This is a genomic window from Hymenobacter metallicola, assembly GCF_004745645.1.
Taxonomy (GTDB): Bacteria; Bacteroidota; Bacteroidia; order Cytophagales; family Hymenobacteraceae; genus Hymenobacter; species Hymenobacter metallicola.
Genome location: NZ_SRMB01000001.1, coordinates 1,837,862 through 1,952,460, shown reverse-complemented (window position 1 = coordinate 1,952,460; position 114,599 = coordinate 1,837,862). Strand labels below are relative to the sequence as shown.

The window sequence follows — 114,599 nt, the reverse complement described above, 5'->3', positions numbered from 1 at the left end:
CAAGCCGAAGAGCTGGTACATGCCATCCGACCAGCGCATGGTGCCCGTGGCTATATCGTAGTCCCAACTGCCCAGGCCGGCCACGGCTTCGGCCTGCTCCAGCAGGCGCAGGTTTTTCAGCAGCTCCTGCTCGGTCGTTTTGCGCTCGGTGATGTCGAGGTTGGTGGCCACCACTCCGTCGCCGAGCTTCACGAACTGGCAGGCAAACCACTTGTCGAACCCCTCGTGGGGGTAGAAGTACTCCATGCCCTGGGGCTCGCCGGTTTCCACGGCCCGCACAATCAGGTCGAAAATGCCCACCTCGCGGATGCCGGGAAATTCCTGAGAATAGAGCTTGCCCTCCAGGTCGGTGCGCCCGGTTTCACGCTCCAGCTCCTGGCTCACCAGCACTAGGCGGAAGTCCTGGATGGTGCCGGTGTCGTCGCGCACGGCCTGTAGCACCGACATGGCAATCAGGTTGGTATCGAATACCGATTGCAGCAGGTCGCGGCTGGCCTCCACCTCGTGGGTGCGCTCGGCTACTTCGTGCTCCAGCCAGGCCTTGTCGGCGGCCAGGGCTGCCTCGGCCAGCTTGCGGGTGTGAATGTCGGTGGCCGCGCCGAAGCATTCGGTGACCCGGCCCTGCTCGTCGCGGACGGGTAGGGCCTGCACCTGAAACCAGCGGTACTCGCCCGCGGCCGAGCGGATGCGGTGTTCCTGCTGCAGGGGCTGCCCGGTCAGCATGGCCGCGCGGTAGTGCTGCGCCGAGCCGGCCCGGTCGTCGGGGTGGATGGCGTCGGCCCAGCCGTCGGCTACGGCCACCGACTGGCCGGTGTACTCGTACCAGCGCTGGTTGTACCAGTGGGTTTCGCCCTCGGCGGTGCTGCGCCAGAGCAGGTCGGGCACCAGGTTGACCACCGTGCGAAACTGCTCCTCCGACTGCCGCAACGCTTCTTCGGCGCGGGCCCGCTCCAGGCGCGTCCAGATGCGGGCGGTCAGCTCGCGCAGCAGCGCCAGCTCGTCGGCTTGCCAGTGGCGCGGCTTTGTGTCGTAGAAGCCGAGCAGGAAACACCATTCCCCGTCGCGCTGCAGCGGCACGGTCACCATGGCCTGAATCTGGAAGGCGGCATACTGCTCGCCCTCGGTACGCGGGTCGGCGAAAACGTCGTCAATCACGACCGTTTCCCCGGCGCGCGAGGCGCGCTGGAATTCGGGGCTGATAAAGTCGACTATCGGGTGCCGGCCGGGAATGTCCACGGCGCCTTCCCGGCTCCAGCCGTAGGCAACCCAGCATACCTCGTGGGTTTCGTCAATCTCCACGAACAGGCAGCGCGACAGGCCGAAGTGGGCACCGATCTTCGCGCCCAGCTGGTTCATCGTCTCGTCCAGGCTAGTGAGCTGCGCCAGTTCCTGGCTGATGTCGGCCAACAGGGCCAGATTGGCCTCGGTCCGCTTGCGGGCGGTGATGTCGGTGGCCGCCCCGAACCATTCCACGAGGTTGCCTTGGGCGTCGAGCACCGGTATGGCCCGCGAGGCCACCCAGGCCACCCCGCCGTCGGCGCGCCATACGCGGTGCTCCAGGGCAAAAGGCTGTTTGGCGGCAATGGCCGCGTGGATGGCGGCCCACGTCGCGGCCTGGTCCTCGGCCGGAATGTAGCGTTCCACCCAGGGCGTGCGGGCCTCATCGTTCGGGGCGAAGAAGTTCTTGCCGCCCAGCGGCTGCATCTGCTGCCAGTCGGGGCTCATGCGGTAAAACGTGTCGGCGCTGGTGGTCACGAACAAGCGGAATTGTTCCTCCGAGTGGCGCAGCGCCTGCTCGGTGCGCTTCTGCGCGTCGATGTCGAGGATGACCGTGACGTGGCCGGCCACTTGGTCGTGGGGGTACCGCAGGGGCACGGCAAACACCTGCGTCCAGACCGGCGGGCCCTCGGCCGGGGTGTGCAGCATTTCGAGGCCCGGCACCACTCGCTCGCCCCGCTGGGCGCGGGCGCCGGGAAATTCTGTGGGCGGGAGCGGGTGCCCGTCTGGGCCCACGGCGTGCCAGCGCGGCAGCTGCGTCGCGTCGCGCGAGGGCATGATGCCGGTGGGCAGGTAGCGCCGCATCTGGTGATTGGCCAGGGTCAGGTGGCCGTCGGCGGCGGTCAGGCCAATGCCCACCGGCAGGGCGTCGAACACCGCGGCGAGCGTGGCCTCGCTGTTGCGCAGGGCGGCTTCGGCACCGGCGCGTTCCAGCCGCAGCCACACCCGGCCGGCTACGTCCTGCAGCAATCCGATTTCGTCGGGCGCCCAGGCCCCCGGCTGGGGGCGGCACACGCCCAGGTCGAACACCCAGCGGCCCTGGGCCACGTGGGGCGTATTCACCAGTGCGCGGATGCCGAGGGCCCGATACGCCTCGACCTGAGCGGCCGAACGGTGGCCGTCGTCCACGTCGCTGACAATCATGGGCTGGCCTGCCGCCAGCTGCCGGTTTTCCGCCGGGGTATGAAAGTCGTTTAGCGGGTAGGTGCCGGTCATGGCCGGTAGCCCGGCCGGCCGGGCGTGGTGCAACACGGTACAAGTCTCGGCTTCCGGGTCGACAGCTACGAAGAAGCAGTGCGACAACTGCAGGTATTCGGTGATGCGCCGGCCTGCCAGCTCCATCACCTCCTCGACGGTGTTCAGCGGTGCAAAGTCGCTCATCAGGCCGGCCATAAACGCCAGGTTGTTCTCGTGGCGCTTGCGGGCGGTAATGTCGTTGAAGAGCACGGCCACCTGCCGGGCCTCGGGCTGGCCCACCCGGAAGGCATGCACGTCGAACCAGCGGCTTACCGCCGCCACGTAGTGCTCCACGCGCACGGCCTGCCCAGTGCGGGCCACTCGCCCGTAGGTTTCAAACCAGAAGGGCTCCAGGTCGGGCAGCAACTCGCGGGCGGTACGGCCTTGAATGTCCGGGAGCATGCCCGACTGCTGGGCAAACACCCCATTCAGCTCCAGGTAGCGGAAGTCCAGGGCCTGCTGCCCGGCTTGGTCGAACAGCACCTCCAACACACAATACCCCTCCGTCGGGGCATAGGCCAGGGGCGGGAGCGGAGCTTGGGGCTGGTGGTGGGCGGTGATATCCTGCCCATACAACACCCAGCCCGCGGCCTGAGGGGCACTGCTAAAGGCCACCCACTGCTGCTGGGTCGGCAAGTACACTTCCCGGGCCGGGTGGGGGCCCGGCTCCAGCAGCCCCAGCAGGGTAGCATACAGGTCGGCGGGCAGGCCAGCTTCGGGCAGGGGCAGGCCTAGCAGAGCATCGGGCGCGGCCCCGCACCAGCGGGCGGCCTGCGGATTGACGCGCCGGATAAGGCCCTGCTCGTCCAGCACCAGTACCCCGACGGGCAGGCTGTCCAGCACTTGCTCGGCGGTCGGCTGGCTGGCCGCTGAGGAAGTGGGCTGGTCGGGGTCGGTACGGGTAGAAAGGAACATGGGGCCTGGAGGGGTCACCGGAGTTAGCAGCGCAAGAGTAACCTACGCATAATTTCTGAGCACTGCCACGGGCCTTTTCGGCAAGCTGAGCCGTATTGGGGGCGGCGGCAGCCTACGGTCCAGGTTGCCCGGGGCAGTCGGGCTCGGCCGGGCGCTAGGCCCAGTGGGTGAGGGCGGCGGCCTCGTCGAGGGTGGCCACGATGGGCAAATCGACCCCGGCCCCGGGCAGGGTAAGCTGCCGGAAGCGCCGTACAGCCGCGGGCACCCGGCACAGCACCAGGTCGCCAAGGCAGAAAGCGTTTGAAGCAGGCGGCAGCCCGCTCGTACGGCCGGCTTACCACTACAGCAGGCTACTGCCAGATAGTAAGCCAGATGCGCTTCTGCTGCCGGGCCGGCCGGGACTCGTGGCAAACGATTTGGGTAGCCGACGTGGTCGGGCCAAAAGTTCGGCCCCGGCAAGTCCTACCGGCTCTGCGTTTACCCCTGATTGTCGGGCAGGAGCTACGGATTCTGGTTTTCCCCGGGGCCCGGCTACTCTACTCGCCCAGAAAGGGGTGACCATCCCCCGGCCCGGCTACTGGGAAATAAACTGTGAAGGTGCTGCCCACGCCGGGCTGGCTGTGCACCTGGATATGGCCCCCCACGTGCTCGACCATGCGCTTGACCATGTAGAGCCCCACGCCCGCGCCTTCCACGTGGGTGTGGTAGCGGCGAAACATACCGAACATTTCCGTCTGCCGGCTCAGGTCGATGCCCAGGCCGTTGTCCTGAACTTCCACCACCGCTTGTCCCGGCCGGGGGTAGGAGCGGATATGGACTTTGGGAGCCCGCTCGGGTGAACGGTACTTGAGGGCATTGCTGAGCAGGTTGTAGATAACCGAGCGCAGCGTCTTGGTGGGCACGCGTAGGGTCGGGCACGCGTCGGTGTCGATGAGCACGTGGGCCCGCGACACGGTCAGCAGCGGGGCCAGGTCCAGCTGCACGCCCCGGATAACGGCACTCAGACTCACGGGGGCGGCCGGGGCGGCCTCGGGCTGCAGGCGCGTCACCTCCGTGAGGTAGCCCAGCGTGGCCAGAAACCGCTCGACGGCGCCTTCCATCAGCCCCACCACTTGCCCGGCCGTGGCCGTCCAGGTACCCGAGGCAGCTTCCTGCCGCAGCACCGTCAACAGGCCCTCGATGTTGGTGATGGGGGCCTTCAGGTCGTGGGAGGCCGTGTACACGAAGGTGTCCAGCTCGGCGTTGGTGCGCGTGAGCTGGGTGTTGGCTTCCAGAAACTCATCGTTGGTCACGCGCAGCTCCTCGTTGGCAATGGCCAGCTCCTCGTTCAGGTGCTGCACCTGCTGGCGGGCCACCGCGGCCTCGGTCACGTCCACGGCGCTGACCACGACGCCCGTAGGCTGGCCGGCCGCGTCGCGCACGGGCTCGTACTGGAAGTCGAGGTAGCGGGTAGCGCCCCCGTCGGCGTCGGGCATCGCCACTTCTCGCTCCTGCCAGGGGTGGCCTGATTCGTAGACCCGGGTAAGCAGGTCCGGGAAGGACGTATACGCGGCGGAAAACAATTCCTCCGCCGACTGGCCCAGGTCCAGGGGATGGTTTGCCAGACTGCGGAAAGCCTCGTTGAAGGCGCTGAGCCGGTGTTTCGGCCCGTCGAAGGTGGCCACGGCGGCCGGCACTGCATTGAGCAGCTGCCGCAGAAAATTGCGCTGGCTCCTGACCGTCGCGTGCAGGGCCGCGGCCCGCTGCCGGGCCCGCACCTGCTCGGTAGCCTCGTAGAGAAAGATGACCACCCCGGCTATGTGGCCCTGCTCGTAGTAGGCTTGGTAGCTGAAGTTGAAGTACCGCTCCTGAGCCGGCTGCCCGGGCGTGGCCGCCGTGGGCAGGGGCAACTCAGTGCCGTAGTAGGTTTCGCCGGTCTGGTACACGTGGTCGAGCCGCGCGACGGTAGCCGCGTCGAAGGCGGCCGGGAAGGCCTCGGCCACGGTGCGGCCCTGTACCGCCTCGCCGGCAAACAGCTGGCTAAAAGCCGGGTTGCGGTACTCCACGCGGTGGTCGGGCTCGCGCAGCAATACGATGGCCGCCGGGGCCTGCTCGAATATGCGCAGCAACTCCTGCCGCTGCTGGCTGCGGTACTCGTCTGTGGCCAGTAGCTCGGCCTGGAGGACCTCGGCCCGCTGCCGGGCCCGCACCTGCTCGGTTACCTCCAGGCCGATGGCCACCACCTTGGTTACCTGGCCCTGGGCGTCGCGCAGGGGGTGAAAGCCGAAGTTGACAAAGCCCTGCTCGGGCTGGCTTTCGGCGGGGTGGCCGGGTCGGGCCAGGCGCACGGGGGCCTCGGTCACGAACGTTTCCTGGCCGGTGCGCAGCACCTCGGCTAAGAGCTGCTCGAAGCCTTGGCCGGCGGTTTCGGGCATGGCCTCGAAGTAGGGGCGGCCCAGCACCTCGGCCGGGGAGCGGCCCCAGATGGCGGCCACTGCCGCGTTGGCCTGCTCCACTACCAGCTCGGGGCCGCGCAGCACGGCCACGGCCACCGGACTTTGTTCGAAGAGGCGACGCAGCTCGTCGCGCTGGGTTTCCACAGCCGCGTGCCCGGCCTGCTCGTAGGCCTGGTGGGCACGCCGGGCCGCGTCGAAGATAGGCTCTTCGGCGGCGGCCAGCACCGTAAAGCTCACCAGCAGGGTGTCGCCCACGCGCCGGGCCAGCTGGCTGAAGCGGCCCTCGTAGCCGTCGGCCTGGTAGTAGCCATCGCGCCGGGCCGGGCCGCCGTGCTCATAGGCAGCGCGGTAGAAGGCCAGGCCCCCGTCGGTAGCAGCCTGGGTGAAGTGCTGGGTGTAGGTTGTGGCGGGCTGCTCGGGCAGGCGCAGCAGCTGCCGGGCGGCCGGGTTCAGGTACTGAAACGCGAAGTCCACCACTTGCCCGTTGGGTGCCAGCAGAGGCGTGTAGCAGATCACCCCGCTGGGCAGCAGCTCCAGTAGAGCAGGCAATAACTCCTCGGCTGGCAGTAGACCGGCCGGCAACGGCGCAGGGGTAAGCAAAGACATAGGCGAATAACTCTGGCAAAACTAATTGGTTCCCTAGGATACGGTTCAGCTTACGCGTGCAATAGTATAGGTGTTGTTAAGAAACTGGGGGCTAACGACTTAGTCGGATGCCAACTACACAGTTTTGGGTAGCTATTTATTCGTAGGTACTGGCGGGCTTCACACGGCTGCTTGTTGGTCATAACAGACAGTGCGAAAACTGCCGTCACACGGTCTGTCATGACGAATACAAGCCGGTCTGAGACGGAGCTGTCGTATCTTGCCCGGCCTCTGGTTTTTCGCCCTGCTGTGGACTCTGCCGCTCAACTCCGGGATATACGAATGCATTTCAATGTCAGCTAACAGGACATGGCCGGGCGGCCGCCGTCTACCCCGACTGCAAAGCCCAGGTGCAGAAGCGCCACAACGAGTTGCCGGAGTAATTCTAGTTGCTATTCCTATTGCACGAGCTTAGCCGCGAAGTTGGCCGGGCTTTTTTATGCGTGGTGGGGAGAAGGCGGTAACAGAGCGTCCTGGCGAGCAGCGCGGGGCAGCGGGTAGGCTGGATGTTATCAAGCCAACCCGCACTTTTTTAGCTCCTATTCCGAATGCAGCGAAGCACCTTGTCACCTATGAGCGAGTCGTTGGTGCGTTTGTCGAAGGTCCTTCGCTACGGGCCAGGATGACCGTAGCGTAACCCAGGGGTTCTAAACATCCCGCCCGCTTTGCCGTTTGCACATGCACTGACCTGCCGCGTGCGTATGCTTCTCCGATTTTTACTGCTGTTTCCTCCGAGCCTGCTGTCTGTACCAGCCCTGGCCCAAACTCCTGATACCACCCGCACCGTGAAGCTGCCCGAGGCCACCGTCGTCGGCTACGGTACCAACCAACCCCTGCGGCGCACGGCAGCCGGCGTGAGCGTGCTCGATGCCAGTGGTATCGAGCGGTTTAGTCAGGCTTCCCTGGCGGCGGCAGTCAATACGCTGCCCGGCGTGCGGCTGGAGGAGCGGGCCACGGCCAGCTACCGCATCAGCGTACGGGGCAGCACGCTCCGCTCCCCGTTCGGGGTGCGCAACGTGAAAGTTTATTACCACGACATCCCCTTTACCGAAGCCAGCGGCAGCACCCCCTTCAATCTGCTCGACCCGGCCACCATCGGGCGCATCGAGGTCATCAAAGGGCCTACGGCCAGTGTGTACGGGGCCGGCACGGGCGGCGCTATTCTGCTCAGCAACCGCCAAGCAGCTCCCGGCGAAGCCCGGGCCCAGGTGGGTTTCACGGCCGGCAGCTTCGGACTGCGCCGCTACTCGGCCGCCGCCGAGGCGGGCACTGCTGCCAGCTCGGTGCGCGCCCAGTATGTGCACCAAACTCTGGATGGCTACCGCGAAAACAGCGCTTCCCTGCGCGACGTGCTCACCCTCGACGGCGAGTTCCGACCCTCGGATAAGCGCACCGTGGCGGCCCACTTACTCTATACCGACCTGAACTACCAGCTGCCCGGCGGGCTGACCCGGGCGCAGTTTGAGCAGAACCCCCGCCAGGCCCGGCCCCGCACGCTAAACAGCGCGGGCACCGTAACGAGTCCGGGCACGGTGGAGCAGCAGGCGGCTTATGCGTCGCGCACGGCGCTGCTGGGTGTGTCGCACGAGTACCGCTTCACGCCCGCCTTCACCAACAAAACCACGCTTTATACCTCGGGCACGGCCATTCGTACGCCGTATCTGGTCGATTATGAGCGCAACACGGCCGTGGGCTGGGGTGGGCGCACGGCCTTTACCTACCGGGCGGTAGTGGCGGGCCGCCTGCTGCGCCTGAGTGGGGGCGGGGAGTGGCAGAGCAGCTTTGAAAATTCCCGCAACTACCAAAACCGCGGGGGCAGCGCCGGGCTGTTGCGCTACGACGACGAAATCCGGACGGCTACCGGATTTGGCTTTGCCCAGGCCGAATTGGAGCTGCCCGCCGGCCTGCTGGCTACCGTGGGGGCCAGCTACAACCGCCTGACCTACCGAATTACGCGCCTGCCCTACGGCACAATCAATCCGGCGGGTTACGAAACGGTGCGCAGCTTCCGGCCCGAAGTGTCGCCGCGGGTAGCCTTGCTCAAGGAAATTACGCCCCTGATTTCGGCCTACGCCAGCGTGAGCAGCGGTTTTTCACCGCCCACTGAGGAAGAAATCCGGCCCTCCGACGGCAGCCTCAACCGTGACCTGCAAGCCGAGCGGGGCACCAGCTACGAGGTGGGCGTTCGGGGTAAGGCCTGGGGCGAGCGGCTGGTATTCGACGTAGCTGCCTTCGACTTTGGTCTGCGCCAGACCATCGTGACGCGCACCAACGAGCTAGGCTCCCAGCTGTTTGCCAACTCGGGCTCCACCCGGCAGCGCGGCATCGAGGCGGCCGTGAGCGGTGCATTGTTGAAGCAGCAGGTGCTGGTATGTGAATCGTCTCTAACCGATTCTTATAGTACTCAGTGGAACGAGAAAACATTCACTCGTTTAAGTGCTTTCGTTAGCTACGCCTACAATCATTTCCGTTTCCGCGATTATCAGCAGAATACCGACAATTTCAGCGGTAACCAACTCACCGGTACCGCTCCGCATACGCTCAGCGCCGGTTTAAATTATATTGATAAACTAGGTTTCTACCTCAGCCCCACGCTCAGCCACCAGGCCCGCCTGCCCCTAAATGATGCTAACACAGCTTATGCGCCCGGCTACTGGACGTTTGCGGCCCGTGGCGGCTGGCGCAAAACCCTGCTGACCCGCTTGGAGCTGGATGTGTACGCCGGCATCGAAAACGCCACGGACCGCCGCTACAGCCTCGGCAACGACCTGAATGCCTTCGGGGGGCGCTACTACCAGCCCGCCCCCGGCCGTAATTTCTACGGGGGCACCACCCTGGGATGGAAGTGGTGACCTAAGCTACGTGTCATTGCGAGGACGCAGGACGAAGCAATCCGTCCTCTGCGCAGCACAGAATGACCTTTTACCAGAAAGCCCTAACGTCTAGCTCAAACGTTAGGGCTTTTCAGTTTAGGAGGCTCCGCACATTTCAGAGGACGGATTGCTTCGTCCTGCGTCCTCGCAAGGACAGTTAAGAAAGATGCCACGGCTGCGCCTCGCAAGGGCAGCTATTTGACAGGTAAACCTACACTACACCTTTACCGCCTTGCCTTTCTTCGCCGCTTCGTAAATGGCCATGATGTAGCGCACATCCTTCAGGCCTTCCTCACCGGGGGTTTTGGGTGTTTTGTTGTCGCGCACGCACTCGGCCATGTGGTCTAGCTCGGCGGCAAACTGGTTGCCTTCCTTGAGCTTCGGCTCCTCTTTGCCCTTGTCGTCCCCGATTTTCATGTTGTGCTCGTAGTAATCCGACAGCGGGTCGAGGTCGAGCCAGGCTTTATCGCCGAATACGCGGCCCCGCTTCACCTCCGAGTAGCTGTAGGAACTGGTGCAGGAAGCCAGCACTCCGCTGGGAAAACGCAGGGTGAAGTGGATGTTGTCCTCGACTTCCTTGAAGCGTGGGTCCGATTTGTCGCTGAACTCCTGGGCCGTCACCTCCACGGGTTCTTCGCCGGTTAGGTAGCGGCAGGCATTCAGGGCGTAGATGCCGATATCCATCAGAGAGCCGCCCCCGGCCATCTTTTTCACGACCCGCCACGAGTCGGCCTTGTCTTCGGTGGGTTTCACGGGGCGTCCGTGGTCGGAGGTAATAGCTTTGATCTTCCCCAGCTCGCCCTTGCGGATTCGGTCCATAGCGTCCAGGTTGAAGGGCTCGTAGTGGGCCCGGTAGGCAATCATGAGCTTTTTGCCGGCTTTGTTGCAGGCCGCAATCATCTTCTCACAATCCTCCACCGAGGTGGCCATAGGCTTTTCGCAGAGCACGTGCTTACCGGCTTTGGCCGCCCGAATCGTGTATTCGGCGTGCATCGAGTTGGGCAGAATGATGTAGACAATATCAACCTCGGGGTTGTCTTTAATCGAGTCGAAGTTGTCGTAGCTGTAGATGCTTTTTTCGGCCACGCCGTATTCCTGGGCCAGTTGCTTGGCCTTATCGGGCGAGCCGCTTACCAAGGCCGTAATACGGGCGTGCTTACAGTCTTTAAAGCTGGGCATGATCTGCTGGGTCGCAAACTTGCCCAAGCCCACAATGGCAAAGCCGAGCTTGCCGGAATCCGCTGGTTTCATAGGGTCGGGTTGGGGGTGAGAAAAGGCCGGGACGGGTCCGGCAACGGCCGCCAGAGCTGCGCCCAGGCTTAGCTGACGCAAAAAATGACGACGTGAATCGGGAGGAGCAGGCATAGGCTGATAGCAGAATTAGGATAGACTAACTCAACGAGGCCCAGGGGGTTTGCGTTACGCCCGGCTTTGCGCGTATCTTGGCCTCCTGATTTTTTAAGGGCTGCGCCTATGCATTCTTCGCTGATTATCGGGCCGCTGCTGGCCGAGCACTACCCGGCCGTGGCCGCCATTTATGCCGCTGGTATTGCCACCGGCAACGCCACCTTCGCCACTGATATTCCCGACTGGGCCACCTGGGACCAAAGCCATCTGCCTGCCGCTCGGCTCGTGGCCCTAGCCCCCGACGGTGCCGTAGCCGGCTGGGCCGCCCTCACGCCGGTGTCGGGCCGCTGCGTGTACCGGGGCGTGGCCGAAGTAAGCGTGTATGTCGATGCCGCCTACCAGGGCCAGGGCGTGGGGCAAGCCCTGCTCCGGCAGCTGGTGCAGGAGGCGGAAGCCCAGGGGCTCTGGACCCTGCAAGCGGGTATCCTGCGCGAAAATGCCGCCAGCCTGGCGTTGCACCGGCGCCTGGGTTTCCGCGACGTTGGGATTCGGGAGCGGCTGGGCCAGCTTCAGGGCCAGTGGCGCGACGTGTGTTTGCTGGAACGCCGCAGCGCGGTGGTTGGCGTGTAGCCCTTAGGAGGCGGTGGGCAGGGCCAGCACGGGCAGCTGGGACTGTCGGATCAGCTGGGCCGTAATGCTCCGATGAAACAGCCGACCCAACACGCTGTGCCGCCGCGCAATGACGACGAGCAAATCCGCGTGGATGGTGTGGGCCACCTGCTCAATGCCCTTGGCAATATCCAGGTTACGTACGCCCCGGGTCCGCACCGGCGTCGCCACATCCTGCAGCAGGCCGGCCGCCTGCACACTATGCAGCGCGGCAGTGCAGGAGTCGTCGTCTTCGGGCTCGGCCACGTGCACCACGGTCAGGGTAGCCTGTAGGGCCTGCAGCAGCGGCTGCGCCGATTGGGCGGGTGTAGTCAGGCGAAAAGCATTGCCGTCGGCCGCCAAAGCAATGCACTGCGGAGTTTTGATTACGGTAGACGCCGGTACGACCAGCAGCGGATAGTGCGACTCGCGCAGCAGCGTCAGGGAGGTCGTCGTCACCAGTTCTTCCGGTAAGTCCCCGGGGGTGGGTTTGCCGAGCACCAGCAGGGCCGGGCGGTGCTGGTTCACCATTTCCAGAATGGCGGTTGTGGAGCGTCCCGTTGTCATGGCGGGCACTGCCGGTACGGTGAGTTTGCCGATTCGCTCTTCCAAGGCCACGGCAATTTCTCCTTCGCTGCGGTGAGCTACGGCCCCGGTAAAGGCTTCCGGATCAAAGATAGAATTACGGTTTACGTGCAGCAGCACAAGCGGAACCTGCAGGCGGGCGGCCAGCATATCGGCATAAGCCAGGGCCGCATCGGCCGCCGGGGTAAAATCGGTGAGAACGAGCAAGGGAGCGGGCATACGAACTCGGAATTGGGGGTGAGGATGCTCAGGTATACTGTCCTGGCCGGAAGCCGTTGGGGGTATTACGTAGAATGGCCAGGATCAGCGGGAAGGCTATAATCACAAAAAGCCGTTCAACCTTTTGGCTGAACGGCTTTTTGCTATACTCAACCGGTGGGCAGCAGCTCAGAAAGCTCCGCAATACCGCACCGGTAGCAGCCGACTAGCGGTTGTTGTCGTTGTCGTAGTTGTTGTTCGACTCGATGATGATACTGTCGCGCTGGTCGCCGGTACCGGCCAGGTCGCCGGTGCCTCCGGGGCTGGTCGTATCATCGGGAATTCCTATCGTTTCCTGCTCTAGCTGAGCGGAAGTGTCCAGGGTACCCTCCTCGTCGCGCTTGTAGGTGTACAGCTCGTCGTGGTGCTTCTGCTGCTCAGGGCTCATTTTGGCGCCGTCGCCCTGGGGCTCATTCGACGTATTTTTCTTTTGTTGGTCCATACAGGTAAGGCTTTACGCGCGGCTGCGGATTAGTTCAGGGCGCTGTCGTTAGGGTCTTCGGGGCCCGTGCTGCGGTTGGCCGGCTCGTTGGTGGCCCAGTTGCGGGTGCCGCTGCCGTAGCGCGGGTCGTCCTGCTTGTTGGCCTCGCGGCGCACCTCGTCGTCGTCGGTCTGGCTGGCTACGGCCGTGGCCGTGGCCCGGTTCTGCGGGGCTGCGCCGCGCTGGTCGGGTTCGGTTACGTTGGGGGCCGCTACGCCCTCGGGGTTGTTGCCGGCTTGGTGCGAATAGGCATCAGTAGAGCCGGTCGAGGTGTTGGCGACGCCGCCAAATTCTCCGTAGGCCGGGGTATTGGTGGCAAAAGTATTCGGCTTGGGATTGGCCGGGGTATCAGCGCCGTTTTCGGCGGTATTGCTGGCGCGGGCGGCACCTTCACGGTGGTTTTCCGGCGTTTCGTTTCGGTCTTTGCGAAACTCGCTGAATTCGTCTGGATTATCGTTGCTGCCGTCGTTAGGATGGGTCTGCATGGCGAAAGAGTAGTAAAGGTTGGAAGGCACGAAGCCGTGCACTGCCGATATGTACGCAGCCGATTTGGTTTTGGCTACGCTCCCGGCCAAAATCCAACGGTTGTGGTTGTCACCTTGCTGGGTTTTGCTCAGGAGCGGTTTGGCTTCCTGATGCCGCATAGCCAAAACCCTGACTGTACTATCTACTTGCTCGCAGGCGCTGCGTATGCAGGCTATCTTGCCTTTCCTTTCCACGAACTTTCCGTTTCTTCCCATGAAACCAACCATCCGGCACAACGAAGACGAGCAGACTTTTTACGCCACCCTCGACGGCTACGAAGGGGAGCTTGCCTACAGCCGCCCATCCGCTACGGTCATCGACTTTTCCCACACCTTCGTCGACGAAAACCTGCGCGGGCGGGGCGTCGCCGATGCTATGGCAGTCGAGGCCCTGGCGTATGCTCGTGCCCAGGGGCTACGCATCAAAACCAGTTGCGCCTTCATGCAGGCCTACGTAGATCGGCATACCGACTACCAAGATTTACAAGCCTAAAAGCCAACTAGGCGAAAGAGCTAAGCGGCGCTGCGTAGCCACTGGTCGGCGGCGGCTTCCGTAGAAAAATGCCGAAAGGCCAGAGCCGCCGGTGCCCCCAGGCCAACGGCCTGCGACGCCAGCCGTGCCATCGGGTTCTGGCTTTCCACAATAGCACAGTGGCTGTAACCGGCTTCCCGCACGCTACGTGGTATCCAATTCGTGCTGAGCCATTGCTGCACCAGTACCGGAATCAGGGGGCGCTGCTGATGAATACTCATGGTTTTGCCCGTGCGAAAATGCTTCATTGCCTGCTGCACCTGCTGGTAGGCAGTCCGCAACTCCTCTTCCGTACCGCCCGTCTGCGTCCAGCGCAGGCGCAGGTAGCCCGCCGCGTCGAAGCTCAGGTTCAGGGCCGGATTAGAGAAATACAGCGTTTCGCTTGTAGAGGGAGCAGGCATAGTAAAGCGCAGGGAACCAAGTTTCTACCCGCCAGAATACCGGCTTTGGTTATTTCAGACAGCGGGTCAGGAGGATTCTCTGCCGTAAAAATACGTCAGGATGATAAGATACCTAGTGGCATCGGCTAGTAATTCTGCCCGGCTTGCGTAGTGCCGGCGTGTACCTGGTTGAGCTTGGTAGCTTTTTGACGGTGGGCAGCCTTGTCAATCGGTAGCTGCCTGACCAGCAAAAGAAACCCCCTGGCTTCGTCCGAGGCCAGGGGGTTTCTTTTGCTGGTGACAAGCCGTTAGGGCTGTACTACGGCGCGGCTCGTGTACACCTTTTCACCAGCCGTTACCCGGACTGTATACAAGCCAGCCGGCAGGGTGCGCAGATCCAGCGTGGCCTCCGCAGAGCTGCCGCCCAGCTGTTGCTGCTGGCTTACAACCCGCTGCCCCAGGGCATTAAACAGGCTAATGGTTACTGAAGTGCGGGTCGTTAGCTCGGGCAAGCGCACGTGCAGCAGGTGCGAAGCGGGTACCGGATATACTTCCAGCTTGTTGGTCACCACAGCCGATTTGGTGCCCAAAATCAGGCAGTCGGAAGCATGGGTACCAATGTTGCCGTACTGGTCGGCCCCGATGGCCTGCCAGGTAGCCGCCCCGCGCGACCAGCGGGCCTCGCCCCGGGCCACGTTGCGGCGGCGAATCAGGGTGTTGTCGGTGGTTGTGCCACCACCCGTAACCGCCCAGCCCGTGGCGGGGCGCTGCCCAATCACGCCGATAACGTCCAGCGTATCGGTGCCGTCAAACAAGGCAATAGCGTCGTCGCCGTTGAAGAAGGTTACGTTCGAGGTCAGATCAGCCTGGGCCAGCACCGAGGCTGCCGAGCCGGCATTGGCAATGACGTAGACATCACCCGGGGCAATGCTACCGCTCAGAGCCTGCGAGGTAGGAGTGGTTGAGCCGTTGGCAAACAAATCGACCCGGATACCATCAAGGTCGACGGCAAACTGGGAGGGGTTGAATATTTCCAGCACTTTGGTATTGCCCGAGCTGGCTTCCACATATTCCGAGAAGAACAGTTGGGTGCAAGGACCGCTGGTTGGGGCCTGGTCGTCGTTGATGATGGTAAAGGCGTGGGCACCGGGGTTGCCCACAATGGCCTCGCCGGTGGGCGTACCCAGGCGCAAATACACGGTTTCACTTGCCTCAGGCGTCACGTCGCCATTTACCGTAATTGTAACGGGTAGCGTTTGGTTGGTCTGGCCGGCTGCGAAGGTCAGCGAAGTGGTGTTGAGCGTGTAGTCCGTGGCATCGGCGCTGGTAGAGGAGGCGACTACCAGAATCGGTACCGTAACGGCCGAAGCCACCGGAGTACCGGTAAACGTGACGTTTACGGTGTAGGTCTGGGTGCCGGCATTGCCTTCGGGCAGGGAGCCCGCCAATGAAGCAAATTTCAGCGTTGGGGCTTCCCCGTCGTCGTTGGTAATAACCAGGGCGTGCCGGGAAGCGCTGCCCGTGCTGCTGCCGCTGCTGGGGCTTACGAGTTCGAGCTGCACTACTTCATCGGCTTCGGGCTTGGTGTCCCCGTTTACCGTCACGCTGATGGTTTTCGACGATTCACCGGCGGCAAAGGTCAGGGTCTGGGTCGTGAAGCTGAAGTCCTCCGGAGTAGTGGCCGAGCTGTTGGCACTGTTTACCTGCACCTGTACGCTGATGGTGGAGGTCGGAACCGGATCCACGGTTACGGTTGTGGTGTAGGTTTTGGTTGCCGAGTTGCCTTCCAGAATAGAGCCCGTAGCCGTGCTGAACGCAAAGGTAGGCTGCACGATCAGGCCGTAGGCCCGGGCTACCAGTTCAGGGTAGGCAATGAAAGGGTTGAAGTTGCCCTGGCTTTTGGCCGTGCGGCGGTTCCGCTCCCGCTCCCGGGCGTCTACCGGGTCGGCCAGGTGCCAGCGGTAGAGGGTCTGCAGATCGGCCAGGCCGGTGATGACGTCTTTACCCGCGTCGAATTTCTGCCCCTGGTGCATGGTGTAGAAATAAAACGCACAGCGGGCCACGTTGCCTTTGTGGTCTTCGCGGGGTTCAAACAACGAGCCGCCGTCCTCGCTCCACTCGGGCAAGTTTGCCGTCGGGATTGTGCTTTGGCTTACCGTGCCACGCATCCAGATCTGGGTCTGGGCATCAGGTACATCGGCAAACATGTCGTTGCCGCGGTTTGAGTTCCACTGGGTATAGGTCGGAAACAGGTGGTGAATATCCGACTTCATGCGGCTCACCTCGTCGAACCACGACTGCGGAATGGTGTGCTCACAGTTAATCAGGCCCACATTGCCGGTGCTGGTGGCGGCCGAGTCGATGGTTTTAGGCACCGAGTAGCCCGAGTACACGCAGGTCAGCTTGCCGTCATACACGTCAATGTAGTTGTACATTTTGCCCCGGGCTTGGTCGTAGCCAAGGTCCACTCGCTTGCCGTCGTACCAGTTGGTACGCAGCCAGTCTTTTAATTCCTGGCCCTGCAAGTTTGCTGGTGGAGCCGGGGGCATCACCTGGGCTGTGGCAGCCATTGTCAAACTCATTGCAGCGGCCCAAGCCCATGCGAAGAGGTGTTTCATGCGTAGAATGAAGAACGGAATGAATAATGACCCCCAATATCCGAAAATCATTTGGTAGCAGGAGGCGGTTGGGGTGTTCTTTTACCGGCGGCAGCAGCAAAAAAGCCCGCGGGAACGTTCCCGCGGGCTTTTAAGAAAAATATTGTTCGCCCTTTAGCCGGGCCAGCAACAAGGAGCTGACCAGTAACTTACTAGCCCCCGAAGCCGGATGGTCGGATTATTTGCCCGGCTGCAGCACCGTGTCGATTACGTGCGTAACGCCATTGCTGGAAAGTACATCCGGGATAGTGACGATGGCCGCGCCGCCCTTCGTATCCCGTACCAGCAAGGTTTTACCTTTGCGCACCACCGTCAGGAGCGGACCGGCCAGGGTCGGCAGCGTTTGGCCATCCTGCAGATCGGCAGCGGTGAAATGGCCAGCTACCACGTGGTAGGAGAGCAGGGCACTGAGCCGCTGTTTGTTCTCGGGGATAAGAAACGTGTTGACAGTGCCGGCGGGTAATTTATCGAAGGCGGCATTGGTCGGGGCAAAGACGGTGAATGGCCCTGCGCCCTTCAGGGTTTCCACGAGGCCCGCTGCCGCCAAAGCCGAAACCAGGGTCGTATGCTCCGTGGAGTTAACGGCATTGCTGACAATGTCTTTATCAACCGTCATCAGCGTGCCGCCTACCTGAACGCCGCTGGCGGCCGGGCCGGGGGCTGATTTGGTAGTTGTCTTCAGCTTGCCGCCATTGGCCATCTTGCCTTTCAGCTTGGTTTTGCTCCCGGTAGCTGCCTTGGGGCTGATTTTCCCGTTTGCCGGCTTAGGGCTTGCGGTAGTAGCGCCCGCCGACGAAGCTTGCCGGGGCTGCTGCGCCAGGGCCGTTGAAAAACCAGTCAGGCAGCACAGGGCAACTAGCGCCGGAATAGAGAGGATATAGTGGGGCATGCAGGAGAGAAGTATCAGCTTGGAGTGTCTGGTATACGCGTCTGGCGGGGCCCCGGATTAGCCGGCAAGTACTGGGCCCGTATCCGCTGCAACTGTTGGAGCGGCGCAAGTTGGGATTAAAAATTTCGCTACCCCCAAATCAGGACCCGCGTGCCCAGGATACTGAGGGCCACCCCCAAGCCGGCCGACAGCGTCAGCTTTTCACCCAGCAGCACAACCGAGAATAAAATAGCCAAGACTACGCTGAGCTTATCCACCGTACTCACCGGCGACACGGTGCCTAGGTGTAGCGCGCGGATGTGAACCCCCAGGACAGCCCGATAACCGACCGGGTATGCCCACTTAGGGGGCTTAGGTCGCCCGCACTGCCCCGGGCCAACACCAGGCCTCAGGCCACGAGCAACAATTACAACCGGACGCAGAGCCGTAGCCAGGTCCGGATTGATGCTTCTAAATACCGATTTTGGCTAGCATCGTCGTAAGGGCCGCAAAGGTTGCTGGGCGCTGCGCACTCATCCACCACATAGATAATCAGCTATATACATACGTTCCCGGCCAAGCCCACTGGCTACGGCTACTATGCTGCACCTCAAGTCCAGTTTTAGGCAGTTTTTCGTCGGATTCTTAATCATGGGCCGACCAGGGAGCTGTCACAATACAGTAGGTAACGTTGGCGTAATCTGGAAGCAGAGACGCGTTTTGGTCTAGTCAAGGCTGCTTTTGAGTAGAAATCCTAATCTTTCAGCGCGTCACAATTGCCGGCTAATTTTCCTTTCCATCTGCTGAGAAGAGCGCAATCTTGGATGCGTTCTAACTGCCTGCCACCGCGGACAGTGCCTTAAAAGACCTCAGCCATGAAAGATACCTACCTGCACAACCTCGGTTTTGTACCACTCGTCCCCAGCTACTCTTTGTATCATTCTACTCGCAGCGGGGAAGGGTCTTACATTCCACCGACGGACGTGCGCTACCAGCATATCTACACCGCTCAGGATGGCACTACGCTTTTCATCTACTCGTGGCTGCACGAGCCGGGTTATATGCTCACCACCCGCGAGAATATTGCCTCCATGAACGACATCGTGGCTGAACTGGACTCGGATGACCCCGCCACGCTGCTGCAGTACATCGATGCCTTCTTTGCCTTGCACGGCGGAGTGGCGCTATCGATGCTGCAGGACGCCCACACTGATTTTCACGAGCAGTATCCTCGTCTGCCTGCTGATGCCCGCGAGCAGGCGGCATAAGCTCTTTCCGGCACCCTCTTTCTGAGCTATGCACAAACAAACTCTTGCCGGCTAGCTACTAGCAAGAAGAAAGGCCAGCCCTACCCGGTGCTGGCCTTTCTTCTTGAAAAGAATCTATTTTCAGGTGCTGGTGCGAAGCCACTCGTAGGCCGTTGCTACGTCGTCGAACGTAACGACCATGGGCCGCGTCACAAACTGCATGGCTTTGTCCATGGACTTGCGGGCCCGCCAGTGCGAGGGATACACCCAGGCAACAAAGCGCATACCCTGTTGGGCTAGTTGTTCGTAATAATGGCCCCCCACCCAGGCGGCCCCCTTTTCCCAATCGGAAGTGACCTGACTATTGTCGTTGAGCATCTTCTCGCAGGGATGTTCCTTAAGCAGCCGCAGGATTAAGTCACCACCTTTCACGGCCGAAAGTTCGTTGTGCTGCCCCTTCCATTCCACGTATAGCCACTCGTTGAGCGGGTCGAAGGTGATGGATAAGGTAGGTGTGTGGTACAGGACTTCCATCCAGGAGCAGGTGTAAGCGAGATTCCAATATACAGAAACCCCGCTCGAAAAAAAGCGGGGTTCCGGTAGCTTTTCTCAGGCTCTAGTCGCGCACCACGCGGCGGGTGAGCGTGCCGTTGGCCGAAGTAGCCCGGAGAATATAAACGCCGGGTGTCAAATGGCTTAAGTCGGCCTGACAGGTGCCATCTACCACGGTCAGAGTGCTGTTTTGGATGACTTCCCCCCGTGCGCCAGTCACCGTAAGCTGAACCGGCTGTTGGCTGCCGGTAACGGCAACCGTGAAGCGGCCCGGGCTAGGGTTGGGGTACACCACTAGCTCGAGGGCTTGGGTACTGGCGCGGGGTTTTGCCTTCGGCGAAGCAGCGGGCGTTACGCGGACTGCCACGGCCGGTGACGCGGCCACGCAGCTGCCCGGATTGATAATCAACACGGTATAGGAGCCGCTAACCGTAGCCGTGTACGTATCGGCCGTAGCGCCATCAATGGCTTGGCCATTGTTGAAGAACTGGTAGGTAGCCCCCGGGGTACCCCCGCTGGCTTTGAGAACTACCGAGCCGCCCCGGCCGAAGGTTGTGGAGCTAGCGGGCGTCAGGGTGGGAGTTGGCAGCGCACTCAGCACGAGTAAGGTGCTGGCCGAGGCCGAATTTACGCCACCTGCTGCGCTGTGGTTCGTAATGGTATAGGCGCCAGCCTGGCTATGGGCCAAGTCAATAATGCCCGTCGCCGGATTGAGACTCAGGCCCGCAGGGCTGGCTGAGAACTGACCCGCAACGGCGTCGCGGGCAAACGCGGGTGTGAGGGTGCCTACCGTGCCGGCGCAGCGGCTGCCGCCGTCGTAAGTGAAGCCCATAGCGGCCGGGGTTACTTCCGTGGCGCTGGCCGCCGAAGCCATAAGTAGCGTTTGTTCCGAATCGGGGCTTTGGGCCCGCGTGGCCCGGGACAGCAACAGCAGGCAAATCAGAATCACCGCGTGGCTCCACCAGGCGGCCACGCTGTCAGAGAGGTGAGGAGTAGAGGTAGAAATAGGTGATGGGATACGCATAGCTCAAGCGTTAGGTGATGGTCGCGCGGCACGGAGTGCCGCAGTTCGGTTCACAACGCTACTGCGCCAAGATGATGTGAATATGATAAGCCGTGTCTTTTTTAGTTCCCCAACCCTAGTGTTCGGCTGGAAAAGTGAGCAAAAAGGACGTGCCCAGTCCCTCAATCGAGTTGACTTCTATCCCAATTCCGTGCAGATCCGCAATGGTACGCACGATAGACAAGCCCAGGCCGTAGCTGTCGGGGTCAGTGCCTTTGCCCTTGTCGAAGCGGTGAAACAAGCGCGGCAGCTGCTCTTTGCTGATACCCACGCCGGTATCCCGAACCTCCAGGACGTAGCGGTTGGCCTCGGGGCCGGGCCGCCCCAGCAGGAAAATCTGCCCGCCCTCCCGGTTGTACTTGATGGCGTTGCTGACCAGATTGAAGACCAGCGTAAAGAGCAGCCCCCGGTTGCAGTTGACGACTCTAAAGTCGGGTTCCAGCTGCTGGGTTAGCGTCAGGTTTAGCACCGAAAGCCGATCCTGCACTTCCTCGCTTATCTCGGCCACCAGCTGGGCCAGCGACACGGTTTCGGTGCGGGCAAACTGGTCGTTTTCAATCTTGGAAATCATCAGCAGCGACTTGATGATGGTCCGCAGCCGATGCACGGTGCGCTGCGACTCAACCACGCGCAGCAGGTTTTCGTCCGAGAGGCTCTCGTCGGCCAGCATATTGTCGAAGCGGTACTGCAGGGCGGCCAGCGGGGTGAGCAGCTCGTGCGAGGCGTCGGCTATGAATTTGCGCTCCTTAGAAAACGAGGCCTGAATGGTCGTCATCATTTCCCGTAGGCTTTCGTCGAGGTAGCGGAAGTCGTCGGTGCTGGTCGGAATGGGCGCTAGGTTGAAGGCGGCCGGGTGGTGGGCGTTTTTCAGGCGCTGCCGGATGATGGTATAAAACGGCTCCAGCAGGTAGCGAAAGAACGCCAAGTCGGCCAGAGTGGTTAGGGCCACGGCCACCAGCAGCATGTAGAAAGCGTAGGTGCGAAAGTTGCGCTCCGTCTCGTCGATGCTGCCCGTGCTGCGCCCAATTTCGAGCAGGTAGTATTTCGAGCCCTGGGCAAAGGAGTAGCTCAGCACGCGGTACTCCACAATTTCGTCTTCCACGGCCCGCTGCGAATCTTCAATAACATCGATGCGCGGCCCGGGCGGAATTTCCTCCAGGGAAATAAACTCTTCCTTGAGCAGGTTGTAGCTACCGTACGACGATTGGTCGCCTTCAATAAAAGTCGAAATACCGTTGCGGCGAATCAGGCGCAGCACTTTCTCCTTTTTCTGGGCCAGGCGGCTGTCGGTCGACACCAGGGCCAGGCGGCTCATTACCGGCGGCAGTACGCCCACCAGCAGCAGCAGAATAGCCACCCGCGACAGGGCGTTGAACAGGGAGAATTTGGTGCTGAGCTTCAAGCGAAAGTTGAGTAGTGATTCTTGTTTTGTCTGTCATCCTGAGCGTGTAAAGGTCCTTCGCAGGCTCAGGATGACAGCTGGGAAAAACGAAAGGCGACAAAGACTACCAGTGCCTGCAGAATGCTTAGCTACGCCGACCTTTGGTCCGGATGTACCTTGGCACGACGTCCGGATAGCATCACAACCTGGCCCGGTAGCCCACGCCGCGCACGGTTTCGAGCCACTCCACGTCGGCCAGCAGGCTCAGCTTTTTGCGCAGGTTCTTGATATGGGCATCAATATAATTGGAGTCGAAGCCGGCCTCGGGCAGGTTGCCCCAGATGTGCTCCGTGAGCTGCAGGCGGGTCATGACCCGGTTTTTGTGCAGCACCAGATAGCTCAGCACGTCGAACTCCTTCACCGATAGGTTGACTTCCTGGCCCTGGTGCAGCACGCGCCGGGCCTGCAGGTCTAGTTCAAACGCGCCGCAGCTCACCAGGGGCTTGTGCAGCCCGAAGCGGCGCCGGGTAATGGCGTGCATGCGGGCCAGCAGCTCGGGCAGGGAAAACGGCTTGGCTAAGTAGTCATCGGCACCCAGCTCGAGGCCCCCGATGCGGTCTTCGACCGCGCCCCGGGCCGTGAGGATGATAACGGCGGCCGTCAGCTCATTCTGTTTGGCCTCGGCCAGCACGTCCAGACCGTCGCCGTCGGGCAGGCCCAGGTCCAGCAGCACGAAGTCGAAGGGCGTGTCGGCCAGGTGGGCCCGGGCTTCCCGGGCAGTGCGGGCCACGGTACAGGTAAAATTTTGCTGGTGCAGGAAGATGCCCAGCTCACGGGCCAGGGTACGCTCATCTTCCACAATAAGAACCGTCATGGCGGGGGCGGAAAGCTGCGTTATAGATTCAGGGAAATGCTGGTAGTGAAATAAGATCGGGCCTGCGAGACATCCTCGGGCAGCAGGTTGACGGGAATGGAATAGCGCCAGGCGGCCTGCACCGACACCATGCCCAGGGAGTAGGTGACGGGCACGCGTAGCTCGTAGTTGAGCACCCGGAAGCGGGTCACCGGGGTTTCGGTTACCGTGGTAGTCGTTGTGGTGCCGCCTTTACCCTTGCCTTTTCCGTTGCCGTTGTTGCCGCGCAGAATTTGCTGCTCGATGCTGGTTTCGACAAAGTGCTGGGTGCCGGCCATTACGCTCAGGCGGGGCTCGAAAGAAACGTAGCCTTCGGGGGTGAAAACCTTGTCGATTTCGAAATAGCGGGAGTTGTCGAGCACCAGAAAAAAGTCGTTGCTTTCCCCAAACAGGTAGGAGGCATTCAGGCGGGAATACACGTAGCCCCAGTCCCAGCCCAGGTAGCCATCCAGGGAATTGTTCACGCTGGATTTCACCAGCGGACTATTCTCGGCGAACAGAAAACGGGAGTAGCTGAGCGAGGCATCCACGGTTTTGGACAAGTCCCCGTCCCAACCCACCGACAAGTCGGTTTCGTCAACAAAGCTGGAGGTATCAAACAGGTTATAGCCTACTACGGAGCCCCAAACGCCGAAGCGGCTGGTGTACGTTAGTTCACCGGCCGCGTAGGGGTAGCGCGTAAGTTGGGTGCGCCCAAAAAAGGAAGAGTTGGTACCGTACGTAAGTTCGGCCCGGAAGCTGCCGTGTTTGGCAACGGCCACAGGGGCAGGGGGCGGCGGGGGCGGCGGTGTTTTCTTGACCGGAACCGGCGTTTTAACGGGTGTCGCCGGGCGGGTAGCGGGTTTGCTGGGACTTTTGGTCTGAGCCGTGGCCCAGGTGCTCGTGCCCAGTAGGCCAGTCAGCAGCAACACCAATACGCAACGACACTCCGGTAAAAAAGACATAGTTCCTGATTCAGTAGCCGTTAGTGACCCCGGCCGTGGCCCCGACCAGCGCCGGCGTTGCCGCGGCTACTGCCGCCGCCCCGGGCACTGCGGCCGCCTTCGGCCCCTCTACCACTACGGGCACTACGGGCCGTGCGTTCAGGTCGGCTGCTGCGGGCAGATTGGGCTTGCTCCCGGCCCGCCGGAGCCCGGGCCTCTATTCGCTGAGGCTTGCTTTTACGCTCGGTATGCGGCACTGCCTTCACGGGCGGCGACGCGCTGCCGGCCCGGGGCTTGGTACCCTGGTGAACCGCCGCCGGCCCGCTGTGCGCCTGGGCCGGCACTACGCCCGCAACCAGCCACAGCAAACAGCAGAAAAGACGAAGTACAATGTGCATAGAAAGACGGATGCAAAGCTACGAGACGCAGATCTAACCTGCGGTATCTTGAGCAGCAAAACGCGGGCTGAACGGTAAACAGTGCCCGCCGCCCGCCGATTTACTTAGAAATAGGTCGGTGCTACTTTCGCTTCGTGAAAGCACGGTGGCCATTGTTGCCCTGGCGGCCCCCCATTCGCTCGTTGCTGGCGGCCCGAAGGCCGTGTACCCGCCCTGGGCGGGGGCAGCGGGCCGTGCGTAGGGTCCGGCTTCGGCCGCGGCTGGCAACTGAGCTAACGAGGGCGCCCTTTTCAGCACCTTCCAGCGCTGTTTCGCGCGCCACAGTGCGCACCGCCTGCCCATGATTTCGGGGGGAGGCAGCCTCAGGATAATCTTTCTGTTCCCGTAGCTTCAGCTCGGTGTGGGGTTGCTGGGCCAATTCAGCCTTGGGCAGCAGTTGGTCACTGGTCGTTGATGTCTGGGCCAGGGCAGCGCATGAATACAGCAAGGAGAGGGCGGCGAAGAGCATCTTTTTCATGCGGACGGGGAGCTGAAAAGTGAAAGACTGTTTCAAACCTACCTCGTCCACATGATGTGAAAATGATAAAGCCAAATCCCCTCAGCCGCCGCTCAGCAAGCAAAATGCCTCCCTGCCAAGCTCGTCGGTGGCGCTGCCGCGAAAAGAAGCCGTTACCAGGCTTTGGCGGGCTCGGCAGCCAGCACGTTCAGAAAAGCCTGGATCTGTCGGCTGATCTGCTCGTGCATCAGGGACGCCACCTGTTGCGTAGCCGGCCGGGGCCGCCCTTTTCCATCGAAGTCATTTCGAGTCGGGTTGGGAAGAAGCATTTCCTCAATGGGGCGGGGCTCCAGGTACCGCTCCTTGCTGAGAATGGTGGTAGCCGCTACGCTCGAGGTATAGTCTTCATGCTGCCGAAAATCGGTGAACGTGTAGCGCGCCCGTCCGTCTTTCGTTTCTACCAAGCACGTAAACCATACTGTAGTAGTAGAAAGGCTGCCGCCGGAAGTAAGCAACCGGAAGGTCCCCGTTGCCAGCACCGAGCCGTCGGGCTCCCGGGTGGGGGGAGGCCGGTGGGGTGTAAGGCAATCAGCCACCGGCGGGCGCGGAGCTGCAACTCGGCGGCCGAAACACCCGGCACCATAACGACACCCGTGTAGGTGTATTTCTGCCGGATGGAGTCCATCGGCAGCGGGGCCTTCCATACCTGAGCCTGACTGGCAAGGGTAGTAAATAAAAATAGGACTATTAGCAATTTCCTCATTGCCCCGAAGAAACACAAAAGCCCCGAGATACTACCGGCGCTTTTGTATTCTGGGGCAACGATGGTGCGAGTTTAGGCTTGTTCGTGCTCCCGCAAATACGCCAGCATATGCGCTACCGTCATCTGACTCTGGGCTACGCGCTTCAATAAGCTGCGCTCATAAGGCAGCAGGCTCTGGGTGCGGTCGTGAGTTAGTAGCATAGCATTCAGGGCTACTTGAAGGGCTCCTTTTTCCGACGTGATTAAGGACGGCTGCTGGCTCAGCCACAGAAGAAGTAAGAAATGCATGTGCAAAGATTGTTGATCTATAGCCTGCCTGCAAGCTCAACCTGCTGACAACTAGGATGAAAGCAGCAAACCACAAGCCCAATGGCAGGAAAATGCCGGCCAACCGCTGAATTTTTTTCCTGTCGGCTACCAGCATCGTCGAATTGCCAGCTTTCTGCACGGGCAATTTTCGGTACCCGGGCGCAGGCCGGGCAGTGAAGAAAGCAGCAAACCAGCCCTGGGCTTCGTATGTCTGGCAAGTTTCGTTGCTAACTCTTGCCTATCATGAACACTACCTCTCTTGCAGACCTGGAAAAGGTCTTGACTACCAGCGAACCTCCCGCCCAGAGGCTACCGCCCGCCCTGGCCCAGGTCGGCGCTTCCCTGCGTGCTGATCGTTGTTTTCTGTACGTGCGCAACCCCGAACTGGGCCGTGGCCGCATTGCCTTTGTCTGGCGAGTAAACGAAACCGTACCCGACCCCCGCCACGAGTGGCAAAACGATACCGGTGACTTACCGAAGCAAGATCCTTTGTTCCGAGCCGCACTGGCCGCTAAGCCCTCAGTTTTCGTGGATGACGTTACCAAAGCCTCTGCCGACGTACTCAACCAAGAGTTTGAGCGCACTACTTTCGGCCACCGCGCACTGGTGCATGCGCATATCACCGAGAAAGATCAGCTGTGGGGCATCCTGCAGCCCTGCGTGTTTGGCGAACCACGCCACTGGACCGCCGCCGAGCGGGATTACCTTAACGCCGCCGTTTCCTTGTTTCTGCCCGTGGTTCAGGACTATATACGTGGGCTCAGTTTCCTTTAAAATGGCCGGAATGGCTACGCGCGCATCTTGCAAGGATGCCGAGCCTGCTGGCCGTCGCCAAATACCTCATCGTTGACTGGTTGCCGCCCCATACTGCTCAAAGGGTTTGTCGCATCGGCAGTACACGTCCTGCAACCCGGCAATTCAGGCCTAGGCCTGAGCTTCAGCATACCTTCCGACTCGCCTTTTTTTACAGCTCGTCCTGGTTGAAGCAGTGCATGATTCCCAAAGAGGCCCGTGCCTTACGCTAGGTAGGGCACTGAAAGACCGCCGAGTCGGATAAGTCTGCCACTGACCACAATAAAAAAGGCCCTCACGGTACCAAGCCCAGCGGCCGGAGTGAAACACAAGAGTGCATGCACAACGGCGGGGCTTTTAGCAGGTTACTTGGCCAAGAGCCTGTTGCGGCATACCTGTCGATGCCCTAGCTGGCTTCTATTTCTTTGCGCCGTTGATGGAAGCGGAGCCAGCCGGTGAGCATAACCAAGACGGCGGCTGTCACGGCTCCGTACCCCAGCAGCCCGGTGCGGATGGGGTGAAGTTGAATTAGTACCAGGCCAAAGCCCAGCATCGCCAGGCTAGTGCGTACGTAGGTGAGGAACGTGCGCTCATTGGCCAGTCGGGTGCGCTGCAGGGCTAGACGGTCGGATAGGGACAAAGGATCGGGCATGGACAGGTAAAAGATAAAGACAAGGGAGACGCCGATTTAGGGCCTGGCATGCGGGCACTGAATCGACTGGAACAAGAAGGGTTCTGCAACCCGGCCACTGCGGCCGGGGTATTACCAGTATACTTGCGCTCAGGTTCTGGGGCTATCCGAATGAAAATACTCTTGGTGGAAGACGAGCCCAAGCTGGCTTCGTTTGTTAAGAAAGGCTTCGAAAACGAGGGATACGACTTTAGTGTGGCTTTTGATGGGCGCATGGGCCTCTCGCTGGTGCAACAGGGGCACTACGACCTGGTTATTCTCGACGTGAACCTGCCCCACATCAACGGCTTTGAGCTGTGTCGCCTGATTCGCACCGACTACCCCCAAGTGCCCGTGCTCCTACTCACGGCCCTCGACAGCCTCGATGATAAGGTGACCGGGTTTGAGGCGGGCGCCGACGACTATCTGGTCAAGCCCTTTGAGTTTAAGGAGCTGCTGCTACGGGCCCGGGTGCTCACCCGCCGCAGCTCGGAAGCCACAGCGGTCAGACGCGTACTGCAGCTGGCCGATTTGGAACTCAACCTCGACACCAAGGCCGTAACCCGCGCCGGGCAGCGCATTGAGCTCACCACCAAGGAATACGCCCTGCTGGAATACCTGCTGCTGAACCGCAACCGGGTTATTTCGCGGGTTGACATAGCCGAGAAGGTATGGGATCTGAACTTCGACACCAATACCAATATCATCGATGTGTACGTGAGCCACCTGCGCAAAAAGCTCGATAAGGGTTACGACACCAAGCTGATTCATACGGTGGTAGGCATGGGCTACGTCATTCGCGAAAGTTAACCTGCGGGCCTAATGCTGATACGCAACAAGCTGATTCTGCGCTTTACGCTGCTGGTGCTGGCCATCCAGCTCAGCCTTTCGGCTTTTGTGTACTATTTCCACGCCGCGGCCCGCGAGCAGCGATTCACTCGCCGGCTGGCCGGCAAAGCCGTGATGACGGCCCGCCTGCACCTGAGTAGCCCTGCCGACTCCACGCGTACGGCCCGAGCTTTCCGGCGGGCCGACCTGCTGACCATCGAACAGGAGGAAATCAGCATCTATAGTTCCGACAACCGGTTGCTGTACGTCAGCGCCGATACCGTGCCTCAGGCAGAAAACCGCCGCCAGCTACCCCGCGTGGCGGCCAGCGCACAGCCGGTGACGTTTCGGGCCGGCTCCCTGGAAGGTGTGGGCTTCAATTACGGCCCCGTGGGGCAGCCATACCGGCTGTTCGCGGCCGGCTACGACGCCCTGGGCTGGTCCCAGCTGGCCAGCCTGCGTTTGATTTTGCTGGTTGGCAACGTGGGGGCTCTGGTACTCATTATTCTGGCCGGCTGGTATTTTGCCGACGAGTCTCTCAAGCCCATTGCCCGGGTAATCAAGCAGGTGCGCCGGATTACGGCCCGCGAGTTGAACCGCCGAGTAGACGAGGGTAACGGCACCGACGAAATCGCCCAGCTGGCCATCACCTTCAACCGCATGCTGGGCGGTGTGGAACAGGCTTTTGAAGCACAAAAGAGCTTTGTTAGCCACGCCTCGCACGAGTTGCGCACGCCGCTGACCGTGGCCCTGGGTACCTTGCAAACCGGTCACGCCTACGACCAGACCCTGGAGGATGCCAAAGCCAGCATGGCCTCGGCCGTGGACGACTTACGCCAGCTGGTAGCGCTGACTAACTCGCTGCTCACCCTGGCGCAGGCGGACGAAGCCCGGTTTCGGGGGGAGCCCGTACGACTGGACGAATGCCTGACTCAGGCGCTAAGCCAGTGCCAGGGCCGCTACCCGGAACGAACTATCCGGGTGGATTTTGGCCAGCTACCTTCGCGGCTGGAAACGCCCTTTGCCGTGACCGGTAACGCCCATTTGCTCACCACGGCGTTGCTTAACCTGCTCGACAACGCCTGCAAGTATTCACGGGCCGAGGTGCGGGCCACGCTCAGCTACCCCGACCTGGGTACCGTAGCGGTGGACGTAGTCGATTCCGGCATTGGCATCGAGCCCGGAGAGCTGGCCCGAGTAACGGAGCCCCTGTACCGGGCTGAAAACGGCCGCCAGGAGCCTGGCTACGGCATTGGATTAGCCGTGACCCAGAAGATTGCGCAGCGCCACGGGGGAGAGTTGCAACTCGTCTCCATCCCCGGCAAAGGCACTACGGCCACGTTGCGCCTGCCCGCGGCGCAGGCCTAGCCCGCCGCTTCTTAATCTTTTTTAATGTCTCGTTCAGTCCGCGTTAATGTCGCGGGGGGTGCTTTGTGGCGTTCACTGCTGCCTCACCCTGCTATGAAAGGAGAAAAACGCCCCCATATGCTGCTCTACCTGCTGGTTGGAGCGCTACTGCTTTCGACGGCGCTCAACTGCTATTTCCTGCTCCAGCTTGATGGTCGGACAGCCGATGAGGAGCTGGAAGCACAGCTGTTGCGTCAGACCCAAGCGCGGCAGGAGCTGTCGGTGCAATTGCCCGCGACTACCGAAGCCGCAGCCGATACACTGCAGGAACAGCAGCCGTGAACCACACCTCACTTTCTTCCACGAACAGGCTTTCCACCCGCCTTATCCGCTTTTTCTTCTCCCATGCTTCCCCGCCAACAGCACCTGTTTAACGCCCTGAATGACTGCACGGCTACCTGCAATGAATGTTACAGCGCCAATCTGACAAGTTCCCTGGCAGCGGGTCGGGTGCGCAGCATCCTGCTCACCCGGGACTGTGCCGACCTCTGCCAGCTGGTCGCTGCCTTTGTAGCTCGGGGCTCGGAACACGTGCAGTTCCTGCTACGCGAATGTGCCGAACTGTGCCGCGCCTGTGCCGATGAGGCTACGCAGTATGATGATGATTGCAGCCGGCGCTGCACCCAGGCTTGCCGCCAAGCCGAGGATGCCTGCCGCACGGCCTATTAGCACTGAGTCAGTGTCTCACTCCGAAGCTAAATCACTCATAGCTACTGCCGGTTCTTCTCCTTCCTGCTCACCCATTTCGGCCGCCGAGAGTCTGGCCGTCGACCTTCTTTTTCTACACCTATGCCTAGCTACTTTGTACGCCGTGCGCGCCCGTATTGCTTCCCTCTAGCCATGGTCGGAAGCGCTCTGTTGACTGGCTGCGGCCAGGGCAAGGCCGACCCTGGATCTACTGCCGCCGTAGAGCCGCCCCAAGCCTTACCAGTCATGCGCCTCGTAGCCCGCGACACTGTACTGACCCGGGAATACGTGGCCGATATTCAGGCCGTGCGCAACGTGGAAGTACGGGCCCGAGTGAAAGGCTACCTGGAGAAAATCTACGTGGACGAGGGTCAGCTGGTGAAAAAAGGCCAGCCCCTGTTTCGCATCAGCGACGCCGAATACCGCACCCGGCTGGCCCGGCTACGAGCGGCCCGCAGCAATGCTGCTGCCCAGGCGCGGGTCGCCAGCCTCGAACTAGACCGGGTGCGCATGCTCACGGAAAAGAACATCATCTCTAAAACCGAGCTGGACGTGGCTCTTGCCAAGCTGCGGGCGGCCGAAGCCAGCGTAGCCGAAGCTCGCTCGGCCGAGACCAACGCGGCCTTAATGCTGTCTTACACCCTGGTGCGCGCGCCCTTCGATGGCGTGGTGAACCGCGAGCCGATGAAGGAAGGGAGCCTCGTGGATGACGGCACACTGCTCACCACCATGTCGGACGCCCGCTCGGTGTTTGCCTATTTCAATGTGTCAGAGGCCGAGTATCTGGAGTTTATCAAGACCCGCGCCCGGGACTCAGCCCGCAGCACCAACCAGGCGCGGCTGCTGCTGGCCGATGGCTCGCGCTATGCTCCGCCGGGCAAGATTGAAACAGTGGAAAGCCAGTTTCAGGCCAGCACCGGCGCCATTGCCTTTCGGGCCCGGTTTCCTAACCTGAAGGGCGTGCTCAAGCACGGCGCTACCGGCAAGGTAAGTCTGGCCAATACGGTACATGATGCGCTGATGGTACCTCAGAAAGCCGTGTTCGAGCAGCAGGACAAAAACTACGTGTACGTGGTGGACGAGCGCGGCACGGTGCATCAGAAAAACTTCGTGCCCCAAAGCCGCCTGGCTGCCTTCTACGTGGTAAAAAGCGGCCTGCAGCCCGGTGAGCGAATCGTGTGCGAGGGCATTCAGGACCTGCGCGACGGCGCCAACATTACGGCCCGCCCGGTAACGCTGCGCAGCATGCTCGCCGGCAACTCTCTAATTCCTTAGCCTTATGGTCGAAGTATTCATCCGCCGGCCGGTGCTCTCGCTGGTCATCTCGCTCTTCATCACCCTGCTCGGGGTAGGAGCGCTGTATACACTGCCTGTCACGCAGTTTCCTGACATCGTGCCGCCCTCCGTGACCGTGCGGGCTAAGTACAATGGGGCCAACGCCGAAGTGTGCGCCAAAGCCGTGGCTACGCCGCTGGAGCGGGCCATCAACGGCGTGCCGGGCATGACCTACATGAACACAGTGACCACCAACAACGGCACCACGCTCATTGAGGTGTTTTTTGAAGTCGGCACCAACCCCGACCTGGCCGCCGTGGCCGTACAGAACCGCGTGACGACCGTTATCGACGAGTTGCCCGAAGAAGTTATTAAAGCCGGCGTAGCCACTGAGAAGGAGGTAAACAGCATGCTGCTCTATCTCAACGTGGTCAGCGACGACGCGGCAGTGGGGGAGAAGTTCATCTACAACTTCGCTGACATCAACATCCTGCAGGAACTCAAGCGCATCAAGGGCGTGGGCCTGGCCGAAATCATGGGCAACCGCGAGTACGCTATGCGCGTGTGGCTCAAGCCCGACCGGCTCCTGGCCTACCGCGCCGGGGCCGATGAGGTGGTGGCCGCTATTCAGGCCCAGAGCGTGGAAGCCGCCCCCGGCCGCACCGGCGAAAGCTCGGGCCGCGACGCGCAGGTGCTGCAGTATGTGCTGCGCTACACCGGCAAGCTGTTCGAACCCGAGCAATACCGCAACATCGTGGTGCGCGCCAACCCCGACGGCTCAGTGCTGCGTCTAAAAGACGTGGCCGACGTGGAGTTTGGGGTGCAGACCTACCGCATGCTGTCCAAGTCCAACGGCAGGCCCTCGGCGGCCATCATGCTCAAGCAGCTGCCCGGCTCCAACGCCTCCGATGTGATTGCTCAGGTAAAAGAGCGCATGGCCGAGCTGCAGAAGACGAGCTTCCCACCGGGCATGCGCTACACCATCAGCTACGACGTGTCGCGCTTCCTCGACGCCTCTATTCACGAGGTGGTACGCACGCTGTTTGAAGCCTTTTTACTGGTGTTCGTCATCGTGTACCTGTTTCTGCAGGATTGGCGCTCCACGCTGATTCCGGCCCTGGCCGTGCCGGTAGCGCTGGTGGGTACCTTATTTTTTATGCAAGTGCTGGGTTTCTCCATCAACCTGCTGACGCTGTTTGCGCTGGTGCTGGCCATCGGCATCGTCGTCGACAACGCCATTGTGGTGGTGGAAGCCGTGCACGCCAAAATGCACGAGGAACATCTCTCGGCTATGGATGCCACGCTGGCCGCTATGCGCGAAATCAGCGGCGCCATCGTGGCTATCACGCTGGTGATGTCGGCCGTGTTCATCCCTGTTTCCTTTATGAGTGGGCCGGTGGGCGTGTTTTACCGGCAATTTTCGCTTACGCTGGCTATTAGTATTGTCATTTCGGGCGTGAATGCCCTGACACTGACTCCTGCCCTGTGCGCCCTGCTGCTGAAGCCCACGCCGTCGATTGAGGGCGATTCACACGAGGTCGGCGAGCAGCCTCGGGGCCTGCTGGGTCGCTTCTTTGCCGGTTTCAACCGCCGCTACGAAGCTTTTGCCGGGCGCTATCAGAATCTGGTGCGCACCCTGGCCAGTCGCCGATTAGTCACGGTAGGCCTGCTGGTGTTCTTCTTTGCCGCCACCTGGGGAGTCAACTCCATTCTGCCCACCGGCTTCATTCCGAGCGAGGATCAGGGCATGGTCTACGTGAACGTGACCTCACCGCCCGGCGCTACGGTGGAGCGCACCCAGGCCGTACTCGACGAGGTGCAGCGCGTGGCCCAGACGCTTAAGCCAGTGGAGTCCATTTCCACCCTGGCCGGCTACAGCTTGATGAACGACGTGTCGGGCGCTTCCTACGGCATGGGCATGATTAACCTCAAAGCCTGGGATGAGCGCGCAGAGTCGGTGACGCAGCTCATGGACCAGTTGCGTGCTAAGACCCGGCACATCACTGGGGCCCAGGTACAGTTTTTTACCCCGCCCACCGTGCCGGGTTTCGGCAACGCCGGCGGCTTCGATTTGCGCGTACTTGACCGCACTGGCCGGGGCGACCTGCACCAGACCAAGGCCGTCACCCAGCGCTTCATTCAGGCTCTGAACAAGACGCCGGCCATTGAAAATACCTTCTCCGGCTTCGACCCCAGCTTCCCACAGTACCTGATTCACGTTGACCCTGACTTGGCCGCCAAGAAGGGGGTAACCGTGGCCAGCGCCATGCGCACGCTGCAAACCCTGATGGGCTCGAACTACGCGGCCAGCTTTATTCGATTCGGGCAGATGTACAAAGTGATGGTGCAGTCCCTGCCCGGCTACCGCACCAAGCCCGAGGATATCCTGAATCTGTACGTTAAAAACGACCGGGGTGAGATGGTACCCTATTCCACCTTCGTGCGCCTGGAGCGCGTCTACGGTCCCGAGCAGTTCACCCGCTACAACATGTACACCTCGGCTACGCTCAACGGCGACACGTCGCCGGGCTTCTCCTCGGGCGACGCCATCCAGACCATCCAGCAGGTGGCGGCCAAGGAACTACCCCGCGGCTACACCTTCGAGTGGAGCGGCATGACCCGTGAGCAGATCATCTCGGGCAACCAGGCTCTCTACGTGTTCGGCATCGTGCTCGTGTTCGTGTATCTGCTGCTGGCTGCGCAGTACGAAAGCTTCACGCTGCCTTTGCCCGTGCTGCTGAGCCTGCCCACCGGCATCTTCGGTGCTTTTCTGGCCCTCAAGCTGCTGGGGCTGGAAAACAACATCTACGCCCAGGTCTCCCTGGTCATGCTCATCGGCCTGCTGGGCAAGAACGCCATCCTAATCATTGAGTTTGCCGTGCTACGGCGCAAGCAAGGGCTTTCGGCCCTGGACGCGGCGGTGGAAGGTGCCCGTTCGCGTCTGCGACCCATCCTGATGACCTCGTTTGCCTTTGTGGCCGGCTTGATTCCGCTCTGCATTGCCTCTGGCGCGGGCGCCATGGGCAACCGCTCCATTGGCACGGCCGCGGCGGGTGGTATGCTCATTGGTACCCTGTTTGGCGTGGTACTCATTCCGGGCCTGTACGTGCTGTTCTCCCGCGAGAAAAAGACAGCCGCTCCTCATGAAAAGCCGCTACCCGAGCCCGAAGAAGAAACGATGAAACGCCCGAGCCCGGCGCACGCGACTGCTTAGCCCTGACGTATGACTGATAGCACTCTTGTTTATTTGAAAGGCCTGCTCCGCCACTTCGCCCAGCTTGCCGGGGCTAGCGCTACCCATAGACTAGCGCCGTTGCTGGCCGTAGGACTGCTCGGCGGCTGCACCGCCGTGGCGCCGGCCGTGGTAACGCCCCGGGCCAATGTACTACCAGCAACCTACCCCAGCTCTGCTGCTCCCACGGATACCGCCGGTGTAGCCACCGTTTCGTGGCGGCAGTTCTTTGCCGATTCTGCCCTGGTGGCCCTTGTCGACACGGCCCTGCGAGCCAACCCTGACCAGCTCATTGCCGTGCAGCGCGTGGAAATAGCCCGCGCCGGGCTGGTAGCGGCCCGTGGGGCGCTGTTGCCTAGCGTCAGCGGCGGGGCCGTAGCCAGCTTCGACAAGTTTGCCGACTACTCTGGCGTGGGCCAGACGGATACTAATGACGGCCGGCCGCTGCCTTCCTTTGTGCCCGACCTGTTCTTAGGCCTGCGTAGCACCTGGGAAATTGACTTGTGGGGCAAGCTGCGCCAGCGCCGCCAAGCGGCTTTCGCCCGAGTGCTGGCCAGCGAGCAGGGGCGCCGTCTGGTGCAAACTGCCTTGGTTGCACAAGTAGCTAGCCTCTATTACGAGTTGTTGGCGGCCGACAACCAGCTGGCAGTGCTCGGCAAAAACCGGGAGCTGCAGGAGCGAGCCGTCGAAATCGTGAAGCTGCAGAAGCTAGGCGGCCGTGCTACAGAGCTGGCCGTGCAGCAGTTCACCGCCCAGCTGCTGCGTACCCGCAGCCTGGAGGCCGAAGCTAAGCAGCGGATTGCGGCCACCGAGAATACGTTGAATCGGCTACTCGGCCGCTATCCCCAGCCCATTCGGCGGGGCCACTCTTTAACGACTCAGAGCGTGCCGGCTGTCGTGTCTGCAGGGCTGCCTGCCGCTACGCTGCTACGCCGGCCCGACGTGCGGCAGGCTGAACTGGAGCTGGTAGCCAGCCGCGCCGATGTGGCTGCCGCCCGTGCCGCTTTCCTGCCTTCGCTAACGTTGTCGCCCTACTTGGGGCTAAATGCTTATTCGCCCGCGCTGCTGCTGCAAACGCCCGGCTCGCTGGCCTATGGCCTGTTGGGTGGCCTTTCGGCCCCAGTGCTCAACCGCAGCGCCCTGAAGGCCGAGTACAGCCGCTCAGCCGCTCAGCAGCGGGCAGCTTACTGGAACTACCAGAAAGTTGTTCAAACGGGTTTCGAAGAAGTGACTACCAACCTGCGCGGATTGGAAAACTACCGGCAGGTGGCCGACCTGCGTCAGCAGGAAGTAGCCGCCCTTACCCAGGCTGTTTCGGTATCCAACGACCTGTACCGGGCCAGCTACGCCAACTACCTCGAAGTAGTAACGGCCCAGCGTAGCGTGCTCGATGCCGAGCTGAGCCTAACGGAGGCCCGCCGCCAGCAGTTTCTGCTACTCATTGACCTGTATCGCGCCCTGGGCGGGGGCTGGACAGGGGCGGAAGTCCGGCCCTAAGTGCTGTCGGCAAGCACCGCCTTTGGGCCGCTGCCGTTTTTTTCACCAATCCCATGATCTATGTCCCGCACGATAATCGTCTCCAACCGTCTCCCCAACAAAGTCCTCCGCATGGACGAGAGCCTTACCTTTCAGCCCAGCGAAGGTGGGCTAGCTACGGGGCTGGGCTCTATCTACCGGAAAAACAACAACGTGTGGATCGGTTGGCCGGGACTATTCGTGCACGATGCCGCTGAGGAAACCTACGTGACCGAGCAGCTGCGGGCCGACAGCATGGCCCCGGTGTTTCTGACCGAGCCGGAAATTCGCGACTACTACGAGGGCTTTAGCAACGCTACGCTCTGGCCCACCTTTCACTACTTTCACCAGTTTGCTACCTACGTCGATGCGCATTGGGACGCCTATGTGGCGGTGAACGAGAAATTCTGCCAGGCGGTGCTGGCCCAGGCTGGCCCAGAGGACACTATCTGGGTACACGATTACCAATTGCTGTTGCTACCCGAAATGCTGCGCCAGGCTCGCCCCGGTGCTAGTATCGGCTTCTTTCTGCACATTCCATTTCCATCCTACGAGATATTCCGGGTGTTACCCTGGCGACTTGAATTGCTGCACGGAATACTCGGCGCTGACCTTATCGGCTTCCATACCTTCGGCTACATGCGGCACTTTCTCAGCGCCGTCTCGCAGTTGCTGGGGCTTCCCACCCAGAGCGGAGAGATTGAAACGGCCTCCCATACCGTGCGCGTCGACGTGTTCCCGATGGGCATTGACTACGAGCGCTACGCGCAGGCTGCCGCCTCAGACGAGGCTGCGCAGCATGAGCAGGTGTACCGCACCGCGTTGCGCGAGACCCGTGTCATCCTCAGCATCGACCGGTTGGATTACACCAAGGGCATTGCCCAGCGCCTGCGGGCCTTCGAGTGCCTGCTGAAGCGCTACCCCGAGTGGCGGGAGCAAGTCAGCCTCATCATGGTGGTGGTGCCTTCCCGCGACCAGGTGGCGCAGTACGCGGCCCTGAAGGAGGAAATCGACGAGTTGGTGGGCCGCATCAATGCCCAGTACCGCACCATCACCTGGAATCCCATCCAGTATTTCTACCATGCCTTTCCCTTAGAAGAGCTGGCGGCCCTTTACCGCTTGGCCGAGGTAGCGCTGGTCACTCCTCTGCGCGACGGTATGAACCTGGTGGCGAAGGAATACGTGGCCTGTAAAGCTGATCGGGGCGGGGTGTTGATTCTGAGCGAACGGGCTGGTGCCGCCCGCGAGCTATCCGATGCACTTATCATCAACCCGACCAGCACCACTCAGCTGGCCGAGGCCCTGCATACCGCCTTAGTGATGCCGGATACCGAGCAGCAAACCCGCATGGCTGCTATGCAGGCCCTGGTACGCCGGTATGATGTGTTCGACTGGACCGATAACTTCCTCAGCCAACTCGCCGATATGAAAGCGCAGCAGCGTACCCTGGCTACCGTGCCGCTTGATGGCAGCGCCACTGCCGAGCTGCTGCATGACTTTCAGAACGCGGGCCAGCGTCTGCTGCTATTAGACTATGATGGCACTCTCGTGCCCTTCCAGGCCGACCCGCGGCGGGCTCAGCCCGACCAGGAGCTGCGCCTGCTGTTACGGGCCTTGGCAGACTTGCCAGAAACCCGCGTGGTCGTTATCAGTGGCCGCGACCGGGCTACGCTGACCGAATGGCTAGGCGACTTACCGCTCGACTTCATCGCTGAACATGGGGTCTGGCTACGCCCGGCCGGGGACGAGTGGCAATTGGTTCAGCCCCTTAGCAATGACTGGAAACCCCGTGTACGTCGTGTATTGGAACTATACGTGGCCCGTACTGCTGGCACCTTTATCGAAGAGAAGGACTACTCACTGGTATGGCACTACCGTGGAGCGCAGCCGGCATTGGGCGTAGCCCACGCCCGCGAATTGGTGAGTCACCTGAGCTTGCTTACTGCTAATACTGAGTTGCAGGTGCTGGAAGGCAATAAGGTGCTGGAAATCAAAAATGGCGGGGTAAGCAAGGGGTACGCGGCCACCCGCTGGATAAGTCAATACGCTCCAAATTTTGTCGTGGCGCTGGGCGACGACCGAACCGATGAGGATACGTTCCAGGTACTACCCGCTGGTGCCTATGCTGTACGGGTAGGAGCAGTTCGACACTCAGCGGCCCATTACCATGTAAGCACACCTACTGATGTCCGGGAGCTGTTGCGGCAATTTCTAAGGTTTGGTTAACGGCTTGGTCTCATGCCCGCGACCCTGAGCCTGTTGTTGCCACGTAGAGGGGGCATAGGTGGGGCAGAGCTATTGCCCTTTACTATTTCTTGGGGTACACCTACAGAAGACCTCACGCCTGCTTCATTCCACTCTTGTTTTTCGCTTGGCTAGCTCATTTCCTTGGCGTTTGCTTCGTGCAATAGATGAACCGGCTGCCCGCTTACTTCTCCCGAATGCCTGACTCTTCTTCTTCGCGTTACGCCCAAGCCCTAGCCTGGCTTGATCAGCAGCTACTCCAGCGGCTTTACACCGACCGGATGCGCCGGCTTATCCTGCAGAGCTTTCCGTTCTGGTTCGCTTCCGTCGTAGTGGGATTTGTGGCCGTGGGTTACGAACGGTTATTTGTTTGGGCCGAGCAAGTCAGCTTTACGTGGCTCCACCGCGAGCCGCTGCTGGCCTTTGGGCTCACGCCGCTGGCTTTTCTGGTATCCTGGGCGCTGGTACAGCGCTGGGCCCCGGCGGCCCGGGGCAGCGGCATTCCCCAGGTCATGGCTGGCATTGAGTTGTCTAACCCAGCCCACCACCACCGCACGGGCTACCTGCTCAGCTTGCGCGTGGCCTTCGTGAAGGTGCTCAGCAGCGTGGCTTTGCTGCTCGGTGGCGGCGTTATCGGACGGGAGGGTCCCACCATTCAGATTTCAGCGGCTATTTTTCGGGCTATCAACAGGCTGCAACCTGCCGGCTGGCCGCAACTCTCGCGGCAGATTGCGCTGGTCACGGGCGGAGCGGCTGGCCTGGCCGCTGCCTTTAACACCCCACTCGGCGGCATTGTCTTCGTGGTGGAAGAGTTGACCCAAATGCACATGGCTCGCTTCCGTATGGCCGTGTTCTCGGCTGTTATTGTAGCGGGCCTGACGGCCCAGTCGTTGCTGGGACCTTACCTGTATCTGGGTTTTCCGAAGGTGACGGCTCACGCTGGGTGGTTCCTGGCCACCGTGGCACTGGTAGCCGTAATCTGTGGGCTGGCGGGCGCTGGGTTTGCCAAAACGCTGCTCTGGTTGGGGAATTACCGTAAACGGTTCACGACATGGGGCCAGCAGGCAGGCTGGGTAATAGGCTGCGGTCTGCTGCTGGCTGGGCTGGCCTACGCGGTGGGGCAGGAGGGCGTGGGCACGGGCAAGCCCATCATCAACCGGCTGCTATTTGCCAATGATGGACAAACGCCCTGGTACCTGTTTCCAGTGCGCTTTGCCGGCATGGCCCTAAGCTACAGTGGAGGTGGGGCGGGTGGCATCTTTGCTACGTCGCTCAGCGCTGGGGCCGTATTGGGCGATGGGCTATGCCGGCTGGGTAGCGTACCGCTGGAAGACCGCAACCTGCTGATTTTGGTCAGCATGGTGAGCTTTCTGACCGGCGTGGTGCGCTCCCCGTTTACGGCCGCTATTCTGGTACTGGAAATGACAGACCGCCACTCAGCCATCTTTCAACTGTTGCTCAGCGGGATGATGGCCCAGGCCGTGGCTTCCCTGGTAGACCCACATTCCTTCTACGAGCACCTGAAAGCGGGCTTTATGCGCGAGGCACTAGCGCAGACATCACCGCCCGTTACACGACCAGCAGGTAGCACAGCGCAGCAGTAAGCCGGAGTTAGGTATAACCACCTGATAATACACTATGGGCGCCACCATCTGGCTTATGCTAAGCCTCGCTATTCTGTCAGGGGCCCGCGACCCTGGGTCGCTGCACCACCGCGACTGTTGCGGGTAGTTTGCCGCCCGGGGAGCTAAGCTGCTCTGTTCGGCAGGAAGCGCTCTTACCCGAGCGGTAAGAAAAAGCGTTTCGGAAGTGCTAGCAGAGCCAACGCCTACCACGTGCTATTTTCTCTGCTCCTTAGGGTGGGTGGGAACAAAGGAGCTAATGCCTCATGCACGCCCCGGGCTATACTCTCTGTGGTGGCGAGCTGTCCGCGCGTCATGTGCCTCTTGATTTGCTGCAACTGCTGCTGGCTGTGGTCAACTTCTTCTTCCAGCGCGGGCCGGTTGTGGGCTATGTCCTTGAGTTGGGCAGGCAGCTCCGATAACAGGTCGCGTAGCGCGTCCTCGTTTGGCGGTTGACTGAGCAAGGCCCGGTGCTTGATGCGCAGCCGCTCGTATGAGGTCATGGACATGATAGTAGATGTTTCCCAGTTGTAACCCATGGCCGGGGTGATGGATGGTGAGCCAGATAGCGCTAACTGGGGTAAGAGTCGCTTTGGGTAGCCAGCCGCCGTATTGTGCTGACGGACATGCTGGTGCGATGGCCCTTGAGTGGTTCCAAAGGAGCCAGTCGAAGATTAAAACAGTGTGAACGACGCATTAAAAAACATTAACGGTCCGGCCGAACTCGGTTCCGCCACGTTGGCGTACTACCCGGCCTTACAGCTGGCCGCCAGAATTTGGCAAGTGGGCTTTGTTCTACCCACACTCCTGTAATTAGCGTCTACTCTAACCTGCAACTGGCTTTTTTGATGGAATTATACAACACCCTGGCGTTGCTCATTGTGATTGCCGCCGTATTCGGCTACGTCAATCACCGCTTCCTGAAGCTGCCGGGCACCATCGGGCTGATGGTCTTAGCGCTAATTTCGTCCTTGCTGGCCATCGGGCTCGGTAAGCTCGGGGTGCATTGGGTGCTTACGGCCGGTCAACTAGTGCGGAGTATCGACTTTCACGCGGTGCTTATGCAGGTGATGCTGAGCTTTTTGCTTTTTGCCGGCGCCCTGCACGTCGACTTGCGGGCCTTGGGCAAAGAAGGCGTTGCGGTGGGAGCCATGGCTACCGCGGGCACGCTGCTCTCCACCGCGTTGGTTGGTACGGCGTTTTACTACCTGCTGCCGCTGTTTGGGTTGCCTATCGACTTTATCTACTGCCTGCTGTTCGGGGCCCTTATTTCCCCCACCGATCCGATTGCCGTGCTAGGCATCTTAAAGGAAGCGCGCATTGACAAGCGACTGGAAATTCGCATCGTAGGCGAGTCCCTCTTCAATGACGGCATTGCCGTGGTGGTGTTCGTGAGTTTGTTTCAAATAGCTCAGTACGGAGCCGCGCAAGCCACACCCGCCGTGATTGGTAAGCTGTTTCTACAGGAAGCTGTGGGTGGTATTGCCCTGGGGGCTGCGCTGGGGTATGCCACCTATTGGGCCCTGCGCAGCATCGACCACTACCAGGTGGAGGTGATGATTACCCTGGCCCTGGTGATGGGCGGCACGGCCCTGGCCACGCAGCTGCACACCTCGGGCCCGCTGGCCATCGTGGTGGCGGGCTTGATTGTGGGCGACAAGGGCCGGCAGCTAGGCATGTCGGACGTGACGCGCGAGTACCTGGACAAGTTCTGGGAGCTGCTCGATGAGATTCTTAACGCAATACTCTTCGTGCTCATCGGGCTGGAAATGCTCATTCTCGACATCAGCCGCACCACGCTGCTGGTAGGCGTGGTGACCATCGTAGTGGTGCTGCTGGCCCGCTGGGTGTCAGTAGGCCTGCCATTAGGACTGCTACGCCGATATTATCCCTTCGACCGCCAAACCCTGCGGGTGCTGACCTGGGGTGGGCTCCGGGGCGGTATTTCCGTAGCTCTGGCCCTTTCCTTGCCCGAGTCCATGTCCCGCGACCTGATTGTGGGTGTCACGTACGTGGTGGTAATTTTCAGCATCATTGTGCAGGGCCTGAGCATTGGGCCGCTGGTCAAAAAGCTGGGGTTAAGTACCGGTGAGGCCCCCGCCGACGCTGACCACTAACGGCCCCGTTATGAACCAACTCCGCGCCTTGTGGCAGAACGTTAACGCCAGCCTGTGGTTTGTGCCTACCTTACTGGTGGCCGCCGCCATAGGCTTAGCGTTGTGCATTCACTGCAAAAGCACACTGATGCTTACGCCCCATTCCTGCCTGAGTTGAACCTGGGGCCGTCGGTATTATTGAAGACTGCTTAACAAGCCCATCTCTTGGCCGATGGGCTCTGTTGCCGGCAGCTTAGCCGTTGCTACTGCTGACCAACATATGACAACCGCCGGAAAGCTCCTCATTAACTAGGACGCGGGTGTGACTCGTTAAGAGAAGTAGTATTCGTTGAGTACGCCTTAAAGTCATGGACGCAACGCTGAACCTTAGCACGTAGCTCAGCCAATACCAGAAATACTGAGAACAAACCGCCTTGTAGTCTGCCTACTTTTAAAAAAAGACGAGAGTGTTTGCCGGGCTCCCCCAGGGTAGCTGGTCTAGGTACTACTACATAGGCTCACTCAAAGGGTAGGCGCTATTTGTTTTAGCCATGTTTTACCTATACACAAAAACACCCTGTAAGTGCTTGTCTCACAGGGTGTTTAAGAAGTGCTATGTGGTCGCGCTAGGAATCGAACCTAGATCAAGAGCTTCGGAAACTCTTATACTATCCGTTGTACGACGCGACCAGATCTGTTCGGATGTGGGGCAAAAGTAGAGAGAAAAATATGCCCTGCCAAACGCAAACGGCATTTGCTGCCGCAATAAGCTCGAAAATTCCTTTCTCAGTCAGCATAACCAAAATCGGCGTAAGACAGTTAAGTCAGATACACAACTGCTTACTTGTTCAACCAACACCTCCCATGAAAAAGAATCTGTATACGGCCGATGCAACGGCTACTGGCGGCCGCAGTGGCCATGTGCGCTCTTCCGACAGCGTTATCGATATGGATATGTCGGTGCCCGAAGGGTTGGGCGGCCGTAAAGGCGCGACAAACCCCGAACAGCTATTTGCTGCCGGCTATGCATCCTGCTTTCAGCAGGCTCTGATTGTTATCACCGGTCGCGAAAACATCAAGCTGGATCCAAACAGCACCGTACAATGCTCGGTTACGCTGTTTCAGGAAGGCGAGGCCTACGGCTTAAGTGCCGTGCTGGACGTGGACTTGAAAGACATGGACCAGCAAAAAGCCATCGAAATTGTCAACAAAGCTCACCAGATCTGCCCCTATTCAGTGGGTACTCGTGGCAACATGGAAGTCGAGCTAAAGGTGGCTGGCCAGCCTGCCGCCGTGCCCGCTGACAACAGCTAGCCCGAAGTATACTGCATAGAAAAAGCCTGCCCTGTGATACAGGGCAGGCTTTTTCTATGCAGTTCCACGGCCAGTACTAATAGGCGCGGCCGGCTTCGTGTTGGGCCGGCTTGGTAGCTTCTCCAACCAGTAGCTCAACCGGGTTAGGATAGAAGGTGGTAACCGAGTTGGTGTAGCGCATCCGGCGAATGGGCGTGTCGTGCTGAAACACAGTAGGGCACTTCGCCCCGATAGGGACCAGCATCAGGCCACTAGGCGGGGCGTTGACGCCAAAGCGGCTGTCGAGCACAGTGTCGAAGTAGTATAAATAGGGCTCCAACCAGTTCAGGTAGCTTTTCTGCTTGGTTTGGGAGGCTGTTTCGATGCGCAGTCCGGGAGCATTGGTGGCCAGAGCCTTCTGCAGTTCCACTGCGTTGAGCGGGGTGTTATTGAGCATAGGCACCACATCCCACTGCCCGTCTATCATCACCCACTTTTGCTGGTCGCGCAGCCACGCTTCGGCTACGGCGTGGCCAGCACCGTCGCGGCGGGTTTCTACATCGGCAGTTTTCAAATAAACAGCCCGGGTTGGAATCCCAATGGCGGTTAGCACGCCGCTCAGGACAATGCTGTACTCAATGCACTGGAATTCCTGGCCCAGCGCTGCATCGTGCAAAATAGAAAGTGGATCGGCTTTGCGGGCCCGGTTGCGGCCGTTGTGCACCCAGCGGTTGTGTACCCAGGTGCAGAGGGTCTTCACCTTTTCCAGATCAGTCGATTTACCGGCTACGATGTCGTCTAGAGCATACGTGGCACGCAGATTCGTCAGGTAGTCCTCGTCGGGAGTGCTGTACTGGAACGTGTACGAAGTCGCATCAGCAGTAAGGGCAAATTCCAGGGGCTGGCTCTTGGCCGACGTGCGCTGAGCAAACGAAGGAGAGCTTCCACACAATGCCGCCAACAGGACAATTCCAGTTATGGCCTTTGGGATCATGAGTAAAGGTTTTGGGCAAGTAGGCAGTTAAGTAGAGAGCGGGGGAGGCGGGATTGTAACGTGAAATAAATTCTTAGGTTGTTGCTATACTATATTGCAAAAACAATAATAAATGGTTATCAACCTGACACAAAAGCGTGCTTAATCACATGATTATGTAGCATAAAAAAGCCCACTCGTTATAACGAGTGGGCTTTTAGGCTGCTTCCGGCTAGGGAAGCAGCGAAGCTTAAATGCCTTGGGAGGCCAGTACTTCTTTTACTTTCTGAGCGGCGTCTTTCAGCAATACGGCCGAGTACACTTTCAGGCCGCTTTCGTCGATGATGCGGGCGCCTTCTTCGGCGTTGGTGCCCTGCAGACGCACGATAATCGGCACCTTGATGTCACCGATGTTCTTGTAGGCTTCTACTACCCCGTTGGCTACCCGGTCGCAGCGCACGATACCGCCGAAGATGTTGATCAGGATGGCCTTTACATTCGGGTCCTTCAGGATGATGCGGAAACCAGCTTCTACGGTCTGGGCATTGGCTCCACCCCCTACGTCGAGGAAGTTGGCCGGCTCACCGCCCGAGAGCTTGATGATGTCCATCGTGGCCATAGCCAGGCCGGCGCCGTTCACCATGCAGCCCACGTTGCCGTCGAGCTTCACGTAGTTCAGGTTCGAGGCCGAAGCTTCTACTTCCAAGGGGTCTTCCTCGTTGGTGTCGCGCAGGGCTACGAAATCCTTGTGGCGGTACAGGGCGTTTTCGTCCAGGGTTACCTTGGCGTCAACGGCCAGGATCTTGTTGTCCGACGTTTTCAGTACGGGGTTGATTTCGAACATCGAGGAGTCGGTGTCGTCGTAGGCTTTATACAGAGCCGTTACGAACTTCACCATTTCCTTGAAGGCTTCGCCCTCGGTGCCAAGGTTGAAGGCAATCTTGCGGGCCTGGAAGCCCTGCAGCCCCACGCGGGGGTCGATGATTTCCTTGTGGATCTTCTCGGGGTGCGCCTCGGCCACTTCCTCGATGTCCATACCACCCTCGGTGGTGTAGATAATAACGTTTTTGCCCGAGGTACGGTCGAGCAATACGCTCATGTAGTATTCCTTGGGTTCGGAGGCGCCGGGGTAGTACACGTCCTGAGCAACGAGCACCTTGTGTACTTTGCGGCCTTCGGCACCGGTTTGTTTGGTGACGAGCTGCATGCCAATAATCTGGCTGGCAATGTCTTTTACCTGCTCCAGGTTTTTGGCGAGTTTCACCCCGCCCCCTTTACCGCGGCCACCCGCGTGGATCTGGGCCTTAATCACGTGCCAGCTAGTGCCGGTGTCGGCGGTCAGCTTTTTAGCCGCTTCAACAGCTTCTTCAGCGGTGTCGGCTACAATGCCTTCCTGCACGCGTACGCCGTAGCTTTTGAGGATTTCTTTACCCTGATACTCGTGAATGTTCATAGAGGGTCAGTTCAATGGGGGTTGACGGGGTGGTGTTCTACTAGGCCACGAAAGTAGGCATTATTCGCTGTCATTGCGAGTAAGGGCCCGGAATCCGGGTAGCCGAAGAGTAAAAATGTCTTTTTAACTGCCGTAAGCCCGATTTGTTGGTCAGACAATCGGTTGTCCTGGCCCTCGGGTCCTGCGCTACATTGTAGTACTAGCTTCCGACGGAAGCACGCTCTACTGCCCATACCACTGCGCCATTACCTGCTCAGCGGCCTTGTGCTGGGGCGTAAAGTCGGCGTGGCGGCGGGCCGGGCCATCGGGCTGCAGGCCGGGGTACCATTTCCAAATAAACAGGCCCTTAAACCAGGGCTGGGGCCAGAAGGTCTCAAACAGCGCCGCGTAGCAGGCCGCTTGGGTTTGCTCATCGGGGGTGTAGAATACGGCCGTGCGGTCGGGCCAGGTCCAGGGTTCGATGGCCGCGTCGGCGGTATTGCGGTAGCCAGCTTCGGTGAACACCACGGGCTTTTTAAATTTGCGTTGCACCCGTACAATAGCCGCGGCGTGCTGCTGCCAGGCCAGCAGCAGCTCGCTCTTGGGCGGACTGCTCGCCTTACTAAGTGGGAAGTAGGCCTGGATGCCGATAAAGTCCAGGGCATCCCAGAAGTTGACCCGCTCAAACTCGCCGCTCCAGTTGGCCGCGTAAGTCAACGGGCCGTGGTACACCCGGCGTACCGCTTTAATAAGAGTGCGCCATTCCTTTTCGTGGCCTACAGTCTTCTCTAATTCCGTCCCGATACAGAGGCCGCCAAACTGGTTTTCTTCCGCTAGCTGGGCGTAGTGCAGTATAAACGTGGAGTAGGCGGCAAACCAGGCGCGCCAGTCGGCGGCTGTCTGCATCTCAATGCTGCCGGGCCAGGCGCCGGGGCCCCGTACCCACAGATGGGGCTTGAGCAAGGTTTGAATGTTACGCGTTTGAGCCAGCTGGGCCGTGTAGACAATACCCGCGTCGGTTTCGCCCCAGTAGCCGCCCCGGCTCCGACGGCGCTGTCCGGCCCCGCTGTGCAGTTGCACCAAGGGCTGGGTGGCCGCCGGCTGCCAGCCAAATGGAATTTGTGCTATCCAGGTGACGTGTGCCCGGGTCAGGGGCTCGAATTGAGCATCAGTAACCGAGTCGCCGGCCACCCAGCTCACCCCCCGAAAGCGGCCGTCGGCCAGTAGCTCCGGCTGGGGGCGCGCCTGGGTAGGGCCGGGTGGTAATGAGGCTGGGGTGCGGGGCCATTGCCACCACGTTGCCACAAGGGCTAGAAGGACGGTCAGCGCCGCTGCTGGCCAGAGCCGCAGCCAGTGACGGGAGGCAAACGGGACAAGGATAGGAGGCAAAGCAGAAAGGTGGGAAAAAAGAAATCAGGCGTAGGCGCAGCACACCCGGCCTTTTATCCGTAGCACGTTGAAAAGCTGGTCGGCAACCGGAAGCTAATCTGCACTGGAAACCCGACAACTCCCTACATTCCGTAGATTTGTTTTCAATACGCGCTCATTCAATTCTGCTTTCCCTTGCTGCAGGCTATCAACGTTCGGAAGAAATACAACACGCTGGAAGTGCTCCGGGGCATAGATCTAACGATTGAAAAATCGGAAATCGTGTCGATTGTGGGCTCCTCGGGGGCCGGAAAAAGTACCCTGCTGCACATTCTGGGCACCCTTGATAACCCCGACTCAGGTGAGGTCTTGTTCGATGGTACTTCGGTCAGTTCCCTGGGGCGGTCCGATCTGGCCCGGTTTCGCAACCGCCACATCGGCTTTATCTTTCAGTTTCATAACCTGCTGCCCGAGTTTACGGCCCTGGAAAACGTGTGTTTGCCCGCCTACTTAGCGGGCCGCTCGGAAAAAGAAACCCGGGTACGGGCCCGCGAATTGCTCGGGATGCTGAACCTGGAGCGCCGCGCCGACCACAAGCCCTCGGAAATGAGCGGGGGCGAGCAGCAGCGCACGGCCGTAGCCCGGGCCCTGATCAACTCGCCCGAAATTATCTTTGCCGACGAGCCCAGCGGCAACCTCGACTCCCAGAATGCGCAGGAGCTGCACCAGATTTTCTTCCTGCTGCGCAAAGAACTCGGCCAAACCTTCGTCATCGTGACTCACAACGACCAGCTGGCCGAAATGGCCGACCGGAAGATTACCATGAAGGATGGTAACATTTGGGAAGGCTAGTCACTGTAGTCAGCCTTGCTACGATAACTAGGTAAGTGTAAATACGTTAAAAGCCCTGTCGGACCTGAGTCCGGCAGGGCTTTTTTGTGCCTAATGCCAGCCTGTATCCGCAGCTAGAAAAGGCGTAGGAATAAACCAAAGCCCGGGAACACATAGTATATGGCGTACGTTTGCTATTGTGCTAACCTAGTTAGAAATTATGCTTGTGAAATTGTTTTGTAAGTGTCTGATAATCAGTGATAAAATTTACTAAAAAAGTACTGGTTTTTTGCACCAAAAAGCCCGTACTTTAGTTTAGTAATAGAACAACAAAACGTACTACAGGGAAATTAAGAACAAGACCATGACTGAGGCCACCAAAACAACCAAAGATCAGGTTCGCAAGAACAAAGTGGAGAGCTACGATATTGCTCGTTCCGATGAGACGCTGGATTTGGCCAAAGACTTGGCTAAGTTTATCAAAGACAATAAACTCAGCACTACGGTGCAGGGCAAGGAGTTTGTGAACGTGGAAGGCTGGCAGTACGCCGGTTCGCGCCTGGGCATCGTACCCATCGTGGATCATGTCATCAACGTGAGCACCGAAGCCGAGTTGAAATATCAGGCCAAAGTGACGCTGTTCGACTTACGCAGCGGCCACACGGTAGGCGCGGGCTTCGCCATCTGCTCGAATAAGGAGCAGGGCAAGAAGTTCTACCAGGAGTTTGCCATCATGAGCATGGCCCAGACCCGGGCCATCGGCAAAGCCTACCGCAACATCCTGGCCTGGATTATCCGGGCGGCGGGCTACGAGCCCACCCCGGCTGAGGAAATGGACTATGGCGGCAACACGACCGATGCGAAGGTGGTTGCAGCTGCTCCGGCTCCTCAGGAAGCTCCCGCTGCCCAAGTAGCTGCGGCTATGAAGGCCGTGCCTGCTGAGCCCGTGCAGGAAGCTGCCGCTCCCGCAGTAGCCTACGCTACGGCGTCGCAGAAAGAGGAAATCATCCGTTTGCTCAACCATCCGGTGATTACCCGTCAGGAAAAGACCAAGATGCTCTTAAACATCAACCGTCTGGACGAAGAGCGCGCCACTCAGGCTATTGCTAAGCTCAAGAAGGCCATTGATGACCGTGAAAACGGCGAGTCGGCTGCCGCTTAAGCTGCTAGGAGTACCAATTAGAGTTTAGCAAAAGCCCGGTTCCATTTGGAGCCGGGCTTTTTTGTTGTGCTTAAAGCCATATCTGTCATCCTGAACGCAGCAAAGCGGAGTGCAGGACCTTATCACGCTAGCATTCGTTCTTCATATGAGTGACTTTCTAACCTGATAAGGTCTTTCGCTGGCTCAGAATGACAGGCGTACATGGGAATGATTAGGCCGGGCTTCCGTTTCCGCCCTGGTGGCGTTACCTTCGCCGGATTATTTCTACCCATATTTTTACGCTTTGTCACAGCTACCAACCGACGATATTCTGCTGGTCTTGCGCCAGACCTGGGGCCACGCGGCTTTCCGGCCGATGCAGGAAGATATTATCCGCTCGGTACTAGCCGGGCAGGATACCCTGGCGTTGCTGCCGACCGGCGGGGGCAAGAGCATCTGTTTTCAGGTGCCGGCCCTGGCCCGGCCGGGCTTGTGTGTGGTTGTCTCGCCGCTGATTGCCCTGATGAAGGACCAAGTGGAGAACCTGCGCAAGCGTGGCATCAAGGCCGAGGCAGTGTACGCGGGCATGAGCCACACCGAAATTGACCAGACGCTGGACAACTGCGTGTACGGCCCGGTGAAGTTTCTGTATGTGAGTCCGGAGCGGCTCCTGACGGAGATGTTTCAGGCCCGGGTCAAGAAGATGCGGGTGAGCCTGCTGGCCGTGGATGAGGCGCACTGCCTGTCGCAGTGGGGCTACGACTTTCGGCCGCCGTACTTGCGCATTGCTGAGCTTCGGGAGCTGCTGCCGGGCGTGCCCTGCATAGCCCTTACGGCCACGGCCACCGAGCAGGTACGCCAGGATATTGTCGAAAAACTGAATTTTGGGGTCAGCCACCGGATTTTTCAGCAGAGTTTTGCTAGGCCCAACCTGTCGTACTCGGTGCTAAGCACGGAAGACAAGCTGCGGCGCCTGGAAGAAGTGCTGCGTGGGGTAGGGGCCGACAAAACCAGTATCGTGTACGCGCGCACCCGCCGCCAAACCGAGGATACGGCCGCCTTTCTGCAACAAGCCGGCGTGAAGGCCGCTCCTTACCACGCGGGGCTGCCCTCAGAGCAGCGCAGCCGCACCCAGCTGGACTGGATGCAAAACCGGATCCGCTGCATCGTGGCGACGAATGCTTTTGGCATGGGCATCGACAAGCCCGACGTGCGCCTGGTCGTTCACCTCGACGCGCCCGACAACCTGGAAGCCTACTACCAGGAAGCCGGCCGGGCCGGGCGCGACGAGAAGTACGCCTTTGCCGTGCTGCTGCAAGCCCCCAACGATGCCGACGAATTGCGCCGCCGCACCCAGCAGGCTTTTCCCCCGCTCGATACCGTGCGGCGCGTGTACCAGGCGCTGGCCAACTTTTCGCGCACGGCCGTGGGTGGGGGCGAGCTGGTTGCCTTCGACTTCGATTTGCAGCAGTTTGCCGAAACCTACCGCATCAAGGCTCTGGATGCCCACAATAGCCTCCGGACCCTGGAACGGGAAGGCTTCGTGCAGGTGAACGAGGCCGTAAACAACCCGGCCCGGGTCCACATTCCCATCGACCACACCGATTTGTACCGGTTTCAGGTGGCCAATGCCCAGCATGACCAGCTTATCAAAAGCCTACTGCGCTTCAACGGCGGGGAGTTGTTCACCGGCTTCCAGCGGATTTCGGAAAACAGCTTGGCCCAACACTTAAAGAAAAGTGTGGTGGACGTGCGCAAAATGCTGGTGTTTCTGCACCGCTCGGGCATTATCCAGTACCAGCCCAAGCACGAGTCGCCCCAGGCCCTGTTCACGACGGGCCGCTACGATGCCGACAAGCTGCCGCTGGACCAGAAGCGCCTCAACCAGGCCCGGGACCTGGCTGTGCACAAAACCGAGTCGGTGCTACGCTACGCGGCCGGGGGGCGCTGCCGCCAGCAACTGTTGCTGGAATACTTCGGGGAGCTGGATGCGGCCCCCTGCAAGATCTGTGATTATTGCCTGGCCCAGAAAAAGGCCCGGCAGGCCGCCGCGCCCGTGGCCGGCTTGCGCGAGCAGCTGGTGCAGCTGCTTAAAGCCACGCCCCAGACCCCGCGGGAAGTGCTGGCCCACTTTGCCCCGGGCCAGGCCACGGCCGTAACCGAGCAGCTGCGGGAACTGGTGGAGCTGGGCGAGCTGCGCTACGCCCCGGATGGACGGCTAAGGTAGCCGAGGCAAATCCAGAGTTTTAATCAATCTAATTGACTGACACTCGGAAAGCGGCTGGCGTCAGGCCGGTTTTGCTTTTGAACAGGCGGGTAAAATACTGAGGGTATTCGAAGCCGAGTTGATAAGCGGTTTCGTTGATAGTCAGGGAGGTAGACAGCAGCAGGCGCTTGGCTTTTTCAATCAAGCCGTGGTGCAGGTGCTGTTGGGTGGTCTGGCCGGTCAGGGTGCGCAGCATGTCGCTCAGGTAGGCCGGCGACACGTGCAGGGCATCGGCAAAGTGCTGCACCGTGGGCAGGGGCTGCTCGCCATCCTGCGCAAAGTAGGCGGTCAGCAGCTCCTCGAAGCGGGCAAGCAGGTCGTGCTCGGCAGTGCGCCGGGTCAGAAACTGCCGGTGGTAGTAGCGGTTGGCATAGCTGAGCAGCACGTCGAGCTGGGACACCAACAGCTCCTGACTGAAGGCGTCGATGGGTTGGTCGTACTCGGCCCGAATGCCACGCAGCAGGCCTTCCAGCAGCGTTTCTTCCTTGGCCGAGAGGTGCAAAGCCTCATTTGCCTGGTAGGAAAAAAAGCTGTAGCCGGGCATCTTCTTAGCCAGCGGGTGTTTCAGCAGCAAATCGGGGTGGAAAATCAGCATCCAGCCGCTCAGCTCTGAGGCATCCAGGGTTTCATCGGCCGCAAATACCTGACCCGGCCCGAGAAAGAATAGCACGCCTTCCTTGAAATCGTAGGATTGCCGGCCGTAGATGATGTTGCCTTTCAGCCCGCGCTTCAGCGCAACGGTGTAGAGCTGCTGCACCACCGGCGTCGTGACGCGGGGTAGGCAGCGGGCCTGCTCCAGGTCGACTACCGTGAGCAGCGGGTGAGCCGGGGCGGGCAGGCCGTAGAAGCGGGTATAGTCCGTGACGGTATTGAGGACCAGAAACTCTTTGGCGGTATTTTTCATGGGGGCAAGAAAAAACGGTTGGGCCGGCTGCGGGCTGAAAGCAGTTATTCTCTCAACCCGCGGCCGGCCGTAAAGTCACCGCAGCGGCTTAGAAACCTTCGGGGTAGGCGGCCCCAGCCGAGCTGCCAACCGGCATAATAGCTTCCAATTCAGCTAGTTCGGCGGGGCTGAGCGTGAAGCTGGCCGCCGCTACGTTCTGTTCCAGGTACTTACGGCGCTTGGTGCCGGGAATGGCTACCACGCCCTGGGCCAGCACCCAGGCCAGGGCCAGCTGGGCGGCCGTTACGCCTTTGTCCTGGGCTAGGCTTTGCAGCTTTTCAACCAGGGCCAGATTCCGGTAGAAATTCTCGCCCTGATAGCGCGGGAAAATTCGGCGGGAGTCATTGGCCTCTAAATCGTCCGGGGTCTTGATTTCGCCCGATAAAAAGCCCCGGCCCAGCGGCGAGTAGCCCACGAAGCCAATACCCATGTCGCGCGTTACCTGCAGCATGCCGTCCTCTTCCACGCCCCGGTCGAACAGCGAATATTCGGTTTGCAGAGCGGTAATGGGATGCACCTGGTGGGCCCGGCGCAGCACGTCGGCCGTTACCTCACTCAGGCCCAGGTAGCGTACTTTGCCTTCTTCGACCAAGCGGCTCATGGCGCCTACCGTGTCTTCAATCGGCGTGTTGGGGTCGAGGCGGTGCAGGTAGTACAGGTCCACGTAGTCGGTGCCCAGGTTGCGCAACGAGCGTTCAATCGACTTGCGCACGTAGTCGGGCCGGCCGTTGTAGCCACCCGTCCAGGTTTCGTTGTCGTCGACTTCAAAGCCGAATTTGGTAGCCAAAATAACCTCTTGGCGGCGCCCGGCAATAGCGCGGCCCACGAGCCGCTCGTTGAGCAGGGGGCCATAGAGGTCGGCCGTGTCGAGCAGGTTGACGCCCAGTTCGAGGGCCCGGTGAATGGTGGCAACGCTTTCGGTTTCGTCGGCTTCCCCGTACACGCTCATGCCGTTTACGCCGGCCGTCATGCCCATGCAGCCCAGGCCCTCGACGGGTACTTCCAGGCCTTGGCTGCCCAGGGCCACTTTCTTGATGGTGCTCATACTGTGGTTGTGAAAAAGAATAGTGGAGGAATAGGATTACGCTACAAAGGTCTGACTATAAGGCCCCGGCCGGGTTACACAAACCGGTGCTTCTGCAACACAAAACGCGGCGGCTACCGCCACGCCTGTACCTGGTGGCCCCCGAAGATGCTGCGGTTGACGGCTGCGGAGAAGATGCCGTAGGGCGACGTCGGGGCCAGCGCACTGGCGTCACTCAGCTGCTGGAGCTGTTCGGTCGTTAGCTGCACATCGAGGGAAGCCAGGTTGTCGTGGAGTTGTTCCAGCCGGCTGGCCCCCAGGATCAGGGAGCTGATACCAGGCTGGGCCAACGTCCAGGCTAGGGCTACCTGGGCCAGGGGCCGTTGCAGCTGGGCAGCTACGTCGCGCAAGGTTTCCAGTACGCGCCAGTTGTGGTCGGTAAACTTGCTGTTGCCAAAGGGGTTGGGGCCCGTAAGGCGGCCCGGGCCGGTAGCCCCGCTACCTTCCCGCTCGTACTTACCGGCCAGAAAGCCGGCGGCCAAGGGGCTCCAGGGCGTGATGCCCAGGCCACAGGCCTGGGCCGCGGCTACGTGTTCCTGCTCGATGGTGCGGGACACGAGCGAGTATTCGAGCTGCAGGGCAATGGGGGCGGGCACATGGTGCACGGCGGCCAGCGTGGCGGCCTGGGCGGCGTACCAGGCGGGCACGTTGGAGAAGCCGAAGTAGCGGATTTTGCCCGCCCGTACCAGGTCGCCCAGAGTTTGCAGAACTTCCTCTACCGGCGTTACCATATCCCAGGTGTGCAGCCAATACAGGTCGAGGTAGTCGGTCTGCAGGCGGCGCAGGGAGCCTTCCAGGGCCCGGTGCACGTTTTTGCGGCCGTTGCCACCGGCGTGGGGATTACCAGCTTGAGCGTTGAAGCTGAACTTGCTGGCCAGCACCAGCTGGTCGCGAAGGCCATAGTCCGTAACGTAGCGGCCCAGTAGCTCTTCACTACGGCCGCCAGAATACACATCGGCCGTGTCGAGGAAGTTGCCGCCGGCCTCCACGTACGCCCGGAAAATGGCCTCAGATACGTCGTCGGTCGAGCCCCAGCGCGGGGTGCCGAAGGTCATGGTGCCCAGGGCCAGCGGACTGACAATCAGGCCGGAGCGGCCCAGGGTGCGAAAGGAAGTGAGGTTCATAGGCAGGGGATGGGGTAGCAGAAATGTATCGTGCAAAGGTGTCGACAGCCGTTCACGGTCGGGCTACACAAAACCGGGCTTCTGCTATACAAAAGCCGCCCCGGCTACCGCTGAAGATCAGGGCAGCCGGGGCGGCTTTCGTATGCGGACTATCCTGGCTTACTTCTTCAGCAGCTTCAGCAGCTCGTGGGCGGCTGGCTCGGAGGAGGCCGGGTTCTGGCCCGTAATCAGGTTGCCTTCCGTTACCACGTAGGGCTGCCAGTCGGCGCCTTTGGAGTAGTTGCCGCCGCTTTGCGTGAGCATGTCTTCCACCAGAAAAGGCACCACGTCGGTGAGTTGCACGGCTTCTTCTTCGGTGTTGGTGAAGCCCGCTACTTGCTTGCCTTTCACCAGCAGCTCGCCATTGGGCGCCTTCACGTGGCGCAGCACGCCGGGCGCGTGGCACACGGCGGCCACGGGCTTGCCGGCGGCATACAGCGTCTCGATCAGCGCAATCGACTTTTTGTCTTCGGCCAAATCCCACAGCGGGCCGTGGCCGCCGGGGTAAAATACGGCGTCGTAGTCGGCCGCCGAAACCGAGTCGAGCTTTACTGTCGTAGCCAGGACCTGCTGGGCTTCGGGGTCGGTTTTAAAACGCTTGGTGGCTTCGGTCTGGGCGCTGGGGTCGTCGCTCTTGGGGTCGAGGGGCGGCTGGCCGCCGGCGGGCGAGGCCAGGGTCAGGGTGGCGCCGGCATCCTTGAAGACGTAGTAGGGGGCGGCAAACTCTTCCAGCCAAAAGCCGGTTTTGTGGCCCGTGTTTCCCAGCTGGTCGTGGGAGGTCAATACCATCAGAATGTTCATCGTATTCAGGATAAGGGGGGAAAGAAGGAAGTTGCCTGCCTGGCTTAGGCCAACAGGCGGTAAAAAGTGGTTTTGCGCTCGGCCAACAGCGGTACAATCTGCCCCAGCACCAAGTCCTGGAAATGCGTGGCCGCGCGGTGGGCAATCTGGGCCTCCTGGTTCACGTACTGCTCGTAGATGAAGAAGCGGCCCGGCTCGTCGGCCGACTCGTGAGCGGTATACACCAGGTTGCCGGGCTCGTGCTGGCGTACGGCCGCGGCGGCTTCCAGCAGCAGGCGGCGCACCGTGGCTTCGTGGCCGGGCTGCACCAGCCACTCGGCCGCTACGCAATAAATGTCTGCCTGATTCGACATGCTTTTAGGTATTGAGGTGTAGGGAAGAAAGGAATAGGATGAGCCTGCTTACGCGACCTTGACAATGGCTTTGCCGGTGTTTTCACCCTTAAACAAGCCCAGAAAAGCGGCCGGAATCTGGTCGAAACCTTCCGTAATGGTTTCCTCAAACTGCAGCTTGCCCTGGCTATACCACTCGGTGAGCTTCTGCACGCCCTCGGGCCAGCGGCTGTAGTAGTCGCCCACGATGAAGCCCTGGAGCTTGGCGCTGGTCTTGAGTAGCTTGCTTTCGGGCCGGGGGCCGACGGGTACCTCCGTATCGTTATAGCTCGAAATCTGGCCGCACAGGGCAATGCGGGCGTGTTTGTTGAGCAAATCGTACACGGCATCGGTGATGGGGCCACCCACGTTGTCGAAATAGCAGTCGACGCCGGCGGGAGCGGCAGCGGCCAGGGCCTGGGCAATGTCGGGCGTGGTTTTGTAGTTGATGGCCTCGTCGAAGCCCAGCTGCTTGAGGTAGGCCACTTTCTCATCCGAGCCGGCCGTGCCAATCACCCGGGCCCCCTGAATCTTGGCCAGCTGGCCTACTACCATGCCTACGGCCCCGGCCGCACCCGACACGACTACCGTTTCGCCGGCTCGGGGTTGGCAGATGTCGAGTAGGCCGAAGTAAGCCGTCAGGCCCGGCATGCCCAGCAAGCCCAGAAAATAGCTGATCGGGGCCTTGTCGGCGGGCACGGGGTTCAGGCCTTTGCCGTCGGAGAGAATGTATTCCTGCCAGGGCAGATTGCCCACCACCAAGCTGCCCACCGGCAGGGCAGGGTTTTGACTTTCAACGACTTCAGCCACGGCCCCACCCGCCATGGGCTCCCCCACGGTGAAGGGTGCAATGTAGGATTTGCCTTCGTTCATGCGGCCCCGCATGTAGGGGTCGACCGATACGTAGCGGGTTTTGAGCAACACCTGGCCGGCCGCGGGGGCGGGTAGGTCTAGGGTGTCAAACTGGAATTGTTCGTTGGTGGGCAGGCCTTTGGGGCGGCTTGCCAGCAGAATGGTTTTGGTTTTCATAGCGGAGAGGAGTAGAAAAGAATAGAAACAAGAAACTGCCACCCCGGGCCGGTGCAAGTCTGTCTTCCCAAGGGCCCGCACCCGGATGGGGCTGAGCGTCAGGAGCAAAACTTTGGCGGGTCGGAGTGGCAGTCAGACTCGGGGCCTGGCGCTTACGCGTTGGCCGTGGTAGTGTGCAGGGTTACTTCGATATTGCCTTTGGTAGCGCGCGAGTAGGGGCAAATGCCGTGGGCGGCTTCCACTAGCTGCTCGGCCTGGCCTTGCTCTACCCCGGGAATGTTTATGTGCAGGTCGGCGGAGATGCCGTAGCCGCCGTCTTCCGCCTTGCCAAAGCCGATGAAAGCTTCTACCGTCACGCCTTCCAGCTTCACCTTGGCCTGGCGGGCTGCTACCCCCAGGGCCCCCTCGAAGCAGGCCGCGTAGCCGGCCGCAAACAGCTGCTCGGGGTTGGTAGCACCCGCTTTTCCGGGGCCGCCCATTTCCTTGGGCGTGCTCAGGTCGATGTCCAGCACGTCGTTGTTGGTCGTCACATGACCGTCGCGGCCGCCTTTGGCTTTGGCTTGCGCCGTGAAGATTTTTTCGATTTTCATCGGAATAAAAGAAAAGTGTGAGTTGGTAAAAAACAGCCTGCGGGTTAGCAGAGCTTGGTTAAAAGCGTGTTGAGTTGGGTGCGCAGCGCTTCAAATTCCTCCTTGGTCATGCCCATGTGCCCCAGCAGCTGCTCGGGAATATGACAGGCTTGTTCGCGCAACGCCCTGCCCGCTACTTCCAGCCGGATGATGACCGACCGTTCGTCGCGCGGGTCGCGGCGGCGGCTGAGCCACTGTTTTTGCTCCATCCGCTTGAGCAGGGGCGTCAGCGTGCCCGAATCCAGCAGGAGCTTTTCACCTAATTCCTTTACCGTCAGCTCCTCGTGCTCCCACAGCAGTAGAAACACCAGGTACTGCGGGTAGGTCAGGTCCAGCGCCTGCAAGTAGGGCTGGTAGGCTTTGGTCAGCATGCGGGAAGCCGCGTAGAGCGGAAAGCAAAGCTGGCTTTCGAGCTTTAGAAGCGCATCCGAAGAATTCTCGTGTGGGTCATTCATTTCGTTGTGCAAGTATAACGGATGTGGTTGTGCAATGTTTAATTGTGTGCAATTAAATTCAGGTTATTACTCTAACGTATTCGGTATCAGGTCTAAAAAGTTAACCAATAAAAAAAACGCCGGCTTTCTGCGGGGCAGAAAACCGGCGTTGCGGGAGCAGGGTTGGGCTGCTTTACTGCGCCTGGTAGGCCGTAATACCGCCCAGCAAATTGCGTACGTGGGAAAAGCCGTGCTGAGTGAGCAAGGCCTTGGCCGTAGCCGAGCGGCCTCCACCTTTGCAGTGCACGATGATTTCCTGGTCTTTGAGTTCTTCCAGGTCGGCAATCTTATCGGGCAGCGTACCCAGGGGAATATTCTGGCTACCCTCAATACGGGATTCTTCGTTTTCCCAGGTTTCGCGCACATCCAGGATGATTGGAGTTTCGCCGGCGGCCTGGCGTTGCTTTAGTTCGGCGGGGGTGATGTCGTTCATAAGGTAGGAGCGGATGGTAAATGACAAACGAAACTTAAGAACGCAACAATAGCCATTTCAGCTGAAGAATGAGTGAAGTTAGCTACCGGGCCAGCACCAAGCGCTTGGTAACCAGCAGCCCATCGGGCAGAGCAAGTCGCACTAAGTAAACGCCACTGGGCAACCCGCGCAGGTCAAGCTCCCCGTGGGGGCGCTGCGCGGCGGCCGGCATCCACACAGGCCGGCCCAGCGCATCGAGCACCTCGGCGTGCCGGTAGCTGCCTTCTATCCGCACGAGGCCGGCGCTGGGGTTGGGGTAGAGCGACACTGCCGCCGCGGCCTGCCCCGCAGATGCCGACGTTACGGTTTGGTTGTTGGTCATTACGGGCCGCATAATAAGGGAGCCAGCCGGTGCCCCGCCTACGTTGGAGAAATCAAACGAAGCGTTTTCCCAGGTGCCAAACGTGTTTTTGAGAAAGTAGCCGGCCGGGGGAGCATTGTTCAGATCCAGGGCGAAGGGCACCACCGAGTTGCCGAAAGGCCCGTGCCCGTAGCCAATATAAAACGTGCCCGAAACCCCGACCGGCGTCGGAAACAGAATATCAATGTAGTTCTGCCCGGCGGGCAAACTGGCCGGAATAACGATGCTCTGGGTGGCTTTGGGCTGAGCGGCCGGCTTTCCCCCATCGTCTTCCCACACGTTGGCCGTAATAAGCCGGCCTGCTGCCGCGGGCAAAATCGGGTAGATACGCAGGCTGCGGACCTGGTCGGGTTTGTTGAGGTCGAAGCGGTAGGCCCGGAAGCGGGGTGCCCCGGTCGAAAACCGCTCGATGCTCAGCGTTGCCTCCGGGGTGCCGTCGTCGTAGGCATAGTAGTTTTTCAGCTCCGTAAGCCGGGATATAGTGTCGTTGCGTACGGTCGGAGAGTTGGCCGCTTCCCCGGTGAGCAAGTAGATGGAGTGGCGAATAACTTTTTCTTCGGGCGTCAGCGGAATAGCCAGGCTGCTAGCGTCCACCGTTACCGGAGTTTGACGGCTGCCCGGGTCCAGCGACTTACCGTTTTTAGCAGTAATGCCCACTGTGCCGGCGGGCAGGATCTGAACTGTGCCCAGCCAGTCGACGGGCGTGCCGGCCGGCCCCGGCCCCAGATTATTGACGGTGGTGTTGATAACGTTGTTGAGCTCTGCGCTGGGGTTGGGGCTGGCGTTGTATTGCCACACGGGCATGGCCGCGTAGCGCTTCAGCAAGCTGGTGAGCGGCCGGCTGGTGGCAATGTCGCGGTTGGTGGAATCGGTGGCCGAGCGGTTGCGGTCCAGCCGCACATAGTCGATGCTCCAGGCGTCGTCGTTGTCCACATTCGACTGGTTGCCCGAGGTATGAAACCGGAACTGGAAGCCCGCGTGCAGGTATTGCGCATCGGTTACGGCAAATAAGAGCTGCCGAAAGCCGGTACGCTGCCCCTGGCTGCGCTGCACCCATATTTCGCGCCAGGCTCCGTTGCGGGCCAAAAATTCCAGCCGGATAAACACGGGCCGGGAACTGCTGGCAGTAGTTGGGGCCGAGAAAATATTACCGGCCTGCCAAAAAAAGCTCAGGTACACATTGCTGGCGGCCGTCAGGCCACTCAGGTCGATAGGCTGGGACGTCAGCGTATCCGTGTCGCTGAAAAAGCTGCCGTAGGGCCGCCCTTGGCCGTTGAGGCCGTCGAAGGTAACGGCGCCGCGGGAGGGCGGGGCCAGCACGAAGCGGTTGTTGACCAGCGTGCCGCCCCCGGGCGCCCAGCGCTGGGCGCTGGGCGCGCCCTCGGGCTGGGTCGAGAAGTCGTCGAAGAACGGCAGGGAAAGCGCCGCCGGGCGGGCCGCCGCCGCGGAAGCTTCCGGAGCCACCCGATTCGGGTCACGGGTCAGGTTGCTCAGGCTTTGAGCCCGGGCGGAAAGCGGCAGGAGGCCGGCCGCCAGCAAAAGCTGCGTTAAGCGTAGGAAACGGGTCATAGAAGCAAGTTACGTAAGCCAAACGTGGGCGGCTCCCGGAATATTTTAGCAGCCGGCGGCCCGGGGCGTCGGGCGTATAGCCTACAAGCAAAAGACCTTCCCGGTTGTTCCGAAAAGGTCTTTTCTGCGAAGTTTATCTGGTGCTTGGCAGCTAGTCTACCGATTTCAGCGGCGCGTCGCCGGCAATCCAGAGGTCGACGAGCTGGCCCATGCGAATAGTGGCGCCGGGCGAGGGCACGGGCCGCTGCTTCACGACGGTACCTTCGGTCTGGCCTTCCTCGGCGGGCTGGTAGAAGATTTCGCCTACCTGCAGGCCCTGCCCCACGAGCAGGGTAGCGGCTTCGTCCTGGGGCATGTTCACCACGTTGGGCACCGGGAACTCCTGGTTGCCCTGGCCGTCGCCAACGACCAAATCTACCCGGGTACCTTTGGCAATGGGGGCGCCGGGCGCAATTTCCTTGCCGCCCACCAGCTGCTTGAGCACGGCATTCTGGGCCAAATCGGGCACCAGCTTGATTTCGCCGACTACCAAATCGTAGCTTTTCAAAATCATCTGGGCATTTTTCACCGAGCCGTCCACCAGCTTGGGCATCTTAATCACTGGTGGGTTTTTCATGCTCACCGAGATATAGATTTTGCGGTCTTCCTTCACCCGCTCGCCCGGCGCCGGGTCCTGGGTCAGCACGGTGAAGGGCGCGATGCTGGGATTATAGCTGCTGTCGTCGACGAAGTAGCGCAGGTTGCGCTCATCGAGGTAGTCTTCCAGGGCCTCCTGCTTCATGCCCGTAATCTTGGGCACCACGATGGTTTCGCCGTGGTTGGTGGTAATGGGCAGGTAAACGAAAAAGAAGCCGAACAGCAGCAACGCCCCCGCGGCCCCAATCACCAGCAGGTGCTTGAGAACATCAACGGGCGTATCCGATTTTAGAAATGACATTGAGAGAAAGAAGATGCTAAAAGTTGATAGCCGGAATTTCCAGGGAAATCTACTGCTAAATGCTGGAAAACTAGTTCCCCTCCTCAGATGAGGAGGGGCTAGGGGTGGTTGACTCCGCCAGAACGACAACTAGAGCTAAAAGCTACTGAGTCGTTCTGGCGGAGTCAACCACCCCTAGCCCCTCCTTATCTAAGGAGGAGAGTAGTCGTTCTTAGCCAGCGGCGGTCAGTTTGGCGTTGCGCTGCTTGCCAAATTCCAAAATCCGGTCGATGAAGTCGTAGGGGGTGTAGCCGTTGAGGGCTGTCTGGTGGAAGATACAAGTAGCGGGCGTCATGCCGGGCAAGGAGTTTACCTCGATGATGATGACCTCAACGGCTCCGGTTTCCCGTACGCGCACGAAGGCGTCGATGCGGGCGTAGCCCTGGATGTTGAGCACCTCAGCCACGCGCTTGAGCTCGGCCTTCACTTCCTCGCTGATGCGCTGCCGCTCCTGCACCTCGGGGGCATAGCGGGCCGGAGTGATGTTCTGGCCTTCGCCGGCCAGGAATTTCTCCTCCAGGCTCAGCACCTCGCCCGTAGCCAGGGCTTCCGAGGCTTCGAAGACCTCAATTTCCAGCTGGCCGTCCTCTTTCCAGTGCGTGAGCAGGCCGCCGGTTACTTCCAAAAAGTGCTTGGCCCCATCGCGGCTGATGAGGGTTTCGACTAGAAAGGCATCCTTTTGCGGGAATTCTTCCTTGAAGCCCAGGTTCAGCACGGTGGCAGGCGCGGGCAGCAGGTCTTCCTGGTCGCGGAAGATGAGCTGGCAGAAGGCTTCAAGCTCCTGGCGGTTCTTGATTTTCTTCACGGCCGAGGAGCAGCCGTCGTCGGCGGGCTTGGCAATAAAGGGGTAGTGGAACTGGGTTTCCAGGCTGCGGTAGAAGCTTTCTGCGTCGGCTTCCCACTCCAGGCGGGCGGCCATGCGGTGCTCAGCCACGCGCAGGCCGGCCTCGCGCAGGCGGCGGTTCGTCTCAAACTTGTTGATGGTGATGCTGCTGCTTTCCACCCCCGAGCCGTTGTAGGGCAGGCCGTAGTGCTCCAGCTGCTTCTGCAGGGCCCCATCCTCGCCGGGGCGGCCGTGCAGGGCAATAAATACCTCGTCCACTTCGTGGGCCAGCTCCTCGAACGAGAGGCGGCGGGGCTGGGCCGTGGCCTGACCCGCGTATGTGCTGGTAATGGCGCTGGCCTCCCGGCGAATCCGCTCCAGCACGGGGTGCAGGCTGTGGCCGGCCTCGGCGTACTCAATTTTCTCCCGGATGTCGTCGGCGTTGTCCTTGAGCATCACGTTGATGGGCAGCACGTAGAGGCGGAATTCCTGGCTGCTGCCGGTCAGAAACACGGGCACGGGCTCGTACTTGACGCTGGAGCTGAGCTTCTCGTAGATGTTGCGGCCACTCTCCACCGAAATGTGCCGCTCCGAGGAGTAGCCGCCCATAATCACGGCTACTTTGGTGCGCTGCTGTTCCTCGTGCTGGCGCGAGGCCACGGCCTCGTCGAGCTGCCGGAGCAGGCCGCCGAGATGTACCGGCTTCATGCCAGCCCGGCGACGGGCGGCCAGGGAAGTACGAATCAGGTAGGTGAGGAACTGGGAGGGGTTCAGGCCGATTTCGGCGGCTTGGTGGAAGAAAAACGACGCCGGCAGCATGCCCGAGGTAGTGTTCGGGTCGTTGAGGAAGAGCTGGTTGTCCTTGCCCAGGAACCCGTCGATGCGGGCGTAGACCTGGAAGCCGAAGGTGCGGAACATTTCCTCGCAGGCCTCGCGGATGCGCTGAATTTCGGCTTCGGGCAGGTCAATCGGGGTGATTTTGCGCGAGAGGCCGGGCAGGTACTTCGAGCGGTAGTCGAACATTTCCTCGCCCTTCACAATCTCTGTCGGGGGCAAAGCCAGCGGGTTGCCCTGCGGGTCCTCCACCACGATGCAGCTGAACTCGCGGCCCGCCACAAACGACTCGACCAGCACTTGCGCTTCGCCATCCACGTTGGTCAACAGCACCGACTCGGCTGTTTGCAGCCGCTCGTTGAGCGTGTTGAGCAACGCTTCGGGGTGGTAGATAACCGCCGTTTCAGCGTCCAATACCACGGGCAACCCGATACCGTCGCGGATGTCGGTCAGGTGCTGCACCCAGGCAATTTTGTCCTGCTCGCCCAGGCGCGCCCACTCTTCGCGGGTCACGGTTTTGCGGAACAGGCTGCGCTCCACGGCGCGGGCAAACTGCTCGGCGTTGGCTTCGCGCAGGATGCTGATACCGATGCTGGAGCCCTGGCGGGGGGCTTTAAACACCAGCGGCAAGCCCAGCTCCCGCACCAGGTAGTCGAGAATAGCGCCTTGGCTGGCGGCCGTGTCCCACTCCTCGGCGGTCAGCACGCGGTAGTCGGGCGTGGGGCGGTTCAGGGCCTTGAGCAGCTTTTTCTGGGCAATCTTATCAATGCCGAAGGCCGAGGGCAGCACACCCGAGCCGGAGTAGGGGATACCGTACCACTCGAGCAGGCCCTGAATGGCGCCATCCTCGCCGCCGGGACCGTGCAGGGCCAGGAAGGCGAAGTCCAGCAGTTCGCGCAGCTCGTGGGGCAGCACCCTCCGGCCTACTTCGCTGATGATGCGGTCCTGCTCCTCGGAACTCAGCTCGCCCAGGCTTTCCAGGTACACCTGGAGCTTGTGCCGGGAGTCGGGCAGGGCCGACACGGGCGGGTAAAAGTCGCGGATGGTGCCCTTGTAGATGTAGTGCCAGTCGAGCAAAATGAAGTTGCCGCGGCTGTCTACGAAGATGGGAACGGCCTGGAACAAAGCCTTGTCCAGGTTATCATATACCGTGCGGCCGCCAGCAAAGGAAATTTCCCGCTCACGCGACGGGCCGCCGAAGAAGATGCCTATTTTCATACGTAGGGCAAAGGTACGAGTGATTGGGGGATTGGCACATGGGGGAAGCGGAAGCGACCCTCTCGTGTCCTTGCGAGGCGCAGCCGTGGCCATCCGTCCTCGGCGAAGGTAGTCACGGCCTTTCCCCACTAAGCCCCTGTGCTTAACAACGAGTAGGGCTTGTCAGGTTAGAAGACTAGTCACATTTCAGCGGACGGATGGCTTCGTCCTGCGTCCTCGCAAGGACACGGCTACCTAACGCACAGAATTCCAAAAACTACCTACTGGAGAATTCCTCAAACGTGTTTCGGTCTGCCAAAAGTCATTCGGTGAGCTTCCCAAACCTGTTTCTACCAGCAAAAGTGTCTCGGTGAACATTGCTGCATGCTACCAATTGCCAGCCCTGCTTACATTCGCTCCGTAGTAAGACCTCTTCCAACCCTATTCTTTTCCATGAAAACTCTGGATCAGTACAACTTCGCCGGCAAGCGGGCCGTGGTGCGCGTCGATTTCAACGTGCCCCTCGATGCCGACCTGCGCATTACCGACGACACCCGCATCCGGATGGCCACCCCGACCATCAAGAAAATCCTCAGTGACGGCGGCTCCGTGGTGCTGCTCTCCCACATGGGCCGGCCCAAAGGTGGCCCCGACCAGAAGAACTCCCTGCGCAACCTTGTGGCGCGTCTGGAGCAGGAGTACGGCACGACGGTACGCTTCGGCGGCGACGTAATCGGGCCGGAGGCGGCCCAGCTGGCGGCCAACTTGCAGCCCGGCGAAATCCTGTTGCTCGACAACGTGCGCTTCTACGCCGAAGAGGAAAAGGGCGACGCGGCCTTTGCTGAAAAGCTCAGCACGCTCGGCGAGGTGTACGTGAACGACGCCTTCGGCGCGGCCCACCGCAAGCACGCCTCCACGGCCGTTATGGCCCAGTACTTCACCCCCGAAAACCGGGTGGCTGGCTACCTGCTGCAAAGCGAGCTGGACAACGCCCACCGCGTGCTGACCAACCCCGAGCACCCCTTCACGGCCATCATGGGCGGGGCCAAGATTTCCGACAAAATCCTCATTATCGAGCAGCTGCTGGACAAGGTTGACTACCTCATCATTGGGGGCGGCATGGCCTACACCTTCGCCGTAGCCCAGGGCGGCCGCATCGGCAGCTCCCTGCTCGAAGCCGATAAGGTAGAGCTGGCCGCCAGCCTGATTGAGAAGGCCAAGCAGAAAGGGGTGCAGCTGGTGCTGCCCGTGGATAGCATGATTACCGACCGTTTTGCCAACGACTCCGACATTGAAGTAGCCGGCAACCTCGACATTCCCGCCGGCTGGATGGGCCTCGACATCGGCCCCGAGTCGCGCGAAACCTTCGCCGATATCATTCGCCAGTCGAAAACCATCCTCTGGAACGGCCCGATGGGCGTGTTTGAGATGTCGAACTTCGCCGTGGGTACCGAATTCGTGGCCCGCGCCATTGCCGAAGCTACGGCCAACGGCGCCTTCAGCCTCATCGGCGGCGGCGACTCGGCGGCGGCCGTCAACCAGCTCGGCTTTGCCGACCAAGTATCCTACATTTCCACTGGGGGCGGGGCCCTGCTCGAATATATGGAAGGCAAGGAGTTGCCCGGCGTAGCGGCTCTGGAAGGCCGCTAGGAAGCACTTAGCCGTTCTGGAGCAAACCAAAAGACCGTCATGTCGAGCATCGCTCAGCATGACGGTCTTTTGGTTGTGGTGGCTGGCTAAAACCAGCCCTTAATTTACGTAGGGCGCTTCCAGATTCTGGCCCATGCTCTTGAGGGGGACGTTGCTGATTTGCCCGGTCAGGCGGGTGGCCAAGGCCCGGGCCTCGGCTTCACTGACTACGTTGAGATGCTGCAACCAATGGAGGCGCTGTAGCTGGGGCTCAATGATTCCTAAGGGGTTAACGGCCGCGTAGTGTTCTTTCAGGTAGGCTTTCGTGCGCTTATCCAGCGCGTCGGCGAAGCGGTCCAAGTCCTGGCGCTGACGGCTGCGGTCAGCCAAGGTGATATTGGCCCGGGCCGTACCTAGGGTAAAGTGCCGCCACCAGTTGTTTTGCCCATAGAAATAGCCGGCTACCAATACTGCCAGAATGCCGAACGCCACGGCCCACTCGGTTGTGGTCAGGTCGGTGATGCGTTTGCCGGCTTGCTGTAGCACCAGCGAGGCAAGCCAAAAAAAGGCCAGTGGTGCCAGTTTCAGTTGCGGGGTGGAGGTAGTGCGCTCTACCCGCACGGGCAGAACTTCCTCGTAAGGCATTTCAAATTCCAGAATCTTTTTACCCTGCCGGGTACGCTCACAGACATATAAACCGTGCGGACGCAAGGCTAGCTGCGTGACGCGCGTAAGCTGACGTTGTTCGAGAAACATAAGTAGTATACCGACCTCAACCGGACTATATAAACGTAAAGGGCGACGGGGAAAAGCAGAGGACGAAAATAGCAAGCATTACCCAGCCCAGCACCTTTCGCCCCAAATGTAAGGGCCGCTCGTCGGGGGCGGGAGGATGAAATATTCCCATAAACCGGCCTAGCAGCAGCCCAAACACCAGCCAGCCCGGATTACCCAAAATATTGGGCACGGCCACGGTAAGCGCCAGCTGCCCGGCCAGCACGCTCAGCAGCAGCAGCACCGTGCGCCGCACCGTGGGCACGGCGCGGCGAAATACGACGAATAGGTAGAGCAGGTAGGGCACCCCGCCGTAGAGCCAGGTTTGCCAGGAGCTGTGCAAGGTAAATAAGCCCAGCCCCGCGTAGAAGATAAACCCGACGAAAAACACTACCGACAGCCGGTTGGCCAGGCGAAACCCCAGCAGGCCGTAGAGGATGTGGCCTCCGTCGAGCTGCCCGATGGGCAACAGGTTGAGGGCCGTAAAAAACAGGGCCAGCGAACCAGCCAGCAGCAGCGGGTAGTGCATCAGCTCATTGGGGTGGGGCAGGCGGGCCGGGTCGGCAAACCAGTGTTCCAGTGCTTGGTAGAGCAAGGGGCGGCTCAGCGTCATGCCGGTCCCGTCCTGGTACACCTGCCGGGCATAGTCGGCCCCGTAGCTGCGGTACTCGGGGTGAATCTGGAATACGTAGTCCAGCGGCGGCAAATGGGTAAACCCGTAGATAAGCACCGGAATGGCGACCAGAAAACCCGCCAGCGGCCCCGCCAAGCCGATATCAAAAAACTCTTTGCGCGAAAATATGCGGTCCTTGATGCGAATAACCGCGCCGAACGTGCCAATGGTATTAAAAAAGCCCGTGAAGAACGGAATGTAGTAGGGCAGGGTCGCCTTCACCTTGTAGTGCCGCGCCGTGAAGTAGTGCCCAAACTCGTGCACGGTCAGCACCCCCAGAAAAGGCAGGGAAAACCAGAGGCCCCGCAGAATCTGGGCTTGGGTAAACCAGCCCGTCAGGCGAAACACTTCTTGTTGAAACGGGGTGTCACGCACAAAAAAAGGCGCTCCGGTTATCCATTCTGCCCCCGCCAGCGTGGTCGTCACCAGAGTCAGCGCAAAGAGTAGCAGGTGCAGGGTATATACCCGCCAACGGGGTGGAGCGGGCCGTTCGTAACGGTCAAACTCGATAGGCGGATAGGTGTCGGGGGTGGGGGCGTCAGGCAGTGGGAGAGAAGGCACGGATAGCAGCGGGAAGAGCGTCGGTGAGCGTAAGGGGCGGGGTCAGGAACAGCGTTGGCAGCCCCAGGCGCCGGGCCGTTTCAATATGCTGAGAACTGTCCTCGATGAAAAGAGTTTCCTCCGCTTTCCAGTTCATTTCGCGCAAGGCATGGGCAAAAATCTCCGGGCCCGGCTTGCGCAGGCCCACCTGCTGGGAATAAAAGACCCGGTCGAGACAGTCGGCAATGCCCTGGCGAAACCCGTACTGCTGTTGTAGTCGGCGGTTGATTTCCTCGATGTGGATATAGTTGGTATTGCTCAGCAAAGCCGTTTCGTGGCCCTGGGCGCGCAGCTCGGCAAGGAAGGCCAGTCGCTCGGCCGGCACATCGAGCAGCATGGCGTTCCAGGCCTCGTCGAGTTGCTCGTCGCTGGCCTCCAGCTCGTAGTGCTGCCGCAGCCCGGCGCGAAACTCCTGGGGAGTCAGACGGCCGGTTTCGAGCAGATCAAACAATTCCGACTGGCTTTGCTGGCTGAACTCGATGGTGCTACCGGCCCGGCTCAGGGCCCGCATGGCCTCGGTCGTCAACTGGTAATTGATGTTGATAATTACGCCCCCAAAATCAAAGAGCAGGTTCGGCTTTTTCCCAGACATAGAGCAAAGTAAGACGGGCAAAGCCAGTAAGTGGCCCTCACCCGGAGAATAGAATTGGAAATCCGGTGGCAAACTTCGAAGTTTGCACTGCCGAAACCAACTCCGGAAGGTTTTAGCCGGGCCTATAGCTCAATCGGTTAGAGCAGCTGACTCATAATCAGCAGGTCACTGGTTCGATTCCAGTTGGGCCCACTTAAACCGGCCTTATCACGACAAAACGTGATAAGGCCGGTTTTTTTGTTGGCGGGTAGTATGTGAAAGTGGGGTGATTTTCTCGAAAATGGTATTGGCGCGACTAGTCCGGTAAGTCCCGTTTCGGGCGCGAAAGCTAGGTCGACGGGGGTACCGGTGCGGGCGGATAAACGTCCCGTGCCAGCTCATCAACGAGCCGTAGCCGGGCCGGCGTCTGGCTTAGCGGCGGTATTACCCACGCCGGGGCCGTCCGGTGCATGGCGTCCGAAGATGCGCGTCAGCCCGCGCGGGATGGAGCTGCCATCTGCCACGCTTGTCAGGTAATGCCCAAAGGGAAATATACGCAGTTATAATTAAGGGTTTATCCCGGGTAAACCCGTACTAACCTGATAGCCAACGATTGGGGAGGAGCGTTATACTGTATTTGTGCACAAAAATCTTGGATGGTTTCACTTGAAAAAAACCTACGCCTATGCTAGCCATGAACTTCCGGGGGCCCTTTCAGATCAGGGCAGACCGTAACCGGCCCGTGCCGGAAATTAAGCATCCCAGTGATGCCATTGTGCGAGTCACCAGATCGTTGATCTGTGGCTCCGACCTGCACCTGTACCATGGGATGGTGCCCGACACCCGGGTGGGTATGACCTTTGGCCACGAGTTTACTGGTGTCGTAGAAGCCGTTGGCTCGGATGTGCAAAAACTGAAGGTGGGCGACCATGTACTGGTGCCTTTCAACATTGCCTGCGGCAGCTGTCCGCATTGCCAGCAGGAGCTCTACGGCAACTGCCACGAGGCCAATTCGGAAGCCACCGCCGTGGGCGGCTTCTTTGGCTACGCCCACACGGGCGGGGGCTACGACGGGGGCCAGGCCGAATACGTGCGCGTGCCTTACGCCGATGTGAGCCCCACCATTCTGCCGGAAGGCATGGACCTGGAAAATGCCGTGCTGCTCACCGACGTGGTGCCCACCGGCTACCAGGCGGCCGAGCAGGCCGGCATCCAGAAAGGCGACACCGTGGTGGTGTTCGGCGCCGGCCCGATCGGGCTGATGGCGGCCCGCTTTGCCTGGTTTTTTGGCGCCGGCCGGGTCATCGTGATTGATGAATTGGATTACCGCCTGGAGTTTGCCCGCAAATTCTCGTTTGCCGAGGCGTACAACTTCCGGGAAATGAAAGACCCGGTGGTATTCCTGAAAAAGGCCACCGACTGGTTTGGCGCCGACGTGTGCATCGACGCGGTGGGCTGCGAAGCGTCGGGCCATGCCTGGCAAACGATTAGCGGGAAGAGCCTCCTGATGCAGGCCGGCACGGCTACGGCCTTTCACTGGGCCGTCAATTCCGTGAAAAAAGGCGGTATCGTATCTATCATCGGGGTATACGGCCCGCCCTGGAACCTCGCGCCCCTCGGCAGTATCATGAATAAAGGCTTGACTATCAGGGCCAACCAGGCCTCGGTCAAGCGGCTGCTGCCCAAACTGATTGACCACATCATGAGCGGCCGGATCAACCCCAAGGAAATCATTACCCACCGGTTTCCGCTGGAAGAAATACCGGATGCTTACCGCATGTTCTCCAAGAAGCTGGACAACATCATCAAACCCCTGCTGATTCCGTCACGCGCCAACGCTTCGTTCGCTTAACCCCTTTTGCTCATGAAAAACGCATTGGAAAATCAAATTGAGGCGGGGCAGGACCGCGTCATTGCCCAGCGCAACATGGCCCGCGCCGCCGAGATACCCGGCTGGGGCATGGACGCCGATCCGGAAAACGACCCCACGTACCCCATGAAACATGCCAACGGGGCGGACCACCAACGGCTCAATTACAAAAAGGCCCCCCAGCAGCCGCTGGACATGGAAATCCTGCATTCCATCGAGCGGCCCGGCGTCACCCGGGTGTTCGGCACGTCGACGCCGCCCATCGGCCTGAGCGGGGCCATCCGCCGCTTCGCCTACACGTACAGCGAGGCCACCGCCACGCACTGGATGACGCTCATCCTGGCCGACCGCGTCGACACCATTCAGGGCAAGTTGACCGATTTGATGCACGGCGTTCTTCCCAACCCCTGGGTTGAGCGGGGCTGGCGCGCGGAGTGGAAGTACAACCGCGCGGGCTTTATTGGGAGGGCAGCGACGACGGCGCTGCTGCTAACGGCCGGTATCCTGCTGTTGAAAAGGAAAAAGAAGAATAAGTACCGGATGAGCAACAGGTAGCCAACAAAGCGTCAACCCCAGCGCGGGCGGCACCCTGTTGGAGTTGACGCTTTTTTGGTTTTTTCTATCATCAAGGCCTTGCTGTTGAAAAGCGCGTATGCACAACCATCGACCAACCGACCGGCTTGAATATTTCAGCGACGCGGTTTTAGCCATAGCGGCCACCTTGCTGGCTACCGAACTGCCTAAGCCGGAAACGGAGACGGGCTTGCTGCAGGAAATTGTGCGACTCTGGCCCCATTATGCGGCCTTCGCGGCGTCTTTCCTGTTCATCTGCATTGCCTGGTCCAACCACCACAACATGTTCATCTACATCAAGCAGACGGACCAGTACCTGCTTATCCTGGATATTCTGTTTCTGATGTTCGTGACCCTGCAATCCTTTACCACCGGCCTGTTAGCCCGTCACATCGGCAAGCCCGACGAGCGGACGGCCGCCCTGATCTACCACGGGACGTTGGTGATGATGACCTTGCTGTATAATTGTACCTGGTGGTACGCCATTAGCAAGCAGGAACTGCTGGAAGACGATACCGATAAAAGGCTGATCCGTCTGCTGACGAAAGAATATGCCCTTGCGCCGGCGCTGCACCTGGCGGCCTTGCTGATTTGTTTATGGAGCGTGCCGTTTAGCATTGTACCCGTTGTGCTGTTATACGTCTATTTTGCCCTGCCGCGGTTCGGGGAAAAAAAGCTACAAGAGCAGAATCAATCCTGAGGCCTGCCATATGCGGTACCCCAGCTCTGGCACTGTCGGGGCGTAGGGCGTAGCCGCCGCGGTGGGAGAGGGGATGGTCGTCTTATTACGCCACGCCCTGCGGCTGCGAAACGCTAAAATCGTCGAGATTGACGAGGCTGCTAAAGGCCGCAATAGCTTCTATATCCTGCTGCCAATAGTTCGATGCTTCACTAGTTGGGCCCACCAAAAGCTCCTTTCTGCTAGCAGGGAGGAGCTTTTTTATTTTCTGCCAATACTTTTGCCAATGCTTTCCTCTAAAACTAGTTGCGAAAGACTGTAAACAGCACTTGGGGCAGCGCGTCTGTGGGAGGCAGCTTGGGCATGGGCTGAACCCCGATTATAACAAACTCTCGGAGCGGGACTAGCTGCAGAAAATGAAGAAGGCCACCTCGAAGTTGAACAAGAACATCAAGATGGGCGCTGAAAAAGCCGGCATCACTAAGAAGCTCAGCACGCACTCGTCACGTCGCACCCTGGCCACCGAAGCCGACCGCGCCAACGGCGGCGACCTGGGCAAGGTGGGCGCCTTGCTCGGCCACCAGCAGCGCAGCACCGCCAAAATTTATGTGGACCGGCACAATTCGGCCCCGGTAGACCAGGCTGCCGACAACGTGTACAAAAACCGGCCGATACCGCTATTGAAAGTTGGGTAGGTCGCCTAGGTTATTTCCAATAGCTTCGCAGCAAAAGATCCTATGAAATTAATCTACTCTCTCGTCTTCCTCGGTCTTATATTAGTGCTCAATGGTTGCAAGAAGGAAGAAGAGCAACCTGCCAAGCCCGTAAAACCGAATGTTGTTCTTAGATTCGAAAAGATACATGCCCAACATCCGGAACTCAGCACACTACCGAATGTAACGGTTAGCGCCAGATCGTTGAAAGATGCGGATTTTATGTATCGGTATTTCTTTGGATTTTCTGCCAGAAATGGCTATTTCGAGCCACTTGAGCAGGTAGTTGAGAGACAAATGATTCCTGAGAATCGATTGTATTTCACGATATCCTATAGGCATATAACAGCTCATAACTTTGTTGGCCCCGATGCATCATCTACGGCTGAATATACCCTGGAAATAGACGGTATTCGTAAAGTGTCCCTCAAAATGGACCATTCTGCCTACACCGATCCAAAGAATCGGTGGGTCGATCAGACCGGCGCAACACACATCGGTGTGGAAACTAGTATTTCCCTGCCCTAGGTCAACCTCCGAAACGCTTGACCTTTCCATGAGCTGATCCAGTTGGTGAAACATAGGTAAAACAACTGCTGAACAATGCCTGCTATCGGCTGTCAGCGGGATTTGCCAACCTTCGTTGAGGCCCTGAACAAGGCATGTTCAGTAGGGCTGTTCAAAACGAGTGGAACAGTTGGGCCTGCCAAAAACCGCCTTCCCGGTCCTGGGAAGGAGGCTTTTATTTTTGCCAACACTTTCAGCAGAAAAGGCACTGATACCTGCTGCGATGATTGTAGCATGTTTCCCTCACCAGCTGGGTGAGATGGTCGAGCAAATACAACTCCGGCACGCAGGCCGTCGTCTTCTGTGGCCCATTGATGTACTTATCCGGTGGTCGGAATTTACCCGCCACGGCTCGGCATTCAAGCTAGGAGAAATTACAATGGTGTGATACCGCTCAATTTTCTAGGCTACGAGCCCGGATATAACACCATGTGCGTTAGATTTTATAGATTTTTTCCTATATATTTTTTTGATAAAACGCCCCTGTGGAGCTTTAAACAGTGATTTTCCTGTGAACTTTTACTGTAACTTTCGCAGCGATTTAAATATATACTACAGTGACACTACCTCAGCAATCTCAGTACCTCGACAAGGCCTTGCCTTACATTGCTCCGTTAGAAGAGTATTACAAAACCTTCCCCGAACGGGAAGATGACAGCCAAGACATGATTAACTACCATCATGCCATGCGCCTGATGATAGGAAACTTCAACCGAGCCCGCATGCTGAATCACGAGGTGCAACACGCAGCCTAGGCGCAAAAAAGCCCCAACCTGCGCCGGGGCTTTTCTGTTAAGCCGTTACCCCCTCCTTTATCGGTTTGATCTTTTCCATGCTTTCCCGCGCACGTTGGGCCGCTAACTAAGTGAGGAATTAGAACATCCTTCTTGGAGAAAGGTAGATCATGGCAAAATGCTGATTACCAGTGATTTTGATGATTAGCGGGGATTTAGGGTCTACAAAGCGCGCTACTAGGGTTTGGCGTATCCTGTGAGCCTCCTGTTGCGTCTGCCTTAAGGTGAATTGTGTTTACCAAACGATAAAGTATACAAGCTACCTTTTCGCTGGCGGCAGAGCTGCCAAAAACTGCCTTATCCAGCCCGTTGGGTCTAAAATGCAAGTTGAGAAAAGCGGTACGGAAAAAAATTAATATCGACGATGCGTTACTGAGCGCAACAATGCCGTAATTTTGCATCGTGCTTCAACCAAAAAACTTGTTGATGAAGCGTGGGGCCTTGCTCGGCAAGGAACCGCGAGTGGACCGGAAGGTCTTCACCACCATCGGTTTTTCTGATTTTGCCTCTGCTGTTTCTATTGTTTTTTCTGAGTATTGCTTCGCCACCGTTTCGGATTCCGAAACGGTTTTTTTATGTCCGTTGCGTTCGTCGGCCGCTGCCCTGAAGCCGCTGCATAACGCACATGCTGCCCCCAAACCTGTATTTCCCCTGGCCACCAATATCCACCTTGAGCCGCGGCAGCTGCCATTGCCTCGGCCCACATCGACAACTCGTTTCTGCGTCATGGATATTGGCAGATAAGACCTCATCCTGTCCTTTTAAGCTAGACAACCTCACTTTTCCTCAACCCCGGTATGGCACGTAAAGACCTGCTCGACATTGCATCCCTTCACCGTGAGGAAATCGAGTTCCTGCTCGACCAATCCACGTCCTTTAAGAAACTCTTCACCCACTCGGTGAAAAAAATCCCCGCCCTCGAGGGCAAGTCCGTGCTCATGCTCTTCTATGAGGCCAGCACCCGGACGCATTCCTCCTTCGAAGTTGCGGCCAAACGCCTCTCGGCGGAGGTAACGAATTTCGACGTTGACCACTCCTCCATCACCAAGGGCGAGTCGGTGCGCGAGACGATCGAGACGCTCCAGGCCATGCGTACCGACTACATCGTCGTCCGCCACAGTCACCCCGGCCTGCCCGGCATGATTGCCCGTCAAACCACGGCCTCGGTCATCAATGCCGGCGACGGGGCGCATGAACACCCGACCCAGGCCCTGCTGGACGCCTTCACCATCAAGGAAAAATTCCCCGACCCCCGGGGCAAAAAAGTCCTCATCATTGGGGATATTCTCCATTCCCGCGTCGCGCGCTCCACCAGCACGTTGCTGCAAAAGCTGGGCGTCGAGGTTGCCTACCTCGGTCCGGGCTCCCTGGTGCCCAAGTACGTGCCGGAAAGCATCCGCCGCTTCACCGACTACGAGGCGGCCATGGCCTGGGCGCCCGATGTGGTCTACCTGCTTCGCGTACAGATGGAGCGTCAGGACGTGCAGTTTTTCCCCAGCGTTCGGGAGTACCACCGGGTCTACGGCATTACCACCGCCCGGCTGGCAGAAATCCGCGACCGGGGCCTCTACATCATGCACCCCGGCCCCGTGAACCGGGGAGTCGAGCTCTGCGACGCCGTCATGGACTATGAGCGCAGCCTGATTACCAACCAAGTCGAGAACGGCATTTCCATTCGCATGGCCGTGCTCGACTGGCTTACGCCGGGCGGAGAATTCCCGCGGCAGGAATCGACGTATGCCGCACGGCAGCGGGCTAGCTCGGCGGTGGTTATACCCTAAACGCCGGCCGCCGCTGGTTCCACCCGTGTATTTTCTTCAGTAGCCCGAATATCCCTCCACCCTTGCCAGTTAACAGCACTCCTACCTTCATGCTTCTCCTTCAAAACGCCCGCATTGCCTCCGAAAATTCACCTGTACTGCTCGAAGGCGATGTCCTGATTGTCGAAGGAAAAATTCAAGACATCGGCAGCAACCTAGCTCTTCCCCAGGGTGCCCGCGTCATCGACGCGCGGGGCCGGATTCTTATGCCCGGCATGTTTGATGCCCACGTCCATTTCCGCGCCCCCGGGTTTGAGAACAAAGAAACCATCACCACGGGGAGCGAAGCAGCCATCAACGGCGGCGTGACCGGCGTGGTGATGATGCCGAATACCCGCCCGGCCCTCGACTCGGCTACCACCGTGGCCACTGTGCTGGAAAATGCCAAAGACCGGTCCCGCATTCCGGTATACACCTCCGGCTGCGTCACGAAAAACCGTGAGGGCAAGGAGTTGGCCGAAATCGAGGGCATGCGCGGGCTCGGCGTGAAGATGCTCACCGACGATGGCGACACTACCAGCGACCCGGCGGTGCTGCTGCGGGCCATGCAGTACGCCACCGAGTTCGGGATGTTTTTCGCCAGCCACTGCGAGGTGCCGGAACTGGCCGGGCCGCGCGCGCTGAACGAAGGGGTAATGAGCTACCGGCTTGGCATCAAGGGCTCACCGGCCTGCGCCGAGGAAATCATCATTGACCGCGACATTCGCCTGGCCCGGGCGGCGGGCGCGCACGTGCACATCCAGCACGTGTCGAGCAAGCTCGGCATGGAAACCATTCGCTGGTGGAAATCCCGCGGCGATGTGAAGGTGACGGCGGAAGTGGCCCCGCACCACCTGCTGTTCACCGACGAGCACATCGGCGACTACGACACCAACTACAAGATGAACCCGCCGCTGCGCACGCAGGCCGACTGCGATGCGCTGCTCGAAGGGCTCAAGGAAGGCGTATTCGACCTCATTGCCACCGACCACGCCCCGCACACGCCGTTCGAAAAAGCCCAGGATTTTATCAGCGCGCCCAATGGCATCACCGGCCTCGATACGGCCCTGGTTTCGCTCTATCACCACTTCGTCGAGCCCGGAAAATTTGGGTGGGACTTGGTCGTGAAGCGTTACTCAGCGGAGCCCCGCCGCCTGATGGGCCTGCCGGTACCCACCATCGAAGTCGGCCAGGAAGCCAACTGCGTCTTGTTCGATACCGCAGCGGAAACCACCTTTACGCGGGAATTCATGAAATCCAAATCCCAGAACACGCCCTTCATCGACCAGACGCTGAAAGGCCGGGTAGACCTGGTGATTCTGGGCACGGAAATCCTGCTGGAGCGCTAACTGGGCGAACCTGTCTATAAAATCAAGCTTTTGTAAAAGAACGTCGTGCTTGATCTGGCGTCCGCTGCTCGAAACATTGCTCCTGGCTTCGTTGAGTTGTTTCACTTGACCCGCTAAAGCAAGGGATGCAACTCAGTACTAAGAGCTGAAAGAACGCGGAGACGTTCTGGATTTTGCCACTGTGAATGCTACACGCAGAATCTTGGCGCAACGTGACCAAGCGCATCTTGCTGACCGTATTACCCGCATGCTGTCAAACGGCAAGATTGACAAACCCAGCTTGCACAACGCCCCGCAGGAACGATGTTCAGATTTCTATCGGGTCAGCCTAGCCGCTGAGGATATTGTGGCTAGTGTCTCAATCCTGTTCGACTTCGAAGCCGAAGTAATTGATATTGATCCAGCAGCAACTGACTTAACTGACAAATGGAGTAACCTTGATGGGCTAACGAAGCGGTAGCGATACTTCGACCAGCGCAGCATGACAACAAATTTTTTGATGAACACCCTTTCCGCCTCCACCACCTCTGATACTCCCAGCGCCGCCCCAGGCAAACCCCTGATCGGGGTAGTCATGGGCTCCAGCAGCGACTGGAACACCATGCAGCATGCCGTGCAGATTCTTGCGCACTTCGGCGTGGCCCACGAAGCGCGCGTAGTGTCGGCCCACCGTATGCCCGATGACTTGTTTGCCTACGCCGAACAAGCCGGTCCGCGCGGCTTGCAGGCCATCATTGCCGGCGCGGGAGGGGCCGCCCACCTGCCGGGCATGCTGGCCGCCAAAACCACGGTGCCCGTGCTAGGAGTGCCGGTGGCCAGCCGGCATTTGCAGGGGGTGGATTCGCTGCACAGCATTGTGCAGATGCCCAAAGGCGTGCCCGTGGCCACGTTTGCTATTGGCGATGCCGGGGCAGCCAATGCCGCGCTGTTCGCCGTCAGCCTACTGGCCCTGCACGACCCGGGTCTGGCGGCCAAGCTGCTGGCATTTCGCGCCGAGCAAACCGAAGCCGCCCGCGCCATGACGCTGCCGGTATGAGCGCCGATATTGATATTACAGCCATGACTCCGATTTACCCGGGCAGTGTAAACGCCGCGGGCCAGCAGGCCACCCTAGGGGTGCTGGGGGGCGGCCAACTGGGCCGGATGTTTGTGCATGCCGCCCAGCGTCTGGGGTACTTCACCGCCGTGCTGGAGCCCGACGCGCAAAGCCCCGCCGGGCTGGTGAGCCACCACCACATCCAGACCGGCTACGACGACCCGGCCGGGCTGGCGCAGCTGGCCCAGTTGTGCCAGGCCATCACCACCGAGTTTGAAAACGTGCCGGCTCAGGCCCTGCAAACGCTGGCGCAGACCCGGCCCGTGGCCCCTGGTGGGGCCGTGGTGGGCATTGCCCAAAACCGCATCGAAGAAAAAGCCCACTTCGCCGCCTGCGCTGACGTGTCGGGGGTGACCTGCGCGCCCTATGCGGTGCTTGAGACGCCGGCCCAGGTGCGGGCCGTCCAGGACGAGCGGGCGGAGTTGCTGCCCGGCATCCTGAAAACCGCCCGCCTGGGCTACGACGGCAAGGGCCAGGTCCGCGTCAGGACCGCCGCGGACCTGGCCGCCGCCTGGGCGGAACTGGGCGGCGTGGCCTGCGTGCTGGAAAAGATGCTGCCGCTCACCGCCGAGTGTTCGGTGCTGGTGGCGCGCGGCTGGGATGGGCAAGTCGTCAGCTTCGCCCCGCAGCGCAACGTGCATGTTAATGGCATTCTGGCCGTGACCCACGCCTACGAAGGCAATATGCCACCTGCCTTAGCAACCCGGGCCCGCGAGGCAGCCGTGGCCATCGCGCAGCATCTGGGTTACGTCGGGGTGCTGTGCGTCGAGTTTTTTGTGGTGGACGACGGCACGGAGCACGGCGGCCTGGTGGTCAACGAAATGGCTCCGCGCCCGCACAACAGCGGCCACTACACGATAGATGCCTGCGACGCCTCGCAGTTCGACTTACAGGTTCACGCCATGGCGGGCTTGCCCTTACCGCAGCCGCGCCAGCATTCTGCGGCCATCATGCTCAACCTGCTGGGTGACGTATGGTTTGACGCCAGCGGGCAACTGCGGGAGCCGGACTGGCACTCCGTGCTGAGCCTGCCCGGCACGCACCTGCACCTGTACGGCAAGGTGCAGGCGCGAGCCGGCCGCAAGATGGGCCACCTGACCATCACCGGTCCGGACGTCGTTCGTGTCAAAGCCGTGGCGCATCGTGCCGCTGATCTGCTTGGCTTACCGGGGTTGGACGCCATCTAGAGGTTATCGTTTGAACGTGGTTAAGTCAACCTAACGACGAGGGCCTGCTTACAGCAGCCAGGCGGCGGATTGTACTACACCTGGCTTTACGTTCGGTAGATGCGCGCTTCGTACGGCCGTCAAGCCTGGTAGGCTAGGGCTAAATCCTTGCTGACGCAGCACGGGTGCCCGTAGGATATTTCAGGTGCCTGCTTGCGCCTGAGCTAACGTTATATAGCGGCTGTTGTCTGTTAGTTTCCAGTCAATTAGCAGGTTGCGCGGGTCAACGCTGACGGTGCCGGGGCGGCCCGGCACCGTCAGCACAATGGTCTGCTGCCCGGATTTGACCAAGTGTTTGTGCAGGTAGAGCCGCTTGCCTGTCTCCAGGCCCGCTTCGGCGGGGGCAAAGACTCCGATTTCCACCCACTCTTTCATCGGTCGTTTGGTTTCGGTACCGGCACTGTCCACGACTAGCTTGCTGGCCTGTAGCGTTAGTGTCACCTGCCAGGAGCCTGTTTTGGTAGGTTTGGCAGTGGCGTTTTTCGTCGCCATTTCCCAGAAAGTGTTGGCTTGAAATAGGTCGCGGAGCAGCGGCTGGAGCGAGTCGGGCGCTACCGTTTGCAGCTCCTGGTACAGGTCCAGGGAAGTGGGGCGGGGTAGTATGCCGGGGCGGTGGTTGGCCAGCAAATTCCGGAGCGCACCGTTTACCCGGTCCCGGCCCATGTATTGGCTCAGGGCGTACAATGCCAAGGGGCCTTTGCGGTAGTTCTGGTACCAGTCGTCGGCCTGCAGCAGCGGCAAGGCGGCGCGGGTACGCGGGGTCTTATTCTCTTCCCGCAGAAAGTTCAGGAGCCGCTGCAGGTGTTCCGGGCCGTACTTGTCCTCCAGCACGCCCATAGCCGAGTACCACGCCAAGCTTTCGGTGAGCAGGCCGGCGCCCTCGACATAGGCTTGCTTGAGCTGGTTGCCCCACCACTGGTGGGCTACTTCGTGCGCCACGACGGCCGTCACCAGGTCGAAGCCCCGTTTATCCGCTTTCGGGTTCATAAGAAAAAAGCCTTCCTCCGTCGTAATGGCCATGGGCGCGGCGTGGTTGCCGAAGGCATCGCTAGGATGAGCTACAAAGCGGAGCTGCCGGTGCGGATAGGGCCCAAACTGCCGGGTATAATAGTCGAGCGATGCCTGGGCGCTGCGGACCATCCGCGCCGGGTTTTCGGTCAGTCCCGGGGGGGAATATATCTGAATGGCAACGTGCTGGCCGCCGGCCACCGGGTTGCGCCATTGCCCTTCCTGCACCGCATAGTTGGCCGAGAAAAAGGCGTATTCGTTCCGGATGGGCGCATCCGTGGCGTAGTGAAAGTAGCGGCGGCTGCCTTTACTCCAGGTCTGGCGCAGGGTGCCCGGCGCTACCACTCTCTGGCCGGTGTCGGTGCTGACGATGGCCTCAAAGCGGATTTGCTCGGCAAAAGGAGCATAGCGGCGGGCTGCAACATCGTAGAGCGAGGCCGTGGCGGGACGGGGAGCCAAGCCATACGCTTTGCGGGCGCCCGCCGCGTCCAGCTCCCGGTAGGGTTGGTAGCCGATGGTGGGCAGCCACTCCAGGTTTCGGAAGCTACTGGCATTTTCGGTTATCTGCGCGTCGGCTCCGTCGTTGGAAAATCCCTGCGCCGTGTAGGTGACCCGAAAACTCAGGCGCAGCGAATCGCCGGGGGCCAAGGGCCGGACTAGGGTGTACATCCGCTGGCCATGTTCAGTATCTATAAGCACTGCCCGGGCAGGTCGGTCGAAGGTAAGTGCAGTGGTTTCCACGCCGCCCGTGCCCGCAGCCAAGAGGACCGAATCAATGGGCACTTGCGTAGTATTCATTAGCAGGTAGGTGCCCTGAATCTGCACTATTCGCTGCTGGGGGTGCATTGCTACCTGTAGTTTTACGCCAGTCAGCAGGGGCTGGGGTAGGTGCTGGTATGGTCGGAAGCGCTGCTCGTAGGCCGCCCGCAGCGCCTCAGTGGTGGAGGTACTGGAGTAGGTATGCAGCACGTTGGTATTGTAGAAAATAAAACCGCCAAGCCCCAGAATACCCGCTGTGGCCATTGCCGCCCCCCGGGCCACGGAACCAGTGAAGCGCCGACGGGCCAGCTGGAGGCGGGCGGCTAGACTTGTTTCCCGGCTTCGCACCCAAAACAGCACCGCCACCACGGCCAGCAACAGCGCCCACGCCAGCCAGTACACTTTAAACCACAGCCAGGGCGCCAGTGTGGGCCCAAAGCCGGCCATGTCGGTGTACGTCCAGTGGGGGCTGGCCGCGTAGATGAGCAGCTTGTGCTCGATACCGAGTTTGGGTGCAAAGACAATGCTCCCATAAGTTAGCAGCGCCACCAGATGCCCCACAAACTTCTGGTTTACCAGCACGTGCACTGCCAGGGCCAGCAGGGGAAAGAGCAGGCAATCCAGCAGGTGCAGCCCGAACAGGACCTGCACGTACAGCCCAATTTCGGGCTTGAACCCGCCGAGGGCCCCCTGCGCCCCCAATCCGGCCACCATCAGAAAGGCTAGCCAGCCTACCAGCGCCAGCACCAGCGCGAAGTATCGGCTCAGAAACTGCACCCATTCGGGCACCGGCGCGGCGTAGGAAATTTCGTTTAGGCCGGTTTCCCGTTCGCGCCACACCAGCTCCCCGGCGTAGAAAATGGTCAGCACCCCGATGATACTCCAGAACTTGTCTGGCTGTGTGATGGGCGCGGTCAGGTAGTCCACGACAAAGTCGGTGCGGGGCAGCAGCGGCACGCCCCGGGCTTTCAGGTTGCCGGGGGCGGCCAGCCCCATTACCAGGGCCACCAAACCCAGCAGGGGCAGGCCGGCCTTGCTTTTGGCGAGCTGCAGAAAGGCTGTTTGGGTAAGCAGGCGCACCTGGTGCCGCCGCGTGCCCAGGCCATAAGCGCCTCGCGGCAGGGGTAGGGCTTCTCCGGCTCCCCAGTGCCGGCTCTCTTCAGGCGCCACGTTGGCTTGGGGCCGGATGGCGGGCTTCGACTTTACTTCGGGCAAAACCAGCTGAAAGCGGCGGAAGGTAAACGCCAGTACACCCAGCGCAATACCCAGCCACAGAAGACGGTTGAGAAGAAACACGTCTTCTAGCAGCACCAGGCGCGCATTCAGCTCCAGCGGGCTCCACTTGGCCATCAGGCCCATTACCGGGGTAAACGCCATGGGGTCCACCAAATTTCCCCATTGCCCCTCGTGCTGCAGCACCTGCCCGACTCCATAAGCCGCTGCAAACAGGGCTGCGCCGCCCAGGTAGCTGCCCAGGGCCCGGCGGCTAAGGGCGGCCACCGAGAATTGAATGGCCGTGGCAATAAAGGCGTTGGGCAGCACGATAAAGAAAAAAGCCGTCAGGTAAGCCGCTGGCCGGAACGGACCCAGCAACTCGGCCTCTATCCCGGAGCCGTGCATGGCCAGCAGCAGGCCTACCGGCACCGCCAGTAGCACGCAAACGTTGAGGGCCAAGGCCGCCAGCAGCCTCCCGCCCAGGTACTCGGCTCTGCTGATAGGGGCCGGGTAAGTGAGCAACTGCATGCGGGTCTGCGCGTCGCGGGCCGCCGCGTCGCCGGCCACGGAGGCGCCGATCAACAGCCAAAACACGCTGCACAACACCGCCACCGTGGCAATGACGACGGGCGCATTCACCAAAAAGTATCCTTCCTGCGCATCCGAAAGGAAATTGGCCGTGACAATCAGAAAAGCAATGACCAGGATAACTCCAAAGTAGAGCCAAGTAGCAGCCTGGCGCAGCTGGTAGTCAAATTCCAGCGCGAAAATTCGTCTGAGCTTCATAGCGTTATTTTCTCCGCTTTGCGTTGCGGATGGGCCGGGCCCAGGCAGCCGGTCAGGGCACTGAAATACACATCTTCCAGGTCCGGCTGCACCGGTTCGAACCCGTGGCCGGGCAGTTCTTCACTGTACACATGCACCAGGGTCTGGCCACCGAGCAGTTTGGCCGAAATGACCCGATGCTCCTGTTCCAGTGCCGGCAGCGTGTGCTTGTCGGTCAGCTTGCGCCAGATGCGGCCGTGGAGGGCGGCCACAGCCTGCAGCGGCGAGGTTTCCAGCAGAATCTGTCCCTGGTTGATGATGGCCATGTTGGTGCAGAGCTCCGCTACATCGGCCACAATGTGGGTGGAGAGAATCACCACGCTGGTTTCGCCCAATTCGCTGAGTAAATTCAGGAAACGCACCCGTTCGGCCGGGTCCAGACCCGCCGTGGGCTCGTCCACTATCAACAGGCCCGGGTTGCCCAGCAGGGCTACGGCCACGCCAAAGCGCTGGCGCATGCCGCCGGAGTAGCCGCCCAGCTTCTGCTTGCGCTTGTCCCACAGGTTGGTTTGTTTGAGCAGGGCCTCGGTGGTGGCCCGGCGCACGGCCCGGTCGGTAATGCCTTTTAGTACCGCGAAGTAATCGAGCAGCTCTTCGGCGCTGGCTTTGGGATATACGCCAAACTCCTGAGGCAGGTAGCCCAGCGTCTGGCGTACGGCATCCTTCTGGTGTACTACATCGATGTCGCCCAGGAATATTTGCCCGGTATCGGGCTCCTGCAGGGTGGCCAGGGTGCGCATCAGGGTTGATTTGCCGGCTCCGTTGGGGCCGAGCAGGCCGTACATGCCGGCCGGAATATTGAGCGACACATTATCCAAGGCCTGCACGCCATTCGCATATCGTTTGGAGACATTGCGGATGATCAGGCCCAACGAGTGGGTTTTCATAGTCGTTGCTTTGCTTCGGGTTATCGTCTGAAAGGAGGGCGGTGCAGCACCTGGCCCCGATGCTTTCATCTTGTATTACAGGCTGAAGCAAGGCTTGCCCACTCGAAAAGGGAAAAGCGTTATGCTAATGCGGCAAAGAAATCTGCCAAGCAGGGTTATGCTTCTGCCAAAGCACTGGCCGGCTCCTTTGCACCGCTCGTAGAGTAGCCCGAGCAGCTGGTCGAGCCGGTGGCCCGGGCCAGTATAGGAAGCCCCACCTTTGTGCTATGGAGCGCGTCAAAAGAATCTTCTGGCTGATACACCTGTCCGTTTGGGTCTTGTTCACCTTGTTGGTCGTCCTCCAACTCAGAGGTGAAGCCGATGCCCTGTGGCGCACCACAACCCAGGGGTTTATAGCGACTTGTTTGTATGTCTTTTACGCTCATTTCTACCTGTTAACCCAGTATGCTGGCCAGAGAAAAGAACGAGACTATTGGCTCCAACTAACTGGCATTGGGCTGACCGGGCCGCTTCCTTTCCTGCTTTTTCACTACAAGCAGCTCGATTTTGGGAATTATACCATGCACCTGCTCACGACGGTTCCCATCTTTCTTGTTCTGAGTTGGCTGGCCCGCGTCACCGAAAACTTGGTGCTTAACACTATCCGGAAAGAGCAGCTGGAAAAGCAGGCCGTAGAGGCCGAGTTGGTGTATCTGAAGGCCCAGATTAACCCGCACTTTCTCTTCAATACCCTCAACAACATCCACACGCTGGTCTACAAGCAGGCCCCCGCCGCGCCGGAGGCCGTCCTGCACCTGGCTTCGTTGATGCGCTACATGATTTATGAATCCAATGCGGCCACGGTGCCGCTGGCCCGGGAAATGGACTACTTGCGGGATTACGTGAGCCTGCAGCAGCTCCGCTACAAGAACAGCCCGGTGGTAAACCTGCACATAGCGGGGGATACGGAATCCTGCTACATTGCTCCTTTGCTGTTCATTCACCTGCTGGAAAACGCCTACAAACACAGCCCCGCCCGGCTGGAGCCCGGCGACTTGCAGGTGAGCGTGGCGGTAAACGAAGGTACCCTGACCTTCAGCGTGCAGAATCCAATTGGAACGAATGCGGCCAGCCGGCTGGAGGAATCCGGCGGCATTGGCTTGCCCAATGTCCGGAAACGGCTGGCGCTGTTGTATCCTGGCCAGCATACGCTGACCATTCAGGACACCGGCGCCATCTTTAGGGTCTTGCTTACCATCGGCGGCCTTCACTTACCAGCTCATGAAAGAACAGCTCACCTGCTACATTATTGAGGACGAGCACCTGGCCCAGGAAATCCTGGAGGAATACATTCGTAAAGTTCCTTTTCTGGAGTTGAAAGGGGCCTTTATGAGCCCCCTGGAGGCCGCCGCACAGTTGAAGACCGACCAACCCGACCTGCTGTTTTTGGACATCAACGTGCCCGATCTGGATGGGTTGAGCTTCATTCCGATGCTCAACCCCAAACCCATGATTATCCTCACCACCGCCTACGACCAGTATGCCCTGAAGGCATATGAGCTGGAGGTGCGGGACTACCTGTTAAAACCCTTCACCTTTGAGCGGTTTTACAAAGCCGTATTGCGCCTTTACCAGGAGCAAGGCCCCCACCAAGCCCCGGAAAGAAGGGAGCAGAAAGTGGAGGCCAGAAACGAGCCGGGGTATATTTTTCTCAAGGTGGGCCACCGCATTCAGAAGGTAGCAACCCGCGACATTCTTTTCGTGGAAGGAATGAGGGACTACTTACGGATTCATACCCGGGAAGAGAAGCTGCTGACTCTGTTGAGCTTTGCCAGGCTCGAAGAGCTGCTGCCCGCTCAGGATTTTGCCCGTGTGCACCGTTCCTTCCTGGTCGCGCTTGACAAAATTGACCACATCGAGAAAAACCGGATTCAGATTGCCGACCAACTCATTCCCATCAGTGATACCTATGCCGAAGCCTTCTATAAAATGCTGAAAGGGCTGCAGTAGGGCAGGGGTAGCGGTTCTGGGGCAAACTGACTGGTGCCAGCAGTCTGGCTGCCGACAGCCTAGCGCAACTCATTACGCGGGAAAGGCAACGGTGAAAAAGGGGCTGGTCGTGGGGGCCGGGGAAGCGGACCTTACGTCGTGAGGGCTGGTAGGGCGATGGTAAAGGTGCTGCCCTGGCCCTCGGCGCTGACGAAGCTAATAGTGGCCTGGTGCAGCTCCACAATGGTTTGAATGACCGACATGCCCAGGCCCGTCGTTTTCTCGCCCCGCAGACCGGGCCGGCGGGCTTTAGTGAATTTCTCGAACAGGTAGGGCTGCATAGGCTCGGGAATACCAATGCCGGTATCGGCCACACCGAGCAGAACCTGCTCGGCCTGGGGCTCAATCCGCAGCATAATCTGGCCTCCCAGCGGAGTAAACTTCACGGCGTTGGAAATCAGGTTGTTGATTACCTGGTGAAACTTGTCGACATCGATATGCACATACACTGGCTCGGGCGGGGCTTCCAGGCTGAACTCCAGGTGCAGCAGGTCTTCGGAGCGTTGGTATTCCTCCACGAGGGTCTTAACCCACACCACGAGGTCGGTGCGCTCCAGGTTAAGCTCAATGTTGGCCGATTCGAGAAACTCAGCATCGACAAAGTCGTGAATCATGTTCACACTTTCGCGGCAGGTGCGCTGCATGAGCAGCAGCATTTTCTGGGCCTGGGCGGATAGTTGTCCATTTGTTTCGCGCTCCAGGTGCTCGGTGAGCTGCTGCAGCACCAGCAGCGGCCCGGCCAGGTCGTGCGACAGAATTTCGAGCACCGCATTCTTTTTGGTGCCGAAGCGCTGCAGGTTCTGCATGCCCTCTTTAATCGGGGTAATATCCTCCGCCGTGCCGGTCAGGTAGGGCTTGTTGTCGGGGCCCGGCACCCGGCACAGGCTCACGTTCAGCCACTGGATGCCACCGTCGGGGCGGGTCAGGCGCAGCTCTATTCCTTCCAGGACTTGCTCTGGCTCGGCCTGTTCCAGTAGCTGCACTACGTGCTGCTGGTCGTCGGGGTGCAGGCGCCGCAGCAGGTGGGGCAGGTCCTCGTTGATATGGTCGGCAGGGTCGCCGGTGAGCTGCTCGAAGGCCTTACTGACGTACACCACGCGCTGCTCAGCCGAATCATAGACAAAGTATACAACTCGCCCACGCTCCAACAATGGGCGAAAGAGGGCATAATGGTCGGTCATGGGTAAGAGCAAAGAAATATCTAACCATCTACTACGGCTGCTGCGACGTAGCGTTGTTGAGCTTTACCAGGAGCAGTACGGCAGCAGGACCTACGAAACTCAACATAACTTTCTTGGGTAAGCGCAGTATGTCCAAGCCGGGTCGGCAGCTGGTTTCCGGGGGCGGGCCTGCTAGTACACGTTCAATCTACAGGATTATGCAGCAACTACAAGATCAGGTGGCCTTAATAACCGGGGCCGATTCGGGGATTGGCCAAGCTACGGCCATTGCCTTTGCCCAGGCCGGGGCCGACATCGTTATCTGCTACCATACCGATAAAGACGGCGCCAAAGAAACCCTGGCTGCCGTAGAGCAGGCCGGCCGCCGGGGCATTGTTATCCAGGCCGATGTCAGCGAAAACCAGCAGGTAGAAAACTTGTTTGCCCAAGCGGTGCGGGAGTTTTCGCAGCTGCACATTCTGGTAAACAACGCCGCGGCACCGGGCGCCAAAAAGAACGTAGCCGATATGGAGCCCGCCGAGTTCGAGAAAACGATTCGCACCAACTTGTTCGGGCCGTTTTATTTTGCCCGCCTCTTTATTCGTCACCGGCAGCAGCAGGGCGGCAAGGGCAAAATCATCAACGTGTCTTCGATTCACGAAGAGGTAGTATCGGCCGGTACGGCCGATTACTGCGCCTCGAAAGGGGGCCTGCGCAACCTGACCCGCACCCTGGCCCTGGAGCTGGCCGAATCCGGCATCAACGTCAACAACATTGCCCCGGGCATGATTATGACCCCCATGAACCAGTCGGCGGTGGATAACCCCGAGGAGCGCCGGGAGAAAGAGCAGCGCATTCCGATGAAACGCGCCGGCCAGCCCGAGGAAATTGCCAAGCTGGCCCTGTTTCTGGCCTCCGCCGACTCCGACTACGTCACCGGTTCCACCTACGTCATGGACGGCGGCTTTATGCGCATGGTCGCCCAGGGGGCATAATAGCCAAGGCTTAAGGTAGGAAATGAAAACTCCTGTCCTTGCAAGACCGTGGCCATCCGTCCGCTGAAATGGGCTGAGCCCTCTAACGTGAAAAGCCCTGACGTTTGCTAACGTCAGGGCTTTCTGGTAAAAGATCAGGACTACCTGCGCAGAAGACCGATTGCCACGGCCACGCCTCGCAAGGACACATTGCGCACGTCAGCACATTCCTGCGCCTTAGTACACTGATTAAATCAGCTTATCCGGAGTAATCGGCAGCTCGCGGATGCGCTTACCGGTAGCGTTGAACACGGCGTTGGCGATGGCGGGGGCCACGCCGATGATGGCAATTTCGCCGATGCCTTTGGTTCCCAGATTATTCACGTGCGGGTCGGGCTTGTTGACGAAGGCCACCTGCACATCGGGCGAGTCGGCGTGTACGGGCACGTGGTAGTCGGCAAAGTCCTTGGTGACGTAGCGCCCAAACCGGTCGTCGATGTGGGCTGCCTCCATCAGGGCCATGCCAATGCCGCCCACGGCGCCGCCCTTCATCTGGTTGCCGGCCGTTTTCTCGTTGACAATCGTGCCCGCGTCGGCGCAGGAAACCAGCTTACTCACCCGCACTTCGCCGGTCAGCTCATGTACGCGCACTTCGGCAAAATGCACCGAGAATGAGTACATCGAGTACTGCTGGCCTTCCGGGCCGGGCTTGGCTTCCACCGTCACGGCTTTGTCGCCGCCTTGTTTGATCAAGTCGGCATAAGGCACGCGGGCTCCGGCGTTGCCGGCCAGCGTGAGGTAGCCGTCGGTGAGGGTCACGTCTTCCTTCTTGGCCGAGGCAAAAGCGGCGCCGGCCAGGGTGCGCAGTTTTTCTTTCAGGGCCAGGCAGGCTTCCTGCGTAGCCGGGCCCACACTGTTGACGGTGGACGAACCACCCTGGGTACCAGCTTTGGGAAACGACGAGTTGCCGAGCTCAAACCGGATTTTCTTGGGGTCCAGGCCCAACGTTTCGGCCGCAATCTGGGTCATCACGGTGCCGGTGCCGGGCCCAATGTCGGTGGTGGCGCACTGCAGCAGCACGGTGCCGTCGGGCAGCAGCTGGGCGCCCACAGTAGCCGCGCCACGGTGGGCCCCAAACGTGCCCACACCCATGCCGTAGCCGATCAGCCACTCCCCGTCGCGCAGGGAGCCGGGCTTCAGTTGGCGCTTGTTCCAGCCCACCCGCTCGGCGCCCAGCTGGTAGCATTCCTTCAGAAACTTGGTGCTCCAGGGCTTATTTTTCTCCGGGTCCTGCTCGGTGTAGTTGCGCAGACGAAACTCCAGCGGGTCCAGGTTCAGCATATGGGCCATTTCATCCATGGCCGACTCCAGGGCAAAGGCGCCGGTGGCTTCGCCGGGGCCCCGCATCCAGATGGGCGAGCACACGTCGAGCGAGGCCAGGCGGTAGCGCGTCGTCACGTTGGGCGACTGGTACATCATGCGCGTCTGGGCCAGGGTCGATTCGGTAAACTCCTCGTAGGTCGAGGTCTGGCCGATGGACTCGTGGGTAATGGCCGTGATTTTGCCGTCGGGCGTGGCGCTCATACCCAGCTTCTGCCAGGTGTAGGGCCGGTAGCCCACGTTGGTAAACATCTGCTCCCGGGTCAGCATCAGCTTCACGGGCCGGTTCACGACTTTGGCCGCAATAATGGCGGCCGACTCGTGGGGCCAGCTGTGCAGGGCGTTGCCGAAGGCCCCGCCCACGAACGTGGCAATGACTTTCACGTTTTCCTCGGGCAGGTTCCACTCCTTGGCAAAGTCGCGGCGGGTGGCCATGGTGCCCTGGGTTTTGTCGTAGAGCGTAAGGCGGTCGGGGGCCTCCCAGTGGGCCGTAATGGACTGCAGCTCCATGGGGTGATGCACCTCGGTGGGAATCACGTACTCACTTTCCAGCTTGATGGCGCCCGTTTTGTAGGCGTCGACCTGCCCGCGCTGGTAGTCGTTCATGGGGTGCTTGGGGTTCTTCTTGGCCGCTGTGGGCAAGAAGGCATCCGAAACACTGGCTTCCAGGTTGGTTTTATGCTTTTCCTGGGCATACTGGGCCTTCACCAGGCGTGCGGCATAGCGGGCCCGTTCCCAGGAATCGGCCACGACCACGGCAATGACCTGGTCGTTGTAGCGGATTTTGTCGTCCTTGAAAATCTTCAGCGGCCCGCCCACCGTGGCCGGCTGGGAGGGGTCTTTGCCGGCCGTGTCGAAGCCGGGCACCTTAGGCGAGTTGAAGTGGGTAACGACGGCCAGCACGCCCGGCGCCTTCTCGGCCGCCTTGGCGTCGATGCTGGTGAGGCGGCCCTTGGCAATGGTGCTGCCGACGAGCACGGCGTAGGCCATGTTGGGCAGCTCGTATTCGGCCGAGTACTTGGCGCCGCCGGTCACTTTCAGGCGGCCATCCACCCGGTTCATCGGGGCCCCGATTTGCTTGTCTTGTGCTTTCATTCGAATCGGGTTGTTAAGCTGCCGCGGCGGCTGTCCGCAGGGCCTGTACAATCGTGTTAGGTCCCAACTTGAGCTTGTAGGCGTTGTGTTTAAAGGCCTTGGCGCCCTGCATAGCCACTTCGGCCGCCTGCCGGAACGTAGCTTCCGTAGCGGGCTTGCCCACCAGGACCTGCTCGGCGGCCGTTAGGCGCCAGGGTTTGTGGGCCACGCCGCCCATAGCCAGCCGCGCCGCCTTGATGGTGTTATTCTCGATATCGAGGGCGGCGGCTACCGACAGCAGGGCAAAGGCGTAGGAAGCCCGCTCGCGCACCTTCTGGTAGTGCACGTGTTTGGTAAAAGGTCCGTCAGGAATGTCGACGGCGGTTATCAGCTCACCTTTTTCCAGGTTGGTGTCTTTTTCGGGCGTGTCGCCGGGCAGGCGGTGGAAGTCGGCAAACGGAATGCGCCGCTCGCCCTTGGGGCCGCTCACCAGCACGGTGGCGTCGAGGGCTACCAGGGCCACGCTCATGTCGGAGGGGTGCACGGCAATGCACTTGTCGCTGAAGCCGAAGATGGCGTGCATGCGGTTAATGCCTTCTAGGGCCCCGCAGCCGGTGCCGGGCTCCCGCTTGTTGCAGGGCATGGCCAGGTCGTAGAAGTAGGAGCAACGGGTGCGCTGCAGCATGTTGCCGCCCACGGTGGCCATGTTGCGCAGCTGGGCCGAGGCTCCCGCGTTCAGGGCCAGGGCCAGCAGGGGCTGCTTCTGGCGCACGAGCTTGTCGTCGGCTACGGCCGAGTTCAGGGCCAGGGCCCCGATGCGCAGACCGTTGTTTTCTTTCTCAATCTTGTTGAGCGGCAGGCGGTTGATGTCGACCAGCTTCTGGGGCGTGGCAATGCCGCGCTTCATCAAATCGACCAGGTTGGTGCCGCCGGCAATGAAGGTAGCGTTGGCGTCCTTGGTTACCGCCTCAATGGCGGCCTGGGGCTTACTGGGCCGCACGTACTGAAACTGGTTCATACCTTCTGTCCTCCGTTTTTCACTTCCTGAATAGCCGCCACGATGTTGGAATAAGCCCCGCACCGGCAGATGTTGCCGCTCATAAACTCCCGAATTTCGGTTTCGGAGCCCGCGTGGCCCTCGCGCACGCAGGCCACGGCCGACATGATCTGGCCCGGGGTGCAGTAGCCGCACTGAAACCCGTCGTGCTTCACGAAAGCCTCCTGCATGGGGTGGAGCTTGCCGCCCTCGGCCAGACCTTCGATGGTCGTGATTTTCTTGCCCTCGTGCATCACGGCAAAGCTCAGGCAGCTGTTCACCCGCTGCCCGTCCACGTGCACCGTGCAGGCCCCGCACTGGCCGTAGTCGCAGCCTTTCTTGGTGCCGGTCAGGTTCAGGTTTTCGCGCAGTAAATCGAGTAGGGTGGTGCGGGGCTCCACCGAAAGCTTGTGCTTGACGCCGTTGACTTCGAGTTTCAACGATACTTTTTCGAAGGCGGCGGCTACTTTTTCGTCGAGCTCGTAAGTGGCCGCCTGCAGCACCGGCCCCGGCACGATGGTAAAGGCCGTCAGCAGCGACGACTGCTTGAGAAAGGTGCGCCGGCTCTCGTCGTGGCCCGCCGGCTTATCAGTTTCAGAAGACATGGAAATAGCGAAAGGAAGTCAGAAGGAGAAGCCCAGAAAAACAAAGACTCAGGGAAAAGGCCGCAGTTGCGGCAAAGGGTCTATACTCTAAACTGCGGAAAGGGCCCGCGGGTTAAGGAGGAGCTGCAATCAGTTGACCAAAGACGATGGTAATCCGGGGCGCTGCACCAGGCCTCATTCGGTAATAGGCTGAGAGTTTGTACCTTGAGGCCCGATATAGTTGTCGTCAGCCCCTACCACTATGCTGCCTCATGAGCCCCGCGTGGTTCAGCCCGATTTGTGGTTCCGGCTGGAAGCCTTCGACTTGGACGGCACGTCCGCGTTGCCCTTTTCCCGGCGCCTGGCCCGCGACAATAACTGGCCCCCGGCCTACGCCCGCCGCGTAGTTGTCGAATATAAGAAATTCATCTTTCTGGCCGCTACCTGCGGGCACCCGGTCACGCCCTCCGACGAGGTCGACCAGGCCTGGCACCTGCATCTGCTCTACACCCGCTCGTACTGGGAAGACCTCTGCGGGGAGATACTGGGCTTTGCGCTCCACCACGGGCCCACTAAAGGCGGAGCAGCCGAGGGCCACAAGTTTCAGGACTGGTATGCCCGCACCCTGCAGTCCTACCGCACCGCGTTTGGCACCCTGCCGCCGGCCGACATCTGGCCGCCGGCGGCCGTGCGCTTTGGGGAAGCCCCGCACTTTCGGCGGGTCAATCTGCGGCGGCACGTGCTGCTGCCCCGCCCGCGCTGGAATGCCCGCGTGAGCCGCCGCGCGGTGCTACTGCTGGCCGTGGCGGCGGTGCTGGTAGGCTGCACGGCCCGCACCCCGCTCAACCCGCTGAACTGGTACGGGACGGAGTTTCTGCTGCTGTACTGGACGCTGTGCCTCACCCTGTTTCCCCTGGCGCTGTGGCGGCGGCACCAAGGCCGGGGGCCGGAAGAACTGCCGAATCTGGCGGCTATGCCCGGCACCTACGAGCTGGCCCGCCTGCCCCAACACGGCAAGCGGGTTGTCGAGGCGGCGCTGGCGGCCCTAGTCCATACGGGCACGATTGAGCCGCTGCCTAAGCAGAAAGTGAAACGCATGGCCACTGCCCCGCCCGCCGACCCCTACGAGCGGGCCGTCTGGAACCTGATTGCGCCCGAGGGAGAAACCAGGCTAGCCGATATCCGCCGCCCGGCCCTGGACCCTCATGTTGCCCCGTTGCGGGCCCTCGACGAAAGCCTGGAAGCGCAAGGCCTGCTGCTGCCCGCGGCCGAGCGGCGGCGCCTCAATCGGCTGGTTGATCTGACGGTCCTGGGGCTGGGCTTATTCGGGGTTGCTAAAGTAGGGGTTGGGCTTACCCGCGACCGGCCCGTGGCGTTTCTGGTAATGTCCCTGGTTGGGTTGGCCGTGGCGTATGCTATTAGCCGGCAGTACGGGGCCTGGGCTACCGGCCGGGGCGTTCGGCTGCTGCGCGAAATCGAGCCCATTGTTCGGGAAGAGAAGTACGCCGACCCCTTGCCCGCTCATTCCGTGGCCCTCACCGTGGCCTTGTTGGGGCCCGCCGAGTTGAATGGGCTGGGCATGAACCACATGGCCGTATGGCTGGACCCGCGCCCCCGCGGTGGCGGCGACGGTAGCAGCGGGGATGGTGGTGGCGGTGACGGGGGCTCCGGCGGTGGCGGCGACAGTGGGTGTGGCGGCTGCGGGGGCTGCGGCGGCGACTAACCCCCGCGGGGCCTTAGCCGCCGCTGCTCTAAGCTTTGCCCGAAGCGCCTACCTCGGAAGAAGGCAGCAACGGCGCGGCCAGCTCCGGCGGCTGGTTGTCGAGGCTGACTTCGCCGTGGCCGCGCTGGTACTGGGCCAGGGCTTTTTCCCCGAGCCAGGCAAAGACAACGGGCGTCACGATGATGTCGAGGAAGGTAGAGCTGAGCAGGCCCCCCAGGATGACGGTAGCCACGGGGTAGAGAATTTCCTTGCCCGGTGCGTCCTTGGCCAATGTCAGCGGCACCAGCGCCAGCGCCGCTACCAGGGCCGTCATCAGCACCGGCACCAGGCGCTCCAGGGAGCCGCGCACTATCATTTCCCGGCTGAATTTCTCGCCCTCGTGCTCCACCAGGTGCAGGTAGTGCGAAATCATCATAATGCCGTTGCGCGAGGCAATGCCCGTCAGCGTGATAAAGCCTACGAGCGAAGCAATGCTGAACGTGCCCCCGGTGACCAGCACCGCCACCACCGAGCCAATGAGGGCCAGCGGAATGTTGAGCATGATTTGCAGCACCAGCAGGGGGGAGCGGAAGTGGGAGTAGAGCACCAGGAAAATGCCGGCCAGGGAAAACAAGCTCAGCCACAGAATCTTCTGCGAGGCGGCCTGCTGGCTTTCAAACTGCCCGCCGAAAGTGAGGTAGTAGCCGGCCGGCAGCGGCACCTGCTCCCGGATGCGCTGTTGCACTTCCTGTACGGTGCTGCCCAGGTCGCGCCCGGCCACGTTCAGCGAGATGGTGATGCGGCGCTGGGTGTTTTCGTGGTTGATGGTGTTGGGCCCGGGCTCGTAGGTTACGTCGGCCACCTGGCTTACCGGAATCAGGGCGCCGCTGGGTGTTTCAATGCGGGTTTGGGCAATGGTGGCCACATCGTTGCGCTGGTTTTCGGGCAGCTTTACTACCAAGTCGAAGCGCTTCTGCCCGTCGAGCATCTGCGACACCACTTCGCCCTGGAACAGCGTTTGCAGGGTCTGGACCACGCTGCCCCGGTCGAGGCCGTAGGCGCGCAGAGCCGCGTCGCGGGGGCGCACCAGCAACTGCGGAATCTGAACCTGCTTTTCCACCTGCAAATCAACCACGCCGGGCACCGTGCTGGCCGCCGTGCGAATCTCGCCCGCGTAGCGGCGCAGCTCCAGCAAGTCGTTGCCAAACACCTTGATAGCCACCTGGGCCCGCACGCCCGACAAGAGGTGGTCGAGGCGGTGGGAAATGGGCTGGCCGATGTTGACGTTGACCCCGGCAATCAGGCTGAGCTTCTGGCGCAGGTCGGCCAGGATTTCGTCGCGGCTGCGCATGGTGCGGCCTTCCTTGGCCAGCTCGGCTTCGGTCTTGAAAGCCACTTCGATTTCGGAGTTGTTCACCGATTCGGCGTGTTCATCAAGTTCGGCGCGGCCGGTGCGGCGGGCGGTGTAGGCCACCTCCGGAATGCGCAGGATCTGCTCCTCGCCCAGGGTGCCCAGCTTGTTCGACTCGGTGAGCGAGGTGCCGGCCGGGGCCGAGAAGTTGACCGTAAGCGAGCCTTCGTTGAAGGGCGGCAGAAACTCCGTTCCGAAAAACGGGACCATAGCCGCGGCCAGGCCAAAGAGCAGGCCCGTGGTGACCAGTACCCGCTTGGGGTGAGCCAGGCCCCAGTGCAGCAGGCGGGTGTCTTTTTCCTTGAGCCAGCGCACCAGCCGGCCTTCCTGCTCGGCCGCGCGTACCTGTTTCAGGCGGGGCAATAAATAGTAGCACAGCACCGGCGTCACGGTCAGGGATACGAACAGCGAGGCCACGATGCTGGTGATATAGGCGATACCCAGGGGCGCGAAAATCCGGCCTTCCATGCCTTCGAGGGCAAACAGCGGCAGAAACACCAGTACCACGATGATGGTGGCGTAGACAATGGAGTTGCGCACCTCCGAGGACGCCGCGTAAATCACCTGCAGGGCCGGTTTGGGCTGGGGCAGGAGCTGGTTTTCGCGCAGCCGCCGGAATACGTTTTCCACGTCCACGATGGCGTCGTCGACCAGCTCGCCGATGGCAATGGCCAGGCCGCCCAGCGTCATGGTGTTGATGCTGATACCGGCAAAGCGAAACACCAGGGCCGTGACCAGCAACGACAGCGGAATGGCGACCAAGGAAATAAAGGTGGTGCGCACGTTCAGCAGAAAGGCAAACAGCACGATAACCACCAGAATGGCCCCGTCGCGTAGGGCTTCCTCCACGTTGGTAATCGAGGACTCGATAAAGTCGGCCTGCTTAAACAGGCGGGTGTTGACCCGTACATCTTTGGGCAGGGAGGGCTGCAATTCAGCCAGGGCTTTTTCCACGGCCTGAGTCAGGCCTACGGTAGCGGCGCCCGGCTGCTTTTCGATGCTCAGAATCACGGCCGGCCGGCCGTTGACGCTCCCGTCGCCGCGCTTGAAGCGGGCCCCGAACTCGACGCTGGCTACCTGCTGCACGGTGATGGGGGAGCCGTCCCGGTAGCCGACGATGATGTTCTCAATATCCTGCACGGAGCGCAGCCGGCCCAGGTTGCGAATCAGCACCTCCGAGCCGTTGCGGTCAAAAAAGTTGCCGGTAGTATTGAGGTTGGAGCGGCGCAACGCGTCTTCAATCTGGCTGATGGTCAGGCCCACGGCGTTCAGGCGGGGCATGTCGAGCAGCACCTGGTACTGCAGGTTGTCGCCGCCAATGGGAATCACCTGGGCCACGCCCGGAATGCTGAGCAGGCGCTGGCGCACGGTGTAGTTGGCCAGGGTGCGCAGGTCGGCGGCAGTGGTGGTTGGCGGGTTAGTAGTTGTTGGAGGTCGGGTGGTAGCTGTTGGTTCGGTGCCGGTTGCCGGGCGCTGCCTGGTCGTCGAGAGGCCAACCAGCATAATCTGACCCATAACCGAGGAAATGGGCCCCAGCACGGGCGTGATGCCGGCGGGCAGCTGCTCACCGACGGTCTGCAGCTTTTCGGCCACAATCTGGCGGGCGGTGAAAATGTCGGTGCCGTAGTCGAACTCCACGAACACCATGCCCAGGCCGATGGCCGAGTTGGAGCGCACGGCGGCCACGCCGGTGGCTCCGTTCAGGGCCGTTTCCACGGGCAGCGTCACCAGGGCTTCCACTTCTTCGGGAGCCATGCCGGCCGCTTCCAGAAACACGGTTACCCGGGGCCGGTCCAGGTCGGGCAGCACGTCGACGGGCAGCTGCCGGGCCGTGAAGGTGCCGGCAATGAGCAGGGCCGCGGCAAAGGCCAGCAGCAAGAGCCGGTTTTGCAGGGCAAAGCGGATGATGGAATCAAGCATCCTTATTGATTCAGGTAAATGGATTTGAGCTGGTAAGTGCCCTCGGTCACCACCCGGTCGTTTTCGTTGACGTCGCCCTGCAAAAGCACGGTTTGCTCGCCGTTGGCCGCGCCGGGCTGCACGTAGCGAATCCGGAACTGCTCGGGCGTAGTGTGCACAAACACCACGGGGCGGCCGTTCAAATCGGTCAGGGCGGCGGTGGGCACCACGAGCTGCTTGGGGCCACCCGGGCCCTGGCTGCTGCTTACCTGTACATGCACGGCCTGCCCGGCCCGAAACTGGGGCGCCGTGGCGGCGTCCAGTTCCAGAATCAGCTGGCGGGCCTGGTTCACCGGATTGACGACGTTGCTGAACACCACCTGCCGGGCCGCCACGCTGCCGCCCTGGCCCTGCAAGCCTTCTACCCGAAACCGGGCGCTGGGCGTAATGCGGGCCATATCCTGGGCAAATACCTGGGCCTCGACGCGCAACTTGCCCGGGTTCAGCACCCGCAGCAGCTCGTCGCCCTGGCTGACCTGCTGGCCCACGGCCAGGTTGAACACATCCACCGTACCGCTGATGGGGGAGATGATGGTGACGCGGCGGTTCTGGCCCTGGGCGTTGAGAATGGCGGCCTGCTGCCGGGCCTGGCGCAGGCGCAGCTCGGCGGCTACCACGTCCTTGCGGGCGGCAATGTCGGCAATGCTTTGCAGGCGGGCGTAGTCCTGCTGGGCGGCGCGCAGCTCGGCCTGGGCCTGGGCCCGCTCGGTGCTCAGGCCGATTTGCTGGGTCGCGTCCAGGGTCTGGTCAACCACGGCCAGGGTTTGCCCGGCCTTCACCGCCTGGCCCACCCGGGCCGCCAGGCGCACGATGCGCCCGGTTTGGGGCACGACCACCCGGCCTTCCCCACCGGCCCCGGCCGTGACAGTGCCGTAGAGCGTGGCCTGGGAATAGGTGGTCGAGTAACGGGCCAGGGCCGTACGCACTCCAAACAGGAACTGGCTTTCCTTGGCTAATACTACCCGGTCGGTTTGGGCGGTGCCAGTGCTGGGGGCGGCCGTGTCGCCGTGGTCTTCGCCGCCGTGAGCCAGCAGATCAGCCGGCGGAGGCAGCAGCACGCCGAGCCCGAGGCCTGCGGCAGCAGTTACTGCCAGAAACTTATGCGTGGTTTTCATAAACGGGAGCAGCAGGAGTGGAAACAGGCGCGGCCGGACGGCGCCGGCGCAGCAGCAAAAACGTCAGGCCCACGCCCAGCACGAAGGCGCCGAGCAGGGCCGCAAGGGTTTTCCAGGACGAGAATAAGCCGGGCGCGGCCGTGGCCGGAACGGCGGCTACGGGCAGCTTTTTGCCGACTTCAATGCCTTCGAGCAGCAGCAAATCGGCTTTGGGGCCGGCCACGATGTTCACGGCGAAGCTGTACTTCTTGTTGGCCGGAAACTGACCCTCCAGCAGGTATTCGCCGGGCTCCTGGGGCTCCGCGGTCCACTTCAGGCTGGCATCTTCGGGCGAGGTGATGGTCAGCTGGGCACCTTTGATGGGCACATTCGTAGCGTAGTCCGACACGAACAGGCGCAGGTGGGCGGGCTGGCCGGCTTCCAGGGGCTCGTAGCGCAGCAGCAGCTCGAAGCTTTCCGAAAGCGCCGCCACCGAAAAGCTGGTGGGGGCCGCGCCCGAAGTAGCTGCCGCGGCCTGGCCGTGGTCTTCGCCGCCGTGGGCCCGGGCACGGGGAGCCAGCAGTAGCAGGGCCCCGAGCAAAAGCAGGAGTTGTTTCATTAGAGTCCCCGCAGGTAGTTAAGCTCCACGATGGCCTGGCGGTAGTCGCGGATGGTGGTCAGGTAGGTGTTCTGAATGGTAAAGGCCTGGTTCAGGCTCTGAATCAAGACCAGGTAGCTGATTTCGCCGGCCCGAAACAAGCGCTGCGACTGGCTGATAATGGCCGCTGCCTGGGGCAGACCGGTTTGCTCGTAATAGCCCAGGGAGGCGGCAAACTTGCGGGTGTCGGCCAGGGCCTGCTCGTACTGGGTGCTCAGCTCCAGCTGCTGTACCTGCAACTGGCTGGTGGCCGCCCGGCGGCGGGCCGTGGCCGCCTGCAGCTGGGAGCGGTAGGTCCAGAACCAGATGGGCACCGACACGCCAAACTGGAAACGGTAGTGCAGAGCCGAGTTTTCAAACGCCTGGTTCTGGTAGCCTACCGTAAGAGCCGGCGTGCGGCGGGCCCGCACCAGGCTGATGCCCGCCTGACTCAACGCCACATTCTGCCGGTAGTAAGCCAGCGTGGGGCTTAAGGCCACGGCGGCACTGTCCGGGGTGGGCAGGGCGGCCAGCAGCTCGGCCCCGGTGCGGGCCAGCTCGGGCCCGGTCTGGCGCAGGTCGGTGGCGGCCGTCAGCTCGGCCTGGGGCTGGCCCAGCAAGAGGCCCAGGCGACGCTGGGCTGCGCGGCGGTCCACGGTGGCCTGCTGGAGCTGGTTGCGCACCTGCCGGGCTTCGGCCTCGGTGCTGATGCGCTGCAGGGAAGTGACTTCCCCGGCCTGGAAGAGCCGGTCGGTAGCCGCTTGCAGGGCCCGAAACAGGCTGTCCTGGTACGCCAGCTGCCGCACCTGGGCCTCGGCAAACTGCAGGCCCAGGTAGGCCAGGCGCACGTCGCGGCGCACGGTAGCGCGGTTCACTTCCCGGCCCCGCTCGGCCAGCGTGAGGCCGGCCTGGGCAGCCTGGGCCTGGCGGCGGTACACGTGGGGCAGGTCGATGGTTTGCACCACGCCCGGCGCCCACCGTTCCCCGGTCGGGGCCGACCACAGCAAGTCGGGGTTAGTCGGGGCAAAGCTGCCGCGCCGCAGGGCCCGTTGTTCCTCAATTTCACTTTCCGACTGCCGCAGGCGCGGGTGGCGGCGCAGGGCCTGCTGCTCGGCGCTATCGGGCTGCACCACCAGGCGCTGGCCCACGGCCGGCCCGGCCAGCAGCCCCAGCCCGGCGAGCAGCACGAAAACACGGTTATAACTCAGATACTTCATGCAGAAAGAGTAAGCGGCTGGCTTCTAGCTAGCCACAGGAGCGGAGCCCGGGGCCGAAAACACGCAGTTCCGGCCCCGGGCGGCCACATTAGGACTTCTTTACCAGGTCCATGCCGCAGACGGGGCACTTGCCGGGCTTGGAACTCTGGCTGCCGGCGCAGCCCATGGAGCACTCGTACACCGCGGCGCTGCCCGGCACCTTGCCCCCGTTTTTCACCTGCCAGGTTTTGAGCTGCTTGATTTCCTGCTGTTGGGCATTGATCATCTGCTGGGCCATTTCCTTGAGCTTGGTGTCGCGGCCGTGGGCCAGCTCGGCCTGGGCCATGTCGATGGCGCTCTGGTGGTGGGGTATCATCAGGGCCGCAAAGTCCTGGTCGACGTTGCCGCTGGCCGTGCCCATGTCCTTCATCATGCCGTCCATCGAAGCTTTCATTTTCTGCGTGAAAGGGTCTTTCGGGTCTTTGGGCTGGTAGTTGGTGGGGGCGCCGTCGAGGCGGGTGGCAATGGTTTCCAGCTCTTTGATTTCGCGTTGCTGGTCGGCCGTAATCTTCTCGGCCAAGGCCCGCAGCGTGGCATCCTGGCCCTGCTCCAGTTCCAGCTTGGCCATCTCAACGGCGCCCTGGTGGTGGGCCATCATCATGTGGGCGAAGTCGTGGTCGGCGTTGCCGGCGGGCTTAAACTCATCCATTTCCTGCATCATGGTGTGCATCACGGCCATCATGTCGGTTTTGCGGGTGCCGCCGTGGTCCATCTCGTGGTGGTCGGGGCCGGAGTGGGGCGAGCTGGTAGAATCAGCGGCGGCCGCCACGGCGGCATCGGCCGGAGTCGTCGTCGTTGTGTCGGCTGATTTAGTGTCGCCGCAGCTGCTGAGCAGCAGGGCACCCGAAGTCAGGAAAGGCAGGAGGAAGGCGGAAGCTTTCATGGGAAAGAAACGGTTGGAAGTGAGAATAACTGAGAGAGTTAGGCCTTCACGTTGATGGTGAAGTCGCCGGTGTGAATCTGGCCGCCGTGGTTGAACTGCAGGAAAACCCGGTAGAGGCCGGGCTTCTCGAAGTTGGTATTGAAGCCAATGGCCGGGCCTTTGTCGGCCTGTTCGTTGGGGTGCACGTGCAGGTAGTTTTCGGTGTCCTGGCTGATAATCACCACGTGGCCCAGGGCACCGAGGTAGTTGTCGAGGTCAGTAACCGGCTGCCCGCCTTTGGTGATGGTGATTTTCATGCCCAGCAGCTGGCCCACACGCAGGTCCTTGTCAAAGGAAAGCGTGGCCTGGTAGCCGTTCTTGTCCCACTGCCTGTCGTCGTTGCTAAACTTGACCGGGGTGTAGGCCGGGCCCTTCACCGTAATGGGCTGGCGGCCCAGCTGGTGGCCGGCGCCGGTGGGCGTGTAGTCCTGAAACAGCACGTAGTCGCCGCCCTTGGGGAAAGTGTAGTTTACCTGATAGTTGCCCTGGGCCGTGTATTCGGGGTGCTCGTGGTAGAACTGCGAGAGGTCTTTGCTGACGATAATGAGGTGGATTTTCTTTTCGTGGACCACGGCCAGGGGCACCGGGGCGGTTTCGTTGCCGGCTTCCTGGGGGCGGAAAGCCAACTGCGCGGCCTGCCCGGCCGTCAGCACGGCGGGCGTGGGCTCAAACTGCATCTGGTAGGTTTTGCCGTTGGACGCCTGGTCGGTATGTTCCAGCTTCATGCCGCACTTGGGGCAGGTTTCCCCTTCCTTGGTACTGGTCACTTCGGGGTGCATGGGGCAGGAGTAGATGTGGCCGCCAGCGTGGTCGGCCGGGGCCTGGGTGGCGTCGGCTACGGTGTTGGTCGGGCTGCTGGAATCAGATTCGGAGGAGCAGGCAGAAAAGGTCAGCGTGCCGGCCAAGGCCAGCAGGGCAAGGGAAATGCGGGACATACGACAGGAAAAATAGGGAGTGAGGGGCGGGCCTACTTGGAGCCGCCGGGGCCGCCCGCAGTAGGGCAGCCAGGAAATCAAAACCAGGAAATTGAGGAAGTGCCAAGTGGCAGAAGTGACCGGGCGCCAATGAAAGGGCCCGCAAGTCAGGGCGTTAGGCGGCCGTGCAACCGGGGCGAAAACGCCGGGCCGGACGCACAAATGCCCGGGCCCGCGCCGGACATAGCAAGGCTATGTCCGGCGCGGGCCCGGGCACGTCGGAAAATCAGACCGTCAGGGACTGAATGTAGATGCGGATATCGGGAATTTTGGGCGGCAGGTGCTGCCGGGCCACCAGCGTCACCGGGGCCGACGCGTCCCAGCGGCTGGCCGCGGGGCGGAAGTAAAAGTCATTCGCCTCGGGCAGCAGAGCCGGGGCGGGCACCAGCAGTTTCTGGGCTGGCTGGGTCAGGGCCGAGAGCAGCTTGGTGGTTTTGTCCTTGCAGCAGTCGTGCTGGCCCTTCGAGCCGTGGGATTGGGCCGCTTTGCTTTTCCCGTCCGCCGCCAGGCCGTGGCACTTGGCCGCCTGGCGCTTGGCAGCCGCCAGGTGGCAAGCCGGCACGGGCTTGGCCGCTTTGGGGGCCGGAGCCAGCGTTGCGCACCAGCACTGGCCCACGAACACGTTGACGAAGACGACCAGGAAGGTCGTCGCCAGCAAACGGCGCATCAGGAACAGGCTACGGAACATAACGGGCACTACGTACCGGCAAAAGTAGATGACTTAGGCGAGATGGAAACGTTAGCTACACGGGTATGGTTCGGCCGGCCGGGTTTCACCAGACTAGCAACGGGCCCTCAAGGCTCCTAAAAACCGGGCGCATTGGCACGGAAAAATGGATTTGGATTGTTTACGGAATGCCCGTGGGGCCGGAGCCGGGGCAAAATTCTACAACTGCCCGGCCGGATTTTGTACCTGAGCGGTGCGGGGCCCGGCCGCGGAAGAAATTATGCAAGAATCCGGACGGATTTCGTACCAACTCCGGGCCGGCCCCCGCCTTCCTTTGCAGTATAGTTGCGGGCTTGCCGCCTTGCGGGGCGAGGTCCGCTGCCGGATTTGTAGTCAGAATACGTATGGAACCATCCACCAAAACCGAAACCGAAACCCTCGACATTGAAGGCATGACCTGCGCCTCCTGCGCGTCCTTCGTCGAAAAGTCTTTGAGCCGCACGCCCGGCGTGCAGCGGGCCGTGGTCAACTTCGCCACCGAAAAAGCCACCGTCGACTACCTGCCCGCCGAAGCCTCGCCCGCTACGCTCAAGGAAGCCGTGGTAAAGGCCGGCTATGGTGTCCTGGAGCGGGCCCCCGATACCAGCGCCGCCGACCGGCAGGCCGAGCTCGACCAGCAGAAAGCCCGGGCCTACCAGCAGCTCAAGCGCCGCTTCTGGGTAGCTACCGGCCTGGCCCTCATTATTATGCCCCTGAGCATGCTCATGCTCTGGCCCGCCCTGATGGCCCGCATCAGCATGCCGGCGCTCAACTACGTGCTGCTGATCCTGACTCTGCCGGTGCTGCTGTACAGCGGGCGGGAATTCTATTCCTCGGCCTGGAATGGCTTCAAGCACCGCGCTGCCAACATGGACACCCTGATTGCCGTGGGCACCGGGGCCGCGTTTCTCTACAGCCTGGCCGCCACCGTGGCCCCCGGCTTTTTCACCAGCCGCGGCCTGCTGCCGGAAGTGTATTACGATACCACCGCCACCATTATTGCCCTGATTTTGCTGGGCAAAGTGCTGGAGCTGCGGGCCAAAACCCAGACTTCGGCCGCCATTCGTACCCTGATGGGCCTACAGGCCAAAACGGCCCGCGTGGTGCGCCCCGGCGGCCAGGAAGTCGACGTGCCCATCGAGCAGGTGCAGGAAGGCGACGTGGTGGTGGTGCGGCCCGGCGAGAAAGTCGCCACCGACGGCGTGGTCCTCGATGGCCACTCGGCCGTGGACGAGGCCATGCTTACGGGCGAGAGTTTGCCCGTGGAAAAAAAGCCCGGCGACGCCGTGTTCGGAGCCACACTGAATAAGACCGGCTCCTTCCGCTTCCAGGTCACCAAAATTGGGGCGGCCACCATGCTGGCCCAGATTGTAAAGCTCGTGGAAGATGCCCAGGGCAGCCGGGCCCCCATTCAGCGGTTGGCCGACAAGGTCAGCGCCGTTTTCGTGCCCACCGTGGTTTGCGTTGCCATTCTCACCTTCGTGCTCTGGTTTGATCTGGCTCCGGTGGAAAGCCGCTTGCCCTTGGCCTTGGTCAACTTCGTGGCCGTGCTCATCATTGCCTGCCCCTGCGCCCTAGGCCTGGCCACGCCCACGGCCATCATGGTCAGCACCGGTAAAGGCGCCGAAAACGGGGTGCTGGTCCGCAATGCTGAAGCCCTGGAAAAAGCCTACCAGGTCAACACCGTACTGCTCGACAAAACCGGCACCATCACCCGCGGCGAGCCCACGGTAACCGACCTGCTGACCACCCCGGGGCAGGACGCCGCTACTCTGCTGGCTCGGGTTGCAGCCGTGGAGCGGCTCTCGGAGCATCCGCTGGCCGAGGCGGTGGTGCGCTACGCTGAGGCGCAACAGCTAACTTTGCCCACCGCCACTGGCTTTCGGGCCGTGGAGGGCCGCGGTGCGGCGGCTACGGTGGAAGGTCAAAGCGTGCTTATCGGTAACCGCCGCCTGCTGACTGAGCAAGACATTTCGCTGCCTCCCGAGCTGCTGGCCCAGGCCGAACAATTGCTGGGCCAAGCCAAAACGGTGCTCTACGTGGCCGTGGCTGGGCACAGCGTGGCTGTGCTGGGCGTGGCCGATACCGTGCGCGACACCTCGGCGGCGGCCATTCGCAGCCTGCAGCAGCGCGGCATTGAGGTCGTGATGATGACCGGCGACAATCCGCAGACGGCCGCCGAAGTAGCCCGGCAGGTGGGCATCACGCGCTATTTTGCCGAAGTATTGCCCCAGGACAAAGCCAGCAAGGTGAAGGAGCTGCAGGCCGAAGGCCGCACCGTGGCCATGGTCGGCGACGGTATCAACGACGCCCCGGCCCTGGCCCAGGCCGACATTGGGCTGGCCATGGGCGCGGGCACCGACGTGGCCATGGAAGCGGCCGGCATCACGCTGATGCGCTCCGACCTGCGGGGCGTGGTCACGGCCATCGACCTGTCGCGCCAGACCATCCGGACCATCAAGCAAAACTTGTTTTTCGCCTTTATCTACAACACGCTGGGCATTCCGGTGGCGGCGGGGCTCTTGTATCCGGTGTTCGGGGTGCTGCTCTCGCCCATGCTGGCGGCCGGGGCTATGGCCCTGAGCTCGGTATCGGTGCTGACCAACTCCCTGCGCCTGCGCGCCTTTTCATCCCGCTAAACGCCTCTTGCTATGGATACGACCGAAAGTATAGTGACCCTGACCGGGCTCGGGCTGATGGGCTTCGTAGTCTGGTACTTCTTTTTCTCGGCCCGGCAAACCGTCAGCGCCGTATCGTCTTCGGGCGGGGTGCAGCAGGTCGATATCACCGTGAAGGGCGGCTATTCGCCCGACGTTATCGAGGTGGAGCGGGGGCGGCCGGTGCAGCTGAGCTTCTACCGGGCCGAGGAAAACAGCTGCTCGGAGGAGTTGCTATTCCCCGATTTCAGCATCCGCCGCGCCCTGCCGGCTTTCCAAACCACCTTGGTCGAGGTCTTGCCCGACAAGCCCGGCCGCTTCGAGTTTACCTGCGGCATGGGCATGCTACGCGGCAGCCTGGTGGTGAAGTAAGGGCTGCGCCCAGTACGCGAAAAACCTAGCGCATAATCTTGCCGCGCAAATCCCAGTGGCTGGATTTGACGGCCAGGCTGCCCGGCTCCCGCTTGATGGTGCGCGTGTACCGCTCGCCGGCAATGAGGCCGTCGGGGCGGCGCTTGCCGAAAAACAGGGTCACCGGCTCGCCGTGCTCGTTGGTAACGAAGGTGATGTCGTAGCCCTTGAACACGTCGTCGATAGAGGTCGACGGCTCGAAGGTCTTGCTCAGCTTTTTGTCTAATTCGGGGTGCAGGGGCATGGGGAAGGGGATAAATGGGGCTGTACGCAGCCGTTGCCGTCGGCGTTAAGGCCGGGCTTGCCCGCGTCAGGAGCTTGCCGGACGAGCTGAGGCTCGCCCGCCGGCCAGGGGGCGGCGTAAGGATGTTACGCCGCGGAAGGCTTACTTTGTGGTTCACTTTCTCACATTGCCCCGATGATTCGCCTCTCCGCGCCTGCTTTTTCTGGTAGCAAGGATATCAAAGTGCTGCTGACTACCATGTTGCGGCGGCGGCAGAGCGAGCTGGCCGGAAAAAAGGTGCTGGACGTGCCCGCCGGCAACGGCGACACGGCCCAGCTACTGCTCGAGCTTGGAGCCGATATCACCGCCTCCGACCTCTACCCCGAATTTTTCCGCTATCCGGCCATCGAGTGCGTGAAGGCCAATCTGAACGAGACGCTGCCCTTTGCCGACGCCAGCTTCGACTTCGTGATTTGCCAGGAAGGTATTGAGCACATGCCCAACCAGCTCCACCTGTTTCAGGAGCTGAACCGGGTGCTGCGCCCCGGCGGCCGGGCCATCGTGACGACGCCTAACTACTCCAACCTGCGCACCCGCCTGAGCTACTTGCTGCTGGAAAGTGAGGCCTACAAGCTGATGCCGCCCAACGAGGTCGACTCTATCTGGGCCGCCGACAAAGCCCACAGCATCCACGACGTGTATCTGGGGCATATTTTCTTCGCCAATATCACCAAGCAGCGGGCCCTGGCCGCCTTGTCGGGCCTGCGGATTGTGGAAGTGCACCCCAGCCGGGTCAACTACACGTCGCTGGCGCTGCTGCCCCTCTACTATCCCTGGATGCGGCTGATGGGCTGGCTGGCCCGCCGCCGGGGCCTGCGCCGCGGCACGCCCTCGGCCAAGCGTCCGGAAATCTACGCCGAACTGGCCCAGCTCAACCAAAGCCTGAACGTGCTGGTGGGCGGCCACCTGATTGTGGAGTATGAAAAGCGGGCCGAAACCAGCCAGGCCGTGGCCGAGCTAACGGGCAAGCTGGCCCTGGATACGGCCCGTACCTAGGCGTGGGACTTTCTTCTCAGTGCGCCGGCGTTAGGCTGGTCAATAGCGTTTCCGCTTGCCGATGTTTGTAGCGTATTATCGTTCCGGCCGTCTTTCGCAACACCTGCTCTGGCTGGCCTGCGCCGCCGGGGTGGTGGGGCTGCTGGCTTCCCGCGCCCTGGTGTCGCTGGCCCCGGTAGCCGGGGTAGTGGCGGGCCTGGCCAACCCGGAGCTGGGACGAATCTGGCCGCGGTATTTCCGCAACGCTGCGGCCATGCGGGCCGCGGCGCTGGTTGTTTTCCTGCTGCTCAGCGGGCTCTACACCAGTGAATGGGCCACCTGGCGGCACGAGCTGTTCCGAAGCTTGTCCTGGCTGGGCGTGCCGCTGGCATTCACCCTGGCCGTGCCGCTTACGGGCCGGCAGCGCCGGAGCGTGGGTAGTTTGTTTGTGCTGGGTACGGCGGCCATTGGCGTGGTTACCTTGGGCAAATACCTGCTTCATCCGGCCGAAGCCAACGAGGCCATTCGCATTGGCCAGAACGTGCAGGCCGTAACCCGAATATTTCACGTACCCTTCGGCGTGATGCTGGCCCTGAGCTTTTTCTGGGGCTTGCTGCTCCAGCGCCAGGCCCCAGCGGTGCTCCGTGCGGCCCTGCTGGTAGCGGCGGCCGGGGCGGCACTTACCCTGCACGTGCTGGCCTACCGTACCGGCCTGCTGGTGTTCTACGTGGGCCTGCTGGCCTACGCCCTCTGGATGCTGGTGCGCCGCCACCTGGTGCTGGGCATTGGCCTTTTTCTGCTGCTGGCGCTGGGGCCCTGGCTGGCCTACCGCACCCTGCCCTCGGTGCGGCAGCGGGTGGCCTCCACGCTCTTCGATGTGTACCAGTACTCGGAAGGGCGCGACATCAACAACTACTCCCTGGCCCGCCGCCTGGCTGCCGTCGAAACGGCCTCGGCCGTTATTCAGAAAAACTGGCTGCTGGGCGTCGGTCCGGCCGATACCCACGCGGCCATGATGGAGCAATACAGCTGGAAAGATTTTGGCCTGCGCCCCGCCAACCGCGTGGAAGTGCACAATCAATACCTGGAGGCCCTGATGGGCGGCGGTATTGTGGGCCTGGGGCTGTGGCTGGCCGTGCTGGTAGGGCCCCTGGTAGCCGCCCGCACCCGGCGCAATCCGTACGTCTGGTTCTTCGTCTTGATTCAGGCCACCGTGATGATGACGGCCGACATGCTCAGCCTGCAGCTAGGCTTAAACCTGTTCGTCTTCAGCTACGGCTTTCTGGTGGTAGCGGCCCAAGCCGCCCCGCCTTCAGAACTTGTGCCGGAGAGAAAAGAATCGAACCCGTTGCTAAGCTAACGAGCAAGGTTGAGTTGCTCAGCTGCCTACGGGTTCCTGAAACAAAGGCGTCGGATATAAGCCGAACACGTCGCGCAGGGCCCGGCTGGCCGCGTGGTAGCCGCACATGCCGTGCACGCCCCCGCCGGGTGGGGTAGCCGACGAGCACAGGTAGAGCCCGGGTTTGGAGGTGCGGTAGGGCGAAGCCCGCAGTGCCGGGCGGGTAAAGAGCTGACTTATATCCAGCAGGCCGCCGTTGATGTCGCCGCCCACATAGTTCGGGTTATAGGCCTCCATTTGGGCCGTATCGAAGGTGTGGCGGCCAATAATTCGCTCCCGAAAGCCCGGAGCAAACCGCTCCACCTGTTGCTCAATAGCCGCCGTCATGTCGACCCGGGAGCCGTTGGGAACGTGGCAGTAGGCCCAGGCCGTATGTTTGCCCGCCGGGGCGCGGGTGTCGTCAAACAGGCTTTGCTGGGCCAGCAGCACAAAGGGCTTGTCGGGGTGGGCGCCGCGGGCGGCGGCTTTTTCCCCCACCGCAATTTCCTCCAGGGTGCCGCCCAGATGCACCGTGGCCGTTTGCCTACAGCCTTCCGCCGTAAAGGGAATCGGCGCGTCCAGGGCCCAGTCTATCTTAAACACGCCCATGCCGTAGCGGTAGCGCCGCAGCTGCCACTGGTACACGGCGGACAGGCTATGCCCGGCAATTTGCAGCAGCTGAGCCGGGGTGATGTCGAAAAGCACGGCCTTGGCCGCCGGCAAGTCGGCCAGGGACTTGATGTAGGTGCCGGTCTGCACCCGGCCGCCCAGGGCCACAAAGTGCGCGGCCAGGGCATCGGCAATGCTTTGGGAGCCGCCCTTCGGCAGGGGCCAGCCCCGGCGGTGGGCCGCAATCAGCAGCACCAGGCCAATGGCCGACGTCGTCAGGTTGCCCAGGGGCTGAATGGCGTGGGCGGCCATGCCCGCAAACAGTCCCCGGGCGTCGCGGGTCTGAAAACGCTTGGTCAGCAGCGTAGCCGGCTGCAGGGCCGACAAGCCAAACCGGGCCATATCCAGCGGCTTGCTCGGTAGCTGTAGCGGGGCCAGCACGTCGTTCACAATACCGGGCCAGTCGGCTACCAGGGGTTCGAGCAGGCGACGGTACGCCCCCTCGTCGGCCCCGAGGCGGCGGGCCGTGTCGGCCAGGGAGTTGCGTACGGTGGCAGCGGTGCCATCATCGAAGGGGTGGGCCGCCGCCACGGGGGGCACAATATACTCCAGGCCGTACTGAGCCAGGGGCAGAGTTTGGAAGAAGGGCGAGCCGGCAGCCAGCGGGTGAATAGCCGAGCACACGTCGTGGCGGAAGCCGGGCAGGGTCAGCTCGGTGGTGCGCAGGCCGCCGCCCAGCTGGTCTTTGCCTTCGAGCAGCAGCACCGACAGGCCCGCCTGCTGCAGCACGATGGCCGCCGCTAATCCGTTGGGGCCGGAGCCCACTACCACTGCGTCGTACTCAGGTTTGCTCATCACCAGGGGAAAGTTTGCGGCTAGATAACAATAGAACGCGGAACATGGCACGTAGTAGCGGATAAATCCGGCGGCAACGGGGCAGCGGTCCTCTTGTATCCGCCGGCAAGCTCCTGGCTTGCCCTGTCCCGACCCAGAAGGGCTGGCCGGTAGAGCAAGCCCTTCTGGGTCGGGAGGCGAAAACCATCCGCCCGGCTGGCTTGTATAACAGGGCAATGCCCCGCGCGGCGGCCACCTGGTCTGGGTGGAGCAGACGCGAACAAGCGTTTCGCCCGGGGCTTCACCCTTGATTTCTTGCACCGTATGGAATATCGTCAGCTGGGCGCTTCGGGCCTGCGCATCCCGGTTCTGAGTTTTGGCACGGCCACCTTCGGCGGGAGCAACGAGTTTTTCAAAGCCTGGGGCAGCACGCAGGTAGAGGAAGCCCGCAAATTGATTGATATCTGCCTGGAAGCAGGCGTCAACCTCTTCGATACGGCCAACGGCTACTCCGACGGCATAGCCGAGGAAATACTGGGTAAAACCCTGGAAGGCCGCCGCCACGAGGTATTGATTTCAACCAAAGCCACCTTCCCGACCGGCCCCGGCGCCAACGACTACGGCTCCTCGCGCCACCACCTGGTGAAGGCCTGCGAGGATAGCCTGCGCCGCCTCGGTACCGACTACATCGACATCTACCACATGCACGGCTTCGACGCGCACACGCCCGTGGAGGAAACCCTGCGCACCCTCGACCAGCTAATTCAGAGCGGCAAGGTGCGCTACATTGCCTGTTCCAACTTCTCGGGCTGGCATTTGATGAAGTCCCTGTCGGTGTCGGAGCGCTACGGCTGGGCGCGCTACGTGGGGCACCAGGCCTATTACTCGTTGGCTGCCCGCGAATTTGAGTGGGAGCTGCTGCCCCTGGGCCTCGACCAGGGCGTGGGCACCATTGTTTGGAGCCCGTTGTCGGCCGGCTTGCTTTCGGGCAAGTTTCGCCGGGGCCAGCCCGTACCCGAAAGCAGCCGCTTGGCGCAGGGTGGGGGCCAGGGCCCGCAAGTACCCGATGAGCTGCTGTTCCGCATCGTGGACGCGCTGGACGAAGTAGCCGCCGAAACCGGCAAAACCGTGGCGCAAGTGGCGTTGAACTGGCTCTTGCAGCGCCCCACGGTGGTCAACATCGTGGTGGGGGCGCGCAACGAGGAGCAGCTGCGCCAGAATCTGGCGGCCGTGGGCTGGAACCTCACGCCCGAGCAGGTGGCCCGCCTCGACGCGGCCAGCGCCACCGAGCCGATTTACCCCTACTGGCACCAGCGCCGCTTTCCGATGCTGGGCCACACCGGGATGTAGCCGCCGCACCGGTTACGGGCACAACCCGTATTAACCCAGAGAACCCCTCCGCCAACCTGACTAAGCCAGGCTGGGGAGGGGTTCTTGCGTAGCTAAAATAGCTTATTCGACGACCAGGCGCTGGGCCGTAGCGCCGACGCGCACGGTATAAACGCCGCGGGGCAGATCGGCTACCGACAGCGTGGCCTGCGTGGCGCGGGGGGCCAGCGTCTGGGTGCGCACCGGGCGGCCCAGGGCGTCCAGCAGCGTTACCTGCTGCTCAGCCGCGGCGGCTTCGGCCAGGGTCAGCTGGGCGCTGCTGCTTGCGGGGTTGGGCACCAGGGCAAAGGCTACGGCCGGTGCTGCCTTGCCCGTACCCGTCACCGTGTTGGTGGTGATGGCGCCAATCATGAACGGACCGTATTTGGTCGGCGCAGCGTCGGTGAAGGTGCCGCTGCTGATGCTACCGCGGTAGAAAAACGAACCGGTCCGGTTGGGCGCCTCGCCCAGCAGTCCTACGGGGTAGTGCTCGGTGGGGCTGGCCGGCTGGGCAATGCCAGCCATGAAGTCGCCGGCCGGAATAGCTACGGGCGTCGCAAAGCTCAGCGTGATGGTCGTTCCCAGATCAGACGCCTTGATTGTATAGGGGGCTGTGGAGCCCAGCAGCGTGCCCGTGCTGCTTACCACCACACCCTGAATAACCTGGCCCGTGGAATTGCTGCCGGTAGCGACAAAGTCGGTTACGGCTAGCACGTTGGCCGTCCGCGGGGCCGTGTAGCGCGTAGCCATAATGCCTTCCCGGGTGCCGTAGCCGTAGTACGTTGGGGTCATGCTGGGCTGCAACGGGGCGTAGTTGTACACATTCTCGGTGAGCGTCTGGGTTTCGGTGCGCACGTCCGTGTTGGTGTAGGTATCGGCCGGTACGCTCACCGCCACGCTGTTGGTGCCCAGGCGGGAGCCACTGGTGTAGGCCGCAAACGTAACCGTGGTAGAGGCGCCGGGCGCCAGGACGGGAATTGTCTGGGTGTTGTTGAACGTGGTGGCTCCGGTTACATCCAAGCTTACGGGCAGGTTGCTCAGAATAGTGGTACCGGCATTGCGGACACTAGCCCGCACCACGTGCGGGGTGCCCAGGGGCAGTTGGCCCATGGTGTAGACGGCCTGCACGGCGGCGTCGGTGGCCGCGTTGGCCCGGAAGCGGTAGGTACGGCCCGCATCAGGCCGCACCGAGCTGCGCACATTGTGGGGGTCAGCGGAGAAGTAATAATTGGTCAGCTCGTAGTGGTTGTCCAGGAAAGCCGTGTTGGCCCAGGGCGTGGTCGAGTTTTTGTCGGCCGTAATGATGTCGCCCGTCTGGGGAGTACTGCCCTTGATACCAATGGCTATGGTACGGAAAGCATCGGGGCCTGCCCCAGCCGTACTGGATCCATATACAAAGTCGATCTGCCCACTTTCGTAGAGCTTCACCTGGAAGGAGAAGTTGTCGACCTGGGTGCCGATGATGGCATTGTTGGTCGAGTTGGCCTGCTTGGGCTTGTCGCGCACGTTTTTCCACTGAATGGTGCACACCCGGTTGGGGGCCGTGCCGGTGGTGGCCACGCGGTACTCGGTGCCCCCGGCCGTGGCGCCGGTCAGGTCGGTCGAGAAAGGCGCCACGATATTGTCGCTGCGCGAATCGGTGCTGGCCAGGGGGCCGCCGGGGAAGGTGCCGGCGGCTTCCGTTTGGGCGTATTCAAAGAACAGGAACGGGTCGGAGAGGGGCACGTTGCCCAGTTTCAGAAAGCCGTTGGTGCTCAGAATGAAGGACGCAAACGAAGTCCCGTTGTAGGGAAAGTTAAAGCCTATGTTCTGCGGAGCCGAGTTGGCGTCGTCCGAGTTGGCGGTGGTAATGACTGTGCCCGCAGTGCCCAGATCCTGGTAGGTACCGGCCAGGTTTTGGGCATTGTTGACGTTGTAGTTCAACGACTGGGCCAGCGTGGGCTGGGCGGCCAGGGCCAGGAAGGCTACCAGGGCACTGCCGGCCAGGTTGCGGGAAAAGCGGGTGGAGCGGGCTACCACTGCGTTCGAAGAGTACGGGTGCTGCATAGGTAATTCGTAAGAGTTTTTCGATGAGTTGCCTGGAAAAAATCCCTCAAAGGTCCGCCGCTGCTAAGGGGTGCACAATACCCACATCTGGGTATTTTTCCGGCTTCAGATTCATCCGCAGGAAGTGCGGGCACCGCCCAGCCAAGCGGCCGTTTGCCCGGAATGCCCGTAAACTGCCACATTTCCATTTTCTTTGCCCGACCCAACTGCCCCTTATGCCCGAACCTATTGCTGCGCTCCGAACCGTTGAGGTAACGCGCTACGTCACGCCCCTGCGCGAAGGCGGCTCCCTGCCGGCGCTGGTGGAGGCCAACGACGAGTTTATGTACGTGGTCAAGTTCCGGGGGGCGGGCCAGGGCATTAAGGCCCTGATTGCCGAGCTGGTCGTGGGCGAGCTGGCCCGCTTTCTGGGCCTGCGCGTGCCCGAGCTGGTGTTCTGCCAGCTCGACGAATCCTTTGGCCGCTCCGAGCCCGACGAAGAAATTCAGGATCTGCTGCGGGCCAGCACCGGCCAGAACCTGGGCCTGCACTACCTCAGCCGAGCCATTACCTTCGACGCCCTGGTCACGACCATCGAGCCCCGGCTGGCTTCCCAAATCGTGTGGCTCGATGCCCTGACGCTGAACGTAGACCGCACGGCCCGCAATACCAACCTGCTGATGTGGCACAAGCAGCTCTGGCTCATCGACCACGGCGCGGCCCTGTACGTGCACCACGCCGGCCCCGGCTGGGCCACGCCCCGGCCCCGGCCGTTTCCGCAGGTGAAAGACCACGTGCTGCTGCCCCAGGCCAGTGAGCTAGCCGCCGTGGATGCCGAATACCGCGCCAAGCTGACCGCTGAAGTGCTGACGGGCATTCTGGCCCTGGTGCCCGATGCTTGGCTGGAAGAAGCCGCCGCCGGCGACGCCACGGCCGCCGAGCAGCGCGCCAACTACGTGGGGTTCTTGGCCAACCGCCTGGCCGCATCCGAAACCTTTGTTCAAGAAGCCGAAGATGCCCGAAAAGCACTTGTTTGAGTACGCCGTGCTGCGCGTGGTGCCTCGCGTGGAGCGCGAAGAGTTTCTGAACGTCGGCGTGATTCTGTACTGCCGCGCCCAGGGCTTTCTGCACACCCGCTGCCACCTGCCCGAAGACCGGCTGCAGGCCTTTGCTGGCCCCGATCTGGAGATGGACGAGCTACAGCAGCGCCTAAAGGCCTTCGAAAAAATCTGCCGGGGCAAGCCCGAGGGCGGGGTTATTGGCCGGCTGTCGTTGGCCGAGCGGTTCCGCTGGCTGACGGCCACCCGCAGCACCGTGGTGCAGACGTCGGCCACCCACCCCGGCCTCTGCGAAGACGCCGCTGCCACGCTGGAGCGGCTGTATGCGCAGCTAGTGGGCTAAGACAAGTGGGTTAGGTTTAGCTAAACAAA

Annotated in this window: 99 protein-coding genes and 2 tRNA genes (2 of these 101 running past the window's edge); 44 read left to right on the top strand and 57 right to left on the bottom strand. The window is 61.0% G+C overall.

The features are described from left to right. Both E5K02_RS08235 and E5K02_RS08230 read right to left on the bottom strand, forming a co-directional pair. A protein-coding gene (locus tag E5K02_RS08235; protein ID WP_135393865.1) for a PAS domain-containing protein crosses the window boundary here: on the bottom strand, positions 1–3,429 show its 5' portion. Its footprint begins 924 nt before the window's first position; 3,429 of the gene's 4,353 nt are visible here — the first part of the coding sequence; the start codon lies at positions 3,427–3,429; the stop codon falls past the left edge of the window. A 536-nt stretch (positions 3,430–3,965) separates the two neighbouring features. After that, the gene (locus E5K02_RS08230) at positions 3,966–6,470 is read right to left on the bottom strand and encodes a PAS domain-containing sensor histidine kinase (protein WP_135393863.1); all 2,505 of its coding nucleotides are present in this window, start codon (positions 6,468–6,470) and stop codon (positions 3,966–3,968) included. Between the two features lie 740 nt (positions 6,471–7,210). Between E5K02_RS08230 and E5K02_RS08225 the strand changes: the two genes are divergently transcribed. Beyond that, the gene (locus E5K02_RS08225; RefSeq protein WP_135393861.1) at positions 7,211–9,361 is read left to right on the top strand and encodes a TonB-dependent receptor family protein; all 2,151 of its coding nucleotides are present in this window, start codon (positions 7,211–7,213) and stop codon (positions 9,359–9,361) included. A gap of 237 nt (positions 9,362–9,598) precedes the next feature. Here the strand turns inward: E5K02_RS08225 and E5K02_RS08220 are convergent, their stop codons facing one another. Continuing rightward, on the bottom strand, positions 9,599–10,633 hold the full coding sequence (locus tag E5K02_RS08220) for a Gfo/Idh/MocA family protein (protein ID WP_240737202.1): 1,035 nt from the start codon (positions 10,631–10,633) through the stop codon (positions 9,599–9,601). A gap of 222 nt (positions 10,634–10,855) precedes the next feature. Between E5K02_RS08220 and E5K02_RS08215 the strand changes: the two genes are divergently transcribed. After that, a complete protein-coding gene (locus E5K02_RS08215) occupies positions 10,856–11,359 on the top strand; it encodes a GNAT family N-acetyltransferase (protein ID WP_135393857.1) in 504 nt (167 codons plus the stop codon). Between the two features lie 3 nt (positions 11,360–11,362). Here the strand turns inward: E5K02_RS08215 and E5K02_RS08210 are convergent, their stop codons facing one another. From E5K02_RS08210 to E5K02_RS08200, 3 genes are all read right to left on the bottom strand, one after another. Next, positions 11,363–12,181, bottom strand: a complete 819-nt coding sequence (locus tag E5K02_RS08210; RefSeq protein ID WP_135393855.1) for a universal stress protein — start codon at positions 12,179–12,181, stop codon at positions 11,363–11,365. Between the two features lie 205 nt (positions 12,182–12,386). Next, entirely contained in the window at positions 12,387–12,662 is a 276-nt protein-coding gene (locus E5K02_RS08205) for a hypothetical protein (protein WP_135393853.1), read from the bottom strand. Positions 12,663–12,691: 29 nt separating this feature from the next. Beyond that, positions 12,692–13,345, bottom strand: coding sequence for a hypothetical protein (locus E5K02_RS08200; RefSeq protein WP_135393851.1), 654 nt, complete (start codon positions 13,343–13,345; stop codon positions 12,692–12,694). 94 nt (positions 13,346–13,439) lie between these two features. Between E5K02_RS08200 and E5K02_RS08195 the strand changes: the two genes are divergently transcribed. Beyond that, positions 13,440–13,718, top strand: coding sequence for a GNAT family N-acetyltransferase (locus tag E5K02_RS08195; RefSeq protein WP_167856320.1), 279 nt, complete (start codon positions 13,440–13,442; stop codon positions 13,716–13,718). A gap of 20 nt (positions 13,719–13,738) precedes the next feature. Here E5K02_RS08195 and E5K02_RS08190 read toward each other — a convergent pair whose 3' ends face one another. The 4 genes from E5K02_RS08190 to E5K02_RS25865 all read right to left on the bottom strand — a co-directional run bounded on the left by E5K02_RS08190 (position 13,739) and on the right by E5K02_RS25865 (position 17,958). Further along, on the bottom strand, positions 13,739–14,158 hold the full coding sequence (locus E5K02_RS08190; protein ID WP_135393847.1) for a hypothetical protein: 420 nt from the start codon (positions 14,156–14,158) through the stop codon (positions 13,739–13,741). A 287-nt stretch (positions 14,159–14,445) separates the two neighbouring features. Further along, positions 14,446–16,707: an endonuclease gene (locus E5K02_RS08185; RefSeq protein ID WP_167856319.1), complete on the bottom strand. Its 2,262-nt coding sequence runs from the start codon at positions 16,705–16,707 to the stop codon at positions 14,446–14,448. A gap of 265 nt (positions 16,708–16,972) precedes the next feature. After that, entirely contained in the window at positions 16,973–17,683 is a 711-nt protein-coding gene (locus E5K02_RS26140) for a fasciclin domain-containing protein (protein WP_206025928.1), read from the bottom strand. Positions 17,684–17,811: 128 nt separating this feature from the next. After that, positions 17,812–17,958: an EamA family transporter gene (locus tag E5K02_RS25865; RefSeq protein ID WP_240737200.1), complete on the bottom strand. Its 147-nt coding sequence runs from the start codon at positions 17,956–17,958 to the stop codon at positions 17,812–17,814. A gap of 579 nt (positions 17,959–18,537) precedes the next feature. Between E5K02_RS25865 and E5K02_RS08170 the strand changes: the two genes are divergently transcribed. Beyond that, complete coding sequence (locus E5K02_RS08170; RefSeq protein WP_135393843.1) at positions 18,538–18,930, top strand: hypothetical protein; 393 nt, start codon at positions 18,538–18,540, stop codon at positions 18,928–18,930. A gap of 120 nt (positions 18,931–19,050) precedes the next feature. Here the strand turns inward: E5K02_RS08170 and E5K02_RS08165 are convergent, their stop codons facing one another. The 9 genes from E5K02_RS08165 to E5K02_RS26035 all read right to left on the bottom strand — a co-directional run bounded on the left by E5K02_RS08165 (position 19,051) and on the right by E5K02_RS26035 (position 25,599). Continuing rightward, on the bottom strand, positions 19,051–19,443 hold the full coding sequence (locus tag E5K02_RS08165) for an STAS/SEC14 domain-containing protein (protein WP_135393841.1): 393 nt from the start codon (positions 19,441–19,443) through the stop codon (positions 19,051–19,053). Positions 19,444–19,525: 82 nt separating this feature from the next. Then, complete coding sequence (locus tag E5K02_RS08160; RefSeq protein ID WP_135393839.1) at positions 19,526–20,485, bottom strand: T9SS type A sorting domain-containing protein; 960 nt, start codon at positions 20,483–20,485, stop codon at positions 19,526–19,528. Positions 20,486–20,600: 115 nt separating this feature from the next. Further along, positions 20,601–21,926: a sensor histidine kinase gene (locus E5K02_RS08155; protein ID WP_135393837.1), complete on the bottom strand. Its 1,326-nt coding sequence runs from the start codon at positions 21,924–21,926 to the stop codon at positions 20,601–20,603. Between the two features lie 178 nt (positions 21,927–22,104). After that, positions 22,105–22,779: a response regulator transcription factor gene (locus E5K02_RS08150; protein WP_135393835.1), complete on the bottom strand. Its 675-nt coding sequence runs from the start codon at positions 22,777–22,779 to the stop codon at positions 22,105–22,107. 20 nt (positions 22,780–22,799) lie between these two features. After that, positions 22,800–23,762 carry a hypothetical protein gene (locus tag E5K02_RS08145; protein ID WP_135393833.1) on the bottom strand — a complete coding sequence of 321 codons (963 nt, stop codon included), beginning with the start codon at positions 23,760–23,762 and terminating at the stop codon, positions 22,800–22,802. Between the two features lie 20 nt (positions 23,763–23,782). Further along, complete coding sequence (locus tag E5K02_RS08140; RefSeq protein WP_135393831.1) at positions 23,783–24,139, bottom strand: hypothetical protein; 357 nt, start codon at positions 24,137–24,139, stop codon at positions 23,783–23,785. 121 nt (positions 24,140–24,260) lie between these two features. After that, entirely contained in the window at positions 24,261–24,656 is a 396-nt protein-coding gene (locus E5K02_RS08135) for a hypothetical protein (protein ID WP_135393829.1), read from the bottom strand. 152 nt (positions 24,657–24,808) lie between these two features. Next, a complete protein-coding gene (locus E5K02_RS08130) occupies positions 24,809–25,231 on the bottom strand; it encodes a hypothetical protein (RefSeq protein WP_135393827.1) in 423 nt (140 codons plus the stop codon). A gap of 239 nt (positions 25,232–25,470) precedes the next feature. Then, a complete protein-coding gene (locus tag E5K02_RS26035; protein ID WP_262709838.1) occupies positions 25,471–25,599 on the bottom strand; it encodes a hypothetical protein in 129 nt (42 codons plus the stop codon). A gap of 351 nt (positions 25,600–25,950) precedes the next feature. On the opposite strand from E5K02_RS26035, the gene E5K02_RS08125 reads away from it, so the two are divergent. After that, a complete protein-coding gene (locus E5K02_RS08125) occupies positions 25,951–26,481 on the top strand; it encodes a GAF domain-containing protein (protein WP_135393825.1) in 531 nt (176 codons plus the stop codon). A 424-nt stretch (positions 26,482–26,905) separates the two neighbouring features. On the opposite strand, the gene E5K02_RS08120 is transcribed toward E5K02_RS08125, so the two are convergent. Next, complete coding sequence (locus tag E5K02_RS08120) at positions 26,906–27,151, bottom strand: YidH family protein (RefSeq protein WP_135393823.1); 246 nt, start codon at positions 27,149–27,151, stop codon at positions 26,906–26,908. Between the two features lie 150 nt (positions 27,152–27,301). On the opposite strand from E5K02_RS08120, the gene E5K02_RS08115 reads away from it, so the two are divergent. From E5K02_RS08115 to E5K02_RS08075, 9 genes are all read left to right on the top strand, one after another. Continuing rightward, positions 27,302–27,979, top strand: a complete 678-nt coding sequence (locus E5K02_RS08115) for a response regulator transcription factor (RefSeq protein WP_135393821.1) — start codon at positions 27,302–27,304, stop codon at positions 27,977–27,979. A gap of 12 nt (positions 27,980–27,991) precedes the next feature. Next, a complete protein-coding gene (locus E5K02_RS08110; RefSeq protein ID WP_135393819.1) occupies positions 27,992–29,365 on the top strand; it encodes a sensor histidine kinase in 1,374 nt (457 codons plus the stop codon). Positions 29,366–29,458: 93 nt separating this feature from the next. After that, the gene (locus tag E5K02_RS08105) at positions 29,459–29,686 is read left to right on the top strand and encodes a hypothetical protein (RefSeq protein ID WP_135393817.1); all 228 of its coding nucleotides are present in this window, start codon (positions 29,459–29,461) and stop codon (positions 29,684–29,686) included. A 63-nt stretch (positions 29,687–29,749) separates the two neighbouring features. After that, positions 29,750–30,073 carry a four-helix bundle copper-binding protein gene (locus E5K02_RS08100; RefSeq protein ID WP_135393815.1) on the top strand — a complete coding sequence of 108 codons (324 nt, stop codon included), beginning with the start codon at positions 29,750–29,752 and terminating at the stop codon, positions 30,071–30,073. A gap of 171 nt (positions 30,074–30,244) precedes the next feature. Further along, entirely contained in the window at positions 30,245–31,366 is a 1,122-nt protein-coding gene (locus E5K02_RS08095; protein ID WP_206025927.1) for an efflux RND transporter periplasmic adaptor subunit, read from the top strand. A gap of 4 nt (positions 31,367–31,370) precedes the next feature. Beyond that, entirely contained in the window at positions 31,371–34,580 is a 3,210-nt protein-coding gene (locus E5K02_RS08090; protein WP_135393811.1) for an efflux RND transporter permease subunit, read from the top strand. Between the two features lie 9 nt (positions 34,581–34,589). Further along, positions 34,590–36,095 (top strand): TolC family protein, encoded by a 1,506-nt coding sequence (locus tag E5K02_RS08085; protein WP_135393809.1) that lies wholly within the window; start codon positions 34,590–34,592, stop codon positions 36,093–36,095. A gap of 60 nt (positions 36,096–36,155) precedes the next feature. Continuing rightward, a complete protein-coding gene (locus tag E5K02_RS08080) occupies positions 36,156–38,339 on the top strand; it encodes a bifunctional alpha,alpha-trehalose-phosphate synthase (UDP-forming)/trehalose-phosphatase (protein ID WP_135393807.1) in 2,184 nt (727 codons plus the stop codon). A gap of 215 nt (positions 38,340–38,554) precedes the next feature. Continuing rightward, positions 38,555–39,961: a chloride channel protein gene (locus E5K02_RS08075; protein ID WP_135393805.1), complete on the top strand. Its 1,407-nt coding sequence runs from the start codon at positions 38,555–38,557 to the stop codon at positions 39,959–39,961. Positions 39,962–40,185: 224 nt separating this feature from the next. On the opposite strand, the gene E5K02_RS08070 is transcribed toward E5K02_RS08075, so the two are convergent. After that, on the bottom strand, positions 40,186–40,488 hold the full coding sequence (locus E5K02_RS08070) for a hypothetical protein (RefSeq protein ID WP_135393803.1): 303 nt from the start codon (positions 40,486–40,488) through the stop codon (positions 40,186–40,188). Positions 40,489–40,827: 339 nt separating this feature from the next. Between E5K02_RS08070 and E5K02_RS08065 the strand changes: the two genes are divergently transcribed. Next, entirely contained in the window at positions 40,828–42,096 is a 1,269-nt protein-coding gene (locus E5K02_RS08065) for a cation:proton antiporter (RefSeq protein WP_135393801.1), read from the top strand. 597 nt (positions 42,097–42,693) lie between these two features. Here the strand turns inward: E5K02_RS08065 and E5K02_RS08060 are convergent. Next, a tRNA-Arg gene (locus E5K02_RS08060) sits at positions 42,694–42,765 on the bottom strand. Positions 42,766–42,939: 174 nt separating this feature from the next. Between E5K02_RS08060 and E5K02_RS08055 the strand changes: the two genes are divergently transcribed. Then, a complete protein-coding gene (locus tag E5K02_RS08055; RefSeq protein ID WP_135393799.1) occupies positions 42,940–43,389 on the top strand; it encodes an organic hydroperoxide resistance protein in 450 nt (149 codons plus the stop codon). A 76-nt stretch (positions 43,390–43,465) separates the two neighbouring features. On the opposite strand, the gene E5K02_RS08050 is transcribed toward E5K02_RS08055, so the two are convergent. From E5K02_RS08050 to E5K02_RS08040, 3 genes are all read right to left on the bottom strand, one after another. Beyond that, complete coding sequence (locus tag E5K02_RS08050; protein ID WP_135393797.1) at positions 43,466–44,362, bottom strand: transglutaminase-like domain-containing protein; 897 nt, start codon at positions 44,360–44,362, stop codon at positions 43,466–43,468. A 229-nt stretch (positions 44,363–44,591) separates the two neighbouring features. Next, positions 44,592–45,794, bottom strand: coding sequence for an ADP-forming succinate--CoA ligase subunit beta (gene sucC / locus E5K02_RS08045; protein ID WP_135393795.1), 1,203 nt, complete (start codon positions 45,792–45,794; stop codon positions 44,592–44,594). A gap of 222 nt (positions 45,795–46,016) precedes the next feature. Beyond that, positions 46,017–47,162 carry a glycoside hydrolase family 113 gene (locus E5K02_RS08040; protein WP_135393793.1) on the bottom strand — a complete coding sequence of 382 codons (1,146 nt, stop codon included), beginning with the start codon at positions 47,160–47,162 and terminating at the stop codon, positions 46,017–46,019. A gap of 174 nt (positions 47,163–47,336) precedes the next feature. On the opposite strand from E5K02_RS08040, the gene E5K02_RS08035 reads away from it, so the two are divergent. The 3 genes from E5K02_RS08035 to E5K02_RS08025 all read left to right on the top strand — a co-directional run bounded on the left by E5K02_RS08035 (position 47,337) and on the right by E5K02_RS08025 (position 51,340). Continuing rightward, positions 47,337–47,993 (top strand): ABC transporter ATP-binding protein, encoded by a 657-nt coding sequence (locus E5K02_RS08035; protein ID WP_135393791.1) that lies wholly within the window; start codon positions 47,337–47,339, stop codon positions 47,991–47,993. A 343-nt stretch (positions 47,994–48,336) separates the two neighbouring features. Next, positions 48,337–49,134 carry a hypothetical protein gene (locus E5K02_RS08030; RefSeq protein ID WP_135393789.1) on the top strand — a complete coding sequence of 266 codons (798 nt, stop codon included), beginning with the start codon at positions 48,337–48,339 and terminating at the stop codon, positions 49,132–49,134. A 283-nt stretch (positions 49,135–49,417) separates the two neighbouring features. Next, the gene (locus E5K02_RS08025; protein ID WP_240737197.1) at positions 49,418–51,340 is read left to right on the top strand and encodes a RecQ family ATP-dependent DNA helicase; all 1,923 of its coding nucleotides are present in this window, start codon (positions 49,418–49,420) and stop codon (positions 51,338–51,340) included. Between the two features lie 28 nt (positions 51,341–51,368). On the opposite strand, the gene E5K02_RS08020 is transcribed toward E5K02_RS08025, so the two are convergent. From E5K02_RS08020 to E5K02_RS07965, 12 genes are all read right to left on the bottom strand, one after another. Beyond that, positions 51,369–52,283 carry a helix-turn-helix domain-containing protein gene (locus E5K02_RS08020; protein WP_135393787.1) on the bottom strand — a complete coding sequence of 305 codons (915 nt, stop codon included), beginning with the start codon at positions 52,281–52,283 and terminating at the stop codon, positions 51,369–51,371. A gap of 88 nt (positions 52,284–52,371) precedes the next feature. After that, entirely contained in the window at positions 52,372–53,367 is a 996-nt protein-coding gene (locus tag E5K02_RS08015) for an aldo/keto reductase (protein ID WP_135393785.1), read from the bottom strand. A gap of 113 nt (positions 53,368–53,480) precedes the next feature. After that, positions 53,481–54,530, bottom strand: coding sequence for an aldo/keto reductase (locus tag E5K02_RS08010; RefSeq protein WP_135393783.1), 1,050 nt, complete (start codon positions 54,528–54,530; stop codon positions 53,481–53,483). A gap of 159 nt (positions 54,531–54,689) precedes the next feature. Beyond that, positions 54,690–55,370 carry a type 1 glutamine amidotransferase domain-containing protein gene (locus E5K02_RS08005; RefSeq protein ID WP_135393781.1) on the bottom strand — a complete coding sequence of 227 codons (681 nt, stop codon included), beginning with the start codon at positions 55,368–55,370 and terminating at the stop codon, positions 54,690–54,692. Positions 55,371–55,414: 44 nt separating this feature from the next. Then, the gene (locus tag E5K02_RS08000) at positions 55,415–55,723 is read right to left on the bottom strand and encodes a putative quinol monooxygenase (protein WP_135393779.1); all 309 of its coding nucleotides are present in this window, start codon (positions 55,721–55,723) and stop codon (positions 55,415–55,417) included. Between the two features lie 48 nt (positions 55,724–55,771). Beyond that, the gene (locus tag E5K02_RS07995; RefSeq protein WP_135393777.1) at positions 55,772–56,770 is read right to left on the bottom strand and encodes an NADP-dependent oxidoreductase; all 999 of its coding nucleotides are present in this window, start codon (positions 56,768–56,770) and stop codon (positions 55,772–55,774) included. 152 nt (positions 56,771–56,922) lie between these two features. Next, a complete protein-coding gene (locus E5K02_RS07990; protein ID WP_135393775.1) occupies positions 56,923–57,360 on the bottom strand; it encodes an organic hydroperoxide resistance protein in 438 nt (145 codons plus the stop codon). Between the two features lie 44 nt (positions 57,361–57,404). Then, positions 57,405–57,854: a MarR family winged helix-turn-helix transcriptional regulator gene (locus E5K02_RS07985; protein WP_135393772.1), complete on the bottom strand. Its 450-nt coding sequence runs from the start codon at positions 57,852–57,854 to the stop codon at positions 57,405–57,407. A gap of 172 nt (positions 57,855–58,026) precedes the next feature. Then, positions 58,027–58,326 (bottom strand): rhodanese-like domain-containing protein, encoded by a 300-nt coding sequence (locus tag E5K02_RS07980; protein ID WP_135393770.1) that lies wholly within the window; start codon positions 58,324–58,326, stop codon positions 58,027–58,029. An 82-nt stretch (positions 58,327–58,408) separates the two neighbouring features. Beyond that, positions 58,409–60,295 (bottom strand): T9SS type A sorting domain-containing protein, encoded by a 1,887-nt coding sequence (locus E5K02_RS07975; RefSeq protein WP_135393768.1) that lies wholly within the window; start codon positions 60,293–60,295, stop codon positions 58,409–58,411. A gap of 151 nt (positions 60,296–60,446) precedes the next feature. Further along, a complete protein-coding gene (locus E5K02_RS07970; protein ID WP_135393766.1) occupies positions 60,447–61,232 on the bottom strand; it encodes a PASTA domain-containing protein in 786 nt (261 codons plus the stop codon). 211 nt (positions 61,233–61,443) lie between these two features. Then, positions 61,444–64,146, bottom strand: a complete 2,703-nt coding sequence (locus tag E5K02_RS07965) for a D-alanine--D-alanine ligase family protein (RefSeq protein ID WP_135393764.1) — start codon at positions 64,144–64,146, stop codon at positions 61,444–61,446. Positions 64,147–64,578: 432 nt separating this feature from the next. On the opposite strand from E5K02_RS07965, the gene E5K02_RS07960 reads away from it, so the two are divergent. Next, positions 64,579–65,775: a phosphoglycerate kinase gene (locus tag E5K02_RS07960; RefSeq protein WP_135393762.1), complete on the top strand. Its 1,197-nt coding sequence runs from the start codon at positions 64,579–64,581 to the stop codon at positions 65,773–65,775. Between the two features lie 99 nt (positions 65,776–65,874). Here the strand turns inward: E5K02_RS07960 and E5K02_RS07955 are convergent, their stop codons facing one another. From E5K02_RS07955 to E5K02_RS07945, 3 genes are read right to left on the bottom strand one after another with little or no spacing between them, the layout of a single operon-like run. After that, positions 65,875–66,510: a hypothetical protein gene (locus tag E5K02_RS07955; RefSeq protein ID WP_135393760.1), complete on the bottom strand. Its 636-nt coding sequence runs from the start codon at positions 66,508–66,510 to the stop codon at positions 65,875–65,877. 25 nt (positions 66,511–66,535) lie between these two features. Beyond that, positions 66,536–67,762 carry a site-2 protease family protein gene (locus E5K02_RS07950; RefSeq protein WP_240737195.1) on the bottom strand — a complete coding sequence of 409 codons (1,227 nt, stop codon included), beginning with the start codon at positions 67,760–67,762 and terminating at the stop codon, positions 66,536–66,538. Continuing rightward, the gene (locus E5K02_RS07945) at positions 67,740–68,393 is read right to left on the bottom strand and encodes an HAD family hydrolase (protein ID WP_135393758.1); all 654 of its coding nucleotides are present in this window, start codon (positions 68,391–68,393) and stop codon (positions 67,740–67,742) included. Before E5K02_RS07945 ends, E5K02_RS07950 begins: the two co-directional genes overlap by 23 nt. Positions 68,394–68,511: 118 nt before the next feature. Between E5K02_RS07945 and E5K02_RS07940 the strand changes: the two genes are divergently transcribed. The 13 genes from E5K02_RS07940 (at position 68,512) to E5K02_RS07880 (ending at position 78,999) form a co-directional block, all read left to right on the top strand. Beyond that, positions 68,512–68,585 (top strand) — tRNA-Ile (locus tag E5K02_RS07940). A 472-nt stretch (positions 68,586–69,057) separates the two neighbouring features. Beyond that, positions 69,058–70,224, top strand: a complete 1,167-nt coding sequence (locus E5K02_RS07935) for a zinc-dependent alcohol dehydrogenase (protein WP_135393756.1) — start codon at positions 69,058–69,060, stop codon at positions 70,222–70,224. A 12-nt stretch (positions 70,225–70,236) separates the two neighbouring features. Beyond that, on the top strand, positions 70,237–70,797 hold the full coding sequence (locus E5K02_RS07930; RefSeq protein ID WP_135393754.1) for a hypothetical protein: 561 nt from the start codon (positions 70,237–70,239) through the stop codon (positions 70,795–70,797). A gap of 97 nt (positions 70,798–70,894) precedes the next feature. Then, positions 70,895–71,515 (top strand): TMEM175 family protein, encoded by a 621-nt coding sequence (locus tag E5K02_RS07925; RefSeq protein ID WP_135393752.1) that lies wholly within the window; start codon positions 70,895–70,897, stop codon positions 71,513–71,515. A gap of 395 nt (positions 71,516–71,910) precedes the next feature. Then, entirely contained in the window at positions 71,911–72,189 is a 279-nt protein-coding gene (locus tag E5K02_RS07920) for a tyrosine-type recombinase/integrase (protein WP_135393750.1), read from the top strand. A 42-nt stretch (positions 72,190–72,231) separates the two neighbouring features. After that, a complete protein-coding gene (locus E5K02_RS07915; protein WP_135393748.1) occupies positions 72,232–72,735 on the top strand; it encodes a hypothetical protein in 504 nt (167 codons plus the stop codon). 596 nt (positions 72,736–73,331) lie between these two features. Then, positions 73,332–73,529 carry a hypothetical protein gene (locus E5K02_RS07910; RefSeq protein WP_135393746.1) on the top strand — a complete coding sequence of 66 codons (198 nt, stop codon included), beginning with the start codon at positions 73,332–73,334 and terminating at the stop codon, positions 73,527–73,529. Between the two features lie 441 nt (positions 73,530–73,970). Continuing rightward, the gene (locus tag E5K02_RS25475) at positions 73,971–74,312 is read left to right on the top strand and encodes a hypothetical protein (RefSeq protein ID WP_167856318.1); all 342 of its coding nucleotides are present in this window, start codon (positions 73,971–73,973) and stop codon (positions 74,310–74,312) included. A 53-nt stretch (positions 74,313–74,365) separates the two neighbouring features. Continuing rightward, a complete protein-coding gene (locus E5K02_RS07900; RefSeq protein WP_135393742.1) occupies positions 74,366–75,349 on the top strand; it encodes an aspartate carbamoyltransferase catalytic subunit in 984 nt (327 codons plus the stop codon). An 89-nt stretch (positions 75,350–75,438) separates the two neighbouring features. Further along, entirely contained in the window at positions 75,439–76,716 is a 1,278-nt protein-coding gene (locus E5K02_RS07895) for a dihydroorotase (protein ID WP_135393740.1), read from the top strand. 202 nt (positions 76,717–76,918) lie between these two features. Beyond that, positions 76,919–77,176: a hypothetical protein gene (locus tag E5K02_RS07890; RefSeq protein WP_135393738.1), complete on the top strand. Its 258-nt coding sequence runs from the start codon at positions 76,919–76,921 to the stop codon at positions 77,174–77,176. Between the two features lie 39 nt (positions 77,177–77,215). Continuing rightward, the gene (gene purE / locus E5K02_RS07885) at positions 77,216–77,752 is read left to right on the top strand and encodes a 5-(carboxyamino)imidazole ribonucleotide mutase (protein ID WP_135393736.1); all 537 of its coding nucleotides are present in this window, start codon (positions 77,216–77,218) and stop codon (positions 77,750–77,752) included. After that, positions 77,749–78,999, top strand: coding sequence for a 5-(carboxyamino)imidazole ribonucleotide synthase (locus E5K02_RS07880; RefSeq protein ID WP_206025926.1), 1,251 nt, complete (start codon positions 77,749–77,751; stop codon positions 78,997–78,999). Before purE ends, E5K02_RS07880 begins: the two co-directional genes overlap by 4 nt. Before the next feature lie 180 nt (positions 79,000–79,179). Here E5K02_RS07880 and E5K02_RS07875 read toward each other — a convergent pair whose 3' ends face one another. Together E5K02_RS07875 and E5K02_RS07870 are read right to left on the bottom strand one after the other, a co-directional pair. Beyond that, complete coding sequence (locus tag E5K02_RS07875; protein ID WP_135393735.1) at positions 79,180–82,806, bottom strand: M1 family aminopeptidase; 3,627 nt, start codon at positions 82,804–82,806, stop codon at positions 79,180–79,182. Next, positions 82,803–83,717 carry an ABC transporter ATP-binding protein gene (locus tag E5K02_RS07870; protein ID WP_135394802.1) on the bottom strand — a complete coding sequence of 305 codons (915 nt, stop codon included), beginning with the start codon at positions 83,715–83,717 and terminating at the stop codon, positions 82,803–82,805. Before E5K02_RS07870 ends, E5K02_RS07875 begins: the two co-directional genes overlap by 4 nt. Before the next feature lie 575 nt (positions 83,718–84,292). Here E5K02_RS07870 and E5K02_RS07865 point away from each other — a divergent pair. Both E5K02_RS07865 and E5K02_RS07860 read left to right on the top strand, forming a co-directional pair. After that, positions 84,293–85,024: a sensor histidine kinase gene (locus tag E5K02_RS07865; protein ID WP_240737191.1), complete on the top strand. Its 732-nt coding sequence runs from the start codon at positions 84,293–84,295 to the stop codon at positions 85,022–85,024. After that, a complete protein-coding gene (locus tag E5K02_RS07860) occupies positions 84,993–85,721 on the top strand; it encodes a LytR/AlgR family response regulator transcription factor (protein ID WP_135393731.1) in 729 nt (242 codons plus the stop codon). Before E5K02_RS07865 ends, E5K02_RS07860 begins: the two co-directional genes overlap by 32 nt. A gap of 131 nt (positions 85,722–85,852) precedes the next feature. On the opposite strand, the gene E5K02_RS07855 is transcribed toward E5K02_RS07860, so the two are convergent. Next, positions 85,853–86,941 (bottom strand): PAS domain-containing sensor histidine kinase, encoded by a 1,089-nt coding sequence (locus E5K02_RS07855; protein ID WP_135393729.1) that lies wholly within the window; start codon positions 86,939–86,941, stop codon positions 85,853–85,855. Positions 86,942–87,138: 197 nt separating this feature from the next. Between E5K02_RS07855 and E5K02_RS07850 the strand changes: the two genes are divergently transcribed. Beyond that, on the top strand, positions 87,139–87,915 hold the full coding sequence (locus tag E5K02_RS07850) for an SDR family NAD(P)-dependent oxidoreductase (RefSeq protein WP_206025925.1): 777 nt from the start codon (positions 87,139–87,141) through the stop codon (positions 87,913–87,915). Positions 87,916–88,143: 228 nt separating this feature from the next. Here the strand turns inward: E5K02_RS07850 and E5K02_RS07845 are convergent, their stop codons facing one another. Genes E5K02_RS07845 through E5K02_RS07835 form a run of 3 tightly spaced genes read right to left on the bottom strand, consistent with a single transcriptional unit; the run spans position 88,144 to position 91,989 of the window. Beyond that, complete coding sequence (locus E5K02_RS07845; RefSeq protein ID WP_135393727.1) at positions 88,144–90,369, bottom strand: xanthine dehydrogenase family protein molybdopterin-binding subunit; 2,226 nt, start codon at positions 90,367–90,369, stop codon at positions 88,144–88,146. A 13-nt stretch (positions 90,370–90,382) separates the two neighbouring features. Next, positions 90,383–91,366 carry an FAD binding domain-containing protein gene (locus E5K02_RS07840; protein ID WP_135393725.1) on the bottom strand — a complete coding sequence of 328 codons (984 nt, stop codon included), beginning with the start codon at positions 91,364–91,366 and terminating at the stop codon, positions 90,383–90,385. After that, entirely contained in the window at positions 91,363–91,989 is a 627-nt protein-coding gene (locus tag E5K02_RS07835) for a (2Fe-2S)-binding protein (protein ID WP_135393723.1), read from the bottom strand. Before E5K02_RS07835 ends, E5K02_RS07840 begins: the two co-directional genes overlap by 4 nt. Before the next feature lie 241 nt (positions 91,990–92,230). On the opposite strand from E5K02_RS07835, the gene E5K02_RS07830 reads away from it, so the two are divergent. Then, entirely contained in the window at positions 92,231–93,691 is a 1,461-nt protein-coding gene (locus tag E5K02_RS07830; RefSeq protein ID WP_135393721.1) for a TIGR04222 domain-containing membrane protein, read from the top strand. Positions 93,692–93,719: 28 nt separating this feature from the next. On the opposite strand, the gene E5K02_RS07825 is transcribed toward E5K02_RS07830, so the two are convergent. The 7 genes from E5K02_RS07825 to E5K02_RS07795 form a co-directional block, all read right to left on the bottom strand. Beyond that, positions 93,720–97,001 carry an efflux RND transporter permease subunit gene (locus E5K02_RS07825; protein ID WP_135393719.1) on the bottom strand — a complete coding sequence of 1,094 codons (3,282 nt, stop codon included), beginning with the start codon at positions 96,999–97,001 and terminating at the stop codon, positions 93,720–93,722. Between the two features lie 2 nt (positions 97,002–97,003). Continuing rightward, positions 97,004–98,155 carry an efflux RND transporter periplasmic adaptor subunit gene (locus E5K02_RS07820; RefSeq protein WP_135393717.1) on the bottom strand — a complete coding sequence of 384 codons (1,152 nt, stop codon included), beginning with the start codon at positions 98,153–98,155 and terminating at the stop codon, positions 97,004–97,006. Next, positions 98,139–98,753 (bottom strand): hypothetical protein, encoded by a 615-nt coding sequence (locus E5K02_RS07815; protein ID WP_135393715.1) that lies wholly within the window; start codon positions 98,751–98,753, stop codon positions 98,139–98,141. The genes E5K02_RS07820 and E5K02_RS07815 overlap by 17 nt, the downstream gene beginning before the upstream one ends. Beyond that, entirely contained in the window at positions 98,753–99,988 is a 1,236-nt protein-coding gene (locus tag E5K02_RS07810) for a TolC family protein (protein WP_135393713.1), read from the bottom strand. The genes E5K02_RS07815 and E5K02_RS07810 overlap by 1 nt, the downstream gene beginning before the upstream one ends. A gap of 88 nt (positions 99,989–100,076) precedes the next feature. Next, positions 100,077–100,910, bottom strand: a complete 834-nt coding sequence (locus tag E5K02_RS07805; RefSeq protein WP_135393711.1) for a DUF305 domain-containing protein — start codon at positions 100,908–100,910, stop codon at positions 100,077–100,079. Between the two features lie 38 nt (positions 100,911–100,948). Continuing rightward, positions 100,949–101,884: a heavy metal-binding domain-containing protein gene (locus E5K02_RS07800; protein WP_135393709.1), complete on the bottom strand. Its 936-nt coding sequence runs from the start codon at positions 101,882–101,884 to the stop codon at positions 100,949–100,951. A 265-nt stretch (positions 101,885–102,149) separates the two neighbouring features. Then, positions 102,150–102,611: a hypothetical protein gene (locus E5K02_RS07795; protein ID WP_167856317.1), complete on the bottom strand. Its 462-nt coding sequence runs from the start codon at positions 102,609–102,611 to the stop codon at positions 102,150–102,152. Between the two features lie 383 nt (positions 102,612–102,994). Between E5K02_RS07795 and E5K02_RS07790 the strand changes: the two genes are divergently transcribed. Then, positions 102,995–105,268, top strand: a complete 2,274-nt coding sequence (locus E5K02_RS07790; protein WP_135393705.1) for a heavy metal translocating P-type ATPase — start codon at positions 102,995–102,997, stop codon at positions 105,266–105,268. 12 nt (positions 105,269–105,280) lie between these two features. Further along, positions 105,281–105,658 carry a cupredoxin domain-containing protein gene (locus E5K02_RS07785; protein WP_135393703.1) on the top strand — a complete coding sequence of 126 codons (378 nt, stop codon included), beginning with the start codon at positions 105,281–105,283 and terminating at the stop codon, positions 105,656–105,658. Between the two features lie 25 nt (positions 105,659–105,683). On the opposite strand, the gene E5K02_RS07780 is transcribed toward E5K02_RS07785, so the two are convergent. Further along, a complete protein-coding gene (locus tag E5K02_RS07780; protein ID WP_135393700.1) occupies positions 105,684–105,941 on the bottom strand; it encodes a hypothetical protein in 258 nt (85 codons plus the stop codon). A 174-nt stretch (positions 105,942–106,115) separates the two neighbouring features. Between E5K02_RS07780 and E5K02_RS07775 the strand changes: the two genes are divergently transcribed. After that, positions 106,116–106,976: a class I SAM-dependent methyltransferase gene (locus E5K02_RS07775; protein WP_135393698.1), complete on the top strand. Its 861-nt coding sequence runs from the start codon at positions 106,116–106,118 to the stop codon at positions 106,974–106,976. Between the two features lie 61 nt (positions 106,977–107,037). Next, positions 107,038–108,315: an O-antigen ligase family protein gene (locus tag E5K02_RS07770; RefSeq protein WP_135393696.1), complete on the top strand. Its 1,278-nt coding sequence runs from the start codon at positions 107,038–107,040 to the stop codon at positions 108,313–108,315. Positions 108,316–108,333: 18 nt separating this feature from the next. Here the strand turns inward: E5K02_RS07770 and E5K02_RS07765 are convergent, their stop codons facing one another. Next, complete coding sequence (locus E5K02_RS07765) at positions 108,334–109,797, bottom strand: phytoene desaturase family protein (RefSeq protein WP_135393694.1); 1,464 nt, start codon at positions 109,795–109,797, stop codon at positions 108,334–108,336. A gap of 303 nt (positions 109,798–110,100) precedes the next feature. Here E5K02_RS07765 and E5K02_RS07760 point away from each other — a divergent pair, with 303 nt between their 5' ends. Continuing rightward, positions 110,101–111,126: an aldo/keto reductase gene (locus E5K02_RS07760; RefSeq protein WP_135393692.1), complete on the top strand. Its 1,026-nt coding sequence runs from the start codon at positions 110,101–110,103 to the stop codon at positions 111,124–111,126. Positions 111,127–111,228: 102 nt separating this feature from the next. Here the strand turns inward: E5K02_RS07760 and E5K02_RS07755 are convergent, their stop codons facing one another. Further along, positions 111,229–113,190, bottom strand: coding sequence for a T9SS type A sorting domain-containing protein (locus tag E5K02_RS07755; protein ID WP_135393690.1), 1,962 nt, complete (start codon positions 113,188–113,190; stop codon positions 111,229–111,231). 215 nt (positions 113,191–113,405) lie between these two features. Here E5K02_RS07755 and E5K02_RS07750 point away from each other — a divergent pair, with 215 nt between their 5' ends. Continuing rightward, positions 113,406–114,206, top strand: a complete 801-nt coding sequence (locus tag E5K02_RS07750) for a HipA family kinase (RefSeq protein WP_135393688.1) — start codon at positions 113,406–113,408, stop codon at positions 114,204–114,206. Then, positions 114,184–114,570, top strand: coding sequence for a DUF3037 domain-containing protein (locus E5K02_RS07745; protein WP_135393686.1), 387 nt, complete (start codon positions 114,184–114,186; stop codon positions 114,568–114,570). Before E5K02_RS07750 ends, E5K02_RS07745 begins: the two co-directional genes overlap by 23 nt. Positions 114,571–114,586: 16 nt before the next feature. Here E5K02_RS07745 and E5K02_RS07740 read toward each other — a convergent pair whose 3' ends face one another. Next, positions 114,587–114,599 carry the final stretch of an SNF2-related protein gene (locus tag E5K02_RS07740; protein WP_135393684.1) on the bottom strand. 3,374 nt of this gene lie beyond the right edge of the window, so the window shows 13 of its 3,387 coding nt (coding positions 3,375–3,387); its start codon lies beyond the right edge, outside the window; the stop codon is at positions 114,587–114,589.

Excerpts from the sequence above, each read along its gene's own strand:
- E5K02_RS08230 (WP_135393863.1), bottom strand. The coding sequence starts at position 6,470 with ATGTCTTTGCTTACCCCTGCGCCGTTGCCGGCCGGTCTACTGCCAGCC.
- E5K02_RS08225 (WP_135393861.1), top strand. The coding sequence starts at position 7,211 with ATGCTTCTCCGATTTTTACTGCTGTTTCCTCCGAGCCTGCTGTCTGTA.
- E5K02_RS08220 (WP_240737202.1), bottom strand. The coding sequence starts at position 10,633 with ATGAAACCAGCGGATTCCGGCAAGCTCGGCTTTGCCATTGTGGGCTTG.
- E5K02_RS08215 (WP_135393857.1), top strand. The coding sequence starts at position 10,856 with ATGCATTCTTCGCTGATTATCGGGCCGCTGCTGGCCGAGCACTACCCG.
- E5K02_RS08210 (WP_135393855.1), bottom strand. The coding sequence starts at position 12,181 with ATGCCCGCTCCCTTGCTCGTTCTCACCGATTTTACCCCGGCGGCCGAT.
- E5K02_RS08205 (WP_135393853.1), bottom strand. The coding sequence starts at position 12,662 with ATGGACCAACAAAAGAAAAATACGTCGAATGAGCCCCAGGGCGACGGC.
- E5K02_RS08200 (WP_135393851.1), bottom strand. The coding sequence starts at position 13,345 with ATGCGGCATCAGGAAGCCAAACCGCTCCTGAGCAAAACCCAGCAAGGT.
- E5K02_RS08195 (WP_167856320.1), top strand. The coding sequence starts at position 13,440 with ATGAAACCAACCATCCGGCACAACGAAGACGAGCAGACTTTTTACGCC.
- E5K02_RS08190 (WP_135393847.1), bottom strand. The coding sequence starts at position 14,158 with ATGCCTGCTCCCTCTACAAGCGAAACGCTGTATTTCTCTAATCCGGCC.
- E5K02_RS08185 (WP_167856319.1), bottom strand. The coding sequence starts at position 16,707 with ATGGCTGCCACAGCCCAGGTGATGCCCCCGGCTCCACCAGCAAACTTG.
- E5K02_RS26140 (WP_206025928.1), bottom strand. The coding sequence starts at position 17,683 with ATGCCCCACTATATCCTCTCTATTCCGGCGCTAGTTGCCCTGTGCTGC.
- E5K02_RS08170 (WP_135393843.1), top strand. The coding sequence starts at position 18,538 with ATGAAAGATACCTACCTGCACAACCTCGGTTTTGTACCACTCGTCCCC.
- E5K02_RS08165 (WP_135393841.1), bottom strand. The coding sequence starts at position 19,443 with ATGGAAGTCCTGTACCACACACCTACCTTATCCATCACCTTCGACCCG.
- E5K02_RS08160 (WP_135393839.1), bottom strand. The coding sequence starts at position 20,485 with ATGCGTATCCCATCACCTATTTCTACCTCTACTCCTCACCTCTCTGAC.
- E5K02_RS08150 (WP_135393835.1), bottom strand. The coding sequence starts at position 22,779 with ATGACGGTTCTTATTGTGGAAGATGAGCGTACCCTGGCCCGTGAGCTG.
- E5K02_RS08145 (WP_135393833.1), bottom strand. The coding sequence starts at position 23,762 with ATGTCTTTTTTACCGGAGTGTCGTTGCGTATTGGTGTTGCTGCTGACT.
- E5K02_RS08140 (WP_135393831.1), bottom strand. The coding sequence starts at position 24,139 with ATGCACATTGTACTTCGTCTTTTCTGCTGTTTGCTGTGGCTGGTTGCG.
- E5K02_RS08135 (WP_135393829.1), bottom strand. The coding sequence starts at position 24,656 with ATGAAAAAGATGCTCTTCGCCGCCCTCTCCTTGCTGTATTCATGCGCT.
- E5K02_RS26035 (WP_262709838.1), bottom strand. The coding sequence starts at position 25,599 with ATGCTACTAACTCACGACCGCACCCAGAGCCTGCTGCCTTATGAGCGC.
- E5K02_RS08125 (WP_135393825.1), top strand. The coding sequence starts at position 25,951 with ATGAACACTACCTCTCTTGCAGACCTGGAAAAGGTCTTGACTACCAGC.
- E5K02_RS08120 (WP_135393823.1), bottom strand. The coding sequence starts at position 27,151 with ATGCCCGATCCTTTGTCCCTATCCGACCGTCTAGCCCTGCAGCGCACC.
- E5K02_RS08115 (WP_135393821.1), top strand. The coding sequence starts at position 27,302 with ATGAAAATACTCTTGGTGGAAGACGAGCCCAAGCTGGCTTCGTTTGTT.
- E5K02_RS08110 (WP_135393819.1), top strand. The coding sequence starts at position 27,992 with ATGCTGATACGCAACAAGCTGATTCTGCGCTTTACGCTGCTGGTGCTG.
- E5K02_RS08105 (WP_135393817.1), top strand. The coding sequence starts at position 29,459 with ATGAAAGGAGAAAAACGCCCCCATATGCTGCTCTACCTGCTGGTTGGA.
- E5K02_RS08100 (WP_135393815.1), top strand. The coding sequence starts at position 29,750 with ATGCTTCCCCGCCAACAGCACCTGTTTAACGCCCTGAATGACTGCACG.
- E5K02_RS08095 (WP_206025927.1), top strand. The coding sequence starts at position 30,245 with ATGGTCGGAAGCGCTCTGTTGACTGGCTGCGGCCAGGGCAAGGCCGAC.
- E5K02_RS08090 (WP_135393811.1), top strand. The coding sequence starts at position 31,371 with ATGGTCGAAGTATTCATCCGCCGGCCGGTGCTCTCGCTGGTCATCTCG.
- E5K02_RS08085 (WP_135393809.1), top strand. The coding sequence starts at position 34,590 with ATGACTGATAGCACTCTTGTTTATTTGAAAGGCCTGCTCCGCCACTTC.
- E5K02_RS08080 (WP_135393807.1), top strand. The coding sequence starts at position 36,156 with ATGTCCCGCACGATAATCGTCTCCAACCGTCTCCCCAACAAAGTCCTC.
- E5K02_RS08075 (WP_135393805.1), top strand. The coding sequence starts at position 38,555 with ATGCCTGACTCTTCTTCTTCGCGTTACGCCCAAGCCCTAGCCTGGCTT.
- E5K02_RS08070 (WP_135393803.1), bottom strand. The coding sequence starts at position 40,488 with ATGTCCATGACCTCATACGAGCGGCTGCGCATCAAGCACCGGGCCTTG.
- E5K02_RS08065 (WP_135393801.1), top strand. The coding sequence starts at position 40,828 with ATGGAATTATACAACACCCTGGCGTTGCTCATTGTGATTGCCGCCGTA.
- E5K02_RS08055 (WP_135393799.1), top strand. The coding sequence starts at position 42,940 with ATGAAAAAGAATCTGTATACGGCCGATGCAACGGCTACTGGCGGCCGC.
- E5K02_RS08050 (WP_135393797.1), bottom strand. The coding sequence starts at position 44,362 with ATGATCCCAAAGGCCATAACTGGAATTGTCCTGTTGGCGGCATTGTGT.
- sucC (WP_135393795.1), bottom strand. The coding sequence starts at position 45,794 with ATGAACATTCACGAGTATCAGGGTAAAGAAATCCTCAAAAGCTACGGC.
- E5K02_RS08030 (WP_135393789.1), top strand. The coding sequence starts at position 48,337 with ATGACTGAGGCCACCAAAACAACCAAAGATCAGGTTCGCAAGAACAAA.
- E5K02_RS08020 (WP_135393787.1), bottom strand. The coding sequence starts at position 52,283 with ATGAAAAATACCGCCAAAGAGTTTCTGGTCCTCAATACCGTCACGGAC.
- E5K02_RS08015 (WP_135393785.1), bottom strand. The coding sequence starts at position 53,367 with ATGAGCACCATCAAGAAAGTGGCCCTGGGCAGCCAAGGCCTGGAAGTA.
- E5K02_RS08010 (WP_135393783.1), bottom strand. The coding sequence starts at position 54,530 with ATGAACCTCACTTCCTTTCGCACCCTGGGCCGCTCCGGCCTGATTGTC.
- E5K02_RS08005 (WP_135393781.1), bottom strand. The coding sequence starts at position 55,370 with ATGAACATTCTGATGGTATTGACCTCCCACGACCAGCTGGGAAACACG.
- E5K02_RS08000 (WP_135393779.1), bottom strand. The coding sequence starts at position 55,723 with ATGTCGAATCAGGCAGACATTTATTGCGTAGCGGCCGAGTGGCTGGTG.
- E5K02_RS07995 (WP_135393777.1), bottom strand. The coding sequence starts at position 56,770 with ATGAAAACCAAAACCATTCTGCTGGCAAGCCGCCCCAAAGGCCTGCCC.
- E5K02_RS07990 (WP_135393775.1), bottom strand. The coding sequence starts at position 57,360 with ATGAAAATCGAAAAAATCTTCACGGCGCAAGCCAAAGCCAAAGGCGGC.
- E5K02_RS07985 (WP_135393772.1), bottom strand. The coding sequence starts at position 57,854 with ATGAATGACCCACACGAGAATTCTTCGGATGCGCTTCTAAAGCTCGAA.
- E5K02_RS07980 (WP_135393770.1), bottom strand. The coding sequence starts at position 58,326 with ATGAACGACATCACCCCCGCCGAACTAAAGCAACGCCAGGCCGCCGGC.
- E5K02_RS07975 (WP_135393768.1), bottom strand. The coding sequence starts at position 60,295 with ATGACCCGTTTCCTACGCTTAACGCAGCTTTTGCTGGCGGCCGGCCTC.
- E5K02_RS07970 (WP_135393766.1), bottom strand. The coding sequence starts at position 61,232 with ATGTCATTTCTAAAATCGGATACGCCCGTTGATGTTCTCAAGCACCTG.
- E5K02_RS07965 (WP_135393764.1), bottom strand. The coding sequence starts at position 64,146 with ATGAAAATAGGCATCTTCTTCGGCGGCCCGTCGCGTGAGCGGGAAATT.
- E5K02_RS07960 (WP_135393762.1), top strand. The coding sequence starts at position 64,579 with ATGAAAACTCTGGATCAGTACAACTTCGCCGGCAAGCGGGCCGTGGTG.
- E5K02_RS07955 (WP_135393760.1), bottom strand. The coding sequence starts at position 66,510 with ATGTTTCTCGAACAACGTCAGCTTACGCGCGTCACGCAGCTAGCCTTG.
- E5K02_RS07945 (WP_135393758.1), bottom strand. The coding sequence starts at position 68,393 with ATGTCTGGGAAAAAGCCGAACCTGCTCTTTGATTTTGGGGGCGTAATT.
- E5K02_RS07935 (WP_135393756.1), top strand. The coding sequence starts at position 69,058 with ATGCTAGCCATGAACTTCCGGGGGCCCTTTCAGATCAGGGCAGACCGT.
- E5K02_RS07930 (WP_135393754.1), top strand. The coding sequence starts at position 70,237 with ATGAAAAACGCATTGGAAAATCAAATTGAGGCGGGGCAGGACCGCGTC.
- E5K02_RS07925 (WP_135393752.1), top strand. The coding sequence starts at position 70,895 with ATGCACAACCATCGACCAACCGACCGGCTTGAATATTTCAGCGACGCG.
- E5K02_RS07920 (WP_135393750.1), top strand. The coding sequence starts at position 71,911 with ATGAAGAAGGCCACCTCGAAGTTGAACAAGAACATCAAGATGGGCGCT.
- E5K02_RS07915 (WP_135393748.1), top strand. The coding sequence starts at position 72,232 with ATGAAATTAATCTACTCTCTCGTCTTCCTCGGTCTTATATTAGTGCTC.
- E5K02_RS07900 (WP_135393742.1), top strand. The coding sequence starts at position 74,366 with ATGGCACGTAAAGACCTGCTCGACATTGCATCCCTTCACCGTGAGGAA.
- E5K02_RS07895 (WP_135393740.1), top strand. The coding sequence starts at position 75,439 with ATGCTTCTCCTTCAAAACGCCCGCATTGCCTCCGAAAATTCACCTGTA.
- purE (WP_135393736.1), top strand. The coding sequence starts at position 77,216 with ATGAACACCCTTTCCGCCTCCACCACCTCTGATACTCCCAGCGCCGCC.
- E5K02_RS07880 (WP_206025926.1), top strand. The coding sequence starts at position 77,749 with ATGAGCGCCGATATTGATATTACAGCCATGACTCCGATTTACCCGGGC.
- E5K02_RS07875 (WP_135393735.1), bottom strand. The coding sequence starts at position 82,806 with ATGAAGCTCAGACGAATTTTCGCGCTGGAATTTGACTACCAGCTGCGC.
- E5K02_RS07865 (WP_240737191.1), top strand. The coding sequence starts at position 84,293 with ATGCACCTGCTCACGACGGTTCCCATCTTTCTTGTTCTGAGTTGGCTG.
- E5K02_RS07860 (WP_135393731.1), top strand. The coding sequence starts at position 84,993 with ATGAAAGAACAGCTCACCTGCTACATTATTGAGGACGAGCACCTGGCC.
- E5K02_RS07855 (WP_135393729.1), bottom strand. The coding sequence starts at position 86,941 with ATGACCGACCATTATGCCCTCTTTCGCCCATTGTTGGAGCGTGGGCGA.
- E5K02_RS07850 (WP_206025925.1), top strand. The coding sequence starts at position 87,139 with ATGCAGCAACTACAAGATCAGGTGGCCTTAATAACCGGGGCCGATTCG.
- E5K02_RS07845 (WP_135393727.1), bottom strand. The coding sequence starts at position 90,369 with ATGAAAGCACAAGACAAGCAAATCGGGGCCCCGATGAACCGGGTGGAT.
- E5K02_RS07840 (WP_135393725.1), bottom strand. The coding sequence starts at position 91,366 with ATGAACCAGTTTCAGTACGTGCGGCCCAGTAAGCCCCAGGCCGCCATT.
- E5K02_RS07835 (WP_135393723.1), bottom strand. The coding sequence starts at position 91,989 with ATGTCTTCTGAAACTGATAAGCCGGCGGGCCACGACGAGAGCCGGCGC.
- E5K02_RS07830 (WP_135393721.1), top strand. The coding sequence starts at position 92,231 with ATGCTGCCTCATGAGCCCCGCGTGGTTCAGCCCGATTTGTGGTTCCGG.
- E5K02_RS07825 (WP_135393719.1), bottom strand. The coding sequence starts at position 97,001 with ATGCTTGATTCCATCATCCGCTTTGCCCTGCAAAACCGGCTCTTGCTG.
- E5K02_RS07820 (WP_135393717.1), bottom strand. The coding sequence starts at position 98,155 with ATGAAAACCACGCATAAGTTTCTGGCAGTAACTGCTGCCGCAGGCCTC.
- E5K02_RS07815 (WP_135393715.1), bottom strand. The coding sequence starts at position 98,753 with ATGAAACAACTCCTGCTTTTGCTCGGGGCCCTGCTACTGCTGGCTCCC.
- E5K02_RS07810 (WP_135393713.1), bottom strand. The coding sequence starts at position 99,988 with ATGAAGTATCTGAGTTATAACCGTGTTTTCGTGCTGCTCGCCGGGCTG.
- E5K02_RS07805 (WP_135393711.1), bottom strand. The coding sequence starts at position 100,910 with ATGAAAGCTTCCGCCTTCCTCCTGCCTTTCCTGACTTCGGGTGCCCTG.
- E5K02_RS07800 (WP_135393709.1), bottom strand. The coding sequence starts at position 101,884 with ATGTCCCGCATTTCCCTTGCCCTGCTGGCCTTGGCCGGCACGCTGACC.
- E5K02_RS07795 (WP_167856317.1), bottom strand. The coding sequence starts at position 102,611 with ATGTTCCGTAGCCTGTTCCTGATGCGCCGTTTGCTGGCGACGACCTTC.
- E5K02_RS07790 (WP_135393705.1), top strand. The coding sequence starts at position 102,995 with ATGGAACCATCCACCAAAACCGAAACCGAAACCCTCGACATTGAAGGC.
- E5K02_RS07785 (WP_135393703.1), top strand. The coding sequence starts at position 105,281 with ATGGATACGACCGAAAGTATAGTGACCCTGACCGGGCTCGGGCTGATG.
- E5K02_RS07780 (WP_135393700.1), bottom strand. The coding sequence starts at position 105,941 with ATGCCCCTGCACCCCGAATTAGACAAAAAGCTGAGCAAGACCTTCGAG.
- E5K02_RS07775 (WP_135393698.1), top strand. The coding sequence starts at position 106,116 with ATGATTCGCCTCTCCGCGCCTGCTTTTTCTGGTAGCAAGGATATCAAA.
- E5K02_RS07770 (WP_135393696.1), top strand. The coding sequence starts at position 107,038 with ATGTTTGTAGCGTATTATCGTTCCGGCCGTCTTTCGCAACACCTGCTC.
- E5K02_RS07765 (WP_135393694.1), bottom strand. The coding sequence starts at position 109,797 with ATGAGCAAACCTGAGTACGACGCAGTGGTAGTGGGCTCCGGCCCCAAC.
- E5K02_RS07760 (WP_135393692.1), top strand. The coding sequence starts at position 110,101 with ATGGAATATCGTCAGCTGGGCGCTTCGGGCCTGCGCATCCCGGTTCTG.
- E5K02_RS07755 (WP_135393690.1), bottom strand. The coding sequence starts at position 113,190 with ATGCAGCACCCGTACTCTTCGAACGCAGTGGTAGCCCGCTCCACCCGC.
- E5K02_RS07750 (WP_135393688.1), top strand. The coding sequence starts at position 113,406 with ATGCCCGAACCTATTGCTGCGCTCCGAACCGTTGAGGTAACGCGCTAC.
- E5K02_RS07745 (WP_135393686.1), top strand. The coding sequence starts at position 114,184 with ATGCCCGAAAAGCACTTGTTTGAGTACGCCGTGCTGCGCGTGGTGCCT.